Source organism: Thalassotalea algicola (genome assembly GCF_012932965.1).
GTDB classification, from domain to species: Bacteria; Pseudomonadota; Gammaproteobacteria; order Enterobacterales; family Alteromonadaceae; genus Thalassotalea_F; species Thalassotalea_F algicola.
The window spans coordinates 115,344-230,686 of sequence record NZ_JABBXH010000003.1; the positions used below are offsets into that span (position 1 = coordinate 115,344).

General features: G+C 39.8%; 111 protein-coding genes (1 of these 111 only partly in view). 52 read left to right on the forward strand and 59 right to left on the reverse strand.

The features are described from left to right. Positions 1-81 precede the first annotated feature (81 nt). Positions 82-642, reverse strand: coding sequence for a hypothetical protein (locus tag HII17_RS09225; protein ID WP_169075089.1), 561 nt, complete (start codon positions 640-642; stop codon positions 82-84). Positions 643-933: 291 nt separating this feature from the next. Further along, on the reverse strand, positions 934-2,181 hold the full coding sequence (locus HII17_RS09230) for an alpha/beta hydrolase (protein WP_169075090.1): 1,248 nt from the start codon (positions 2,179-2,181) through the stop codon (positions 934-936). Between the two features lie 149 nt (positions 2,182-2,330). On the opposite strand from HII17_RS09230, the gene HII17_RS09235 reads away from it, so the two are divergent. Continuing rightward, the gene (locus HII17_RS09235; RefSeq protein ID WP_169075091.1) at positions 2,331-3,830 is read left to right on the forward strand and encodes a winged helix-turn-helix domain-containing protein; all 1,500 of its coding nucleotides are present in this window, start codon (positions 2,331-2,333) and stop codon (positions 3,828-3,830) included. Positions 3,831-3,919: 89 nt separating this feature from the next. After that, entirely contained in the window at positions 3,920-5,056 is a 1,137-nt protein-coding gene (locus HII17_RS09240; protein ID WP_169075092.1) for a DUF4405 domain-containing protein, read from the forward strand. Positions 5,057-5,156: 100 nt separating this feature from the next. On the opposite strand, the gene HII17_RS09245 is transcribed toward HII17_RS09240, so the two are convergent. Together HII17_RS09245 and HII17_RS09250 are read right to left on the reverse strand one after the other, a co-directional pair. Next, entirely contained in the window at positions 5,157-6,074 is a 918-nt protein-coding gene (locus tag HII17_RS09245) for a hypothetical protein (protein ID WP_169075093.1), read from the reverse strand. A 162-nt stretch (positions 6,075-6,236) separates the two neighbouring features. Then, the gene (locus tag HII17_RS09250) at positions 6,237-7,160 is read right to left on the reverse strand and encodes a manganese-dependent inorganic pyrophosphatase (protein WP_169075094.1); all 924 of its coding nucleotides are present in this window, start codon (positions 7,158-7,160) and stop codon (positions 6,237-6,239) included. A 272-nt stretch (positions 7,161-7,432) separates the two neighbouring features. On the opposite strand from HII17_RS09250, the gene arsB reads away from it, so the two are divergent. Beyond that, positions 7,433-8,449: an ACR3 family arsenite efflux transporter gene (gene arsB, locus HII17_RS09255; RefSeq protein ID WP_169075095.1), complete on the forward strand. Its 1,017-nt coding sequence runs from the start codon at positions 7,433-7,435 to the stop codon at positions 8,447-8,449. A 90-nt stretch (positions 8,450-8,539) separates the two neighbouring features. On the opposite strand, the gene HII17_RS09260 is transcribed toward arsB, so the two are convergent. Beyond that, positions 8,540-9,508 carry a class 1 fructose-bisphosphatase gene (locus HII17_RS09260; protein ID WP_169075096.1) on the reverse strand — a complete coding sequence of 323 codons (969 nt, stop codon included), beginning with the start codon at positions 9,506-9,508 and terminating at the stop codon, positions 8,540-8,542. A gap of 224 nt (positions 9,509-9,732) precedes the next feature. Between HII17_RS09260 and HII17_RS09265 the strand changes: the two genes are divergently transcribed. Both HII17_RS09265 and speB read left to right on the forward strand, forming a co-directional pair. Continuing rightward, positions 9,733-12,168: a zinc-dependent metalloprotease gene (locus tag HII17_RS09265; RefSeq protein WP_169075097.1), complete on the forward strand. Its 2,436-nt coding sequence runs from the start codon at positions 9,733-9,735 to the stop codon at positions 12,166-12,168. Beyond that, complete coding sequence (gene speB / locus HII17_RS09270; RefSeq protein ID WP_169075098.1) at positions 12,168-13,007, forward strand: agmatinase; 840 nt, start codon at positions 12,168-12,170, stop codon at positions 13,005-13,007. The genes HII17_RS09265 and speB overlap by 1 nt, the downstream gene beginning before the upstream one ends. Before the next feature lie 200 nt (positions 13,008-13,207). On the opposite strand, the gene HII17_RS09275 is transcribed toward speB, so the two are convergent. The 3 genes from HII17_RS09275 to HII17_RS09285 form a co-directional block, all read right to left on the reverse strand. Further along, a complete protein-coding gene (locus HII17_RS09275) occupies positions 13,208-14,377 on the reverse strand; it encodes a hypothetical protein (protein ID WP_169075099.1) in 1,170 nt (389 codons plus the stop codon). Positions 14,378-14,568: 191 nt separating this feature from the next. After that, a complete protein-coding gene (locus HII17_RS09280; protein WP_169075100.1) occupies positions 14,569-15,516 on the reverse strand; it encodes a DMT family transporter in 948 nt (315 codons plus the stop codon). Beyond that, on the reverse strand, positions 15,517-15,687 hold the full coding sequence (locus HII17_RS09285) for a hypothetical protein (RefSeq protein ID WP_169075101.1): 171 nt from the start codon (positions 15,685-15,687) through the stop codon (positions 15,517-15,519). It abuts the gene before it with no gap. Between the two features lie 133 nt (positions 15,688-15,820). Between HII17_RS09285 and HII17_RS09290 the strand changes: the two genes are divergently transcribed. The 4 genes from HII17_RS09290 to HII17_RS09305 all read left to right on the forward strand — a co-directional run bounded on the left by HII17_RS09290 (position 15,821) and on the right by HII17_RS09305 (position 21,585). Then, a complete protein-coding gene (locus HII17_RS09290) occupies positions 15,821-17,275 on the forward strand; it encodes an aminotransferase-like domain-containing protein (RefSeq protein ID WP_169075102.1) in 1,455 nt (484 codons plus the stop codon). Between the two features lie 7 nt (positions 17,276-17,282). Beyond that, positions 17,283-18,476, forward strand: a complete 1,194-nt coding sequence (locus HII17_RS09295) for a multidrug effflux MFS transporter (protein ID WP_328824508.1) — start codon at positions 17,283-17,285, stop codon at positions 18,474-18,476. Continuing rightward, positions 18,473-19,126 carry an isoprenoid biosynthesis glyoxalase ElbB gene (gene elbB / locus HII17_RS09300; protein WP_169075103.1) on the forward strand — a complete coding sequence of 218 codons (654 nt, stop codon included), beginning with the start codon at positions 18,473-18,475 and terminating at the stop codon, positions 19,124-19,126. Before HII17_RS09295 ends, elbB begins: the two co-directional genes overlap by 4 nt. A 62-nt stretch (positions 19,127-19,188) precedes the next feature. Next, on the forward strand, positions 19,189-21,585 hold the full coding sequence (locus HII17_RS09305; RefSeq protein WP_169075104.1) for a DUF748 domain-containing protein: 2,397 nt from the start codon (positions 19,189-19,191) through the stop codon (positions 21,583-21,585). Here HII17_RS09305 and HII17_RS09310 read toward each other — a convergent pair whose 3' ends face one another. The 4 genes from HII17_RS09310 to aroQ all read right to left on the reverse strand — a co-directional run bounded on the left by HII17_RS09310 (position 21,586) and on the right by aroQ (position 24,159). Then, entirely contained in the window at positions 21,586-21,750 is a 165-nt protein-coding gene (locus tag HII17_RS09310) for an oxidoreductase-like domain-containing protein (RefSeq protein ID WP_169075105.1), read from the reverse strand. It abuts the gene before it with no gap. 102 nt (positions 21,751-21,852) lie between these two features. Continuing rightward, a complete protein-coding gene (gene accC, locus HII17_RS09315; protein WP_169075106.1) occupies positions 21,853-23,199 on the reverse strand; it encodes an acetyl-CoA carboxylase biotin carboxylase subunit in 1,347 nt (448 codons plus the stop codon). Positions 23,200-23,222: 23 nt separating this feature from the next. Beyond that, complete coding sequence (gene accB / locus HII17_RS09320; RefSeq protein ID WP_169075107.1) at positions 23,223-23,681, reverse strand: acetyl-CoA carboxylase biotin carboxyl carrier protein; 459 nt, start codon at positions 23,679-23,681, stop codon at positions 23,223-23,225. Positions 23,682-23,703: 22 nt separating this feature from the next. After that, on the reverse strand, positions 23,704-24,159 hold the full coding sequence (aroQ, locus tag HII17_RS09325) for a type II 3-dehydroquinate dehydratase (RefSeq protein WP_169075108.1): 456 nt from the start codon (positions 24,157-24,159) through the stop codon (positions 23,704-23,706). 358 nt (positions 24,160-24,517) lie between these two features. Here aroQ and HII17_RS09330 point away from each other — a divergent pair, with 358 nt between their 5' ends. The 4 genes from HII17_RS09330 (at position 24,518) to ung (ending at position 29,228) form a co-directional block, all read left to right on the forward strand. Then, a complete protein-coding gene (locus HII17_RS09330) occupies positions 24,518-24,907 on the forward strand; it encodes a hypothetical protein (protein ID WP_169075109.1) in 390 nt (129 codons plus the stop codon). Next, positions 24,885-26,105: a hypothetical protein gene (locus tag HII17_RS09335; protein WP_169075110.1), complete on the forward strand. Its 1,221-nt coding sequence runs from the start codon at positions 24,885-24,887 to the stop codon at positions 26,103-26,105. Before HII17_RS09330 ends, HII17_RS09335 begins: the two co-directional genes overlap by 23 nt. A 67-nt stretch (positions 26,106-26,172) precedes the next feature. Then, a complete protein-coding gene (locus HII17_RS09340; RefSeq protein ID WP_169075111.1) occupies positions 26,173-28,554 on the forward strand; it encodes an EAL domain-containing protein in 2,382 nt (793 codons plus the stop codon). 14 nt (positions 28,555-28,568) lie between these two features. Then, positions 28,569-29,228, forward strand: coding sequence for a uracil-DNA glycosylase (gene ung, locus HII17_RS09345; protein WP_169075112.1), 660 nt, complete (start codon positions 28,569-28,571; stop codon positions 29,226-29,228). 4 nt (positions 29,229-29,232) lie between these two features. On the opposite strand, the gene HII17_RS09350 is transcribed toward ung, so the two are convergent. The 3 genes from HII17_RS09350 to cutA form a co-directional block, all read right to left on the reverse strand. Beyond that, positions 29,233-30,321 carry a GGDEF domain-containing protein gene (locus tag HII17_RS09350; RefSeq protein ID WP_169075113.1) on the reverse strand — a complete coding sequence of 363 codons (1,089 nt, stop codon included), beginning with the start codon at positions 30,319-30,321 and terminating at the stop codon, positions 29,233-29,235. Between the two features lie 110 nt (positions 30,322-30,431). Then, entirely contained in the window at positions 30,432-32,249 is a 1,818-nt protein-coding gene (locus HII17_RS09355) for a protein-disulfide reductase DsbD (RefSeq protein WP_169075114.1), read from the reverse strand. A gap of 3 nt (positions 32,250-32,252) precedes the next feature. Next, a complete protein-coding gene (cutA, locus tag HII17_RS09360; protein WP_169075115.1) occupies positions 32,253-32,564 on the reverse strand; it encodes a divalent-cation tolerance protein CutA in 312 nt (103 codons plus the stop codon). 135 nt (positions 32,565-32,699) lie between these two features. Between cutA and HII17_RS09365 the strand changes: the two genes are divergently transcribed. The 7 genes from HII17_RS09365 (at position 32,700) to HII17_RS09395 (ending at position 37,818) form a co-directional block, all read left to right on the forward strand. Beyond that, complete coding sequence (locus HII17_RS09365) at positions 32,700-33,191, forward strand: FxsA family protein (RefSeq protein WP_169075116.1); 492 nt, start codon at positions 32,700-32,702, stop codon at positions 33,189-33,191. Positions 33,192-33,285: 94 nt separating this feature from the next. Next, on the forward strand, positions 33,286-33,576 hold the full coding sequence (locus tag HII17_RS09370; RefSeq protein WP_169075117.1) for a co-chaperone GroES: 291 nt from the start codon (positions 33,286-33,288) through the stop codon (positions 33,574-33,576). A gap of 71 nt (positions 33,577-33,647) precedes the next feature. Continuing rightward, positions 33,648-35,297, forward strand: a complete 1,650-nt coding sequence (groL, locus tag HII17_RS09375; protein ID WP_169075118.1) for a chaperonin GroEL — start codon at positions 33,648-33,650, stop codon at positions 35,295-35,297. Between the two features lie 310 nt (positions 35,298-35,607). Continuing rightward, complete coding sequence (locus tag HII17_RS09380) at positions 35,608-36,168, forward strand: DUF4136 domain-containing protein (protein ID WP_169075119.1); 561 nt, start codon at positions 35,608-35,610, stop codon at positions 36,166-36,168. A 29-nt stretch (positions 36,169-36,197) separates the two neighbouring features. Further along, positions 36,198-36,713 (forward strand): DUF3016 domain-containing protein, encoded by a 516-nt coding sequence (locus tag HII17_RS09385; protein ID WP_169075120.1) that lies wholly within the window; start codon positions 36,198-36,200, stop codon positions 36,711-36,713. A gap of 79 nt (positions 36,714-36,792) precedes the next feature. Continuing rightward, a complete protein-coding gene (locus tag HII17_RS09390) occupies positions 36,793-37,293 on the forward strand; it encodes a DUF3016 domain-containing protein (protein WP_169075121.1) in 501 nt (166 codons plus the stop codon). A gap of 18 nt (positions 37,294-37,311) precedes the next feature. Continuing rightward, a complete protein-coding gene (locus tag HII17_RS09395) occupies positions 37,312-37,818 on the forward strand; it encodes a DUF3016 domain-containing protein (RefSeq protein WP_169075122.1) in 507 nt (168 codons plus the stop codon). A gap of 65 nt (positions 37,819-37,883) precedes the next feature. Here HII17_RS09395 and HII17_RS09400 read toward each other — a convergent pair whose 3' ends face one another. From HII17_RS09400 to epmB, 11 genes are all read right to left on the reverse strand, one after another. Next, the gene (locus tag HII17_RS09400; protein WP_169075123.1) at positions 37,884-38,189 is read right to left on the reverse strand and encodes a hypothetical protein; all 306 of its coding nucleotides are present in this window, start codon (positions 38,187-38,189) and stop codon (positions 37,884-37,886) included. A gap of 165 nt (positions 38,190-38,354) precedes the next feature. Further along, positions 38,355-39,998: a nitrite reductase gene (locus HII17_RS09405; RefSeq protein WP_169075124.1), complete on the reverse strand. Its 1,644-nt coding sequence runs from the start codon at positions 39,996-39,998 to the stop codon at positions 38,355-38,357. Beyond that, positions 39,998-40,843: a uroporphyrinogen-III C-methyltransferase gene (cobA, locus tag HII17_RS09410; protein ID WP_169075125.1), complete on the reverse strand. Its 846-nt coding sequence runs from the start codon at positions 40,841-40,843 to the stop codon at positions 39,998-40,000. Before cobA ends, HII17_RS09405 begins: the two co-directional genes overlap by 1 nt. A 24-nt stretch (positions 40,844-40,867) precedes the next feature. Beyond that, positions 40,868-42,064: a heme d1 biosynthesis radical SAM protein NirJ gene (gene nirJ, locus HII17_RS09415; RefSeq protein WP_169075126.1), complete on the reverse strand. Its 1,197-nt coding sequence runs from the start codon at positions 42,062-42,064 to the stop codon at positions 40,868-40,870. 13 nt (positions 42,065-42,077) lie between these two features. Further along, the gene (ahbB, locus tag HII17_RS09420) at positions 42,078-42,638 is read right to left on the reverse strand and encodes a siroheme decarboxylase subunit beta (protein WP_169075127.1); all 561 of its coding nucleotides are present in this window, start codon (positions 42,636-42,638) and stop codon (positions 42,078-42,080) included. Continuing rightward, positions 42,613-43,071: an Lrp/AsnC family transcriptional regulator gene (locus tag HII17_RS09425; RefSeq protein ID WP_169075128.1), complete on the reverse strand. Its 459-nt coding sequence runs from the start codon at positions 43,069-43,071 to the stop codon at positions 42,613-42,615. The genes ahbB (HII17_RS09420) and HII17_RS09425 overlap by 26 nt, the downstream gene beginning before the upstream one ends. Then, entirely contained in the window at positions 43,068-43,613 is a 546-nt protein-coding gene (ahbB, locus tag HII17_RS09430; RefSeq protein WP_169075129.1) for a siroheme decarboxylase subunit beta, read from the reverse strand. Before ahbB (HII17_RS09430) ends, HII17_RS09425 begins: the two co-directional genes overlap by 4 nt. Further along, positions 43,613-44,095, reverse strand: coding sequence for an Lrp/AsnC family transcriptional regulator (locus HII17_RS09435; protein ID WP_211185321.1), 483 nt, complete (start codon positions 44,093-44,095; stop codon positions 43,613-43,615). The genes ahbB (HII17_RS09430) and HII17_RS09435 overlap by 1 nt, the downstream gene beginning before the upstream one ends. 2 nt (positions 44,096-44,097) lie before the next feature. Then, complete coding sequence (locus tag HII17_RS09440) at positions 44,098-45,333, reverse strand: cytochrome D1 domain-containing protein (RefSeq protein WP_328824509.1); 1,236 nt, start codon at positions 45,331-45,333, stop codon at positions 44,098-44,100. Continuing rightward, entirely contained in the window at positions 45,333-45,674 is a 342-nt protein-coding gene (locus tag HII17_RS09445; RefSeq protein ID WP_169075130.1) for a c-type cytochrome, read from the reverse strand. The genes HII17_RS09440 and HII17_RS09445 overlap by 1 nt, the downstream gene beginning before the upstream one ends. A gap of 150 nt (positions 45,675-45,824) precedes the next feature. Then, the gene (gene epmB / locus HII17_RS09450; protein ID WP_169075131.1) at positions 45,825-46,841 is read right to left on the reverse strand and encodes an EF-P beta-lysylation protein EpmB; all 1,017 of its coding nucleotides are present in this window, start codon (positions 46,839-46,841) and stop codon (positions 45,825-45,827) included. A gap of 37 nt (positions 46,842-46,878) precedes the next feature. Between epmB and efp the strand changes: the two genes are divergently transcribed. Then, positions 46,879-47,448: an elongation factor P gene (gene efp, locus HII17_RS09455; protein WP_169075132.1), complete on the forward strand. Its 570-nt coding sequence runs from the start codon at positions 46,879-46,881 to the stop codon at positions 47,446-47,448. Between the two features lie 52 nt (positions 47,449-47,500). Here efp and HII17_RS09460 read toward each other — a convergent pair whose 3' ends face one another. Then, positions 47,501-48,091: a carboxymuconolactone decarboxylase family protein gene (locus tag HII17_RS09460; RefSeq protein ID WP_169075133.1), complete on the reverse strand. Its 591-nt coding sequence runs from the start codon at positions 48,089-48,091 to the stop codon at positions 47,501-47,503. A 196-nt stretch (positions 48,092-48,287) separates the two neighbouring features. Here HII17_RS09460 and HII17_RS09465 point away from each other — a divergent pair, with 196 nt between their 5' ends. The 11 genes from HII17_RS09465 to HII17_RS09515 all read left to right on the forward strand — a co-directional run bounded on the left by HII17_RS09465 (position 48,288) and on the right by HII17_RS09515 (position 58,398). Then, the gene (locus tag HII17_RS09465; RefSeq protein WP_169075134.1) at positions 48,288-49,211 is read left to right on the forward strand and encodes an ABC transporter ATP-binding protein; all 924 of its coding nucleotides are present in this window, start codon (positions 48,288-48,290) and stop codon (positions 49,209-49,211) included. A 12-nt stretch (positions 49,212-49,223) separates the two neighbouring features. Continuing rightward, positions 49,224-49,994: an ABC transporter permease gene (locus HII17_RS09470; RefSeq protein WP_169075587.1), complete on the forward strand. Its 771-nt coding sequence runs from the start codon at positions 49,224-49,226 to the stop codon at positions 49,992-49,994. Between the two features lie 10 nt (positions 49,995-50,004). Further along, the gene (gene trmB, locus HII17_RS09475) at positions 50,005-50,700 is read left to right on the forward strand and encodes a tRNA (guanine(46)-N(7))-methyltransferase TrmB (RefSeq protein WP_169075135.1); all 696 of its coding nucleotides are present in this window, start codon (positions 50,005-50,007) and stop codon (positions 50,698-50,700) included. A 343-nt stretch (positions 50,701-51,043) separates the two neighbouring features. After that, positions 51,044-52,678: a pyridoxal-dependent aspartate 1-decarboxylase PanP gene (gene panP / locus HII17_RS09480; RefSeq protein WP_169075136.1), complete on the forward strand. Its 1,635-nt coding sequence runs from the start codon at positions 51,044-51,046 to the stop codon at positions 52,676-52,678. A 123-nt stretch (positions 52,679-52,801) separates the two neighbouring features. Beyond that, positions 52,802-54,058: a putative HlyD family type I secretion protein gene (locus HII17_RS09485; RefSeq protein WP_169075137.1), complete on the forward strand. Its 1,257-nt coding sequence runs from the start codon at positions 52,802-52,804 to the stop codon at positions 54,056-54,058. 197 nt (positions 54,059-54,255) lie between these two features. Beyond that, positions 54,256-54,429 carry a hypothetical protein gene (locus HII17_RS09490; protein ID WP_169075138.1) on the forward strand — a complete coding sequence of 58 codons (174 nt, stop codon included), beginning with the start codon at positions 54,256-54,258 and terminating at the stop codon, positions 54,427-54,429. Beyond that, positions 54,429-54,602 carry a hypothetical protein gene (locus HII17_RS09495; RefSeq protein ID WP_169075139.1) on the forward strand — a complete coding sequence of 58 codons (174 nt, stop codon included), beginning with the start codon at positions 54,429-54,431 and terminating at the stop codon, positions 54,600-54,602. Before HII17_RS09490 ends, HII17_RS09495 begins: the two co-directional genes overlap by 1 nt. A gap of 48 nt (positions 54,603-54,650) precedes the next feature. Then, positions 54,651-54,965 carry a hypothetical protein gene (locus HII17_RS09500; protein ID WP_169075140.1) on the forward strand — a complete coding sequence of 105 codons (315 nt, stop codon included), beginning with the start codon at positions 54,651-54,653 and terminating at the stop codon, positions 54,963-54,965. A gap of 159 nt (positions 54,966-55,124) precedes the next feature. Then, the gene (locus HII17_RS09505; protein ID WP_169075141.1) at positions 55,125-57,296 is read left to right on the forward strand and encodes a peptidase domain-containing ABC transporter; all 2,172 of its coding nucleotides are present in this window, start codon (positions 55,125-55,127) and stop codon (positions 57,294-57,296) included. A gap of 186 nt (positions 57,297-57,482) precedes the next feature. Beyond that, positions 57,483-57,974, forward strand: a complete 492-nt coding sequence (gene folA, locus HII17_RS09510; RefSeq protein ID WP_169075142.1) for a type 3 dihydrofolate reductase — start codon at positions 57,483-57,485, stop codon at positions 57,972-57,974. 34 nt (positions 57,975-58,008) lie between these two features. Beyond that, positions 58,009-58,398, forward strand: coding sequence for a hypothetical protein (locus HII17_RS09515; RefSeq protein ID WP_169075143.1), 390 nt, complete (start codon positions 58,009-58,011; stop codon positions 58,396-58,398). On the opposite strand, the gene HII17_RS09520 is transcribed toward HII17_RS09515, so the two are convergent. Both HII17_RS09520 and argR read right to left on the reverse strand, forming a co-directional pair. Next, positions 58,388-58,888, reverse strand: coding sequence for a putative 4-hydroxy-4-methyl-2-oxoglutarate aldolase (locus HII17_RS09520; protein WP_235938700.1), 501 nt, complete (start codon positions 58,886-58,888; stop codon positions 58,388-58,390). The two genes, HII17_RS09515 and HII17_RS09520, sit on opposite strands and share 11 nt — an antisense overlap. A gap of 182 nt (positions 58,889-59,070) precedes the next feature. Continuing rightward, entirely contained in the window at positions 59,071-59,544 is a 474-nt protein-coding gene (gene argR / locus HII17_RS09525) for a transcriptional regulator ArgR (RefSeq protein WP_169075144.1), read from the reverse strand. Positions 59,545-59,867: 323 nt separating this feature from the next. Between argR and mdh the strand changes: the two genes are divergently transcribed. Then, positions 59,868-60,803 (forward strand): malate dehydrogenase, encoded by a 936-nt coding sequence (mdh, locus tag HII17_RS09530; RefSeq protein ID WP_169075145.1) that lies wholly within the window; start codon positions 59,868-59,870, stop codon positions 60,801-60,803. Between the two features lie 203 nt (positions 60,804-61,006). Then, on the forward strand, positions 61,007-62,998 hold the full coding sequence (locus tag HII17_RS09535; RefSeq protein ID WP_169075146.1) for a methyl-accepting chemotaxis protein: 1,992 nt from the start codon (positions 61,007-61,009) through the stop codon (positions 62,996-62,998). Positions 62,999-63,071: 73 nt separating this feature from the next. On the opposite strand, the gene HII17_RS09540 is transcribed toward HII17_RS09535, so the two are convergent. Further along, positions 63,072-63,812 carry a type 2 periplasmic-binding domain-containing protein gene (locus HII17_RS09540; RefSeq protein WP_169075147.1) on the reverse strand — a complete coding sequence of 247 codons (741 nt, stop codon included), beginning with the start codon at positions 63,810-63,812 and terminating at the stop codon, positions 63,072-63,074. Between the two features lie 180 nt (positions 63,813-63,992). Between HII17_RS09540 and HII17_RS09545 the strand changes: the two genes are divergently transcribed. Next, positions 63,993-64,775, forward strand: coding sequence for a 3-hydroxybutyrate dehydrogenase (locus HII17_RS09545; RefSeq protein ID WP_169075148.1), 783 nt, complete (start codon positions 63,993-63,995; stop codon positions 64,773-64,775). A gap of 80 nt (positions 64,776-64,855) precedes the next feature. Here the strand turns inward: HII17_RS09545 and HII17_RS09550 are convergent, their stop codons facing one another. Continuing rightward, entirely contained in the window at positions 64,856-65,797 is a 942-nt protein-coding gene (locus HII17_RS09550; RefSeq protein WP_169075149.1) for an alpha/beta hydrolase, read from the reverse strand. A 5-nt stretch (positions 65,798-65,802) separates the two neighbouring features. After that, entirely contained in the window at positions 65,803-66,972 is a 1,170-nt protein-coding gene (locus HII17_RS09555) for an MFS transporter (protein WP_235938701.1), read from the reverse strand. A gap of 145 nt (positions 66,973-67,117) precedes the next feature. On the opposite strand from HII17_RS09555, the gene HII17_RS09560 reads away from it, so the two are divergent. Next, on the forward strand, positions 67,118-70,516 hold the full coding sequence (locus tag HII17_RS09560; RefSeq protein WP_169075150.1) for a PAS domain-containing hybrid sensor histidine kinase/response regulator: 3,399 nt from the start codon (positions 67,118-67,120) through the stop codon (positions 70,514-70,516). A 13-nt stretch (positions 70,517-70,529) separates the two neighbouring features. Here the strand turns inward: HII17_RS09560 and HII17_RS09565 are convergent, their stop codons facing one another. The 3 genes from HII17_RS09565 to HII17_RS09575 all read right to left on the reverse strand — a co-directional run bounded on the left by HII17_RS09565 (position 70,530) and on the right by HII17_RS09575 (position 74,643). Then, the gene (locus tag HII17_RS09565; protein ID WP_328824510.1) at positions 70,530-71,198 is read right to left on the reverse strand and encodes a response regulator transcription factor; all 669 of its coding nucleotides are present in this window, start codon (positions 71,196-71,198) and stop codon (positions 70,530-70,532) included. Between the two features lie 99 nt (positions 71,199-71,297). Further along, positions 71,298-73,586, reverse strand: coding sequence for a TonB-dependent receptor (locus HII17_RS09570; RefSeq protein WP_169075151.1), 2,289 nt, complete (start codon positions 73,584-73,586; stop codon positions 71,298-71,300). Positions 73,587-73,707: 121 nt separating this feature from the next. Then, positions 73,708-74,643: an extracellular catalytic domain type 1 short-chain-length polyhydroxyalkanoate depolymerase gene (locus tag HII17_RS09575; RefSeq protein ID WP_169075152.1), complete on the reverse strand. Its 936-nt coding sequence runs from the start codon at positions 74,641-74,643 to the stop codon at positions 73,708-73,710. A 189-nt stretch (positions 74,644-74,832) separates the two neighbouring features. Between HII17_RS09575 and HII17_RS09580 the strand changes: the two genes are divergently transcribed. Beyond that, positions 74,833-75,531 carry a type 2 periplasmic-binding domain-containing protein gene (locus HII17_RS09580; protein WP_169075153.1) on the forward strand — a complete coding sequence of 233 codons (699 nt, stop codon included), beginning with the start codon at positions 74,833-74,835 and terminating at the stop codon, positions 75,529-75,531. 2 nt (positions 75,532-75,533) lie between these two features. Here HII17_RS09580 and ccoG read toward each other — a convergent pair whose 3' ends face one another. From ccoG to ispB, 3 genes are all read right to left on the reverse strand, one after another. After that, positions 75,534-76,916 (reverse strand): cytochrome c oxidase accessory protein CcoG, encoded by a 1,383-nt coding sequence (gene ccoG / locus HII17_RS09585; protein WP_169075154.1) that lies wholly within the window; start codon positions 76,914-76,916, stop codon positions 75,534-75,536. Between the two features lie 172 nt (positions 76,917-77,088). Then, positions 77,089-78,513 carry a sigma-54 interaction domain-containing protein gene (locus tag HII17_RS09590; RefSeq protein ID WP_169075155.1) on the reverse strand — a complete coding sequence of 475 codons (1,425 nt, stop codon included), beginning with the start codon at positions 78,511-78,513 and terminating at the stop codon, positions 77,089-77,091. Positions 78,514-78,577: 64 nt separating this feature from the next. Beyond that, positions 78,578-79,549: an octaprenyl diphosphate synthase gene (gene ispB, locus HII17_RS09595; protein ID WP_169075156.1), complete on the reverse strand. Its 972-nt coding sequence runs from the start codon at positions 79,547-79,549 to the stop codon at positions 78,578-78,580. 205 nt (positions 79,550-79,754) lie between these two features. On the opposite strand from ispB, the gene rplU reads away from it, so the two are divergent. From rplU to cgtA, 3 genes are all read left to right on the forward strand, one after another. Next, positions 79,755-80,066, forward strand: coding sequence for a 50S ribosomal protein L21 (rplU, locus tag HII17_RS09600; RefSeq protein ID WP_169075157.1), 312 nt, complete (start codon positions 79,755-79,757; stop codon positions 80,064-80,066). Positions 80,067-80,084: 18 nt separating this feature from the next. Further along, entirely contained in the window at positions 80,085-80,342 is a 258-nt protein-coding gene (rpmA, locus tag HII17_RS09605; RefSeq protein ID WP_169075158.1) for a 50S ribosomal protein L27, read from the forward strand. Between the two features lie 174 nt (positions 80,343-80,516). Then, the gene (cgtA, locus tag HII17_RS09610; RefSeq protein WP_169075159.1) at positions 80,517-81,683 is read left to right on the forward strand and encodes an Obg family GTPase CgtA; all 1,167 of its coding nucleotides are present in this window, start codon (positions 80,517-80,519) and stop codon (positions 81,681-81,683) included. Between the two features lie 91 nt (positions 81,684-81,774). Here the strand turns inward: cgtA and panC are convergent, their stop codons facing one another. The 6 genes from panC to dksA form a co-directional block, all read right to left on the reverse strand. After that, positions 81,775-82,623 carry a pantoate--beta-alanine ligase gene (panC, locus tag HII17_RS09615; protein ID WP_169075160.1) on the reverse strand — a complete coding sequence of 283 codons (849 nt, stop codon included), beginning with the start codon at positions 82,621-82,623 and terminating at the stop codon, positions 81,775-81,777. A gap of 21 nt (positions 82,624-82,644) precedes the next feature. Then, positions 82,645-83,439: a 3-methyl-2-oxobutanoate hydroxymethyltransferase gene (panB, locus tag HII17_RS09620; RefSeq protein WP_169075161.1), complete on the reverse strand. Its 795-nt coding sequence runs from the start codon at positions 83,437-83,439 to the stop codon at positions 82,645-82,647. 21 nt (positions 83,440-83,460) lie between these two features. After that, on the reverse strand, positions 83,461-83,976 hold the full coding sequence (folK, locus tag HII17_RS09625) for a 2-amino-4-hydroxy-6-hydroxymethyldihydropteridine diphosphokinase (RefSeq protein WP_169075162.1): 516 nt from the start codon (positions 83,974-83,976) through the stop codon (positions 83,461-83,463). 1 nt (position 83,977) lies between these two features. Next, on the reverse strand, positions 83,978-85,384 hold the full coding sequence (pcnB, locus tag HII17_RS09630) for a polynucleotide adenylyltransferase PcnB (RefSeq protein WP_169075163.1): 1,407 nt from the start codon (positions 85,382-85,384) through the stop codon (positions 83,978-83,980). Between the two features lie 91 nt (positions 85,385-85,475). Next, on the reverse strand, positions 85,476-86,381 hold the full coding sequence (gene gluQRS / locus HII17_RS09635) for a tRNA glutamyl-Q(34) synthetase GluQRS (RefSeq protein ID WP_169075164.1): 906 nt from the start codon (positions 86,379-86,381) through the stop codon (positions 85,476-85,478). A gap of 17 nt (positions 86,382-86,398) precedes the next feature. Then, positions 86,399-86,842 (reverse strand): RNA polymerase-binding protein DksA, encoded by a 444-nt coding sequence (gene dksA, locus HII17_RS09640; RefSeq protein ID WP_169075165.1) that lies wholly within the window; start codon positions 86,840-86,842, stop codon positions 86,399-86,401. 472 nt (positions 86,843-87,314) lie between these two features. Here dksA and HII17_RS09645 point away from each other — a divergent pair, with 472 nt between their 5' ends. Further along, positions 87,315-88,397 carry a sulfotransferase gene (locus HII17_RS09645; RefSeq protein ID WP_169075166.1) on the forward strand — a complete coding sequence of 361 codons (1,083 nt, stop codon included), beginning with the start codon at positions 87,315-87,317 and terminating at the stop codon, positions 88,395-88,397. 2 nt (positions 88,398-88,399) lie between these two features. On the opposite strand, the gene sfsA is transcribed toward HII17_RS09645, so the two are convergent. The 4 genes from sfsA to HII17_RS09665 form a co-directional block, all read right to left on the reverse strand. After that, positions 88,400-89,098: a DNA/RNA nuclease SfsA gene (gene sfsA / locus HII17_RS09650; protein WP_169075167.1), complete on the reverse strand. Its 699-nt coding sequence runs from the start codon at positions 89,096-89,098 to the stop codon at positions 88,400-88,402. Between the two features lie 95 nt (positions 89,099-89,193). Next, positions 89,194-89,412, reverse strand: coding sequence for a GDCCVxC domain-containing (seleno)protein (locus HII17_RS19075; protein WP_169075168.1), 219 nt, complete (start codon positions 89,410-89,412; stop codon positions 89,194-89,196). Beyond that, the gene (gene merC, locus HII17_RS09660; RefSeq protein WP_169075169.1) at positions 89,400-89,789 is read right to left on the reverse strand and encodes an organomercurial transporter MerC; all 390 of its coding nucleotides are present in this window, start codon (positions 89,787-89,789) and stop codon (positions 89,400-89,402) included. The genes HII17_RS19075 and merC overlap by 13 nt, the downstream gene beginning before the upstream one ends. Positions 89,790-89,845: 56 nt before the next feature. Continuing rightward, positions 89,846-90,223, reverse strand: a complete 378-nt coding sequence (locus tag HII17_RS09665) for a MerR family transcriptional regulator (RefSeq protein WP_169075170.1) — start codon at positions 90,221-90,223, stop codon at positions 89,846-89,848. Positions 90,224-90,509: 286 nt separating this feature from the next. Here HII17_RS09665 and HII17_RS09670 point away from each other — a divergent pair, with 286 nt between their 5' ends. Then, complete coding sequence (locus tag HII17_RS09670; protein WP_169075171.1) at positions 90,510-91,274, forward strand: class I SAM-dependent methyltransferase; 765 nt, start codon at positions 90,510-90,512, stop codon at positions 91,272-91,274. Between the two features lie 212 nt (positions 91,275-91,486). On the opposite strand, the gene HII17_RS09675 is transcribed toward HII17_RS09670, so the two are convergent. After that, positions 91,487-92,116 (reverse strand): hypothetical protein, encoded by a 630-nt coding sequence (locus HII17_RS09675; RefSeq protein ID WP_169075172.1) that lies wholly within the window; start codon positions 92,114-92,116, stop codon positions 91,487-91,489. A gap of 454 nt (positions 92,117-92,570) precedes the next feature. On the opposite strand from HII17_RS09675, the gene HII17_RS09680 reads away from it, so the two are divergent. Next, positions 92,571-93,863 (forward strand): immunoglobulin-like domain-containing protein, encoded by a 1,293-nt coding sequence (locus tag HII17_RS09680; protein ID WP_211185322.1) that lies wholly within the window; start codon positions 92,571-92,573, stop codon positions 93,861-93,863. A gap of 68 nt (positions 93,864-93,931) precedes the next feature. Here the strand turns inward: HII17_RS09680 and HII17_RS09685 are convergent, their stop codons facing one another. Together HII17_RS09685 and HII17_RS09690 are read right to left on the reverse strand one after the other, a co-directional pair. Next, a complete protein-coding gene (locus HII17_RS09685) occupies positions 93,932-95,110 on the reverse strand; it encodes a serine hydrolase domain-containing protein (RefSeq protein ID WP_169075174.1) in 1,179 nt (392 codons plus the stop codon). Between the two features lie 129 nt (positions 95,111-95,239). Next, positions 95,240-97,495 (reverse strand): ABC transporter substrate-binding protein, encoded by a 2,256-nt coding sequence (locus HII17_RS09690; RefSeq protein ID WP_169075175.1) that lies wholly within the window; start codon positions 97,493-97,495, stop codon positions 95,240-95,242. Positions 97,496-97,660: 165 nt separating this feature from the next. Here HII17_RS09690 and HII17_RS09695 point away from each other — a divergent pair, with 165 nt between their 5' ends. From HII17_RS09695 to pepB, 3 genes are all read left to right on the forward strand, one after another. Then, positions 97,661-98,614 (forward strand): hypothetical protein, encoded by a 954-nt coding sequence (locus tag HII17_RS09695; RefSeq protein WP_169075176.1) that lies wholly within the window; start codon positions 97,661-97,663, stop codon positions 98,612-98,614. After that, positions 98,614-99,108 carry a hypothetical protein gene (locus HII17_RS09700; protein WP_169075177.1) on the forward strand — a complete coding sequence of 165 codons (495 nt, stop codon included), beginning with the start codon at positions 98,614-98,616 and terminating at the stop codon, positions 99,106-99,108. Before HII17_RS09695 ends, HII17_RS09700 begins: the two co-directional genes overlap by 1 nt. A gap of 81 nt (positions 99,109-99,189) precedes the next feature. Continuing rightward, positions 99,190-100,479 carry an aminopeptidase PepB gene (gene pepB, locus HII17_RS09705; RefSeq protein ID WP_169075178.1) on the forward strand — a complete coding sequence of 430 codons (1,290 nt, stop codon included), beginning with the start codon at positions 99,190-99,192 and terminating at the stop codon, positions 100,477-100,479. A 15-nt stretch (positions 100,480-100,494) separates the two neighbouring features. Here the strand turns inward: pepB and HII17_RS09710 are convergent, their stop codons facing one another. The 3 genes from HII17_RS09710 to HII17_RS09720 all read right to left on the reverse strand — a co-directional run bounded on the left by HII17_RS09710 (position 100,495) and on the right by HII17_RS09720 (position 103,430). After that, positions 100,495-100,908 (reverse strand): hypothetical protein, encoded by a 414-nt coding sequence (locus tag HII17_RS09710; RefSeq protein WP_169075179.1) that lies wholly within the window; start codon positions 100,906-100,908, stop codon positions 100,495-100,497. 148 nt (positions 100,909-101,056) lie between these two features. Next, positions 101,057-101,584 (reverse strand): RNA 2',3'-cyclic phosphodiesterase, encoded by a 528-nt coding sequence (thpR, locus tag HII17_RS09715; protein WP_169075180.1) that lies wholly within the window; start codon positions 101,582-101,584, stop codon positions 101,057-101,059. Between the two features lie 46 nt (positions 101,585-101,630). Beyond that, positions 101,631-103,430 (reverse strand): choice-of-anchor I family protein, encoded by a 1,800-nt coding sequence (locus HII17_RS09720; protein WP_169075181.1) that lies wholly within the window; start codon positions 103,428-103,430, stop codon positions 101,631-101,633. 187 nt (positions 103,431-103,617) lie between these two features. Between HII17_RS09720 and hrpB the strand changes: the two genes are divergently transcribed. Next, the gene (hrpB, locus tag HII17_RS09725; RefSeq protein ID WP_268969151.1) at positions 103,618-106,128 is read left to right on the forward strand and encodes an ATP-dependent helicase HrpB; all 2,511 of its coding nucleotides are present in this window, start codon (positions 103,618-103,620) and stop codon (positions 106,126-106,128) included. Positions 106,129-106,151: 23 nt separating this feature from the next. Here the strand turns inward: hrpB and glsB are convergent, their stop codons facing one another. Then, positions 106,152-107,060 carry a glutaminase B gene (gene glsB / locus HII17_RS09730; RefSeq protein WP_169075182.1) on the reverse strand — a complete coding sequence of 303 codons (909 nt, stop codon included), beginning with the start codon at positions 107,058-107,060 and terminating at the stop codon, positions 106,152-106,154. A 198-nt stretch (positions 107,061-107,258) separates the two neighbouring features. Next, positions 107,259-107,882, reverse strand: coding sequence for a lytic transglycosylase domain-containing protein (locus tag HII17_RS09735; protein WP_169075183.1), 624 nt, complete (start codon positions 107,880-107,882; stop codon positions 107,259-107,261). A 149-nt stretch (positions 107,883-108,031) separates the two neighbouring features. Here HII17_RS09735 and rluF point away from each other — a divergent pair, with 149 nt between their 5' ends. The 4 genes from rluF to HII17_RS09755 are packed head-to-tail and all read left to right on the forward strand — an operon-like array spanning position 108,032 to position 110,412. After that, on the forward strand, positions 108,032-108,934 hold the full coding sequence (gene rluF, locus HII17_RS09740; protein ID WP_169075184.1) for a 23S rRNA pseudouridine(2604) synthase RluF: 903 nt from the start codon (positions 108,032-108,034) through the stop codon (positions 108,932-108,934). Between the two features lie 15 nt (positions 108,935-108,949). Further along, positions 108,950-109,561, forward strand: a complete 612-nt coding sequence (locus HII17_RS09745; protein ID WP_169075185.1) for an FMN-binding negative transcriptional regulator — start codon at positions 108,950-108,952, stop codon at positions 109,559-109,561. Beyond that, positions 109,561-109,959, forward strand: coding sequence for a hypothetical protein (locus tag HII17_RS09750; protein ID WP_169075186.1), 399 nt, complete (start codon positions 109,561-109,563; stop codon positions 109,957-109,959). The genes HII17_RS09745 and HII17_RS09750 overlap by 1 nt, the downstream gene beginning before the upstream one ends. Before the next feature lie 18 nt (positions 109,960-109,977). Then, positions 109,978-110,412 (forward strand): hypothetical protein, encoded by a 435-nt coding sequence (locus tag HII17_RS09755; RefSeq protein ID WP_169075187.1) that lies wholly within the window; start codon positions 109,978-109,980, stop codon positions 110,410-110,412. An 8-nt stretch (positions 110,413-110,420) separates the two neighbouring features. On the opposite strand, the gene HII17_RS09760 is transcribed toward HII17_RS09755, so the two are convergent. The 3 genes from HII17_RS09760 to uvrA form a co-directional block, all read right to left on the reverse strand. Next, positions 110,421-111,302 (reverse strand): spermidine synthase, encoded by an 882-nt coding sequence (locus tag HII17_RS09760; protein ID WP_408033886.1) that lies wholly within the window; start codon positions 111,300-111,302, stop codon positions 110,421-110,423. Continuing rightward, positions 111,292-111,939: a fused MFS/spermidine synthase gene (locus tag HII17_RS09765; RefSeq protein ID WP_169075188.1), complete on the reverse strand. Its 648-nt coding sequence runs from the start codon at positions 111,937-111,939 to the stop codon at positions 111,292-111,294. Before HII17_RS09765 ends, HII17_RS09760 begins: the two co-directional genes overlap by 11 nt. Positions 111,940-112,051: 112 nt before the next feature. Continuing rightward, positions 112,052-114,877 carry an excinuclease ABC subunit UvrA gene (gene uvrA, locus HII17_RS09770; RefSeq protein WP_169075189.1) on the reverse strand — a complete coding sequence of 942 codons (2,826 nt, stop codon included), beginning with the start codon at positions 114,875-114,877 and terminating at the stop codon, positions 112,052-112,054. Positions 114,878-115,190: 313 nt separating this feature from the next. On the opposite strand from uvrA, the gene HII17_RS09775 reads away from it, so the two are divergent. Beyond that, a protein-coding gene (locus HII17_RS09775) for an MFS transporter (protein WP_169075190.1) crosses the window boundary here: on the forward strand, positions 115,191-115,343 show its beginning. It continues 1,212 nt past the right edge of the window; the window shows 153 of its 1,365 coding nt (coding positions 1-153); its start codon is at positions 115,191-115,193; its stop codon lies beyond the right edge, outside the window.

The window sequence follows — 115,343 nt, forward strand, 5'->3', positions numbered from 1 at the left end:
CTTATTCTAGGCAAGAAGGCTTTGATAGTGAAAAAGCCCTGGTACAAGGGCTTTTTTGACTACTGTTCTGTTTCGAATGCTTTATGCAGAAACCGCTTTTCGCTCGATAATACGTAATACGATTGGTTTTATAACTAAGTTAGCTAGTACTGATACAGTGCTAAAGATTGCTACGCCAATAAATGGAATAAGAGGTCCAAAAGTAAATGCTGAGCCTAGCACGTGTCCAAGGATGTATTCAGGGCGATAAATAGGTAAAAACAGCCCGACAATTAAGACGGATAAAGCTAAATACTTGGTTATTATGCCATAGCCCATAATGAAGGCCAGTGACTGTACCGCGCTTACTGCTAACATTCCTAAGAAAGCGGCAATAATAGCAGGGGGGATTTTTGCATCACTAGATGTTTCATTCGATTGAAAAGTGATTCTTTTCTTTACTAATCTTGTAGATAACCAAGTTAACAGCGGAAGAATAACAAGCCCCCACCAATTGGAAATGCCAGGTAGGTCTGCACGCATCATAATATGGTGAGTGACTACTCCACCATTGAAATATTCCCATGCTAAATGACCTAATTCAAAACATAATACTGCTACAACTAAATAGACACTAATTCTATTAAAATATTTTTCACTCATATCAACCCTTATTATGTGGTAACGCTTACCATCATCTTTTTATTTAATTGAGTTAAATGAGCAACATTTATTCCAATTAAAAAGCGGCTATTTATCAAATGGTTATAAAGGGACGTTATGAGGTTGTCGTTGATTTTATTAACGGGTGGTGAAAGAGACCAATTAATCGTTGATTTAAAAATAGCTAGTAATTAATAACACTGGGGTCATATTTCAATCAATAAGAAGGAAGGCCTATGAGATAGCCTTCCTAATAATCCTAAGTTTTTTGATTTATATACGTTAGGGCGACTATTTCATTTCCCAAATCTGCCACATAGGCAGCTGTTGCTGTTTGGCCAACGCCATTGCCTTTGATTGATGCTTTTCAGCAAGCGTCACTTTGTTTAACCCCGCCATTGTTAAGCTGTATTGATGGTGCCAAAGCGCACTTTTTTCCCCATGAGTGGCTACTTTTTCCAGTATGCTTTTAGCTTTCTCAAAGCGTTTGGTTGTGGTAAAGCCTTTTGCAAGATAATTGGTTACCATCAACAGTGATTCAGGGAATTCATTCGTTATGCGCGCAAGCACCGCATCGACGGTATCAAGTTGTTTTGAACCAAAGACATACTTTGAAAATTTATAGGCTTGTAACCACTCAATGCGAAAGCCATTGTAGCCAAGCTTTTTTTGTTTAAATGTTTCGAGTACATCGAATACATCTTTATGCTTGGCTAATGCATAGCCATCGATATAAAAATCGTTAAATAGAAAGCTAAGTGCGTCAACAAAGGCTGGAAGCGCAGTACTAAAATGGTTTTCTTCTGGGTATTGTTTAAAAGCAAATTGCCAACTTTTATGCGTGTGCTTAGCTAGCTTTTCAGCAACGATATTTACACCCATGCCTTGCTCATTTGCTACAGACAAAAACAGTGGGGCCGGTATTTTATTTGCTGTAATTTGTCTCGTTATAAATTGGTTAATTACTTCTCCAGCAGAGTAATTATCTACCCAATAACTAGGGCTCATGGCAAAAAAAGCGTTAAATGGAGTGTTTGGTTGGATCATGGCAAATGTGCTGAATAGTCCACCGAGTGAATAACCTGCCAATATTCGATTATCATTGGTTCTATACTGGTTATCTATAAGTGGCACAAGCTCATTTGCTATGTATTGATAAAAGTTAGCTGCACCTCCAAAACTTTCCTCTCCTTCGACTTGCCATGTGGTTTGGTAAACATAGTCAGCATTGCCTTGATTGGCGATACCAATCACTATCATCGGTGGCACCTTGCCCATTCGTGCTAAATTTTTAGCGATTGCCGAGATGTGTTGAAATTGAAAGTCGCTATCAATCACGTAAAGCGTGGGGTAGTTTTGGTTATTATCATAATAGTTTTCAGGTACGTCGATCATAAATCGGCGCTCCTGACTCAATATTGTTGATTGATGGCTCTCGATATACCCAGAGACAATGGGTTGCTGCGCAGATACCTGAGACGTAACTAAGGTAAAAATTACTGTTAACAATACCGTTAAGAAGGAGTATGTGCATTTCATTGTTTTTATTCCTTTGCCAACACGAACTTAGTTTCTGTAAGGCTTTGAAGAAGGTTGTATTCTTAATAAAACTGCTCTGTACGTTGACTAAATCTCGTAATCCTTTAGTTTATGTAGCAGAGTATTTTCAACAAACAGTATGACCACCGTTGCCGCAATATAAAACCCTTGATTACACGATAGATACTAAAGCGCTTACAATAACTTCGATTAGTGGTGATTCGCTCAATATTCGTCCAAAAACTTGTCAACTGCTAATCGTGTTACTTGAAAAGCAAGGAAGCGTAGTAAGTAAAGGTGAGCTACTAGAAAAAGTATGGAATGACACTGTAGTTGATGAGCAAGTTATTTTTCAGTCGATAAAAGAGCTTCGTAAAATTTTTAGTGGTATTGAAGCGATAAAGACTTTGCCTAAGCAAGGTTATATTTGGCTACCAGATGTTGTAATGCATGAAAGCTCAAAGCCACAAAGTAGTTCTGTCAGGCGAGTGACTTTTAAGCCATTTCCGATTCTTCTTTTATTGATTGTTGTTGTGGTCACGAGTCTGGGATTTATATTGAGTGATAACACGCATATTCCTCAAACTGAGGATGCTATACCGGTGAAAGGGTCGGTAATCGTGCTGCCAACTGAAAACCATATAATTGGCAATGATCATAGCTGGGTAAGACTAGGTATGATGGATCAGTTGATTCAGCGTTTACCGAGTACCGAGCAAGCAGGGGTATTACGAACAGACTATGTACTACAAGTGCTTGAGCGAGCCGGAGCGCCATTTAGTCAATTGGATGCTAGTCACATACCAAGTATATTTAATGTATCTGGCGCAGATTTAATCGTGGCAACTAAATTATCTGGCTCACCTTTTGATTACCAGCTTAGTTACACGTTATATAGACGCAAATCACAGCAAAAAGGTGTGTTGTTTAACAAAGATAGTCAGGCGCTAATTGACGAGCTAGCTAGTATGCTGGCAGTGCAATTGGGTAATCGTTTACCACTTACAGCAATTCAATATCAATCAGATTTTACTGATGAAATGTTAGGTGTTGCTATTGATTTGAGGTTAGAAGGGAAATTTGAACAAGCTACGCCGCTTCTTACATCAATTGTTGAAAGCAATCCGAATAACTTAACCGCCCAGCGTTTGCTTATTGAAACTTATTTAGCAATTAATAATACAGAGAAAGCGAAAGAGCATTTACTTCAAGCAATGCCAATAGCCAATGAGCTCGATAATGACAATGAGCTTATTAGACTTAAATACTTTAATGGAATCTACCTGTTTATAACTGGTCAGTATTTGCTAGCCAATCAATCAGTAGAAGAAGGTCTAGCTATTGCAAGAGCAAATAATGATTGGCTATTTCAAGCGCACCTTACTGAATTAAAAGCAACATTTGCTATGAGAACAGAAAAGCTAGCGTTAGCAGAAAAACTATTTCATGAAGCTCGTGGCTATCATCAAATACTCAAATGCCCGTTGGGGGAAACACAGTCTTGGATATTTCTTAGTGAGCTAGCTGCATTACAAGAAGAACCTGAAAAACAAATTATAGCGCTAGATAATGCCTTTGATATTGCTATTCAGCGTAACCTGACCAATAAATTAAGTGAAATTGAAATTATAAAAAATAGTCTTAAATAACAAGCGTTTCAGAAAATTTCAGAAAGCTTTATTCGACTTGAAATAACTAATTGGCGTACAAAAACGTAAATTATTTCAAGGAGTGTTTTATGTTATTTTTTAGCTCACGTTTTACCGCTCGAGCATTTATTGGTGCCACGTTGTTTATCGCCTTCTTGGTCATGTTGGTAACCTCAGTTCTTCTATTTAGTAAGCAACACAGCAACTTAATTGCGCTTATCCATACCTTAATCGGTTTAGTGATGGTGCTAACTGTTATTTGGCATTTGTTTAAAAATAGTCGCTCACTAGGACAATATTTAAATCCATTTAAAAAACAGGGCGGCAAATTCACCATTACCTTGCCATTGGCGCTAATCCTGATTATTTACTTTGTTGCATCACCTTTTTTAAGACTATCGCCGGCGATGGAAGTGTACCGCTTAGGTCAATCGTTAAAAGCTGCAGATAAAGGTACTGACGATGAAGAGCATACTTTTATTGAAAGAGCTCTTAAACCTGACAATGCAACAGGGCAAACGATAACCGTTGAACTGAAAAAAGGTGCTTACTTCTTATGGCCTCAATATGCAATTTGGCTTGAAACGTTAGATGGAGAATTTGTTCAACCGCTATATGTGACTAGTGCTATTGGTACCAATAACTTTGTTAATAAGGTTTCGAAAAAAGACCCTTCACAAGTATTCACATCACATTTAATGGTTGGCCCAGATGCTAACCCTGGTGAAGCACTTACTGGTGGGGAAGATCCAGAGAGTAAAGATAGCAGAATGCGTCCAGAGTCCCTGCCTGTGTTCCTGCATCAGCTGGGTATGAAGGCTGCTAATGGCTACTTTGTACCAACAGGTGATTCATTGACCGTTGATGGCTATAGTGGTGCCACGATGACAGACAACTTTATTTATCATGCACAATTACCGAGTAAGCTGTCAGGTGAATATCGCGTGCGTTTAGAACTCAATAATTCATTCGACTTTAATGATTATTATTCATCAGATCGCTTTCCTGATGACGAAGTTTATTCTGGTGATGGCTTTAGTGCTCAGCCATCAGTTGTTTACCAGGCAGTAATCGACTTTGATCAGCCTGAGCAATTACTAAAGATGGAACTGATTGGTCGAGGGCATCATTCAGGTCGCGATGGTAAAATCTATGGTGATATTGATAACTTAACAACAGCATTGGAGTTAGTCGACCGCGCAATTGTTTCTATAGCGAGTGAATAGCTGTTAGAAAGTCAGGTTAGTATCTTTTAATTAAAAAAGCCCCCGATAAGCGGGCTTTTCAATGTATTAACAAAGTAACCTTTATGTTTGTATTCGCTTTCTATGGCGTTTTTTGAGTTGGAAAGGCAGGCGTGCCGTCAGCTTTAAAGCATTTTCCTTTTTCTTGTATAGTCCAATTATATTCAGTACTAGGAGTATTATCTTTCCATGTTATTTGCCACAGATTATTATATTGCTTAGAGCTACATGGGTAAGCCACGCTAGAATATGTTTTATGGGTGATGTTATAACGCCATAGTTTGCAGTCAGGATTGCATAAATGCCATGCTATAAACTTATTATCTGGTGAGTAGGTTAAATTAAGTGGCTCGCCAGATTCATAGTTAGTTTTTGTTGGCGGTATTTCAAAAACATTTACCCCGCTAGGCAAGAAGTCAAGCTGCCAAATATTGTATGGCTTCTCATTATAGTGTTTATCTGCGCCTGGAACTGGGTGTAATTGTCCAAATTGCTTGTTAATCCAGTGACTTGAATTGACAACGATGGCTTGATTTCCATCAGTTGACCAGTGAAATTGAGCATTAAGAACTTGGTGAAAATCGCTTTCAGACTGACAGTTGAGGCAACTTACTAAGGAACCTGATACGCGATTAAACAAATAATGCTTCTTATTGGTTTGTGTATATGCAGTGATTATTTTGCCGGGGGATTCTGAAACTTGGATACGTTCGTCGTCAATACAGAATGACGATATTTGTGAACACAATGTTTGTTTAGTTACCCTAGCTCCGCGCTCTATTGCGGAAAAGTCCCCTTTAACCATTGTATATTTGCCGTATTCAGTTAGTGTCAGTACCCCATAATTCGTATGTTTTATATGCTGACTGCCTAATGGCGGCGTTTGTGATATTTGTGACGATAACTCTTTTGGTTGCCACCATGTATATAAGGTTAGCAATAACATTACGACGACAATCGTGCTTATGATGTAATGGAGTTTGGAAAAAATTTTCATCATAATTTATTAGCTGGATTAAAGCATAATAGATGATTCAATGGGTACTTTTAACACGTCTTTAATTTATTACCTAATAATTAAAATTTCAGTTGTGAAAGAAAAAAGCCCATCAAAATGATGGGCTTTCAAATACGCATATTTTAATTAGCTAATTTTAAGGTGTTACGCTAGCGAGTCTTGTAGTGGTGGTACTACTTGTTTTTTGCGACTCATAATGCCATCAATCCACACTTTGCCGTCAACTGTAGCTGCGCCATACGCTTTTTCAGTTAAGTCATCATTGTTACTTACAACGAGAACTTCTGAGCCTTCTTTCATAATATCTGTCAATACTAGTAACACGCTGTGGTAGTCACCTTCGGTTTTTAGTGCTGCGATATCAGCTTGTAAGTCTGCTTTCAGATCATCAACTAACGCTAAGTCGATGAGCTCTAACTGACCAATACCTACTTTGTTGTCATGCATATTGAAGTCTTTAAAGTCACGCATTACTAAATCACGGATAGGCGTGCCTGCAACAGCTGATTTCACTTCAAACATTTCCATACCAAGTGCTTTGTAATCTTCAATACCTGCAATTTCAGCCAATGCTTCAACACATTTAATATCAGCCGTAGTACAAGTTGGTGATTTGAAGATAACTGTGTCAGATAAAATTGCACACATCATGGCACCTGCGATGTTCTTTGGGATCTCAACGCTGTGAAAATCGTACATCATTTTGATGATGGTATTAGTACAACCGACTGGACGGATCCAACACTCAAGCGGTGTTGAGGTGGTAATGTCACCTAGTTTGTGGTGATCAATGATACCTAAAACTGTTGTGTCGTCGATGTCGTCAGGGCCTTGGATACGGTCTGAGTGATCTACAACATAGATGCCGTCAGTGTCAGCAAAGGTCATTTTTAATTCAGGTTGTTCAAAACCAAACTTATCAAGAATAAAAAGTGTTTCTGGTGAAAGTTCGCCTAAACGGGCAGGCTTAACATCTTCACCAATTTGTGATTTTAAGTAAGAAAGCGCAATTGCAGAGCAAATTGAATCTGAATCTGGAACCTTATGTCCTACCGCGTAAGCTGGCATCGAGTTTTCTCCAAGCAAATAAAATAATAAATCGGTATACGTTACGTATGAGTTGGCGCGTATTCTAGCAAAAAGCAGTGCTGTTCGCATAGTAACCAAAGCTGCCTTTTTATGATTTTTAGTATGAATCGTTTTTATGCGACACCGTGAGGCCAATACATAGTTTGCTGTTTGAAAATGTGATTCAGAATCAGATTTTACTCGACACTCAAGGATATATATACGAAAATTCATATGTGAATAGGTTTGAGTGCTTTGGTGTGGAGTAGACAATGGGTTTATTTGAGCGGTATTTAACTGTATGGGTTGGGCTTGCGATTGCTATAGGCGTTATAGCAGGGCATATGATTCCCAATGTTTTTACTTTAGTTGCAAGCTTTGAATATGCGCATGTAAATTTAGTGATAGCCGTGCTGATTTGGTTAATGATTTATCCAATGATGGTACAAATCGATTTCTCATCAATAAAGGATGTTGGTAAAAAACCGCAGGGACTCGTTCTTACCCTTGTGATTAATTGGTTAATCAAACCCTTTTCTATGGCCTTACTTGGTTGGTTATTTTTTAAAGGTATATTTGCTGACTGGGTGGATCCGCAAACGGCAACTGAATATATCGCAGGCATGATTTTATTAGGTGTTGCGCCTTGTACCGCCATGGTTTTTGTTTGGAGCCAACTGACAAAAGGCGACGCAAATTATACCTTAGTGCAGGTGTCAATTAACGACATCATTATGATCTTTGCCTTTGCACCAATTGCTGGATTCTTACTAGGGATTTCAGACGTTACTGTACCTTGGGATACGCTTTTACTATCGGTGGTGCTATATGTTGTTGTGCCGCTTATTGCTGGCGCAATTACGAGGAAGAAGCTCGATAAAGCAAGTGATCATAGTAAGTTAGATAGATTCCTTAGCATAATGAAACCATGGTCAATTATTGGCTTGTTAACTACTGTGGTCTTGCTCTTTGGCTTTCAAGCGGATGTTATCTTGTCTAAACCAGAAGCTATTTTACTTATTGCAACGCCATTGCTTATTCAAACTTACGGCATATTCTTTATTGCTTATTTCGCAGCAAAATATATTAAGCTGCCGCATAATGTTGCAGGGCCAGCATGCATGATAGGCACATCAAACTTCTTTGAGCTTGCTGTGGCTGTAGCAATTTCACTATTTGGCTTACATTCAGGCGCCGCATTGGCAACCGTGGTTGGTGTTTTAGTCGAGGTGCCAGTGATGTTGTCGTTAGTTTGGTTTGTTAATAAAACCCGGCACTGGTTTGCTTAAATTTAACGTTTAAATTTTAGGAAAAGCTAATGTTTGCTGAAAATAAAAAGCCCAGCTTTTGCTGGGCTTTTTTATTGACGATGAATCAAACTACTTATAGTAACTTAAGCATTTTTCCACTTCGTTAGCAGAGCCCATGATAACTTCGACACGTTGGTGAATATCGGTAGGGGCAATATCCATGATGCGACCTTTACTGGTCATTGCTAAACCACCGGCTTGCTCAATTAAGAAACTCATTGGATTGGCTTCATACATCAGGCGCAATTTATATGGCTTATCTGGATTTTTATTGTCGGCAGGGTATGTAAAAATACCGCCACGAGACAGTACGCGATGAATATCCCCAACCATGGCTGCTATCCAGCGCATATTAAAGTATTCGCCACGAGGGCCTGCATCACCTGCGACTAAATCAGCAATATAGTTCTGCATTGGTGCTTCCCAAAAACGTTGGTTCGACATGTTAATGGCAAATTCACGAGTATCTTTTGGTACTTGGACATTGCGCTCTACTAATAAATAGCCGCCATGCGTTCTGTCTAATACATAGAAATGTGTACCCTTACCTGTCGTCATCACTAACATCGTTGATGGCCCGTAAAGTACATAACCTGCGCATACTTGCTTGTGACCAGCTTGCTTGAATTGATCTGGACTATCAGCTGCCATTTCTGGAATAGCTTCGTGAATAGAGAAAATAGTGCCGATTAGTGAGTTAATATCGATATTCGAGCTTCCATCCAATGGGTCAAATGATACTAAGAATTTACCGTTTTCATCACCAGCAACAGAAGTATCTTCTTCTTCCGAAGAAATTGCTTTTACAAAACCTGACTCTAAAACGATGTCTTTAAATAACTCGTTTGCGACAACATCGAGTTTTTTCTGTATTTCACCTTGAATGTTTTCATCAAGTGTAGAACCCATTAAGCCACCAAGCTGTGCTTGGCTAACGCGGAAAGAAATTTCTTTTGTCGCCGCTAATATGGTTTTGATCAGTGAAATTAAGTCTAATGGTACATCGTCGTCACGTAACGCAGGGGCTAATCGTTGCATTTTTCTACCTAGTTGCTCTTTACCAGTTGGCAATTATAGTTAATGGCTAGTGAATCATTTCATTGATTCATAGTCAGCAAATGTATATTTTATACCTTGTGATTGAAATAGGGTTGCAACCAACAAAGTTTTGATCGTTTTTGATGAAAGTTTTCAAAAAAAATTTAACAGCGATTATAACGTAAAATTGTGACTGTTTTTAGTAAAAATAATAAGGAATTAGGATGAAATTTATTCGTCTATGGGCAGTTTTGATATTGTCTGTTGCCGCTGTACCTTTAAGTTGGGCAGATTTTGCCAAATTTGTTGAAGGTAAAAGTTACCAAGAAGGTTATTTTTCTTTCTATCAAGACAGTAAAACCGGCAAGGTTTACTTAGAGATTGAACAGTTTGAACAGCCGTTTTTATTTCAAAGCAGTATGCCTCACGGTATCGGATCGAACGATATTGGTTTAGATCGCGGACAATTAGGTGATACTCGATTAGTGCAATTTGAGCGGGTAGGCGATAAAGTTTTCTTAAGGCAGTTAAATACTTATTACCGAGCTAATAGTGACAATAATCTAGAACGCCAAGCAATAGATGAAGCTTTTGCGAGCTCAATTATTTGGGGCTTTAAGGTGAGTGAAGCAAATGAAGGTAAAGTTGTTGTCGATTACACGCCATTCTTATTATCAGATATTCATGGTGTAGGTGAGCGTTTAAAGAAAAGTAAGCAAGGTAACTTTAAAGTCGATGCTTCACGCAGCGGTCTGTACGCTAAACGCACTAAAGCCTTTCCTAAGAACACTGAATTTGAAGCAACCATAACTTTTAAAGGTAGCAGTGCTGGCAATTATTTAAAGTCAGTAACGCCAGATAATTCAGCAGTTACAGTGAATTTTCATCATTCGTTAATTGAACTACCTGATAATAACTATCAATCTCGAGCATTCCACCCTTACAGTGGTTACTGGGCAATTAGCCATGCAGATTATGCAACGAAAATAGATGAATCCTTAATTCAACGAGTAATTCCACGTCATCGCTTAGCTAAAAAAGATCCAGATGCAATAATGTCTGAAGCGGTGGAACCTATTGTTTATTATTTAGATGCCGGAGTACCGGAGCCTGTAAAAGGCGCTTTGTTAGATGGCGCTCGCTGGTGGAATCAAGCATTTGAAGCGATAGGTTATAAAGATGCATTTCAAGTGAAAATGCTACCTGCTGATGCTGATCCAATGGACGTTCGTTATAACGTGATTCAGTGGGTACATCGTGCAACTCGTGGTTGGTCGTATGGCGCATCGGTAATTGACCCTCGCACGGGCGAGATTATTAAGGGCCACGTAACTTTAGGTTCATTACGAGTTCGTCAGGATTACTTAATTGCCTTGGGCTTAACCTCACCATTTACCGGCGAAAATGTAGATACAAGTGCTCAGCAGGAAATGGCTTTGGCGCGTATTCGTCAATTATCTGCGCATGAAGTAGGTCATACGTTGGGAATAGCGCACAATTTTTCTGCTAGTGTTAATAATCGCGCTTCAGTTATGGATTATCCACATCCTTATATCACTTTAAAAAATGGTGAAATCGATCTAAGCAACGCTTATGACACTGATATCGGAGAGTGGGACAAATATGTTGTTGCATATGGATATAGCGATTTGGCTGAAGAACTTGAAGCGCAGGCGTTAGCTGGCTTAATCAGTCAAGCCCAAGCTAAAGGCTTGCAATACATGTCTGATCCAGATGCTCGTCCAAAATCTGGTGGTCATGCAACGGGTCATTTATGGGATAACGGTAAAAATGCAGCGCAAGAATTAGCGCGCGTGCTTAAAGTTCGTGAAAAAGCGCTAACTGACTTTGGTATCCACTCAATCGCTAATGGCACGCCATTATCTGAAATTGAGCAGGTTTTAGTACCCATCTATAACTTTCATCGTTATCAAGTTGAAGGTGCGGCGAAATTAATCGCTGGTGTTAATTATAGTTACGAAGTTAAAGGGGAAGGGGAAGTTAGTGGGGTATCTGCAGTTACTGGTGATATGCAATATCAAGCAATTGAGGTGCTTCTTTCAACACTTAGTCCAGATACGCTTACAATAAGTGAAGAGCTTATTTCACTTATTCCACCAAAGGCTTATGGCTACAACCGAAACCGCGAAAGTTTTAAAAGTAATACGGGTTTAACATTTGATCCGGTAAGTGCTGCCGAAGCCGCTGCTAAACATACGGTTTCGCTGATGTTAAATGCAGAACGTTTGGCCCGATTACAGCAACAATCACTTATGGGGAAAGATATCCCATCTGTTGAAAACTTACTGGATAAGGTGATGGACAAAACTCTCAAACAAAAAAGTGCAAAAGGATTGTCGTTGTTAGTTCAACAGCGAGTTAATCAGCAAGTAGTTGAGCAGCTTTTGGGTTTATGGCATAGCGACAAATTAGTGACAGAAATTCGCGCCGAGCTTTATGTTGCATTAACCGATTTAAAAGATTGGTTAGAAGACAACCGTAAATCTCGCAAGCATCAAGGGATGAAGGCACAGTTTACGCTATTAGCTGAGCAAATCGCTTTCAGTTTGGAACAAGGTAAGTTAGTGACGCCGGCGTCTAAAATCAAATTACCACCCGGCTCACCAATCGGCAGTGGCACTCATAAAGGCCATTTTTAGTGAACGATCAATATGTTCAACAAGGTCAGTTTTTACAACTGGCCTTGTTAGGTATTCCTTTCGACGAGAACTCTTCTTATGAGAAAGGACCTGCTAAAGCACCTGATGTTGTTAAGCATGTTTTAGCGCATGGTTCGCTCAATAAAGGTACAGAGTTAGGTGTTAACCTGACGGATGAAAATTACTGGCAAATTGCTGAGAACGTTGTTTTTAATGAAGAGCAGCATTTCAATGACACCATAGAGCAAGCGGTTAGCCAATATTTATCATCAAAGCAGCTGGTGTTGTCACTTGGCGGAGACCATAGCGTTTCATACCCTATTTTAAAAGCTTACGCTAAACACTTTCCGCAATTAACCATTTTACACATAGATGCTCATTCTGATTTATATGACAGCTATAAAGGCAATCGATTTTCTAATGCGTGCCCATTTGCTAGGGTGATGGAAGATGAATTGTGCCAACGCTTAGTTCAAGTTGGTATTCGTACACTAAATGAACATCAGCTCGCACAAGCCGAAAAGTTTGACGTAGAAATAAATGAAATGCGTCAATGGCCTCTCAAAGATGAGTTAGTCTTCGAAGGGCCTGTATATGTCTCGCTAGATATCGATGGTATCGACCCCGCATTCGCTCCAGGCGTTTCACATCGCGAACCTGGTGGCTTATCAACACGAGAAGTCATCAAACTGATACAAGATATCAATGCGCCAGTCGTAGGTGCAGACATTGTTGAATTTAATCCTGACAAAGACATTGATGGGATGACTGCTCAGCTAGCGGCTAAACTAACCAAAGAGTTAGCGGGAAAAATAATAGCAAGTACATTGCAAATTTAATCAGCTCACGCTACTCAGTCAATGGAAAAAGCAGTGACCTTGTTGATGAAGATGTAAATCTTATAGAAGAGCGCATTGAGACTATTGGCAATATAAATGCTCAATTAAGTTCGATTGTTAAGTGATTGAACGTTTAAATAAAGAAAAAGCGTAGCGAGTAGCTACGCTTTTTTGTTTTAGTAATTATTACTAAAACAATATTAGTGACTTAGCGCTAATGCCTTTCTGTATTTTGCTAGTTTTTCTTGATGTTTATTTTGCCAATAACCGACTAGTTTTTTAGAATGCTCTACTGCTATTTCCTGAGTTGATACCGCTTTTTTCTTTTGTGCTGTGTGAAAGTATGCTGCTGCTAACGCATCATAAGCAAAGGCGGATTCTGGATATTGCTTCACAGCTCTTTCAAAAACAGCTACCGCTTGCTTAGGCTGTGTGTTTAACAATGAATCGCCAAGCGCTTTTAGTGACGGTTGGGCGGATACCTCAAAGCCATATTTTTCATTAGATAAATAAGCGAAATATTCAATGATAGCCTCTGGGCCTTGTTTTGAAATGGCTGAATCTGGCGCTAATCTTTGGTGGACATCATCAAAAATTTCTTCTATCGCGTGACTGGTTGCTAGGACAGGCTGAGTCATGTAATAAGTACCATCAAAACGCTTAACACTAACTTGTATATTTTGGGGTGCTAACGAGCTAACTAACTGTGAAATTTCACTAAACGAGTTGAGCTGAGCTTGTTCGTAGCCACTGTCACTGGTGGATAACATCACATAACGGGGTTTCCCTTTATGTTTAGGCAATTGTTTTTTAATTTTTTCGATAAAGTTTAACGGGTGATCTTTGAAGGTTGGGCTTGCTAAAATATACGCATTAAATAACGTTGGCTCATCGAGTAATAGTGCTAAACCTGCCGCCGCATTACCTGTAAAGCCGCTATAAATATTGAAACCATTTAGCCGTAAGTTTTCATTTAATGTTGGCAGTAAGCTTTTTGCGAAATACTCTATTAAGTTTTTATTTTTTCCTTCAACATAGTCGACGTATAACGTTCGAAATGAAGAATCATAGCTATGTGGAGTGACTATGATTGTTTCAACCCAAGGCCAAGCACCATTGTGACTCATCCAATCGTGCATGCCTGCGTGCATTGGCTGGCTTCGAGGATGAATATCAAAAAGTAACACGTAGCGCTTATCAGTTTTTTCGCTATAACCTGCTGGCAACGTAGCATTAAATTTTACGGTGTCGCTAGTAAGTGCTGATTCAATTTCAATAACCTTGATAGGGTTCAATGAGTTGACATCAGTTGCCTTGGCACCTTGGCTGATAACCAAAAAAGCGGCGAGCACTAACTTTATATATTTCATCGAATATCCTTATTGTTTTTATTTTGTACAATTTGTACGATTTCGTTCGTAGTTTTATAGCATGGGAATTTTTAATGTGCAAAATATCATCATTAACAAATAGGGTTATTGGCTAATAAAAAAGGCATGGCGGGAAGGAGTGCCATGCCTAAGGCAACTGACTTAGTCGTTAAGTGTCGCCAAAAGTGGTTTTAGCTAGCGATTACTTTTTCATTTGTAAGTTTACTTTTCGCTAGACTATTTTCTTGCTCAATAGCTTTTTTAGCGGCTCGAGGTTTCGCGAGTACGACAAAATTACCAACCATAATGGCTAAAAAGCCAAATATTGTATAATTATTCCACGCGAAACCTTCAACAACGGTAGAGATAGCTACTGCTACCGCGGGGAATAAAATATTGGCATATGATGTTTTATGTGGGCCTATTTTAGTCATTAATGATAGGTAGCAACCAAAAGCGATAACTGAGCCAAAAATAGATAAGAACAACAATGAACTTATATAAGGCGTTGTCCACTCAAAGGTGAAAGTTTTCCCTTGTACAATAACCATAAATATCATGAAAATAGTGCCGTAAAGCATTCCCCAGGCATTTGATTGAACGACCGGCATCTTAGCTTTTTGGTTCCGAATCGAAATCATATTCCCCATAGAAGCTGATAACGTTCCGATCAAACAAAGTATTAAGCCATATAAGGTTGCATCTGTAAGGCTTAAGCTTTTCACTTCTGGCCAAAATAGAATAACGATGCCTATCAACCCTAAGCTACCGCCTAAGACAACTTGGCTAGTGATAGGTGTTTTGTACCAAATACGCGCATTAATTATGTTAAACAGCAATAAGGTCGAAAAACCGATGCAGGCCAGTGCTGAATTAATGTTTTCTTGGGCTTGGTAAAGTAAAAAATAATTAAAACCAAACAATGCCATGCCGAAAAGTATTAGCGATAAATGTTGTTGCTTATTCATCGTTAGCGGCAATTTTTTAAGCCAGCAATAAATAAATAAAACAGCTGCAGCAAGTCCAAAGCGATAAGCTATTGATGCTTCATGGGCAACATCTCCGAGTTGATAATTGATAGCGATCCAGGTGCTACCCCATATCAATACGGTTAATAGATATAACACAGAGTTATTCATTTACTTATCTCCACAGCAGTGAATATCTTTAGATTCATTTGCCTGTGTTGTACTCGTTGAAAGACGCACAAATTGATTTTCCTGCTTCACTAAATTATAGGCAGTAGATTGAGTTGACATCGCTTTTATCCAAAAAGATACGAAACGGTGAATAACAGGTAATACTATCATGTTGTGCTCCTTTTAAAATGTGACTTTAGTTTATGAAATACTCATTAAATTCATTGAATGATAGAAAGTGTAGCGTTAATTTGTTTTAATAACATATACAGAAAATGAAAAATGAAACCTATACAGTTTTGCTATGAAATTGCTTAATAGAGACTCTTCGGACTTTCTTTACCAACAAATAATTGAATTTATCGATGGTCAACAATCACAGGGGCTATTGCGCCCCGGCGATAAATTACCGAGCCTAAGAAAGTTAAGTAAACAGTTAGAAATTAGTGTGCCTACGGTCAAACAAGCCTATATCGAGTTAGAGCGCCAGGGTCGAGTCTCCGCCCGCCCTCAATCTGGGTATTATTTGCAAGCTCAGCAAGTGAGAACGTTACAGCCTAGACCTAGCAAGTGGGCAGGCAGTAAGCCAACAGAGGTAAAATGTCGAAGCCTAATCGAACAAGTGCATGATGCAGTTCACTTACCCAACTCTGTAGCCTTAGGGATTTCTAACCCCGTACATGCGCATCCACCTGATAAGGCATTGGCAAGATTGATGCGGTCAGTCATAAGCAAATATGCTGAAAAAGCGGTAAGCTATGGCCCTGTTAATGGCGATGCAAAATTAAGAATGCAGCTTGCTTATCGCTATCAAGAGCAAGGTACCGTAGTTAACTATCAAGATATGGTTATTACCAATGGTGCCCAAGAAGCACTTTCGATTGCTTTGCAATGTGTAGCAGAAAAAGGTGATGTAATCGCGATTGAGTCACCATGCTTTTTCGGGCTTATTGAGCTCATTGAAAGTCTCGGTATGAAAGCCATTGAAGTTTATACTTGTACAGAAGATGGTGTCTGCCTTCAGGAACTTGAAAAAACACTAACAAAACACCCTGTTAAAGCATGTTTATTCTCTACTGCGATTAACAATCCGCTAGGTTCGCTGATGACGAATCACCAGCGCCAGCAGTTGGTAGCGCTTTTGGAGTCACACGATATTCCATTGATTGAAGACGATGCATATGGTGACTTGTATTTTGATGGTACGCGGCCAAAACCTGCTCAACTATACTCTGAAAAAGGCTTAGTACTGACCTGTTCATCTTTTTCAAAAACGGCTGCCCCCGGTTACCGTGTGGGATGGCTAATTCCTGGGAAATATGAAGAACAAGCCAAGCGTATTAAGCGAGCACAGTCTTGTTCAACACCTATGTTGCAACAATGGACACTTACCGAATATCTATTGTCGGGAGAGTATGATCGGCATGTCGCGGTACTCAGGAAAAAGCTAATTTACAACTGTGAACGTATGCGGGCACTAATCGCCGAACATTTCCCAGAAGAAACTTGTATTTCAAAACCGCAAGGTGGCAGTGTTTTATGGGTAAGATGTCGCTCCTCGGTAAATACTAGCGACTTTTTCCAAGACGCAATTGCACGTGGTGTAAGCTTCGCTCCTGGCGGCATATTTTCACCTTCGGGGAAATATCGGAACTATATGCGTATCAGTTTTGGCGTGAAGTGGAACGATCAAATTGTTCAGGCAGTTAAAGCCTTAGGTGAGTTGGTCAAAATTCAACAAGAAAAGCAACACAATTGAGAACGAAGTGATACAAAACACAATCTCGAAAAAAATATTATTACCTTTGCTCGCATCGATTATGGCGGTATCACCGCTAGCGATTGATCTGTATTTACCAGCGATGCCACAGATAGCGGACGACTTATCGACCAATATGCCTGCGGTACAGAATACCTTAAGTATATATTTAATTGGCTATGCCTTAGGTCTGTTATTTTTTGGGCCGCTTGCAGACAAATACCCTAGACGGAATTTGGTGATAATAGGTCTAAGTGGATTTATTTTGGCTACTATTGCTTTGCTGTTTGCACGTGACATTGAAACTTTTACAGGTCTTCGGTTATTTCAAGCATTTATTAGTAGTGCTGCTACGGTTGTTGTGCCGGGGACCATTCGAGAGTTATATAAAAAAGATACCGCCAAAGGGCTATCATATGTCAGCATGATTATGATGCTAGCACCTATGATTGCACCAGCAATTGGTAGTGCTATTTTGCTGATACATAGCTGGCAGGCTATCTTTGTCGTGTTAACTATCTATGTGATTGCTGTATTAACTTTTACGGCTAAACTATTGCCAAATTCTGGCGAATTAAAAGCGACTCAGCACGTCAGCTTCTTTGGACGCTATAAAACTGTTTTTGCAAATAAAAGTGCTCGCTTTGATTTAATCGCCTCTATGATGGTGTCATTGGCGTTCTTTGCCTATATTACTGCTGTACCATTTGTCTATTTAACGGTGTTTGGGGTCAGTGAGTTTGTATTTAGTTTGCTGTTTGCTGCAACAGTTTTTGCCCTGATGACAGCTCATTTAATTAATTCAAAATTAGTTGTGCGCAAAGGCTCAAAGCGCATGTTGAAATACGGGCTTATTGTCGCTGTAATCACCTCTAGCTTACTGGTGGTCGTGACATCACTAGAGTTACCTTTAACTTATATCGTATTAACTATATTGCCATTAATGGGCAGTATTTCTATGATTGCGGTTAATGCTGATGCGCTAATTTTACAAAATTTTAGTCATCAAACTGGTACTGCAACAGCGGTTATCGGAGTATTGCGCTTTGGTATTGGAGGGCTTGCTGGTCCTATACTCGCGTATTTTTATAATGGAACGGCACAGCCTTTTAGTATGCTAATGTGGCTCTCTATATTGGTTGTTCTGTTAGCGCAATTGCCGCGTATGCTTAATGATAAGAAAACTAAGGATATTTCATGAAAAAAGTAGCAATTATTCTTTCTGGTTCAGGTGTTTTTGATGGCAGTGAAATACATGAAGCGGTAATCACTATGTTGTCGGTAGAGCAGAATCAAGCAAGTTATCAATGTTTTGCTCCCGATGTAGCGCAACTTCACGTTGTTAATCATTTAACTGGTGAAGTTTCAGAAGGGGAGTCTCGTAATGTGCTAGTGGAATCAGCGCGAATTGCTCGTGGTGAGATTAAAGCGGTAACTGAACTTAATGTTGATGATTTTGATGCACTTCTTTTACCCGGTGGTTTTGGTGCTGCGAAGAATTTATGTGACTTTGCGGTAAAAGGGGCTGATGCATCAATGAATAGTGATGTCTTAAATGCGTGTAAGGCTTTTGCAAACGCAGGAAAACCAGCGGGTTATATTTGTATTTCTCCAGCGATGATCCCGATGGTTTATGGACAAGGTGCCAAAGCAACAATAGGTACTGATGTTGATACAGCTGCAGGTGTTAATGCGTTAGGTGGTGAGCATGTTGACTGTCCTGTATCGGAATTTGTTTTTGATGAACAGAGAAAAGTGGTCAGTACACCTGCATACATGCTTGCTGGAAACATATCACAAGCAGCACAAGGCATTAGTAAATTAGTTAAGAAAGTCATAGAACTTGCTTAGGTAGTTGTAAGTAACTTAGAACTTGTTGAATTGTCTTTGAGTCCTCTTGCGAGTATAAATTGATGGTATTGAAAAAAAAGTGGGTTTACGGCAGCACATTTATCACATTGTTACTATTGTGGATTATGTTCTTTAGTGCTCCAGCGGTTAAGTATTTTGTTAATAAGCAACTGGTTAAACAACAGCTTGCCGTTGAGATAGAAAACATCTATATCAACCCATTCTATTTTTCGACACGTCTTGAACATTTGCAAGTGTTGCACCTCGGAAAACCATTTTTAACGCTTGATCAGTTCAATATTGATATCAGCTTTTGGCACTTGATTACAGAGCAAGTTCAAGTTGAAGATTTCAACATTCATGGATTGAGCATAGATAGTGAATGGCTGGATGAAACACTGTCGTTTGCAGGTTGGTCGCCTATAGATTCTGCAAACGCCAACAATAATGATGAAATTACTGTTTCAAATGAAAAAAACACACTAGAGTTTAACGCCAATCTGTTAAACGTTGAAGATATACAGTTAACTTTCCAAGCTGATAAACAACATATTTGGCAGTTAAAACGCTTAACGCTTTCTGATGTATTATTAACTGATAACGCAGCACAAGCAAAGCTCTCGGTAGTCAGTTTATTAAACACGCAACCTCTGAATATAGAACTATCATTGTCTAAGAAAGGCAGCGAATTCTTTGTCAATGTAGACAGCTTTCACACAACACTAACATTTTCAGATTACGCTCAATGGATTCCTGATGAGCTTTCGTTAGGTGGTAGTGCAAGTGTAAACTTTAAAGGCAAAATCAATGCTCGTCAGTCAATTTGGCAGGCGGAAGGTATTGAGGTGTCAATAAACACACAGATGCTTACAGCTGCTATTCCGATTCATCAATCAATTAGTAATTTTTCTGTTAATTCAGCATCAATAGAAGCTGATTCAAAGGCGTTCAGTTATGAGCAGTCATCAAATAGATTAACTGGGCAAATAAATTGGCGATTTGTTACAGAACTTGTCAAATGGCAAGAGCCTGAAAGTGGCGATGTATTAGTAGAGCTGGCTAAAGCTTCGGTAGAAAATGGCATTCTGTCATGGCAGCCAGATATTGAAGCAAGCATATCTCGAATTAATTTACAGGACGGGGTGCTTTCACAGCGGGAAAGGTTAGTCACACTAGTGCTTGAAGATGAAGCTCCAGCACCTTTATTGGCTTTTAATGATATCAATGTAGACAATCTCCTGTTCTCTAACGAGGTACTTACACTGGAAAGTGTATTGTTCAACCTAAAACAAGCCGCAATTTATAAAAGTAGTCAAGTTGCTGCTGAAAATTTAGTGCTAACCAAGCTTGATGAAGAATTAGAACAAGAAGAGCCTTTAAGTGAAACCGAGATCAAAGTTGAAAAAGGAGAGTCGCAGTCGTTCGACTTTATCGTTAATGAGATAAGTGTTACAGGTAACCCTGATATAGTTTTGTTTGATCACACACCGAGTACACCAGTGACTCAGCGAGTTAAGCTAACTAAATTTAGTATGAGCAACCTGGACTCGTCTAGGCCCGAGCAGGCTAGCCCATTCTCATTTTCTGGTCAGTTGAACAAAAGATCTAATTTAGCCATTCATGGTGACGTTTATCCTTTTACTCCTTATAAAGACTTAGCTATAGAAGGGCAACTATCGTCAATAAATATTGCGCCTTATTCGCCATATGTTGTAGATGCTATTAATCACCGAATTACACAAGGTGTTTTATCTGCAGATTTTGATTTTTCTTTGATTGCACAAGAGATTAAAGGTCAAGTGACCACTGAAATAAAAGCGATGAAACTTGCTGAAGAAGAAAGTGTTGACGCCAGCGATAAAGAAAAAGGAAGTTCAGTAATACCATTGAACGTGGCTATTAATCAACTAACTGACAAGCAAGGAAATATTGAACTTACTTTCCCGTTGAGTGGAAATATTGAGCAACCTAGTTTAGGTATTAGCGGTTTGATTTCAATAATAACCACTAAAGCACTTAAAGAAGCTGCTAAAAACTATGTTATTCAAACGTTTTTACCTTATGCCAATATTATTAGTGTCGCCATGCTCGCAAGTGATACGTTATTTGAAGTGACCATTGAAGACTTACATTATTTATCTGCACAAATTGAACTAGAAAGTGCTCAGCTCGACTATGCGACACAATTAGCCGCAGTGCTTAAAGAGCGCGAGAATGCGCAATTAGTCATCTGCCCAATTACAACAGCAGAGGAGCTTAAGGGAATTCAAGTATCAGAGGGTACTGAAAACAAAAAAGCTGAACATAAACTGAAATTATTAGGACAACAACGACTTGAAAAGTTCACGGAACATTTGATTGAGAAGTTTGCAATCGAGAATGAACGAATTATTCATTGCGATACACGCATAGATAAATCAGAAGAGGCGCAGCCTAAACTGACCTTTATGGCAAAGTAATTAGCTCTCTGACTTCAATTCTTGTTGTGTTTTTAGCGCGACTTGTTGGAGGCGCCACTTTTGCATTTCTGAATAATAGTTATCCCATACACAAGGATTGCACGCACTATCACAACACTCTCCATCTGCGGGAGGGGTGGGTTTTTCGATTAATGGTTCAGTCATCAAAGGTTCTCTACAACTTGTAACGTAGTTATTATACGATAATCTTAAAAGATAAAAAAACGCTAACCGAGGTTAGCGTTTTTATTAAAGTTTGAATGTGAACTACTCTTGCTCGGCAAGCTTTTTCTCTAAATAGTGAATGTTTGCTCCACCATTTACAAAACCTTGGTCATTCAAAATATCTTGATGTAATGCGATATTCGTTTTTATACCGTCTACTACTAATTCACTCAACGCATTGCGCATACGAGCAATAGCAACGTCACGATTGTCACCGTAAGTAATCAATTTACCTACCATAGAATCGTAATGTGGCGGAACCGAATAGTCAGCATATATATGAGAATCCCAGCGAATCCCCATACCACCAGCGGGGTGGAAACGCGTTATTTTACCCGGTGAAGGTATAAATGTACGTGGATCTTCGGCATTGATACGACATTCAATTGCATGGCCGTTAATTTTAATATCTTCTTGTGTATAAGATAAAGGCTGACCTGCTGCAACACGCAGTTGTTCTTTGATTAAATCAACACCAGTGATCATTTCCGTTACTGGGTGTTCAACCTGAATACGGGTATTCATTTCAATAAAATAGAATTCACCATTTTCATATAAGAATTCAAACGTCCCTGCACCGCGGTAGTTAATTTCTAGACATGCATTACAGCAACGCTCGCCAATTTTAGCGCGCATTTCAGGTGTTATACCTGGAGCAGGTGCTTCTTCAACCACTTTTTGATGACGTCGCTGCATTGAACAGTCACGTTCACCTAAATGAATTGCGCCACCTTGGCCGTCGGCAATTACTTGAATCTCAACATGACGTGGGTTTTCTAGGAATTTTTCCATGTAGACCATGTCATTGTTAAATGCTTGACGCGCTTCGGTCTTAGTTAACTGAATTGATTCAATTAACTCAGATTCGTCACGAACTACGCGCATACCACGACCACCACCGCCACCGGCAGCTTTAATGATCACTGGGTAGCCAATACGACGTCCGTGAGCTAAATTTGCATCTTCGTCTTCTGTTAAAGGACCGTCAGAGCCAGGAACACAAGGAACGCCTGCAGCTTTCATGGCTTTGATTGCTTCAACTTTATCACCCATTATGCGAATGCTATCCGCTTTTGGGCCAATAAATGTAAAGCCAGATTGCTCAACTTGTTCTGCAAAGTCTGCATTTTCAGCTAAGAATCCGTAACCAGGGTGAATGGCTGTTGCATTTGTTACTTCTGCTGCAGTAATAATGCGCGGAATATCTAAATAACTTTCTGTCGCAGGTGGTTTACCTATACAGATAGTTTCATCAGCTAATAATACGTGTTTTAAATTTCTGTCGGCTGTAGAGTGCACAGCAACAGTTTTGATACCAAGTTCTTTACACGCACGTAAGATACGTAGTGCAATTTCTCCTCGGTTAGCAATAACTACTTTTTCTAACATGGAATTACCCTTAATGTTGGGGCTTATTCAATGATGAATAGCGGTTGGTCGAATTCGATAGCATCTTCGTTTTGCGCTAAGATCTCTTTAATAACACCAGACTTATCAGCTTCTATTTGGTTCATCATTTTCATTGCTTCAACAATACATAATGTATCACCTGCATTTACATGTTGACCTACTTCAACAAATGCCGGCGCTTCAGGTGAACCTGCTGAATAGAATGTGCCTACCATTGGTGAGCGTACAACGTGACCTGAAAGTGCTGGAGCTGCAGCAGTATCTGCTACTAGTGCCGCTGCTGCAGGTGCTGCAACTGGCGCTGGTGCAGCAGCCATAGGTGCAGCATGCATCATAGGAGCGCTTGCAACTACAGTGCCTTTATTGATGCGAATTGATTCTTCGCCTTCTGAAATTTCAATTTCATTGATACCTGATTCTTCTACTAGTTCGATCAGTTTTTTGATTTTTCTAATATCCATGTAAACACCTTTGTGTCGTTGATTATTCGGTAAATGAACTTAATGCTGTAACGGCAGCATCAAGAGCGAAAAAATAGCCTTGCGTTCCTAAACCACATATCACACCTTGTGCCTTATCTGACAAATAAGAATGATGTCTGAATTGCTCACGGGCATGCACATTAGATAAGTGCACTTCAATAAATGGTATGTTTACCGCTAACAATGCATCACGTAGCGCGATACTTGTATGAGTGAACGCTGCTGGGTTAATAATAATGAAGTCAATCTTTTCGAACGCATTATGTATGTGATCGATAAGTACAGATTCACTATTTGACTGAAAGCAAGTTAACGCGACCTGCTTGGTTGCAGCGAAGCTGACCAATTCGGTGTGTAAATTATCTAGTGTTTGTGAACCATAAATTTCAGGTTCACGTTTACCTAGCATATTTAAATTAGGGCCATTTAGAACCAATACGTTAAACTTTGCAGTCATAATCTCTAATCTTGTCGTTAAAATTGTTGTATACGTTAATATTGACATATTAAGGTCAAAAAACAAACGCAGGGTAACAAAAAACTACAATTAATCTTAATTTGCTGCATATTATAGCCATATCGACGAATTTAGCAGCAAAATACTGGTCTAATGTCTTAGGGGGGATAAAAATAGTTTGCCATTGCACTAACTTTGGCTACAATTAGAGTGGTTGGTCTAGATTAATTATTTGATAAACAAATGGTTAATATTACAAAAGCTTAACAATATTTTGAGCGTGACCCCTGTTGCTCTCAAAATAGATGTGTACAAGGACGTTGTTATTAATAAATTTATTATCCTTGCCGTGTTCCTATTGTTGTATTCCTCCGCTACAAATGCGGCAGAAGTGCAAGCGGTCACTCATACTTCGGTTGAGCAGTTAAGCCTGTCTAAACTTGAACTTCGAAGAATTTTTTCCAAACGTGTCACCAAGTGGCCTAACGGTCAACCTATTGTCGTATTTGTATTAAAAAGCAAACATCCTCTGCATCAAAGGTTTAGCAAAGAAGTTCTCAAAATATTCCCTTATCAGTTAGATCGCATTTGGAATAAAATGACCTATTCTGGCGTCGGCACTGCACCAATAGTGGTACCTGATTACGAAACATTAATCAGTGAAGTAAAAAGTACGCCAGGAGCAATAGGTTATGGTGAAGGCATTACGCAAGAAGGAGGTTTGCATGTCATTCAAATTAAGGAATAGTTTTTTCTTCAGTGCTGTCTATAGCATTACTTTATTGTTCGGATTTGCAATTACTAATGTCGCCATTGCTGTAGAAGAAGACCGTAAGCTGCAGATACATGGTTTCATTGCACAGGGAATTATTGATGCAAGTGGAAGTGATTTCGTTAATGATGATCAAGACTTGTCATTTGAGCTAACAGAAGTTGGTATTAATTCATCTTATCAAATTAGTGATAATTTAAGGCTTGCTGGCCAAGCGGTTTATCTTAATGGCGGTAATCGGTACGCGGAAGGTGCTCGTGTTGATTACGCCTTAATTGATTGGTCTGCGTATCAGTCACTATCAAGCCAACTTAATATTTATATAGGTCGGTATAAGAATTACCATTGGCTTTATTCAACTACGCGAGATGTACCTTTTGCTAGACCAAGTATTGTATTGCCGCAGTCGATATATTTTGATGGTTTTAGAGATATTGCTGTTGGTGGTGATGGCATTGCATTGTCGTTCAAACACAATAAAGAAGGCTGGGGTGATTTTGATTTTAATCTAAGCTATGGCACCTCAATTATTTCCGATAAACAACGGAAAATAATCTTAAGTAAGCTCTCCACGGGTGATATGGAGCATGATCTTGATTATCAGGCTAGCATTTATTGGCAGCCTCAAGACAGTCAGTGGCGCTTTGGCTGGGCCGGTCTTGATTCAGACTTTACTTATGATATGGGTAAAAATGATAGCTTTTTGGATGCCGATATAACATTGCAACGATTTATCTTAAATGCGTTGTATGAAGGTGAGAATTGGGAGTTTAGTGGGGAAGCATTCCAAGAGCGATTTGTTTTTACTGGCTTTTATTCTCCTTACTTTAAGCAAGATAACTTGGGGCAAGGTTTCTTTGTTCAGTCTCGCTACCAATGGAAAGAGAAAATAAGAGTCTTAGCGAGATATGAAAAGTTTTTCGCAAATAAAGATGATAAAAATGGTAGCGGACTGGAAGAGTCAAGTTTTGGGACTATTCCTAGTTATTTTGGTTATCAACATGATGCTGTGCTTGGTGTTTCAATAGACTTTACATCTAACTTACGTTTACAGCTAGAACATCACTGGGTTGAAGGTACAGCTAGGTTAACGCCCGTTGTTTTGCCTAATGCGGCAATAAACGACGAAGAGCACTGGCAAATGTGGGCGGCACAGTTGATGTACTGGTTCTAATATGAAGAAAACCTTTGTTAGCGTTCCCTTAAAACTGCTAAGCCTAATATTAGGTACGCTCTTACTAATGAGTGCAGGGTTTTCGACACTTTCACTTTGGCGACTTCAAGCCGAATTTCAGCAATTTCAACATGATAAATTAGTCATGGGGAGCAATCAGTTCGGCGTAGAAAAAGACAGCTTAGATAATCAGTTAAGAATTTGGGTTGAATCCTTTTCTGATATTGTAGGAGTTGCTGAACAACAAGACTTTTCTAAACTAACCAATGCTATCGCGGAACAGTTTTATGCGTTGCAACTGCATTTAAATGTTGAAAAACTCTGGCTAGTAGACGAAAACTTGCAAACTTTATGGCTTTCTCCTGATTTTACGCCAAGATTAGTGCGAGAGCATGCCAGTGAAGTATTAAAAATTCAGGAGCCGTTTAGTGCTATTCATTGTGAAAGTGATTGCCAGTTATACACGAGTGTTCCAGTAATAAACGGTGATGGAAATATAGCGGTTATTACCATGTCAGCATCACTGATCGACGTAATCTTTTTATTAAATAAAAGCTTAGAAAGTGAGGTTGCTGTAGTCAGCTTGCCAGTGGCAGATAAACTGCACTTGGATAAGGCATCATTTATCTCTATGTCAGACCAAGATCTCACTAGCACATTATTCAATCAATCCTACCCCGAAGTTGAATTACAGGAAGTATTGTTAGAGGGGATGGAACTGACCAATGAGCAAGATTATTTTTTGATGAACTTGGTACCACTGGCTACTACGGATAAACGCAATTACTTCTTAGTGTTGATCGACAATGTTAGTGAATTTAAAGAGAAAAACGAAAGCTACCGTCGATATTTTCTAATTACTGAGTTGCTGATTTTCGTAGCACTGGCGCTATTGGTCTTTTTCATTACTAGCCCGTTTACTCGCCGACTCATAAACTTAGCAAATGCACTTCCTTTGCTGGCACAAAAAGAGTTTGTTGAGTTTCGTAAGGTGCCGCTGACAAGGCGAAGCTTCTTTGTTGATGAGCTCGATATTTTAGCTAATTCAGCACAAGAACTTAGCTTTGAGCTAGAGCAACTCAATATTGAAGTAGAACAAAAAACAAAAGAGCTAGAAAACATTGCGATGTATGACTTATTAACAGGTCTACCTAATCGCAACATGCTTAATCACCAATTACAAAAGTTAGTCGCCAATTTACACAGAATGTCTGGTGGTATCGGCGTACTATTTCTAGATTTAGATGATTTTAAGAAGGTAAATGATAGCCATGGACACGGTGAAGGAGATCGTTTACTTGAAGAAGCAGCCAACCGTGTAAGAACAAGTATTAAAAAGAGTGATCTTGCTTGTCGATTTGGTGGTGATGAATTTGTTGTCGTGCTGAATCAAATTCACTCGGTGGGTGATGCGTTAGTTGTTGCGGAAGATATTTTAAATCGCTTTAAAGCGCCCATAAAAATAGGTTCAAGCATTTTTTATGTTTCAACAAGTATTGGGGTTGTGTTTAGTGATGATGAAACGCATCGTGCCGATGACTTGGTTAGTTTTGCTGATATTGCTATGTATGAAGCAAAGAATAATGGTGGATCTCAGTACCATGTTTATCACCCTGATATGTTTAAGCGAGTTGCGAAACGAGTTGAGCTAGAAGGTGAAGTACGACAAGCTCTTCTTAAGAAGCAATTTAGCATTGCAATGCAACCTCAGTTGGCTGCAAAAGATAAAAAATTAATAGGTTTTGAAGCTTTACTGCGCTGGGAGCACCCTGATAGAGGGATGATACCACCAGATGAGTTTATTCCTATTTTAGAAAACTCAGAATACATGATAGAACTTGGCTACTGGGTAATGCGAAGGTGCTTTGAATTAACTGCTGAATTTATTGAACAAGGTTTGGTGGATGTTAGAGTGGCGATAAATTTGTCCGCGATGCAGTTTCTAGATCCTCACCTGAGCGATTATTTACGCCAACTTATGCGTCGATTTAATATTCCTGCTAAGCACTTCGAACTAGAGCTTACAGAGCAAACCTTAGTGTCAGATATAGATAAGGCAATCAATGTAATGTATAGCCTGAAAAATATTGGCTTTAGCTTTGCTATTGATGACTTTGGCACAGGGTATTCTTCACTAGCTTACTTAAAGAAAATGCCGGTTGATGTAATTAAAATAGATAAGAGTTTTGTTTTCGGTATGTTGGAAAATCATTCTGATTATCAAATTATTATGTCGACTATTGCTATGGTGAAAAATTTAGGACTGATTGTGGTTGCAGAGGGAGTTGAGAGTGGTGCTCAACTTCGAAGCTTGACCATGAATGATTGTGATATTATCCAAGGTTATTACTTCTCGAAGCCTGTTCCTGAGAAAGAGCTCAATGAATTTATAAGCGAAAAGATTCTTGATGGTTATTGGAAGACACAGGTTAAAAAAGACGCCACATAGGTTAATAGTCAATTATGATAACTTGGTCAGATTTACTCGCCGAAGAAAAGCAACAAGATTACCTTAAAGAAACACTCCATTACGTTGACGCAAGACGATCAGAAGGCGTGACCGTTTATCCACCCAAGGAAGAGGTTTTTAGTGCTTTTAACGAGCCTGAATTTGAACGAATTAAAGTCGTGATTCTAGGGCAGGACCCTTATCACGGTGCTAACCAAGCTCATGGTTTATGCTTCTCAGTGAAGCCCGAAGTTAAAACGCCACCATCATTGGCTAACATATACAAAGAGTTAGCCAATGATATTAAAGACTTTAAAATACCTAATCATGGTTACTTGCATTCTTGGGCAGAACAAGGAGTATTTTTACTTAATACTGTATTAACGGTGGAAGAAGGGCAAGCGCACTCTCATAAACATTTAGGGTGGGAAACATTTACCGATAATGTAATTAAAATGCTTAGTGAACACGGTCAAGGTATTGTATTTATGCTTTGGGGAACACACGCTCAAAAGAAAGGAAAGTCTATTGATACCAACAAGCATATCGTTTTAAAAGCACCTCATCCTTCGCCTTTATCGGCGCATCGCGGCTTTTTAGGTTGTCGTCACTTTTCAAAAGCTAATCAGTTGCTGGAAGAGCAAGGCAAAACTCCGATCAATTGGCAGGTGTAACTCGTTAAGCAACCTTTGGGGCTGTCTGATTTCTTCCTTGTGCTTTGGCTTCATAAAGCGCTTCGTCCGCTCTATGCAATGCTTGATTAATTGACGTATTCTCTTCTATTTGGCACATGCCAATACTTGTGGTGCAGGAAATTGATTGATTCTGATACGGCACTTCACACTTTCTTATAGCAGCATGAATTTTTTCTGAAAATGTATCAGCATGAGCAATATCCGTTTGTGGCAAAATAAAGAGAAACTCTTCTCCTCCCCATCGGGCAACGGTATCTTGTGCACGAATTTGTGTCTTAAACAGTTCTGCAAGTTTTATCAATACCTGATCGCCCGCATCGTGCCCGTGTGTATCATTAATCGCTTTAAAATGGTCGATATCACATAAAAGTACAGTTAGCGGCTGATTTGTTCGTAGCATGCGGTGATATTCATAATCTAGTTTTGATAACGCATCACGGCGATTCGATAACTTAGTCAGGGGATCATAATTTGCTAAGCGCTCAAATTCCTTACTTATTTCTAACGTGCTTTTATGTGATTTTTCTCGAGAATATTCATAAAAGGAAGATAAGAAAGTAACGGTTAGAAAGGAATAAATTAGTCGAGTTTTAAAGTCTGGGTCGTAACTTGTGGCGAGCAACTGACCGTCAGGAAAAAATAGCAACGTACAAATTATGATAAGGAATATGCTTAAATCGACAAGGCCACGCTTTAATCCGTGAAGGAATAACGCTACAGGAGCGACCATAAATATCCATAGTGGACCGGTATTATTGGTTCCACCTGAATAAATAAGGTAAATCATCAGTGCTGTTAGAGAATAGAGTATGATATTTGATGATAAATCGACATTGCTGGTTTTTTTTTGCATGTAAAAACCAATCAAATATACAGCACTAGCGATATACAATATTGATGAGAGCAGCCAGTTTCCAATAAAAGCCGCATTTGTAGCCATTAGAAAAGTAATTGACATACCGACAAACGAAAACAGGTTTACAACGTACTTTCGGCGATACGTTTCGTCTGGGTTATTGTCGTCTAAGCCTGCTCTGAAATAAGCAAGCAATAACTGCTTCAAATACTTCATCAGTGCCAATATATAATATTTATTCTATTAATCCTATCGAATGAGATAATTAAGGTTTGTTGCGTTTAAAACAATGCCTTTGCTTGTAAGTAACAAACAAAGGCAAGTTACTATTTGAATGTGCTGGTAACGTGTGCCGCAAACTCGTCGGCGCCCATGAATCCGGTCACTCGTTTATTGCTTACTTCTAACCCGTTTTTATCGAAAAACAGAATAGAAGGCAGGCCGAATACATCAAAGTGTTCCATTAATTCAATGGAATTGTCTGATCCTGTGTCAGTTAAATCAATTTGCACAAGCATAGTGTTAGCTAATGATTTCTGCACCTGTTCTGTAGGAAAGGTGTACTCTTCGAATTCTTTACAAGCAACGCACCAGTCAGCATATAGATCCAACATCACAGTTTCACCTTGTTTATTAGCTTGCGCTATTGTTTGTTGCAATTCGGCTAAGCTCTCAACTCTCGTGAAGTGTTTTTGGTTACTAGTGGCAGCGCCATGTTGAACTGCCACTTGTGTTGGAAATGTTAGTTGGTAAAGCTTGTTAGCACCATAAAACAGCATTAAGAAGATAATTAGTGATCTAAAACCGTACCAGAAATTTTTGCTACTAGACTGGTTAGCGACATAGAAATAAGTCGCACTACCGAGAAGTAATATTGCCCATAAAACACTTGATATGTCAGTAGGCAAGAAGCGTTCTAACAAGAAAATTGGTACAGCGAGTAGCAATAGGCCAAAAACATTCTTGATAATGTTCATCCAATTACCAGCTTTCGGCAGCAGTTTCCCGCCTGAGCTTCCCAAAACTAATAACGGCAAACCCATACCAATACTTAAAGCATAAAGTGCAGCTGCACCTAAAACAATATCACCAGTTTGAGAGATATAAATGAGCGCACCAGTTAATGGCGCCGTAGTACATGGTGATGCAACTAATCCTGAAATTGCGCCCATAGATAGCACGCCAGTATAAGAACCGCCTTCTTGCTTATTACTCATTTCATTGAGCTTGCTTTGCCAACTAGCAGGTAATGCTAGGTTAAACATGCCAAACATTGAAAGTGCTAGGAAAATAAATAGAACACTCAATACGATAAGTACGGCTGGGTGTTGAAACATAGCTTGAAATTGTGCGCCAGCTAATGCAACGACAACCCCTAGAATAGTATAAGTAATCGCCATGCCTTGAACATAGAAAAATGACAAACTAAATGCACGTTTAGTCGATAGATTGTCACCTTGTCCAACGATTATACCTGTTAAAATGGGGTACATTGGAAATACACAGGGAGTGAACGATAACAATAGTCCACCCGTGAAGAAGGCGATTAACGTAACAAGTAAGCTTTCATTTTGTAGTAGTGATAATAATTCAAATTGTTCACTTCCGTTGCTAACTGTTGCTTCTTCAGGTGCAGTATCACTAACCTCTAATGCCGCTAATACATTAGCATTATCTCTTGCGGTAACAGGTAATAATTCAATTGTTTTAGTTGTTGGTGGATAACATAAGCCTTTCTTAGCACAGCCTTGATAACGAACACTAACAATTGCACCCTCATTGGTACTTATAATTGGAATGGTAAATTCAACATCTTCGTCGAATATTTGCTGTACACCAAAAAATTCATCTTCATGTTCAATTCCCTGGGGTAGAACAACTTCATCGATGGTTGCGTTTTCTGCGGTTATTTTGAATTGGTGACGATATAAGTAGTAGCCATCTTTGACATTAAAGCTTACCTGCAACTTGTCATTGTTTTGGTGAAAATCAAAAACAAATGCTTCATCAACCTTTAGAAATTCATCGTCATTACTGAATAAGCTGGACGACGATGTATCAAAAAGACTATTTTGAGCCAGTGTCAACGGGGTAAATAATGTGATTGCTAACCAAGCGACCAATAGTAAAGAAAACTGTTTCATAAATTACTTCAACGAACCTGTAATCCAGTCTAAATAACCTTCATCACCTTGCTGGATATCCAAAGCGACAATTTCCGGCACATCATAAGAATGAAGTTGCTTAATTTTGTTTGAAAGTTTACCAAACAAATTGGCTGACGTTTTGATCAGCAACATTACTTCTTCATCTTGTTCAATCTTTCCTTGCCATTGGTAGATAGACGTTACGCCTGGCATTATATTTACGCAAGCGGCTAACTGCTCGCTTACTAACACCTTTGCAATTTCTTCTGCCAATATTTTATTAGGGCAAGTACACAATACAACTTGAAACATAGTTCTTCAGCAGTTTGTACAATAATGGGCTACTTTTAACATTTTGCTGGCCAGAATGCACTGGCAATTGTCTTGTGGTTGAAAATGACCCGACAACCCCCATATTAGTTTCAATAAATTTTGAAGAGTTAAGTTATGTTTCGCATTTTATTTTTGCTGTTTGTTGTTATTCCTATTATTGAAATCGCTGTTTTAATGCAGGTAGGTTCGTTAATTGGCGCTTGGCCAACAGTTGCTATTGTTGTGATAACAGCTTGGCTAGGCGCAAAAAATGTAAAAGCGCAAGGCATCGCGACAGTACAGAACCTACAAACCAAAATGGCCCAAGGTGAAGCGCCTTCAGAAGAGATAGTTGCTGGTTTACTGTTATTAGTTGCAGGTGTGTTACTCGTAACGCCCGGTTTTGTAACTGATGCATTTGGCTTGTCGTTATTAGTGCCGCAAGTTCGTTTGGCGTTGGTAAAAAGCGTGCAACAGCATTTGTCTGTTCAAACCGTTGGAGCATCGGGGTTCAGTTATAGTGCTCAGTCATTTAGCCAAGAAGAGCACGTTGATAGCTATGAAGAAGCTAAGCACCACGTTCATCAAGGAAAAACTATTGATGGCGAATTTGAGCGTAAAGACTAAAATTTTTTTATTAGTAGGGTTGTAAACAAAAATTACGACCTTATCTAATCTTCAAACTATTTTTAACTAAACAATATTCTCAGGAGAGAAATCAATGAGCATTCGTCCATTACACGATCGCGTAATCATCAAGCGTAAAGAAGTAGAGTCGAAATCTGCTGGCGGTATCGTTTTAACGGGTAGCGCTGCTGAGAAATCAACTCGTGGTGAAGTTGTCGCAGTAGGTAACGGCCGTATTTTAGAAAACGGTGAAGTTCGCGCATTAGACGTGAAAGTTGGTGACCAAGTTATCTTTAACGAAGGTTACGGCGTTAAAACTGAAAAAATCGACGGTGAAGAAGTACTGATCCTTTCGGAAGCTGACATTTTAGCAATCGTTGAATAATTAGTATTTAAATCAATTTAATCGCATGGCTTTTTAGCGGTGCTATGTAAAGAATATAGGAATTTAGAACAATGGCAAAAGACGTTTTATTCGGAAATGATGCTCGCGTAAAAATGCTTCAAGGTGTGAACATTTTAGCTGACGCAGTAAAAGTAACATTAGGCCCTAAAGGTCGTAACGTAGTGTTAGATAAATCATTCGGTGGCCCAGCTATCACTAAAGATGGTGTTTCAGTAGCGAAAGAAATCGAACTTGAAGACAAGTTTGAAAACATGGGCGCACAAATGGTCAAAGAAGTTGCTTCTAAAGCCAATGACGAAGCAGGTGACGGTACAACTACTGCAACAGTTTTAGCACAAGCTATCGTAAATGAAGGTTTAAAATCAATTGCCGCGGGCATGAACCCAATGGATCTTAAGCGTGGTATCGACAAAGCAGTAGTTGCTGCTGTTGAAGAGCTTAAGGGTTTATCACAAGAATGTTCAGATACAAAAGCAATTGAGCAAGTTGGTACTATCTCGGCTAACTCTGACGAAACTGTAGGTCAAATCATCGCAACAGCAATGGAGCGTGTTGGTACTGAAGGTGTTATTACTGTTGAAGAAGGCCAAGCGTTAACAGACGAATTAGACGTAGTTGAAGGTATGCAGTTTGACCGTGGTTACTTATCACCATACTTCATGACTAATCAAGAAAACGGTACGGTTGAATTAGAAAATCCATTCATTTTGCTTGTAGACAAGAAAGTATCGAACATCCGTGAACTTCTAACAACTTTAGAAGGTGTAGCTAAAGCAGGTAAGCCATTACTTATCATTGCTGAAGATGTTGAAGGTGAAGCACTTGCAACATTAGTAGTTAACAACATGCGTGGTATCGTGAAAGTTGCTGCTGTAAAAGCACCTGGTTTCGGTGACCGTCGCAAAGCAATGTTACAAGATATCGCTACCCTAACTGCTGGTACTGTGATTTCTGAAGAAATCGGTATGGAATTAGAGAAAGCGACTTTAGAAGATTTAGGTCAAGCGAAACGTGTTGTTATCTCTAAAGACAATACAACTATTATCGACGGTATCGGTGAAGAAGCTGACATTCAAGCACGTGTTTCGCAAATTCGTGGTCAAATTGAAGAAACATCTTCAGACTACGATAAAGAAAAACTTCAAGAACGTTTAGCTAAATTAGCTGGCGGTGTTGCAGTAATCAAAATTGGCGCCGCAACAGAAGTTGAAATGAAAGAGAAAAAAGACCGTGTAGAAGATGCATTACATGCAACTCGCGCAGCGGTTGAAGAAGGTGTTGTTGCCGGTGGTGGTGTAGCATTAGTTCGCGCGGCTGCCGCGATTAAGAGCCTTGAAGGTGTTAACGAAGACCAAACTCACGGTATTAATGTTGCGATTCGTGCAATGGAAGCACCTTTACGTCAAATCGCGACTAACTCAGGTGATGAAGCGTCAGTAGTACTTAACGAAGTACGTAACGGTGAAGCTAACTACGGTTACAATGCTGGTAACAGCACGTACGGTGACATGCTTGAAATGGGTATTCTTGACCCAACTAAAGTGACTCGTAGCGCGTTACAATTTGCAGCGTCAGTGGCAGGCTTAATGCTTACTACAGAAGCGATGATCACAGACAAGCCAGCAGACGCATCTGCTGCACCTGCAATGCCTGATATGGGCGGCATGGGTGGTATGGGTGGCATGCCTGGTATGATGTAGTATTGTTTGATTAAGTGATTTACTTCGTTATAGCCTTAAAACGCTTCGAATTAAATTACTTTCTCAGTGTAATATTTGCATATATCTAAGTTAAGAAAAGCCAGCATTTGCTGGCTTTTTTATTTAATGGAATCTGAAAATAAATAGATTATTCAAAAAATCACCTTACCTTCTACACATTATTTATCGTGAATCTGTTTTTCCTGAATTCTGTACATAATGTTGCAAAAATTATGTGTATTATCCAATAGTTATTAGTACAATTGACTTACTTATTCAGTTGTAACGATTACGTTATCAGGAAGATAGGATGAAGAAGTTAAAGTTAGCAGTTTCGACACTATTGATTATGATATTGGCTGGCTGTGTACAAATGCCAGTTACAGAGGCTAATCGAGAGTCTCAGTTATCGATATCGAGTGTTCGCGATAAGCCTACCAGCTATAGTAAGGGAAGTACGTTCACAATCTTGCCCAAGTTTATTGAAAGCTCAACTTTCTCTAATTCACAAGTGCAAGGAATATACTCGTTATACGAACAAAACATTAAACAGCAACTAATCGATGCAGGTTACCAAATTGCAGACTCTGGCAAAGGCGATTTCGAAGTAGGGTTTGCAATTGCGCTAGAGAAAGACGTAAGCGATCAGCTTCTTAGCGAAAAGTTTGGTATCTCACCAGGGTTGCATGTAACTGAAAACATGGAAAAAGGTAGTTTTCTTATCTATATTGAAGATACTGCTACAAAGCAAAGAGTATGGCGTGGTGCGGTTCAAGGCTTTGTGCATGATGAACTTACCGCAGAAAAGCGCGAGCAACGAACTAGTCATATTGTGAACGCGATCGTTTCACAATTTTTTAACGCTGGTTAACATTTTAGATCAGTTTTTTATTTATAAATATGATGAAATTAATTAGAAATATTTTTACAGCGTTGCTATTTACTACTTTTGTTAATTACGGAAGTTTAGCACAAGCAGCAACAGTGGAAATTGAGTGGCTAGAGCCAGACAGTTATCGTGACCTACACCCAGGTGGAAATGCACGAGAAAAATTTCGAGAAAACGTTTTTGCAGAATTAGAACAAACGTTTAATGATTTGGTGACAGAGTTGCCAAACGACCAGGTTATGAAAATTGTCGTTAGAGATATAGATTTAGCTGGTTATGTAAATACTGAAAGTAAAACGCGCCGTAAGCGTTTTATCTCGGCTAAATATTTTCCGAGAATAAAGTTTACTTATAAGTTGTTTGATGCCGCAGGAAGTGTAATAAAAGCAGGTGGTGTAAACTTGAAAAAACCTGACTTTATTCAAACGGCAAAAGACAGCTACAAAGATACCGTTTTTGGCTATGAAAAACAGATGATAGATGAGTGGTTTGCCTTTACCTTTGCGCCAAGAGAGCAAGAAGAGTAGAAAAATAAAAGCCGCTGAACTAGCGGCTTTTTTATTGGTCGAAACTGGAAGGGTTTGAAATTAAATAGGAGAGAAGGCGATGAAAACACATACCTCAATTGCAGCAGTCTTGCTATCGTTTCTTGCGCTAGGCCAAGTTAATGCTATGCCTGTTGATATTAGTTGGTCTGATGCAGATAAGTATCGAGATCTACGCTCTGTAACAGAGACTCGAGCTTCTTTTCAGCAGCGATTTTATAAAGAGATCAGTAAACACTTGAATGAATTAAGTCAAAGCTTACCACACGACTATAAAATGTCGATTGATGTGACCAATGTAGACTTAGCTGGTCGAATTCAACTTGTTAAAGGTCAGCAAATTCGAGTAGTAAAAGACATGTACTATCCAAACATGGCATTTAAATATAAATTGCTTGATAAAAGTGGACAACTTGTAGCGAGTGAAGACGTTCAGGTAAAAGGTACTAATTTTTTACTAAATTCTAATAGCAGAATGAGAAATGAAGCATTTCCTCATGAAAAGAAAATGCTAACAGAGTGGTTTAAAAAAGAGTTTACTCAAGTTATTGAAAAGAAATAGCTAACAGGAGTGCATATTATGAAATTAAATAAGCTATTAAAATTATTCACATCATTGTCGTTAGTGTTCGCTACTGCTGCATATGCAGGTAATGCAGAGGTTAATTGGACCAACCCTGATGATTATCGTGATATCCGTCCAGCGAACCAATCCAAAAAGCGCTTTCATGAAAAAACATTTGAGGAATTCGAAGAGTTTTTTACTGAGCTTGCAGGTAAGTTGCCAGAAGGCTATCAACTAAAGTTAAATGTAACGGACGTTGATTTAGCCGGTAATGTTGAATTTGGTCGTACGCAGCCGATACGCATTGTTCGTCAACTGTTCTTCCCTAGAATGGACTTTGACTATCAATTACTTGATGCGAATAACCAAGTGCTTATGGCAGAAAATGTTGAGTTAAAAGATATGAATTTTTTAAATAACATTAGAACACGCACGAGTACCGAAAGCTTAGGGTATGAAAAGGTGATGTTAGAGAAGTGGTTTAATCAAACGATGAAAGAACATCTAGTAAAAGAAAAGTAGCAAAAAAGACAAGTCGTGAAATAAAAAAGGCAGCTTAGCTGCCTTTTTTATTGATTAAATGCAGGTTACTCAACGTAACTTTTTTCAAAGTTACTAAGTACAGTAAATAACTGTTCTATTTTTTTGACTAACTCTACAAGGAGTTTTTGGCTCTGAGATTGCTGCCATTTAAGCAAGTCGTCGGCAACTTCTTCTACATAGGGTTGAAATGTATTCGCACTGCAGTTAAAGCCCGCATCATTTTTGAATATTGCCGCAAAACCTGCTTTTTTCTCTTCTCGAAGCGCCGCTAAGGTCGCGTCCGCAGATAAAGATTTTTTCAAGATAATAGAAATGTTATCGATAAGTTGTTGATTTACAGAGTCAGACATGATGTTTTGCTAGATAAGGTTTAAAACAGACCTATTATCGCAAATTACTTGCCGGTTTAGCCAGTATAAATTTAGGCATGGTTAGTGAGGTTAGTGTTTAATAGCAAAGCAGCTTAGGCTGAGTAAGTTTTACCCAGCCTATTGACGGTGTGAACTCGTTAAAAGCTAGTGACTAGTACCACGTTCGTAGTTGATCTTGTTATAAACGTTATACTTACCAGATGGTTTTTTCATTGGCAGTCGTTTGATTTCTTCAAAGGTATTTGCGTCATAAACGATTACCGCACCATCTTCGTCCCAGATACTTAGCAATACATATTTACCGTCTTTAGTAAATTCAACGTGAGCTGCTGTTTTCCCCTTTGCAGGTGCGAGCGTCTTAACTATCTCTAAGGTCGACTTATCAATGATGTGAACCTTTTCTTTGTTTGGGCCAAAGAACACATCCACCCACGCATACGGTGACTTGCTATGGCTGCGCATAAAGAAACCAGGACCTTCGGTTTTGATTTCTTTAATAACTTCCCAAGACTCCATATCAATAACCGAAACTAAACCATCTTTGATATTTGGCGAGGCCAATACTTGACGACCCTTGTAATCCCACGTAATACCTGAACCTAAGTGTGGCATGCCTTCCATATCGATGGTCGCAACTTTTTTGCGGGCATCCAAATTAATCACCTGACCATTTTGGCTGTCACGAGAGGCACCAATTAAATTGATGTAATCTGGATCGAAGAAGAAGTCGTCTAAGTAGTCTTCTGTAGTAATGCGCCTAATTGGGAAAGCGTCTGCTGCTTTCCAATTTTCAACTGCACCTTCACCTACATCTTTACGGTGATCATGCGCCCAGCCCTTAAGTACCTCAACACCACCTTTATCGCTATATGGTATTTCCCAAACTTCTTTAACGTCTTTTAAGGCAACGATAAAGCTATGCCTAGGTGGAGCGTTATAAACAGCACTTACACGAGAGCTAACGCCATTTTTGTCTATCGCATCAACCATTTTGATTGGCTCTAAAGTTTCAGTATCAAGAATGACAATGTTATGTGGCAGGTAGTTACCCACAATCGCATATTTACCATCTGAAGAAATTGCTAAATTACGGGTATTGATACCTGCACGAACTTCTGCAATTACTTTAAGGTTATAAATATCGTATTTGGTTACCCAGCCATCACGTGATGCAAAGTAAACGTAGCGGCCATCAGGCGAATACTTTGGGCCGCCGTGCAGTGCAAAGCGAGTTTTAAATCGAGTAATTGGTTCGAAGGTATCTCCGTTTAGTAAAGTTGCAGAATGATCTGCTAACTCGACAACAATAAATAAATTCATTAGATCAGCATCAAATACCGGCTTATCACCTAACGAGCCTGGCAAGTGATTAACGATATGACTACCTTTTACGTCAGCTAAATCCCACTGTGGTTTGATTTTGGCTGGCGTATAAATGAAATCAGCAAGTGTATTGATTTCATTGTCGGAAAGGGTGGAGGCAAAGGCTGGCATCTGAGTTGCCGGTCTTCCCTGTCTGATAACAGTCAGCGCACGACGTTTTTTCAATCGAGACAGGTTTTCTGGGAACAAAGCTGGGCCCATGCCTCCGAGACGGTTAATTCCATGACAAGACTGACAGTGCTGGTCATAGAGTTTTTGTGCCGTTGGAGTTGTATCTTCTGCAGCTTGCGCTGCGCCATAAAATGACAAGCTAGCGAAAATACTGATACAAAATTTACTAAACTTACTACAAGTTAAAGCGCGAAAATTTTTATTTAAACGTTCACGCGGTACGTTGTTATTCATTACGCCACACCACTTGATTCTTTTGATTCGCTTTCCGAGTTATCTGCGACTAGATACCCATTAGTAGCCACATTTTTTTCATCAAAAATATCAACAACATGACCAATAACAATAAGTGTTGGCGGAGTAATTTTATACTTCTCTACCATTTCAGGTAACGTCGCCAAGGTGCCGCGATAAACTTCCTGATCAGGTCGGGTACCTTTGCGAATTAATGCTGCTGGAGTATTGGCATCACGGCCATGCTTTATGAGTTCTTCAGTAATAACAGGCAACGTATTAATACCCATATAAAATACCAAGGTTTGCGTTTGTGCGACTAAACTCTGCCAAGGTAAGTTCAGTTGGCCGTCATTTTGCAAATGACCGGTGATGAAGGTACAACCTTGAGCAATACCTCGGTGCGTTAACGGGATACCTGCGTAAGTTGTGCAACCAGAAGCAGACGTTATGCCTGGAGCTACATGGCAGCTAACACCAGCTGCTAGAAGTACCTCTACTTCTTCACCGCCACGGCCAAATACGAATGGGTCACCACCTTTTAAACGAAGCACTCGTTTGCCTAACTTGGCTTGGTCGACCAGCATTTGATTAATACCATCTTGCGGAACGCAATGTTTCGCTTGCTCTTTACCTACGTAATATTTTTCACATTTTTCTGGTAACATCGCCATAATTTCATCACTGACTAGGCGGTCATAAATAACGACTTCTGCTTGCTGAATAAAACGGAATGCTTTTAGTGTTAATAATTCTGGATCACCAGGACCTGAACCTACCAGTGCCACCTCTCCCGGCTGCAATTGGCTACGACTTTGTATTTCATTATTGTTAAAAACTTTCATAATTTTGTGCCCTTTAAATTGCAGCTACAGCTGAACAACCGGAATGTCCTCTGTTTTTATTTGTTCTGTTGCTAATCCAATTTCGTCATCGTTAAGGTAACAGCCTGGATCCTCTGCCCATGCATCACCAGTTTGCGCAAATGCACGCGTTCGAGTATTACCGCCACAAATGGCTAAATGCTTACACGATTTGCAGCGACCTTTGACTGGACGAGGTGTCTGGCGGAATCCTTGCATTAATGGATCTGCAGAGTCTCGCCAAATTTCAGAAAATTTTTCGGTTTTTACATTACCTAAGCTGTGATTCCACCAATAAGTATCTGGATGAATGGTACCGGTATTGTCGATGTTTGCGACGTTTACACCGGAGGCATTGCCGCCCCAATTGACTAAATGTTGTTCGAGATTTTTAACGCGAATAGGGTGCTTGTCACCAAAACGTTTTGCTGCCCATTGCAGCATAAACGGGCCGTCGGCGTCGTTATTACCGGTTACAAAATCAGATTCACGACCATCACAAATATGTTGCCAAGCTCGTTCAAATAATAATTCCATGGCTTGTTTGGTCATATTAAACATAGCATCGCGTTCAGCATTTCGTTTGCCACGACCTGAATAATTTAGATGTGATAAATAGAACTTATCGACATTATATTCATCCATTAGGTCTAACATCGCTGGTAAGTCTTGGAAATTATCTTGGGTTAAACAAAGTCGCATACCAACCTTAATACCCGCGTCTTTACAAAGCTTAATGGCGTGCATTGATTGCTTAAAACTACCTTCTACACGTCTGAATTTATCGTGAAACTCTTCCAAACCATCGATACTGATACCAACGTATTGGTAGTCAGCAGCTTTAATTTTCTCGATATTTTCTTCGTTGATTAATGTGCCATTAGTCGACAAGGCCACATAGAAACCTTTTGCTTTTGCATAGGCGGTTATTTCATAGATATCTGGGCGCAATAGAGGCTCGCCACCCGATAAAATAAGTACTGGAACTTGAGCTACTTTCAAATCATCAATGGTTGCTTTGATTTGTTCGGTTGATAATTCATTGTCAAAGTCAATATCCAACGACGTTGAATAGCAGTGACGACAGGCTAAATTGCAGCGACGAATTAAATTCCAAATCACTACTGGACCTGGCATTTTCCTGCTCTTGCCTGGTGGAGTATCGTGCTGCATTGTTTTGAGTAACTGTGAAATTCTAAACATTTCGTTTCCCTCACTAAGCTTCTGACTTGCGAGATTTACCTAAACGTAATCCCGTCTTCTTTAGTATTTTGCTGCTTGTCAGCATGTCGTCAGATTTGTTGTTATGAGTTTGCAACACTGGCTGCAAAATTTGTTTGATCTGACTTCGAAATTGTTCAATTTCTTCGGCACTTTTTCCGTGTACCATGGCAAATAAATTGTAATTCCAGTCAGGTAGGTGTCTTGGTCGTAAGTAGCAATGGCTGACAAAAGGCAAGTTACCAATTTTTTTCCCCATTTCACTGGCAACTTCGTCAGCGACATCCCAAACCGTCATACCATTAAATGTGTAACCTAGTTTGTAATGTTGCGGTACTGCAGCAACGCGGCGGATGATGCCTCGGGCTAATAAACTTTCAGTCATTGCAATAGTATCTGATTCACTAATGCCAAGCTCTTCTGCCACCGCTTTATAAGGTGATGCCACTAAAGGCAGCCCTTTTTGCGTGAGCAAGATGTACTGGCGTTCAAGCGTGGTAATTGTCTGGCTTTCTTGTGTTGAAGTTTGCTCAGACTGGCAGGTAGAGACCGACATAAAACTCCTCCTGTTTTGGCATGTTATGCACTTTTAAGCCTGATTGCTTTTCAATGTTTGCGATAACTTCATGGATTTCTTCAGGGGTTTCTGTCCCAATAACAAACCACATGTTAAGAAGATGTTCGCGTTTGTAGTTATGAGCGACTTGCTCGAAGCTGTTAACAATTTCAGTAACTTCATCAAACCTTGATTCGGGTACCTCGATTGCAGCTAGAGTAAACGCACCGCCTAAACATGCGGCATCAAACATTGGCCCGAACCGGGTTAAATAACCGGTTTCTTTCATGGTTTGAATACGATTTAGCACTTCTTCTTCTGTTGAGCCAAATTGCTCTGCCAACGCCAGGAATGGGCGCTCACACAGAGGTAGTGATTTTTGTAAGCTGTTCATCAATTGACGATCAAGCTGATCAAAGGGTAATTCGCTCATTTCGCCTCCTTTAAAGTGCGTTTCGCATAGCGAGCGCCATTTTGTTTGTAGGCTTTGGTACTAAAGAGCACATCCTTTTCAATATGAGTAAGTGATAACTCTTGGCAAATTGCTTCAAGGCTTGCCAATACCTTTTCTCGGCATTGGCCGTGAATCATGCAAAATAAGTTGTAAGGCCAGCCAGGTAACACTCTTGGTCGGCGGTAGCAAAGTGTTACGCAAGACTGTTTAGCAAGTTTTGCTGCCACATCTTCAACTAACTCGTCTGGAATATTCCAAACCACCATAGCGTTTGCAATAAAGCCGAGTTTTCTATGCTTTACAACTAAACCGAAACGCTTAATTAACCCTTGTTCTTGCCAGCTATTAACGGCATCTATAACTTCTTGCTCAGTTAAATTAACCAAGTCAGCAAGTTGCTGAAAAGGTTTACTTGATAGTGGAATACCCGTTTCAATTAGCGCCAATAGTTGTTGATAACTGTGTTCTTTATCAGCTATGGTTTGCGTGTCAGGCACTGTTCTTTGTGCTAATGCAGTCATTAGTTCAATGCCTTTCGTGGTTGCTCAAAGTTAATATCAAACGATAAATCGATGTGATATGCCGCTTCCATTGGTAACACTAAAACTGGGTAACCTGATGCGTCTTCAATCGCGCTGATAGCTTGATCGAGTAGTGGTTGATTTGCCGCCGTTACGACAAACCATAAATTGTAACTATGTTCACGTGCATAGTTATGGTTAACTTGCTCAAATTGGTTGACGATTTCAGCGATCTCGTCAATTTTATCTTCTGGAACAGCTAGTGCAGCTAAGGTACTTGCTCCAGCTTTTTTATGGTCAAATACAGGACCAATTCGTGAAATTACATCTTGCTCGGAAAGTAAGGCTAAGCAGTCCATTACTTCTTGTTCTGAGCAATCAAATTGTTCAGCCATCGCCAAATAAGGTTGGCTAGTTAATGGAAATTGTTTTTGATATTGGTTGATTAGCTTTTTCGCTAATTCAGGCAAATGAATAGTCATGATTAAAGTCCTATTTGATGTGCACGATTAGTGAAAAATATACCGCTGGGGCTTTCAGCCTCTAACAGCTTAACTAGCTTCTTGGATAAGGTATCGTAGATATGGATTTCATTTTTATCTCGCACTGACATCCACACTTGCTCACCGCGTGGCGTAAATTCCATATGTAATACACCTGGGCCTGGTTTTAATGTGTCAGTCAGTGAAATGGAATCGGTATCAATTACTTGAATAGTATCGTTGCGAGGGAATGCAAAGTTTACCCAAACTTGACGATTATCTGGCTGAGCCATAACAAATACTGGTTGGCCATGTACAGGAATCTCTGTTACTTGTTTCCACGTTTTAGTGTTTACCACAAGTACTTTGTGTTGACCTACGGCAGGTACAAATGCGTTGTCACCTGCAATTGCCCAACCTTCAAGGTGAGGCATTTTATATACAGGTAACTTCTTATCGCCTTTGCCATAGTTAGGCAAAATGCGTTGTACACCTTTTTCCATGTGCCATAAGTCTAGAAGCGCCATGCCATCTTCACCAAATAATCCGGCGATATAGTAACGGCCGTCAGGGCTCATTAATGCATCATAAGGAAAAAGGCCAATGTCTTTGAATTTGCTGACTTGATAATCAGGTTTCGAGAAGTCTAGTACCCAAATTTCATGGCTATCAAATAAACTTACAACAAACTTGTTTCCGGGTGCGTCAACGAGGCCAACTGTTTTAGACCGTTGCATTGAACCATCTTTATTACGAGGTTTAGTACTAAGCTCTGTTGCCGGAATATCGGCAACGAGTTCAAGAGTTTCAGCATTAAAAACTTTTACGCCACCTGGTGTGTAGTTTGATACGGCTACTAACTTTCCATCTTGGCTAATCGCGCCACCAATACTGTTGCCCGACTGTATAACTCTACCAGCGATGCTGTCGGTTAATAAGTCAACCTTAGTTAAGCCTCCGTCGCGACCAAAAACATAAGCAAAGCGTTGATCTCTAGAGTACACAATAGAGGCGTGTGACAAATCACCCAAACCATCAATTTGTGCCAAGGACGTTTTTGACGTGTGATTAACGATTTGTACTTGGCCAGTCGCTCGTTCAATTACAACACCTAAATCACCAGTAGGTCGAAGTTCTACTTTACTGGCTAGCTGATGTGTCATTGAACAAGCAGTTAATAATGACAACGCTGCAACTGACAACGTACTTTTTACTAATTTCGCCATAAAATTTGACATTATTTAACTCCTTTGACGAGCTGTTTGGTGATCCATTTAGCTTCTTGTTCAGTTAATATTTCTTTCCATGGAGGCATAGCAGTACCGGGACGGCCATACATAATGGTATTGGTAAGGAATAAAGCAGGTTTGCCTTCTAGGTTTTCAGGCAGCAGTGCAGGCCCAAGCCCCCCTTTTAATGTCATACCATGGCAGGAACCACAGTCTTGCTTGAGCAAGTGCATTAGCTGAGCTTGTCGTGCTTTTGTTAGGTTTTCTGTTTGCTTAGCATCTGCCGAAAAAGTGGCACTGTTAAGCAGCAGGGCAACTAGCCCCGCAAATGTAATATGTTTCATTGTCATGCGCTTTCATTGTCCTAATGAACAAATCTGGCACTAATGTAACAGCAATGTTTGAGTGAAAGTTTTGCGCAAGATCACAATTTGAAACGGAATCACTAAAAAACGTAAATATGCTGTTCTTGATCAAAAAACGATGTTTTTTTGTACGAATTATTCGAGATTTATCGGTGTTTTATTGGGTTGGCCAGCTATTTCTCGAACTAATTTTGGCATTAAAAAGCCGGGTAAAATGGTCATTAATTCATTAACGAGTGAAACTGCTTGTTGTTCATCTACTTCAAAATGGGCTGCACCTTGTACTTTGTCTAGCAAGTGCAAATAGTAGGGCTGAATGCCAATATCAAATATGTTTTCACAAAGGCTAGCGAGTGTTTCTGCATTATCATTTACGCCTTTTAACAAAACGCTTTGGTTAAACATTGCTATACGCTTATTCGCTAGTTTTTCAATAGCTTGACTAACATGCCCATCTATTTCTTGTGAGTGATTTATGTGGAAAACAATCGCACATTTAAGTCGAGAGTTTGCTAGAAGCTCAACAAATTGATTGGTAATTCGACTTGGAATAACAATAGGCAGGCGAGTATGAATTCGTAGTCGCTTTACGTGCTCTATTGCTTCTATTTCATTAACTAGCCAAGTTAGGTGCTGATCATTAGCCATTAGCGGGTCACCACCGCTAAAAATCACTTCATTGATTTCACCATGCTGACGAATATAGTTAAGTGCTTCTTGCCAACGCACTTTATTTGGACTGTTATCTTGGTATGGAAAATGGCGACGAAAGCAATAACGACAGTTAATGGCACAACCTGCTTTTACTATCATCAAAACGCGGTGTTTGTATTTATGTAGTAAACCTTCGGCAACAGTATCGTGTTCTTCAAGCGGATCGGTGACAAAGCCTTCCATTTGGTGGAACTCTTCAGCAAAAGGCATTACTTGCTTTAATAACGGATCGTTAATATCGCCAGACTTTATTCTACTTATATATGGCTTAGGTACTCTCACTGGAAATAGTTTTCGTGCAGCAAAGTGTTTTTGATAGTGCTGAGGGTCAATTGATAACATTTGCAACAGCTGTTGAGGATCGGTAACAACGTTGGCCAACTCTTTTTGCCAAGAAGTGTGCAAATGTGATTCGATTTGAGTTATTATCTGCGGCATTTGTTATTTCAATCTCTCGAAAGTAAAGCGAGTAACTATGGCTTCTTTTAGTACCAACCAATTTAAAGCCGGTCTTAAATTAATGATCGACGGCGAACCTTGTAACATCCTTGAAAACGAAATCGTTAAACCAGGTAAAGGTCAAGCATTCAACCGCGTAAAAATCCGTAAACTAATCTCAGGTAAAGTTTTAGAGAAAACGTTCAAATCGGGTGAGTCAGTAGAAGGCGCTGATGTAATGGATTCAGAGCTAGGCTACTTATATGCCGACGGTGAATTCTGGCATTTTATGAATAATGACACCTTTGAGCAAGTTGCAGCCGATGAAAAAGCAATTGGCGATACTGCAAAATGGTTAGTTGAAGGCGATGTTTGTACGATTACGTTCTGGAATGGTAACCCAATTTCTGTAGCTCCACCTAACTTTGTTGAACTAGAAATTACAGAAACTGATCCGGGCCTTAAAGGTGATACAGCCGGAACTGGCGGCAAGCCAGCAACATTAGCGACCGGTGCGGTAATTCGCGTACCATTATTCGTTCAAATCGGCGAAGTAGTTAAGGTTGATACGCGCAGTGGAGAATACGTTTCTCGCGCAGGCAAGTAGTAACGCTAATTACGTTTGAATAATAAAAAGCTCGCTTAGGCGAGCTTTTTTGTTAAACGTGTTTACCACCTGTCCAACCGCCTTGGCTAAGTACCTCATTGCCAAGTGCTTTAGGGCTTTCTTCTAAATCGGTAGCCATGGAATCATTCCAGCGATTTAAAAATCCGTAAAGGCATACAGCACCAAGAATTTCGACAATTTGGTTTTCACTCCAATGCTGCTTCATCTCAACCATTAAAGCTTCATCAACTGCATTGGGTACAGAGCCAGCCGCTAGGGCGTAATCTAATGCAACACGTTCTGCAGGTGTATATAGGTCACTCGTTTTGTAGTCCCAAATCGCTTGAACTTTTTCGTGACTAACGCCATGAATTTCCGCTGCAATTAATGAATGGGCTTCACAATATTGGCAACCCGCTGCACGACTACAAAAATGGGCAATAAGGCGTTTGAACCCTAAATCTACTTCACTATCTTGTGACATTACAGCTTTTGTTAATTCGCCAAAGCCTTTCACAATCGCAGGTTTGCGTTGCATCGTTAGTAAGCTGTTAGGTACGAAGCCAAGGATTCTCTCGAATATCGCAAAGTCGTCGGCTAGCTCTGGTGTGGTATCAGGTGATAGTGGTTCTAAATGTGCCATAGGGCATCCTTATTGTTATTGTAAGTTTGTTCAGCTTAGTAATGACAATAAATCTAGACAAAAAATTTCACGCTTTGATGAAATTCTATTTGTAAACTTTAATTGCTACTGACTGTAAATTAATCGCAGCCAAGCTATTGAAATTATAGCGTTAGCCCACATACTAACTAACTCGGTAAAGTAAAGGTTTAACTCAATGACCCCTGCATTAGAAATCAAAGATCTACAAAAGATTTATAAAGGCGATTTTCACGCCTTAAAAGGTATTAGCTTGTCAGTTGAACAAGGTGATTTTTTTGCATTATTGGGGCCAAATGGCGCGGGAAAATCAACGACAATTGGTGTCATTACTTCTTTGGTTAATAAGACATCTGGTACGGTAAAAGTCTTTGGTCATGATATTGATAAAGCGCTAGAAACTGCGAAAAGCTTTATAGGCTTAGTGCCACAAGAATTTAATTTTAACCAGTTTGAATCGCTTACTAGAATATTGGTTAATCAAGCAGGCTATTATGGTGTAGAGCGTAATATTGCTCACAAACGTGCTGAGAAATATTTAAAGCAGCTCGACCTTTGGGAAAAGCGTGATACTCCCGCCCGTATGCTATCTGGTGGTATGAAACGACGATTAATGATCGCCAGAGCGTTAATGCATGAACCTAAGGTACTTATATTAGATGAACCAACAGCGGGTGTAGATATCGAACTTCGTCGCTCTATGTGGGAGTTTCTACGTGAACTTAACGCAGAAGGTATAACGATTATTCTAACGACTCATTACCTTGAAGAAGCAGAAATGCTGTGTCGTAATATCGCTATTATCGACAATGGGCAAATTGTTGAAAACACCAGTATGAAGCAATTGTTGGCAACCTTAGATATCGAAACGTTTATTTTGGATTTGCCCGCCAATAGTATTCAAGCAACATTGAATGATTTTAGTTATCGCCAAATTGATGATCACACCCTAGAAGTTGATGTGAAAAAGACACAAGGCCTCAATAGCGTATTTGCTCAGTTATCAGAACAAGGTGTACAAGTATTAAGTATGCGTAATAAATCAAATCGTCTGGAAGAGCTATTTGTTCGTCTGGTCGCCAATAAAGAGCCAGCGGCGTAGAGGATTAATATGATGTCTAGTACCAACTTTATTGCATTGAAAAGTATTCTTCACAAGGAAGTTCATCGCTTTATGCGTATTTGGGTGCAAACCCTAGTGCCGCCAGCGATAACAATCAGTTTATATTTTGTGATTTTTGGCTCACTTATCGGTAGTCGAATTGGCCAAATGGGCGGCTTTGATTATATGTCGTTTATTGTCCCTGGTTTGATCATGATGAGCGTTATTACTAACTCCTATTCTAATGTCGCGTCGTCTTTTTTTAGCGCCAAATGGCAACGTAATGTTGAAGAAATGCTGGTGGCCCCTGTGCCTAATTGGGTAATTGTTGCCGGTTACGTTGGTGGTGGCATGTCGCGCGGCATATTAGTTGGCTGTATTGTTACCCTCATCGCGTTATTTTTTACTGATATTCAAATTCACAATATTTGGGTAATTTTACTAACGGTGAGCTTAACATCAGCTGTTTTCGCATTGGGTGGTCTTATTAACGCGGTATTTGCTGGTAGTTTTGACGATATTTCAATTATCCCTACATTTGTTCTAACACCACTTACCTATTTAGGTGGCGTGTTTTATTCAATCAGTTTATTGCCGCCTTTTTGGCAGGGTGTTTCACAAATTAACCCAATTGTGTATATGGTTAATGCGTTCCGCTATGGCTTTTTAGGTATTTCTGATGTTGAGTTATCGACTGCTTTTACGGTATTAGGGATTTTCATCATCGGTCTTTGGGCAACGGCAATGTATTTAATTAAAAAGGGTATTGGCTTAAGAAGCTAGGTCAAACACTATGTCTGAAAATCAATTAATAACGGGTGATTCTAAAGCAATAGTAACTAACCAAGACGGTATTCATGAGAACTTAACCCAAGTTGTAGAAAAACATTTGTCACATCAATTTGAAAAACCTTACCAGCAGCATACGCTGGAGGCGTTTAAGCAACTTGATGAAAAAGTAAAAGCTTGGCAAGGTGAAGTTATATTAGATGCGTGTTGCGGTGTAGGCCAAAGCACGCGTTTATTAGCAAAAGAAAACCCGCAAGCACTAGTTATTGGTGTCGATAAATCAGCAAATCGCACGAATAGAAATGTTGAAGAGCATTTCCCTGTCGATATTAGCGGCGTTGATAACTATATTATTGTCCGAGCAAATTTGAATGACTTTTATCGCTTAGTTGAACAAGCAAAATGGCCGATCAGTAAGCATTACATTCTATACCCAAATCCGTGGCCCAAGTCTAAGCACTTACAGCGTCGATGGCATGGCGCGGCTGTTTTTCCTAGTATTATCAAAATTGGCCAGCAAATTATCTTACGTAGTAATTGGTTGCTTTATTTGGAAGAGTTTTCTGTTGCGGCAAAAATTGCAGGACGTAATGGGAATATTAACGAAGTTACACTACTGTCTGGGCAAATAGCTCTCACCCCTTTTGAAGCCAAATTTATTGCTAGTGGTCAACAATGTTGGCAACTAACGGTTGATTAATTTCAGCACTTATTAGTGAATATGACGAACTAAACATTCGTCATATTGCTCACCTTTCTGTAAATGTCTAATAAAATCAATAGCTAAGATATTTGGCCTGATCTTTGTTACATCATAATTGTATTAAGGAGAATAATTATGACTAACAATATCAAAAGAAATGTATTAACTGTGGCGATTTCAACCATCATGGTCGCGCAAGCCTCTATTATCTATATTGGCATGTAACTTTTGCTGTTGAAATTAGCCTTCGTTCAAAGAAACGAGACTTTTTATTAAAATTTGATTAAACTGCCGCATTCGTTTTGATAGCTCACTAGTAATATTTTAACAACGGTAACCTATGACGGCAGGTAAACGCGCGGCGGAAGCTTCATTAGAAACGCTTCACCGTATTTTTACAATTCCTGAAGCTCCAGACTCGACCTTAGGTCGTATAGAGAAAGAAATCTCTGAAAACTTGGCGGGCTTTCTTGGAAATCATATTGTTGCTACGGAACAGGCACTTACAGATATAGAAAAGGATTTTGCAGGCGCAGTTATACCTGAACAGCCGGCATTTGTATCTGATCATATGCATCACCTACTTGATAAGTTGGTGTCGCGCTCTGTTCATACCTCAAGCCCGAGCTTTATTGGGCATATGACCTCAGCCTTACCTTATTTTATATTGCCACTGTCAAAGCTAATGGTAGGGCTTAATCAAAACCTTGTAAAAATTGAAACTTCCAAAGCATTTACGCCGTTAGAGCGCCAAGTACTTGGCATGATGCATCGCCTTGTTTATAGCGAACATGAAGATTTTTACCAAAACTGGATGCATAGTGCCAATCACTCGTTAGGTGCTTTTTGTTCAGGTGGCACGGTCGCCAATTTAACCGCGCTTTGGGTTGCTCGCAACAATATGCTTAAAGCTGACGGTGACTTTAAAGGCGTAGCCAGAGAAGGTTTATTTAAGGCATTAAAACACTATGGCTATGAAGGTATGGCTATTTTAGTGTCTGAGCGTGGGCATTATTCACTTAAAAAATCCGCTGATGTTTTAGGTTTAGGTCAGGAAAGTGTTATTGCAATACCAACCGATGACCGCAACCGTATTGATTGCCAGAAGCTTGAAGAAAAATGCCAAGCATTAGCTAAAGACAATATTAAAGTACTTAGTATTGTTGGTGTTGCCGGTACAACAGAGACCGGTAATATTGATCCGCTTAGCGATATGGCGGACATCGCTGAAAAATACCAATGTCATTTCCATGTTGATGCAGCGTGGGGCGGTGCGACCTTATTATCCAATAAATATCGTTCACTACTTGATGGGATAGAGCGTGCAGACTCTGTTACTATCGACGCGCACAAGCAAATGTATGTACCAATGGGCGCTGGATTAGTGGTATTTAAAAACCCATCGTCAGTAGCTGCCATTGAGCACCATGCAGAATACATACTGCGCAAAGGCTCTAAAGATTTAGGTAGCCACACCCTAGAAGGTTCACGCCCTGGTATGGCGATGCTAGTGTATGCAAGTTTGCATATTATTAGCCGTCCAGGTTATGAATTACTGATTAACCAAGGTATTGATAAAGCGAAGTATTTTGCAAGCCTTATTGATCAGCATTCAGAGTTTGAATTGGTCACGCAACCAGAATTGTGTTTACTCACTTATCGCTATGTACCTTCACAAGTACAGGCATTTATGGCAACAGCTGACGTTGACACTAATCAACATATTAATCGCTTGATTGATAAGCTCACAAAGTTTATTCAGAAAAGCCAACGCGAAGCGGGTAAATCTTTCGTTTCACGTACCCGTATCGAAGTTCAAAAGTATGGCGGCGTAAAAGTACTAGTCTTTAGAGTGGTGCTAGCTAACCCATTAACTACCAATGAAATATTAGAAGATATTCTAGAAGAGCAGGTAGAACTAGCGCAAAAGAGTATTCAGTATTTACCTGAACTTATTGAAAATACTAGCTTTTAGGAAAGTCTTCGACTCCTATTAAGTAGCTAAACATTTTAACCTTGTTGTTTTTTTGTACAGAAACTTGACTTATTTTCATATAAGTCTTATTTTTTTTGTAACGAAATATTCAAAGGAATTGAAATGTCGTTATTTAGGCAGGAAGCCGTAACTCATCAAAGTGTGCGCTTAACAGGCGCTGTATCCTTAGCTCAACCATTATCTATCAAACTTACAGTCTTTATCTTGATGTCTGTGATTTTTGCGATTGTCACCTTTATATTTAATGCTGAGTACTCACGTAAAGAAACTGTCCGTGGTTTTCTAATTCCTAATAAGGGGGTAATTAAGAGCTTTGCTAGCCAAGGAGGCACAATCGAAAAGCTATGGGTACAAGAAGGTGATCGAGTTAACAAAGGTGATCCATTAGTTAATTTAGTTTTGAAGCAAAACAGTGCTGATGGTGTGAGCCTTAGCAGTAAACTGCAGAAACAATTGAAATCACAATTAGCTTTACTCGATGATGAGATTAGCCAACATGAAATAATTCGTATTCAAGAGCGTAATAATCTTGAGAATAAGGAAATTTCGTTGCAGCAAGAGAAGCTAGCGTTGGAGAGTCAATTTAACTTTGCAGATGAAAAGCTTGAGCTTTTGCTGGCTCAACAGGCTTATATTGAACGACTAAATAATAATGGTTTCGTTTCAAGAGTTGAGAAAGAGGCCCTAATACAGGAATTGCTGCAAGCTAAACAAGAAAAACAAAATATCTTACGCTTGTTGCTTCAACAAAAAAGTCAATTAAATCAAGCGATTTTTGATAGAGAAAACTTACCTCGTAAATATGCATTGCTAATTAGCAATTTAATGCGGAAGAAAGCTGAAATTCAAAATCAACTTGATCAAGTGAGAAATAATTATCGTTACACAGTAACGGCAAGCAATGCTGGCACTATAACAGGTATCCAGATCGTAGAAGGAGAAACTTTACCTTCTTCTAAAGGGCAATCAATACCATTACTTCATATATTGCCCGTAGAGTCTGTATTAGTAGCAGAAATTCTTGTACCTACACGATCTTCTGGTTTTATTGAAAATGGTCATGTTTCTCGCTTGAGGTTTGATGCATTTCCTTATCAACGATTTGGTTTCATCGAAAGTGTCATTACTCGAGTAGATAGGGCAATCATTGCACCAAGTGAGACCTCACTCCCTATTGTATTGAAAGAGCCCGTTTATCGACTAAGAGCGACGTTAAGGCAACAAGAGATGTTAGCTTATGGGCAAAAATTTGAGCTTAAAAGTGGGATGTTATTTGAGGCCGATATTATGTTGGAAAAACGTACACTTATTGAATGGTTATTAGAACCTATATACAGCTTAAAAGGGCGAGTAAGTTAATAGATATTATTAAAATTCGTACCTGAATTCTTCTAATTAAGCAAAATTAAACAATTTGTTTTATTGGAAAGTAAGAGTGGCTGACTTTGGTTAACTTTGAATGGACAACTAAAGCCAGCCTAATAATCGTTAAAACATTTAATAGTTTTAACAAATCACTACCCGACATTAACGTCGGATAAATGGAGTATAACATTATGCGTGAATTAAGCGTAAATGAAATTAAAGAAGTTAGCGGTGGAATAAACCCTGCTGTAGTAATAGTAGCTGTCAAAGTCGCTCAAAAGTTAGCACCAGTCGTCAAGGCTGCTGCAACGGCGGCGGCATCATATATCGCAGGGTCGGTTGGTTATGAATTGGGGAACGGCTAATGCGTAGTTTAAATGAAAATGAAATTAATAAAGTCAATGGTGGTATAGCTGTCACAGTAGGCATTGTAGTAGGTTCGTTTGTCGGTGGTTATATCTATGGAAGACTTACAAGAGAAGAGCCCAAAAAAGAGCCGTGTAAACCAAACGAAGTAACTGGTACACAGTGCGCATAGGAGGTTGAGGCTATTGGAAAATAGCCTCAAAGTATTTGAGGAGTAATCATGAAAGCAGGAATTTGCCCGCATTGTGAAAAGAAGATACCAAACAAATCTTTAAGAAATTTGCAAAACAATAGAGCAATCTACTGTCCTTTTTGTGCGAAACCTATTCGTATAAATCAAAAAAGTATTATTTTGACTGTGGCTATATTTAGTGGAATAGCAGGAATCATCGGCAAAGATTTATTTAATGTTTCGTTAATGACAGGGCTTTTGATTGTAGTGTCTTTTGCAATTCTATTTTCATTAATTTATTTGCGATTTATTGGCATCTATTTTCCTTTGGAATGTGCTGAAAATGAAGATTTATACTTATGAAACAGGACTACTTTAAATTCAGTTTATTGTCTCAATGTATGGATGCTCACAAAGTCTATTGCCTTACCTCTATAATCTTTTTGGTAATTACACCAAAGTATTTGCACGAGTGTATTAAAGATTAGGAAAGGTAATATAGAAAGAACTTAGGTGTAAAGAATGAACAAACCAAAGTTAAGTTTTAATGATGGACTATTAAAGTTCAATAATAGTAAACGCACACCGTTAATCCTCCAATCTGAAATTGCTGAATGCGGACTTGCTTCAATAGCTATGATTGCAGGTTACTTTGGGCATCACTTGGATATGCAATCAATTCGCAAAAGACATAATGCCAAGTTGCAAGGCTTGAATTTAAAACAATTAATAGAATTAGGAGACAGTTTGGGCTTAGCTAGTAGAGCATTACAATGTCCTCTACAAGAAATTGATAAGTTGCAACTTCCTTGTATTCTCCATTGGGACATGAATCACTTTGTTGTTCTAACTAAATTAAAAACTAGTAGCTCTGCACATAGGTTTGAAATTAACGATCCCGCGCTAGGCAAGCGAGTGCTAAAAATCGAAGAGTTTAGTAAACACTATACAGGTATTTGCTTGGAGCTTAGCCCTACAAATAAGTTTGAGCGCAAACAAGAGCGTAGTGAGATGAAATTTTCACAACTATGGAGTTCAATTTATGGTCTAAAAGAAGGATTATTTAAGCTCATTTCTTTATCCCTAATATTACAGTTTTTGGCGCTTTTAGCTCCTTATTATATGCAATGGGTTGTTGATGAGGTCCTTATAAGTTTTGATGAATCACTTTTAAAAATTTTGGCTATAGGTTTTGCATTAATTGCAATTGTTTCTGTAGTTACTGCAGCCGTCCGAAGTTGGCTGGTTTTAAGGATTTCAAGTCTTTTGAATATGCAAATGGGTATTAATTTGCTTAGACATTTATTGCGGTTACCAATGAATTACTTTGAATCTCGACATGTTGGAGATATTGTCTCAAGGTTTGGTTCACTCTCGGAAGTTAGGGAGCGCATAACAACAGGGTTTGTTGAAACACTTGTCGATGGTTTTATGGCTATAGCACTTTTTGCAATGATGATGCTTTATTCCATAAAACTAACTTTGATAGTTTTAGGTGTGATAACACTTTACCTTATGGTTCGCTTTGTATTATATCGTCCTTTACACCTCGCTACAGAAGAATTAATCCAAAACTCTGCTAAAGAACAGTCAAATTTCTTAGAAAGTGTTCGAGGAATTCAGACAATTAAGCTGTTTTGCAATGAGTCACAAAGGCAAAACTTGTGGCAGAACCGCTATGCTGAGGTCATTAATAGTGAGATACGGATAGGTCGATTGAATATTAGTTTTGATTCATTTAACAAACTGCTATTTGGATTAGAAAACATATTAGTTATATATTTGGCTGCAATTATGGTGATGGCGAATACTATGACCATAGGGATGGTGTTGGCTTTTATAGCTTATAAAAGCCAACTAATTTCTAGAGTCACAAATTTAATAGAACAAATCATACAGTTTAAAATGATGCGTCTACATTTAGAGCGCATTGCAGATATCGCTTTGTCCAAACAAGAGTCACAAATAAATGATGAGCCGATTGTTTTGCTGAATGAGTATTGCCAGCCTAAGGGGCAGCTTACCCTAGAAAACATTTTTTTTAACTACGGCAATGAATCACAATCAGTTTTAAAAAACGTCAATTTAACGCTAGAACCAGGAAAGTCAGTAGCTATTACGGGAGCTTCCGGTGTCGGTAAAACTACATTAATGAAGATAATGTTGGGGCTTTTAAAGCCAACTAGCGGGCGGATATTGCTTGATGGAAAAGATATAGTCCAGAGTGGTTTAGCAAATTACCGTAAAAAGGTTGCAGCAGTTATGCAAAATGATACTTTGTTAACTGGTTCAATTGCAGACAATATTAGCTTCTTTGATCCTAAACCTGATATTGAGAGAATTGAAGAATGCGCTCGCTTTGCATCAATCCATGAAGATATAGCCCATATGACAATGGGATATGCCACTTTAGTTGGTGATATGGGTACAAGTCTATCGGGCGGTCAAATTCAAAGGATTTTTCTTGCCCGTGCATTATATCAGCAACCATGTATTCTTTTTTTAGATGAAGCCACAAGTCATTTAGATAAAGAGAATGAATCTAAAATCAGTGAACAAATTCAACAACTACCCATGACGATAATTATGATTGCTCATCGACAAGAAACAATTGAAGAAGCGGATGTTGTTTACCAGTTAAATAATGGGTTACTTGAAGAGAAGATGGATAAGTGTCTACAAGAGGTAGGTTAGCAAAGAGAAAATGTTTCACATATATAAGCACGTTAAATGTTTTAGTTGAGTTATACGAGTTGTGTTAGCGAATATGAATTATTTTTATTAATTTAATTATTGTTTGTTTGGATAAATCAAAGCTTTGCTTTTAACGTTACGCATCACTTAAAATAGTCATATAGTTTTTCCTTTATTAGATTTTATATGACGACGCTTTCAATGATTGTTGCCCATGCTGATAACCGTGTTATTGGTAAAGACAATGATATGCCTTGGCATTTACCAGCCGACTTAGCTTACTTTAAGAAAACAACGTTAGGGAAGCCTGTTGTTATGGGTCGAAAGACTTATGAATCGATAGGACGCCCGTTACCTGGTAGGCAGAACATAGTTATTACCAGAAACCCTGATTATCGAGTTGAAGGAGTCGATGTTGTCGCGTCAGTCGATGAAGCATTAGCCAAAGCTGCAGATGCCGAAGAGATTATGGTGATTGGTGGTGGTGCTATTTATCAACATTGTATGCCGGCGGCAGACAAACTATATGTTACTCATATTGATGCGGAAATAGCAGGCGATACCTGCTTCCCTAGTTATGATGTTGATAAAGACTGGCAAAAGGTGGCAAGCGAAAAACGAGAGGCAGATGAAAAGAATGCTTATGCCCTCGACTTTTGTGTTTATCATAGGCGTTAGTGCTGATAACTTATTTTAAATAGGAAAGGGCCAAATGATCGATTATTCGATATCAGACTTGGAAGAGTTAGTAATAGGTCGAGCAATTTCGTCATTGAGCGTTAACGATCTTAACCAGCACACGGAAGAGCTGTTAAAAGACCCAAAATTTCTCCCCGGTATGAATGGTCTTTATGACTTTAGCGGCATAGAAATGATTACCGGCAGCCCGAATGAGTTTGTTCGTTTAGCAGATTCTATCTCTGACAAAGAACAAATACCGGTGCGAGCAAAGGTTGCAGTGGTGTGCGAGTTAGACTCTAGCTTGCACAAAGCACTAATCGGTTATCGTTTAATGGTGTCCAATTCTGCAGTTGAATATGAATTCTTTTCAAGCGAACAAGCGGCGCGTTCGTGGCTAGCTCGGACTGACATTAACTCGTAATAGATAATTGCTTTTCGCTGACCAGTACCCCGTTCTGGTCAGCATAGATCCAGTCGTTGGGTTTGATGTTCACGCCAGAAAATCGGATGCAGATATCTTGATCACCGATATTGCGCTTTTCAGTTTTTATTGGAGTAGTACCTAACGCTTTAACCCCAATATTTAGTGTGTTGATGGTGGTAACGTCGCGTATGCAGCCGTTAATTACTAGGCCTGCCCAACCGTTTGCTACAGCAGCTTCGGCAAGCATATCGCCTAATAAGGCACGGCGCATAGAGCCTCCGCCGTCTACAACTATGACTCTTCCATTGCCGGGTGTGTTAACTAGCGCTTTTACTACGGAATTATCTTCAAAACACTTTACGGTAACTGCTTGCCCGAAAAAGACTTGGTGTTTGCCATAGTGTTGGAATTGAGCCTCAAATACACAAACCTCATTTGGGTATTCGTCGCATAAGTCTGGAAGTAAGTCGTAGCAGTTGTTCATCATAAACCTTCTCAAGGTGTGGAAGCTCAATACTACGATAAAACAAGGAGATGAAAAGTGACAATTAATCTAATTAATAGTGAATATTAGTAATAAAAAAGCTCCCTTTTAGGGAGCCTTGTTAAATTCATTTGCAATACAGGTGGCTATATTTTTCTGATTGTTAAAAAATTATAGTGCTGTATTTAGCCCAAATTCTTTTGAAATAGGTCTTCTAACTTTGTAATTGTTTCGTCTATTTGATTCACGTTAGTTGGTGCAATGAAAATAGTATCATCGCCAGCGATAGTGCCTAACACGCCGTCACTTTTACTAACGCTGTCGAGTAAACGAGCAATGAGTTGTGCTGCACCTGGACTGGTGTGGATAATGATCATTACTTCGTTATGCTCTATATCTAAAACTAGTTGCTTAAGCGGACTTTTTGCAGTTGGCACGCCAAGTTCAGCTGGCAGACAATAGACCATTTCTTGGCGAGCATTGCGCGTGCGAACGGCACCAAATTTACTCAACATACGTGATACTTTTGATTGGCTAATATTATCAAAGCCCTGTGCTTTTAGGGCATCAACAATTTCGCCTTGCGAGCCGAATTGTTCTTGTTTTAATAAATCTTTAAATGCTTGAACGAGTGCTTCTTGTTTTTGTTGTGCGGTCATATTGCTTTGCTGTAATAATTAATATTGGAAAAGGTAATACCTAAGTCGGATACCATATAAATTTTTTTAGTCTATCCTCTACTATACCAAGATATGGGTAATTATGCTGAATTTAAATGCTGATAAAATTACCCACTTGGCTAATTAACTTTCTAACACTAAGGAAATAGTAAAAATTCACATGAAAAATGTGTAAAGGAAAGTTGCTTATTTAGTGGTTTTATTAAACGTTAACCACGATTAATCATTTGTTTTTTGTGCACTAATACTATATCTTTTGGGCGACAAAAATTTACGTAAATACTCAAATCTGGAGAATTCCAATGAAAGTTGCTGTTTTAGGCGCAGCTGGCGGTATCGGCCAAGCGTTATCTTTACTATTAAAAACTCAATTGCCAGCAGGCTCTGACTTAGCATTATACGATGTTGCACCGGTAGTACCTGGTGTTGCTGTAGACTTAAGTCACATCCCAACAGCAGTTAATGTTAAAGGCTTTGGTGCTGACGACTTAGCGCCAGCGTTAGATGGAGCAGACATTGTAATTATTCCAGCAGGCATGCCGCGTAAGCCAGGTATGGACCGTGCTGATTTATTCAACGTTAATGCGGGTATTATCAAAACGTTAGCAGAAGGTATTGTTGCTAACTGCCCTAAAGCGTTAGTTGGTGTAATTACTAACCCAGTAAACGGTACTGTGCCAATTGTTGCTGAAGTATTCAAAAAAGCAGGTACATACGATGCTAACCGTGTATTCGGTGTAACTACTCTTGATGTTATCCGTTCTGAAGCATTTATCGCTGAATTAAAAGGCGTTGATGTTTCTTCTGTGAAAGTACCAGTAATTGGTGGTCACTCAGGCACTACTATTCTTCCACTTCTTTCACAAGTTGAAGGTGTGACGTTTACTGATGAAGAAGTAGCTTCTTTAACACCACGCATTCAAAACGCTGGTACTGAAGTTGTAAACGCTAAAGCAGGTGGTGGTTCAGCTACATTATCAATGGGTGCTGCAGCAGCGCGTTTTTGTATGTCTCTGATTAAAGGCTTGCAAGGTGAAGACGTTGTTGATTACGCATATGTAGCGGTTGAAAATGGCGATGCGGCTTACTTCGCTCACCCTGTTCGTTTAGGTAAGAATGGTGTTGAAGAAATCTTATCTTACGGTGAATTAAGTGCTTTTGAACAACAAGCAAAAGAAGACATGCTTGCGACATTAAATAACGATATCCAAGAAGGTATCGACTTCATTAACGGCTAATATTCATTATCGTTAAAGATTTAAAAAAGCCACGTTTATACGTGGCTTTTTTATTATTCCTATTAAGGTTTGTCTATTCTAAATAAGTAAAATAAGTGGGTTAGATCAAAGAAAAGCGATATAACTATTTCACTTTCTTGCATAATCATTCCTAGTGCATATACTCGATAATTGAAATTTATCTCCTCGGAAAAGGATGCTCGATGCTTACTTCACTTACCATGAAGAAAAAATTGCTATTGCTAATGGCAATCCCTTTGATAGCTGTCATTGTTTATTCTGGTATTCAAATTGTTAATGCTAATAAAGCGGCAAATAACGCAGAACAAACTACTCACTTATTAGAGCTAGCTATTGCCAACTCACAACTTGTACATGAACTGCAAAAGGAGAGGGGCTTAACTGCTGGTTATTTTGGTTCAAATGGCAGTGACCAATTTCGTCGAAAACTAGCGAGCCAACGTCAACTCACAGATAACAAGTTGGCTACTAAGCACAGTGTTACCGAAGGTCTTAGTGATGTAATTGCTAAGTTAGATCTTACTGGCATGCGCAGAGAAAATACGCAGGCATTAAACCAGTTAGCGAAAATTCGACAACAAACTGATGCATTAAGTATTAGCGCCGGCGAAGCCATCGGGTATTACACAAAAACTAACGGTGCCTTGTTAAACGTTGTTTCAACTATTGCTGAAATATCGGACTCACCTGAAATAAAGCAACAAGGCTTGGCGTATTATAATTTTGTCCAATCTAAGGAAAGGGCGGGTATTGAAAGGGCTGTGCTAAGTAATACGTTTGCTAAAAATAGCGCTTCATTAGCAGCTTATGTAAAATTTAAAGAGTTAGTTTTACTTCAAGATACTTATGCAAAAGAATTTGAAAATATCGCAAGTCCTGATGTCTTGGCTTTTTACCAATCGAAAATAAAAGGTCCCGAAACTAATGCGGTAATAGAATTTAGACGTATAGCTGAACAGCAGAATTTAAATGGTAATTTTGGTGTTTCGGCTACTCAGTGGTTTGATGCTGCAACTAAGCGAATTAATATCCTCAAGAGTATTGAAGATTACATAGCTAGCAATATTGAACAGCAAGCGAATCAACAATTATCTAGCGCTCAGTGGACCAACTGGTTGTATATATTGATTACGGTAATTGTTCTAGGTGTATGTGTATTAGCCGGTATTGTTATAGTTAAAGGACTTACTCGTCAGGTAGGTGCCTTAGTCGATACCTTAGATTACTGTTCGACGAATAATGCATTAGATCGAAAGCTTGTTGTTAACGGTCATGATGAATTTAGTGTCATCTCCAATGCATTAAATGATGTGTTTGAGACTTTCCGCAGTGCAATTAGTCAGATCACCTCAAATAGCGAGTTATTAGCGACGTCGTCAGAACAAAACTCTGTAACCGTAGAACAAACTAGCAAAGCGCTCTATGAACAAAAAGAGCAAACCTATCTAGTAGCAACCGCCATGGAAGAAATGACACATACCATTCATGAAGTGTCTAACAATACCAATCAAACTGCAGATGCTGCCAAAAATGCGGAGACAATTGCCAATGACAGTGCCGTCGTAGTGGCGAAGTCAGTTAAGCAAATAGAGCAAGTTTCGCATGATGTTAGTGAAGTGCATAATGTGGTGGCTAAGCTCAATAGTAGTAGCGCGGAAATTACGAATGTTGTCGATGTGATTAAAGCGGTAGCCGAGCAAACAAACTTACTAGCACTAAATGCAGCAATAGAAGCCGCACGTGCTGGAGAGCAAGGGCGTGGCTTTGCTGTTGTTGCTGATGAAGTAAGAACGCTTGCGCAACGTACACAGGAATCGACGCTTCAAATTGAAAATATTATTAATGAATTTGCCAAAGCGACAAGTGAAGCTTTTAACATAATAGGTTCATGCCAAGAGCGCGCAAAAGAAACCGTTGAGCAAACAGGCGAAATTACTCAATCCATCGGCGATATAACTAGTGCCATCACAGTGATAAACGATATGTCGACGCAAATAGCGAGTGCAGTAGAGGAACAAGTTGTCGTGGCCAACGATATTAGTGAAAACATTAACAAGATTAGTGGCGCCGCTGATGGTACAGCCAATGCGGCAGAAGATATTGCCGCGACAAGTGTTAGTCAGTCTGAAATGGCCCAAGACTTGAAAAACTTATCAGGCAGCTTTGTCGTTTAAGGCGGTCAGTTGAGTATTAAAAAGCCGCTATAATTGGCGGCTTTTTTAATGAATTCACTATTAAATACTTCGGCTATCTATATTGTTCAAGTGTTGCTTGCCAATCGGGATCAAATTGTAGTTGGTCAATGATTGGCGTTAAGTACTGATAAATGGTTCGTTGTGATTTGGGAATAAGAATACGGCGGTCGTATATATCATGAGGCTTTCTTGAAAGATGAAACTTTCCTTGCCAATGATTGACTTTAATCATGTAGTCAATTGTGGAACGACTGACTACCGCAGCATCAATACGCTCAGCTAACAGCATGGAAAACAAATCGACTTCGTTAACGGTATCGACCCGCAAGGCTTTTTTCTCTTGAATCAGCTCGTTAATGCCAAAGTAATAAAAGCCGCGCACTCCGCCAAACACTTTATTTGTTAATGATTGTGAGTCGTTATACTCAAGCGGTTTGGTGTTTAGCGAGATTACTTCATCTCGATCGGTAAATACCCTAGACGTCCAGTAATACTTAGTTTCTTTTTTATCTTTGAACCACACTGGGTTTACGCCGAGTAATATTCCGTCAAGAATATTTTCTTCTAACATACGTTCAAGGCGCTTTCTTGGCACATGAATTAATTGAAATTGGTATTGGTTACTATGTCTGTTGAGATAGTCAACAAAATCGAAGTAAAGGCCTGAGTTTATCGCGGAATTGACAATAAGCGGTGGTTTAAGGTGATAGCTGTAGACCGAAATGACAGGCTTATCTTCAGCAAATACTGAAGAGGCTAATAATAATACTATGATGCCGAAAATTTTTGTCATAAAAAAGTTTAGGTAGTTAACTACAAGTAACTATAACGCAAAATATGTGCAGTCTATATGACAATGAAATTTAATTTAAATTTATATGCTCTAAAGTCGCTTGGCACTAAGGTGCTAATTATTTAGCTAGTTATTTCAGTTAATCTTGTTGATTACTGAATAACAGACAAGAGAATAAACATGTTAGCTGGCAAAACCGCACTCATCACGGGTTCATCAAGTGGTATCGGCTTAGCAACGGCAAAGGTGCTTGCTGAAAATGGCGCAAATATCGTTCTACATGGCTTAATGTCAGACCAAGAAGGTGAGACATTGGCTCAAGAATTTGTCGATAAATATCAAGTAAAAGCCATTTTTGACGGTGCTAACTTGATGGATGCCAAAGCGATTTCTACCCTAATGGAAAGAGCTAGCGTTGAAATGAGTGGCGTTGACATTCTGGTTAATAACGCTGGAATTCAGCACACTGAGCGGGTAGACACCTTTCCTCAACCCAAATGGGATGCCATTATTGCGATTAACTTAACCGCAGCTTTTCATACTACTCAAAAAGCATTACCTAGCATGAAAGCAAAAGGTTGGGGGCGAATTATAAACATTGCTTCGGTCCACGGTTTAGTTGCGTCTCTTAACAAGTCAGCTTATTGCGCTGCAAAACATGGAATTATTGGCTTTACCAAAGTAGTAGCTATGGAAAATGCGGAGCTTGGCATTACTGCTAATTCGATTTGTCCAGGGTTTGTCGATACGCCACTTATTACCGAGCAAATTCAACAAATGGCTGATCGAGACGGCATCAGTTTTGAGCAAGCAAAGCGTCAAATTGTCATTCAGAAACAGTCATTGCCAGATATGATGGATCCTCGTCAGATAGGCGAGTATGCCTTATTTTTATGCTCTGATACTGCACGCACGATTACCGGAGCGTCATTGACTATCGATGGTGGTTGGACGGCTCAATAATTCTCTTATTGCCCTTTGATAACTTCCGGGTATGAATCGAAGTGTGAGCTTGTCGCACTTCGGTAAACTCAGTATGAATTTTACTTGTTTAGAAATGCCGCTAATCGTTGATATGTTTCCATACACTCTTCTTTGACTAGGTCATGCAATAACATATAAGCATGGATCATCCCATCGAACTGGTGATGCTCAACATTTACTCCAGCAGCGTTAAGTTTTTCAACGTAAGCATTGCCTTCATCTCGCAACGGGTCGCAACCTGCGGTAAATACGATTGTTTCTGGCATGCTACGGTCAAACGACCCCAATAAAGGTGAAGCTTCGCTTAATGTATGCCCATCACTGTATTTTTCTTGAAAATATTGTTCGAAGTACCATTTGACCCTAGCTTGTTCTAGCAAGAAGCCTTGACCATTTTCTTCTATGGAAGCAGATTGCATGGTGTAATCAACGCTTGGGTATATGAGTAACTGTTTATTGATTTCAATATCAGAGTTTTGTGTAAAGCGCTTACTTAAAGTCGTACAAATTGCACCGCCTGCGCTATCGCCCATAATATTTAGCTGATAATTATGATTAACGCCATCGAGCAGTTTACGATGATTTAAGAGAACTGCTTCACAATCGTCAATCCCTGCTGGATAAGGGTGCTCCGGTGCTAATCGATAGTCAGGACAAATAACAACACAGTTTGCCATTTTAGCCATCATTCGGCTCGCACTATCGTATAAATCGATGCTGCCACACATGTGCCCGCCGCCATGGTAATGAATTAATACTGGTAGTGCGGCGGCTGGGTCAGGGCTGTAAACGCGGGTATTAATTACTCTTCCATTAAGCGTTAAAGACCTGTCTTGAACAAAGGTAATATCTGGCCCGTTAGGAATAAAAGCCGCCAGTTTATCAAGATTACCTCTAACTATTTCAGGTGTGTAAGTGACACCCTGCGCCTTTGCTTCTGCAGCCGCTGCGTTAACTTGCGTTAGAAACTCTGTAAGTTTAGGTGAAAGCGTGCCTCGCATTATATTCACTCCTTTGATTTAGCTGTTTCAGGTAAGAAAAAGCTGCCAATAAAAAAAGTACTGCTCAACACCGTAATAAGGATTAACGAATATGTGAAATCCCCTTGGTTAATATCTACAAGTTTACCGAACAACCAAAGAACCCCCGTTGATAACAAGTAACTTATTGAATAAAACAAGCTAAAAATTATCGTAATTCGTTGGCCGCTCATGTTCGGTAACTCGTGTGGAATAGATACCAGAGCAGTAATTGGAAAGAAAATGAAAAAGCCTAGCAAAATAGCTGAAGCTGTTTGAATAATTGGGCTGGTGCTAAAAGATAATCCTATGATGGTAAGGATCATTGCAAGACCAGACCATTTAATAACAGGTACTCTTTTTGGGTTCTTTTTGCTGTAGATAATACCGGCTAATGTGCCAACAATACCAAAGCCAATCACCCATTTACTTTGGCTAATTCCCGCCTTTGGATAAAAGGTGAAAAGGCAAATATAAAAAGCGAGTAGACCAGAATAAGTCAGTGCGTAAACCCAATTGAACTTATCTTTTAAACCGTCGATATAATGATAATTACTTTCAGCATTTGCTTGGTTTGTAGCGTCTTGTTCGTTTGAGTCAAATCTTACTAACAGCCAAGCTACGGCGAATAGGAAACTGGCAACAGAAAATGCTAATAGGCTAACTTTCCAATCGCCAGTAATTGAATTGAAATCAGCCATAAACCACAAAATAATAGCGGTACCGACATTAAATGCGACGGCATTAAGGCCGTTAATCACAGGCCTTTCGTCTACATCAAACCAATGCATAACTATTGGGTTGAAATAAACAATCATAAAAGCCCCACCTAAGCCCATCAGAAAACGACTGACTAGCAAAATTTCATAATTAGGTGAGTAGGGAGTAAATACGCCAATGGCAATAAGTAATGCGGCGATGAAAAAGGCATACTTTATGCCAAACTTTATTGCCAGCCAGGCGGCACCAAATGTCCCGACAATTTTAGCAAGCGTTACTGAGCCACTAATAAAACTCGCGGAAGCTAAGCTATCAACATTCATTGACTCCATTATTTGGCTCATGCTGGCTGTACCGCCAACCCAAGCCATCGCAAATAATACATAGCTAATAAAAACAATCGCTTCAACGATATACTTATTACTTATTTTCATCATTATTCTTTGTTATTTTCGTAATGTTTTTAAGACTACCGCATCAACAAGCAAAAATAAGTACTACCTTCGTGTACTGCCTTCGAAATTCTCACGTGGTATGCTGGGCAGATAAAAATAATAACTTCATCTAAGGCGAGGCAGGTTTTTGTTAATTTGGCAGTCGTTTGATTCTTGGTTAATTAGTTTAATTTCAATTGCCTATTTTCTTGTGCTATTCGCTGTTGCGTATTTTGGGCAAAAACAGTCTCAAGATAAATGGCACAACCGCCCTTGGATATATGGTCTTTCATTAGGCGTTAGTTGCACCTCTTGGGCGTTTTACGGCACTGTAGGTCAAGCGGCGGCAACCGGCAGTTGGCTAGCACCAATTTATATTGGCACTATTTTGTGCTTTGTATTTGCTTGGCCGATGTTATTGCGAATGCTGAGAATAAGTAAGCAGCAAAATATAACATCGATTGCTGACTTTATTGCCTGCCGATACGATCGCTCACCACAAATAGCGGGTCTTGTTACATTAGTCGCATTAATTGGCACTATTCCTTATATCGCGCTTCAGTTGCGAGCGGTAAGTACTAGTTTTGATTTGCTTACGGGGACTTATCAATCGGGAATTAATACGACAGTACTAGTCACTATTGTATTGATCGCGTTTAGCATTTTATTTGGTACCCGCCAGGTTGCTGCAAGTAGACAAAATAGGGGACTAGTATTAGCCATTGCTTTTAGTTCCATTGTCAAACTATTCGCGTTAACCGCGATAGGTATCTTTGCAACTTTCTTCATTTTTGATGGCTTTAACGACCTGTTGCTGCGCTCGGAAACCATCAGCTTTGAGAGTGACTCTGACTTAAATGCGTCAATATATTTTGCTATTTCACAAGCTATTCTAGGCATGATAACGATAGTGGTGTTGCCACAGCAGTTTCATATGGCCATGATTGAAAATCATCATGAACAAGAATTGAAAACTGCTCGTTGGCTTTATCCTCTATATCTTGTTCTTATCAACTTGTTTGTCTTACCTATCGCTATTGCAGGTTTAGCGACCTTTCCAGGCGGTAGTGTTGATGCCGATACATTTGTAATTACCTTGCCGTTATTTTTCCAACAATCTTGGTTAGTGCTTTTGGTTTATATCGGCGGTTTAGCTGCGGCTACTAGTATGGTCATCATTGCCACAATAGTATTGAGTACCATGTTAACTACAGAAATCATTAACCCTTTATTGCTCAAAGGAAAAAGTAGGTTATTGAAAGATAAGCCACAAGTCTCTGGGTTAATTCTAAATTTACGGCGCATTACCATCGCTTTATTGCTAATACTTGCACTTGGTTTTGAAAGGGTCGTTAGTCAGCAAAATCACCTTGCCACTATCGGTTTATTGTCATTTGTATTGCTTGCGCAGTTAGCACCGCTTATTTGGGGCGCGCTGTATTGGCGAAAAGCGACAACAAAAGGTGCATTGATCGGGTTAGTTGTTGGTAGTGCCGTCTGGTGCTATCTATTGTTGTTGCCGAGCTTAATCCCTGATGCTGCTTGGCTATACTCGAGCGCGATAGTTGAATGGACGGGGCTTGATAATATTAGTGTTGGTCTGCTGGCAAGCTTACTTGCCAATGTTAGCTGCTTTGTCGGTGTTTCTCTGTTTAGTCAGCGCAGTGTTGGTGAACAGCTGCAGGCTGAAATATTTATTCATAAACCAGAGCGTGTTGATGGCAACAAGTTGTCGAATAACGATCTCTATCATTTGTTACAACGCTTTGTTTCCTCTCAAGCTGCCGAAGAATTAATGAATTTGTTGCCAAGTAATAGCAAATCTAGGGCACAGGCTTCAGCAAAATTAGTTGAGCATACGCGATTGCAGTTAGCTGGCGTATTAGGCTCAGCGTCGACACGAATGGTGATGAATGCGGCAACAGAAAAGGAAATGCCACTTGAGGATGTTGTTCATATTGTTGATGAAGCGAGCAAGATATTTCAATTTAATCGTGAATTGCTGCAAGCAGGCGTGGAAAATATTGAGCAAGGTATTAGCGTAGTTGATGCTGATATGCGAATTGTTGCATGGAATCAGCGCTACATAGAGTTGCTAGGTTACCCGGAAGGATTTTTAACCGCAGGCAAGCCAATCGAAGATGTCTTGAGGTTTAATGCAGATAGAGGTGTCATCCAAGGCGAAGATAAACATGCCCTAATTGCAAAACGTATCGACCATATGAGAAAAGGTACTAACCATCATTTTCAACGGATAATGCCAAATGGCGTTGTGTTAGAAATTCGTGGGCAAGCAATGCCAGGAGGCGGGTTTGTTAGTACTTTCTCAGACATTACTGCGCATGTTGAAGCAGAGCGCGCATTACAACAAGCCAATGAAGGGTTAGAAAAGCGTGTTGAAGAGCGTACCGTGGAATTAGTTGAAGCAAAAGCAGAAGCAGAAGCGGCGAACCGAAGTAAAACACGATTTCTAGCTGCAGCCAGTCACGATTTAATGCAACCGTTCAATGCATTAACGCTATTTACTACCATGCTGCAAAAGCGTGTGAACACAGAAGAGTTAACTGAATTAGCAGGTAATATTCAGCACTCGCTGACCGCTGTTGAAGGTTTGTTATCTGATTTAGTGGAAATTTCCAAGCTTGATTCTAGCGCACAAAAAGTCGAATGCTCGACATTTGCGGTCGCAGATTTATTAGCGCCGCTTAATAATGAGTTTAGTGTGCTTGCCGACGGTGATGACATAGATTTTCATTACCAAGCCTCTAGTTGTTTTGTTGAAACCGATAAGCGCATGGTGCGCCGTATCATACAAAACTTTTTGTCTAATGCATTTCGCTACGCACCGCATGGCAAAGTGTTATTAGGTGCGAGACGACAGAAGGATGTTATTCGCATTGAAGTCTGGGATAGTGGGGTTGGTATTCCGACAGACAAACAAGACGTCATATTTAAAGAATTTGAACGGTTAAAGTCTACCGAAGATAAACCCGGGTTAGGACTTGGGTTAGCCATTTCAGACCGAATTGCCAAACTACTTAACTTGAAGTTGTCGGTAAGATCTACTCTTGACAGAGGATCCGTTTTCTCGGTCGATATTCCTCGAGCTACTTCCATGCAAAGCGTTACCAAAGTTTCTGATAAAGCGCTTGATAAAATGACAAATGACTTCCCATTGTTGCCGGTATTATTGATTGATAATGATGAATTGTTATTAAAGGCCTTATCCTCGCAATTGGCGGATTGGCAATGTCTGGTGCTTTCTGCAACAGATTTAGAGGGGGTGCAAACTCAACTCTTACAAGACAGCTTTATTCCGCAATTGATTATCGCAGATTATCATTTAGACGATGGTGAGAATGGAGTCGATGTCGTGCAATTATTGGAGCAGCAATATCAATGGGATGTGCCATGTATCATCTGTTCAGCAGATCCTTCAGAGCATATTAGGCAACGCACTAGTGATGCTAAGTTTAGCTTTATGCGAAAACCAATTAAGTCGTTAGCTTTGAAACGAACAATAAAGCAATTATTAACCGCAGAATAAGCTATGCGATGAATTAAAGTACATCATGTTGCGGCGGATTGAGCGTAAGCTGCTGGTAAGCAATGCCGGCAAGCGTGCGGTTATTCACCCCAAGTTGAAGCAATATTGCTGATACATGTTTCTTTACTGTGTTCTCTTTAATATTCAAAATACCGGCGATTTGCTTGTTTAATTGGCCATCGGCAATTAATGATAATACGTTATATTGTTGAGGAGTCAGGTGCGCGAGTTGTTTCGCCAATTGCTTGTTTTTCTGTGCTTGCTCATCATCAGGGAGTTTTTCAATATCATCTGGTAGCCAGGTTTCTCCATTTAGGACACTATCCACAGCGCTAGCAATTGTTGCTAAGTTCACTGACTTAGGAATAAAGGCGGCAGCACCAAAATTTATCGCTTTGCGCATAACGTCAGTACGTTCATCTGAAGAGACCATGATTACGGTTAAATCTGGATGATTATTTCTTAGTTGCGTGAGGCCGGTAAAGCCATCATTGCCTGGCATATGAAGATCAAGAAATACTATTTCAAGCGACGGTTGAGTTTCGATATTAGCAAGTAATTCATTAAAGCTTTCAGCTTCAATGATCGCTGCATCAGGTATGCATTCATATACCGCTTGTTTCAAAGCTGTACGAAATAGTGGGTGGTCGTCAGCAATGATTACTTGTGCATCACTCATCATTATCTCTCCTTAAAACTACTTATCTCATTATGAAAAAAAGAGCTGGCAGGTACCAGCTCTTTTAACCAAGGGAGATTAATTAACTTAATAATTAGTCGGTTAGAAACGGTACCCAAGGGTAAAGTGTACGGTACGCGGGTCGCCGTAATAGGCGATTAACGTTGTATCGCCACCTAAGCCTGGCGTGTAGTTACCATCATCATCCATACCCACAAAGTTATAGCCGCCGACCATATATTCTTCATCAGTCAGGTTTTTAGCATGTAAGCCTGCATACCAATTACCTTCAATGCTTTCCCAATTGATGCTGGCATTTAGCGTGCCATAGCCATCTTGTTTTAAAGCGTCACTGTCTTCAAATAATAAGTAATCGTCACGGTAGTAGTAACCCCCGTTGAAAACAAAGTAGCCAATTGAAGTATCTAATGTGTAGTTAGCTGCAATGGATAAGGTGTATTCAGGTGTGTTAGATAAACCTACTAATGGTGTCGCAATAGACGGATCGTCTTCTATTTCGCCATCGAGATACCCTAAAGCAAAGTCTAAAGTAAGCTCTTCGGTCGCAACCCAAGTGACCTCTGCTTCTATACCGTCAACGGTTGAGCCCTTAATATTACCAAGGTTTTGGTTAAGTACCGTGAAGTCGTCAGGATCTGGCGTTACCGTTATGTATTGGCGATCTTCATGATCTAACGAGAACACAGTAATATTGGTACGCAATGTTTCATTCCAATCTTTCTTCATACCGATTTCAAACGAGTCGACAATTTCCGGATCTGCTGCGTCCTCATTTACGGTAGCGCGTGGGTTAAACGTACCTGATTTAAAGCCTTGAGAGTAGCTGGCAAAAAACATAGTGTTATCGTCATACTGATACTCAATACCTATGCGAGGAGTAAAACGAGACCAGTCTTCTGATTTAGGTGCATCTAAAACGCCATCACCGTCAGAATCTGACCCTAGTACTTGCGGGAAGCTTACGCCACCACGTTCATAGCCAGGAATCCAACCATCTTCAGGATATACATTTTCAAATGCTAACCCATTGTTTACATAAGCATCTTTTTCTTCATCTGTGTAGCGAGCACCTAAGGTCATTGAGAGCTGTTCGGTAATATCAATACTACTTTGCACGTAAGCTGCTTTACTTTCACTATTATTACAGCCTGTTACTTCGCGTGTTAAGCCTGGTACACCAAATGCTGCTCGGCCAAGAAAACCTAATATGGCATCGAAATGACCACATGATTCACCGTCGTAGAAGTAAACACCACCGACAATATTAAAGTTCTCGCCAGTATAATTTGCTTGAAGTTCGTGACTGGTATTTTCATCATCGTAAATAGCCGGTACATCGAAAATATCTAGCGGCGTATTGTCAAAATCGATATTGGTATCCGAATCACTTTCACGCGATGACGTAACGTATTTAAGCGATAAATCATCAGTCGCTTGCCAATCAACAACTAAGCTAATTCCTTCAAGTTCAACAGTGTTTTTAGTAGGCATGCTAGTGTATGAGTCGAAAACACTATTAGGCACTGGCGCATCAGTTAGCAAGCTTGGCAATAAGCGATAACCGCCTTTGGCGTTAGAGTCGTCATCTGTTTTATCCCAAGCTAATCGCATAAATAAGTCGTCAGTCGGACGAAACTCAAGCGTTAAACGTGAAGCTGATAAATCTTTGTTATAGTTTTCTTTGTCTTGACCGTCGAGTGCTGAAATTAAAAATTCACCAAAACCATCGCGACTCAACTCTGCATGACCAAAACCTAAATAAAGTTTGTCTTCGATAAGTGGCACTTGACCCGTAATTTTTAGGTCTTGTTGGCTGTATGAGCCGACAGTCCCTTCAATGTTAAACTCCATATCACCAGACATAGGTTTGGTGACGTATTTCACCGCGCCACCTATGGTGTTTTTGCCATAAAGTGTACCTTGAGGACCACGTAATACTTCGATGCGTTCAACATCCAGCAGATCAATAACTGCACCTTGTGGGCGAGCCATGTACACATCATCAATGTAAATGCCGACACCAGGCTCATAACCCCACAATGGATCTTGTTGACCAACACCTCGGATAAAAGCCGTTAACGTTGAGTTTGTACCACGGCTTGTTTGTAGCGTGGTATTTGGAGAAAAGCGTTGTATCTCTGTCATCACAGCTATACCGTTTTCACTGAGTTGCGCAGCGCCGATAGAGGTAACCGCAACTGGAACTGATTGTAAGCTCTCGGTTGTTTTTCGCGCCGTGACTTCGATGACTTCTAAACCAGCGACTTTGTCTTCTGAACTTGTATCTTCTTGCGCTATTGCAAAATTACTACTGAGTGCGGCAGCGACTGCTAATGCTATACAGCTATGCTTGTTTTTTTGCTGCTTCATGAAATTCCCCTTAGCTTCTTATAATATTATTTTTTGTTAACACTGATGGTTGATTTTTACTCTATACCAATAATTTAAAAAAATAATTAGCACCATAGTAGTACATGTTAACTTGTTGTATTTATTTGGTTATTTTTGTTTTTAGTCCGAAAAACTGAATGATTTCTGGCATAGTGGCAATAGGCGACTTAAGTAAATAGTCACCCTCGACGCCACCATGGTTAATGTCAGGGTTGACCATGATGCCGTGTCCAACGTTAGCAATTGTTACTAACTCAAGTGCGCGTTGTTTATCTTTGCCAAACCATTGTTGTTTTGTGACGCCATTTTTTGCGGTCACCTCTGGTTGAGCAGTTATCTGGGTTAAATGTTGCCACTGTTTAGCAAGTGCACTGGAATTTTTTGGGTTAACGATATTGTCGTTAGCGCCAGTCCAAATTGTAAGTCGAGGTAGTTTAGTCTTTTGATTAATAACTGCATTCGCGCCTTGGATTAAATCTGTTTGAGAAGATGGTCCATTTTTCATGCAAGATATCGCTTTTATTAGTCCATTTGCACATGGGTAAGGCACACCTGCAATGACTGCTCCTGCTTCGAATAATTCAGGATAATTGAGCAGCATAGAGCTGGTCATAGCGCCACCAGCAGATAAACCTGCAATATATATGTCTTTAAATCCATGCTGTTTGATTAACGCATTGATCATGTTTTTTAATGATAAGGTTTCACCAACACCCATAGCGTTGTCTTTTTCAGAAAACCAATTGAAGCAAGCCGTTATGTTGTTTGATTTGCTTTGTTGTGGAATAAGTACGGTGAAATTGTACTGTGTTGATAAGCCTATGAGCCCGGTATCGGTTGCCAATGTTTTACCGTTTTGACCACAGCCGTGGAGCATTACTAATAATGATGGTTTGCTCTGTTCGGGTTTAAAGTAGCTAGCAGTTAGCTCTCCGGGGTTATCGCCAAAAGAATCTAACTGATAAAATGACGCGTTTGTCGCAAGTGGTAAACATAAAGCTAATGATAGGGCTAAGCCTTTAAATTTATCTAACATACACAACCTGATATTCATCCTTTTATTAGCACTTAATGCATATTGGCTTACAAGTAAAAATTCGACAATGGTACTTTAGTGCCGTGCTGTTTTCGCGTTGACTATAAGAATCGCAGATTTGTACTATATTAATAAGGTGTTGAGATTTATTTGTATTTATCCTTAACTTTGAATGGAACAGGTTTTAACTTGTTGATACGACTATTTTTTCTACTTATTACTTTTTGTCACTTTTCTATTTTTGCAAAAGAAGAAAAGAAGATAAGTGCATGCTTCGAAGAGTGGAGCCCCTATGCTTTTGTAGGGAAGAACGGAGAGGCGACAGGGAGTTCAATTGAGTTCTTACAAAGAAAAGTTAAAGATTTTAATTACTTTATTTCTTATAAACAACTGCCTCATGCTAGATGTGTAGAATTAGTTAAAAATAAAGAATTTGACTTTGTGTTGCACGTCGATAAAGCTGATGGAGTAGCTTTAATCGAACATCCTATTGCTGATTGGGAGCTCACCTTGGCTGTAGTACCCAATAGCCCAATCGCAATGAAAGCAGACCATTCGAGTAATAAAATAAAATTGTTAACAGCAAGGGGCTATGAGTATCCTGAAAAAGTGGCCGAAATAATTAATAGTGAGCAATTTGAAGTTAGTACAGCCTCTTTTAATTCAGAAAAACCAGAAAGCATCAAGCGACTGTTTAGCATCTTAACGTCAGGTAGGGTGGATGCAATTTTAATTGATAAGAAATGGGCAGATTTGGTCATTGCCAAATACAACATTAATGCAACTACGTTAGATTATACCTTACACAAAGAGCCGCAATATATTGGTTATCACCCTGATAACAAAATAAAAGCGGCTCTTTTAGCTAAAGCACTTAGAGCGAACTAAAGCTATCCTGCATAAAATTTCACTTCTTTAGTTATATTAACTTGGTCACTATCAAGTGACGTAATTGTTATATTGAGTGACGACACCCCTTCAGGTAACAATTCTGGCGGAGCGGTAAGTGTAAAAGGCACTACAACCATTTCTAAAGCTTCTGCAGTTACAGGTTTGGTCAAGCTCATGGTGATTGGTTCTTCACCATCGATAATGAGTAAAAATCGCTCGGTTTGCTGTAACTTGTTAGTGAGCTTTAATTGATAACTGTTTTCTATACTGCCATCAAACGTTGTGCGATATAGCACATTTCGGTCTCGTAATATTGAAGCTTCAATCGGTGTGCGTGTGGCAATGAAAAAGCCCATTAATACAAACATGGTTAGCGTAAGCATTGCGTATGCCGCAATTTTAGGCCTAAAAATAGATGCTTTTTTACCTATCAAAGCATTTTCACTCGTAAAGCTAATTAATCCTTTGGGATAATTAAAGCGCTCCATTGTTTGGTCACATGCATCTATGCAAGCTGCACAGCTAATACATTCATATTGAAGGCCATTTCGGATGTCTATGCCGACAGGACAAACTTCAACACACAGATTACAATCTACGCAATCTCCGAGTCCTTTTGCTTTATGGTCGTCTTTACGTTTGCGCATGCCGCGGTTTTCTCCGCGTGCTTTATCATAGGCAACAAGTAGAGTGTTTTTATCAAACATTGCTGATTGAAAACGTGAATACGGACACATGTAAATACACATTTTTTCGCGTAACCAGCCTGCATTACCGTATGTACATAGCGTAAAGAAGCCAACCCAGAAATAGACAAGTGCTGACCATTCCAAGGTAAACAGCTCTAAATACAAGGTTTTAACAGGGATGAAGTACGACATAAAAGTCGTTGCTGTTAAAAACGAAATAAGTAGCCAGGCAGCGTGCTTAAGCGTTTTTTTACGGAATTTAGCGCTATCTAATTCTTGCTTGTCACCTCTGATCCGTTGATTTCGATTACCTTCAATTTTCTCTTCTACCCAGATATAGAGAAACATCCAAATAGTCTGTGGGCACATAAAGCCACACCATACCCTGCCAAGCCATGTGGTAAAAAAGAACAGTGCGAACGCCCCCACCATAAATAGGGCCGCGAGCACTGTTAAGTCTTGCGGGAAGAAAGTAATGGCAAAAATTCTAAATTGCTGATTAGCGACATCTAGCAGGATAGCTTGTTCACCTTTATAAGGTATCCAAGGAATTAACACGAAAAGCAACATCATAAATGCGCCGCTGTATTTACGAATATTATAAAATAAGCCACGCTGCAGACGAACGTAGATGCTTTCGTCATTTTTATACGGCTTAATAATCAATTCTTCTTCTTTAAAATCGAAATTCATTGTTTACTCTCATAACTCTGTTATAAGAGATATTGCAATTAGATTGCCAACATGAGATTTTGAGTTAACCTGTTGATAAATATGGTTAATATTTTTATTGGTGGTCTGCTTATTAAATTGATTGCACGATATATCGTGGTTTCTGGCGTGGCATATCGTGCTTTTTTGGGGGCTATGGACGTTTGATGTTGAGCTTTTGCATTTTTGAACGCAGCGTGCTGTCTGGTAAACCTAATATCTTTGCAGCGCCTTGTTCGCCACCAATTTTCCAGTGACAGTCGTTAAGTACATCTAAAATATATTGAGCCTCTATCTGTGCTAGTGATTTACCCTTAACATGATTTGTCTGTGTTATAGGTTCACCAACCGTAACCTCTAACACAGGCGATTGCGATAAAATCATGGCACGCTCAAGGGTATTTTGTAGCTCTCTTACGTTACCTGGCCAATGATAATGTCTTAGAGATCGTAAACTGCTCGAGCTAATTGAATGAACCTGTTTATTAAGTTTCTTATTCAGTTGCTCGATCAGCTGGGTAGTAAGCGTAGCAATATCATCTTTACGTGCTCGAAGTGGTGGCATTTCGATAGGAAAAACGTTTAAGCGATAATATAAGTCCATTCGAAAATCGCCCTGTTCAACCATGGCTTTTAAATCTTTGTTTGTTGCTGCGATTAATCGGATATCAACCTTGATAGTTTTATTGCCACCAACCCGCTCAAATTCCTGTTCTTGAATAACTCTTAGTAATTTGCTTTGCGCTTCTAAAGAAAGCTCACCAATTTCATCCAAAAATAGTGTACCTTTGTCTGCTAATTCGAATTTTCCTTTGCGGCTTTCATTTGCACCGGTAAAGGCTCCCTTCTCGTGGCCAAATAACTCAGATTCTAATAAGCTAGGGGTAAAGGCTGCACAGTTCACTTTTATCATCGCTTTCTTTTTTCGATCACTTCGCTGGTGTAGTTCACGTGCGGCGAGTTCTTTACCAGTTCCATTTTCGCCGAGAATCAATACGGTAGTATTGGTATTCGCCACTAGTTGAATCTGCGATTTTAGCTTTTCCATGATTAAGCTAGAGCCAGTAAGCGAAGATTGCGACCACTGTTGCTTAAGTTCATTTTGTAGGTAGTGATTTTCTGCCTGCAACTGATTGGAAAGCGATTTTACTTTATCTAGTGCTAGACTTAATGCTTGTTCATTATTTTTCTGCTCGGTGACATCTCGAAATACCGTAACGGCACCTATGACTTTATTTTGATGGAATACTGGAGTTGAAGTGTATTCGACCGGAAAAGCACTGCCATCTTTGCGCCAAAATACTTCATTAGTTACTTGGCGACTTTTACCATCTTGAGCTGTCGCATAGATTTGACATTCTTCAGCGGGGTAGGGGGTTCCGTCAGCATGGGTATGATGATGATATTGGTGAATACTTTTACCAAGTAATTCTTCTGCGGTCCAGCCCGTCATTCGCTCGGCTGCTGCATTAATAAATACCGCGTGACCTTGCGTATCAAAGCCGTAAATTCCTTCGCCAACAGCATTAAGTAAAAGTTCTGAATCAGCCAGTAAGTGTTTAAGGTTTGAAGAAGTCATAAAAAATGGGCCACGAAATATCGTGGCCCATTGTAATCGAGATTTAAGTAAATGAAAATGCTGTTTATGAAGTGCGGTTTGCTGCAATATGCGCTAGGGCGATCAATGCTTGCTTATATTCACTTTCTGGAATCTCACTCAGCGCATTAATTGCTATATCGGCTTCTTGTTCTGCTTTTCGTTGCGTGTACTCCAAAGAGCCCGTTGCTTTCATGGCGGCTAGAATTTCATCTAAGTGCTCCATGCCATTACAATGCTCGATAGCATTTCTAATTAATTGACGCTGCTCATCGTTGCCATTGGCCATTGCATATAATAGTGGCAATGTTGGCTTTCCTTCTGATAAGTCATCACCAACATTTTTGCCCATTTCTTTGGCATCCGCCGTATAGTCCATGATGTCATCTACTAACTGGAATGCTGTGCCCAAGTGCTTACCATAATCGGCGAGTGCCTGTTCGATCTTAGGATCAGATCCCGAGATCACCGCGGCTAGCTGTGTCGCTGCTTCAAACAACCTCGCAGTTTTACAATAGATTACCTGCAGATAACTTTCTTCAGTAGTATCGGGGTCATTACAGTTCATCAACTGTAATACTTCACCTTCTGCTACAACATTTGTCGTATCAGATAAAATCTCCATCACACGCATCTTTTTGATTTTTACCATCATTTGAAAAGAACGGGTATAAAGGAAGTCACCAACTAAGACACTGGCCGAATTACCAAATAAGGCATTGGCTGTTTCTCGTCCGCGACGCATATTTGATTCGTCGACTACGTCGTCATGTAATAATGTAGCGGTATGAATGAACTCGACGATCGCAGCGATCGAAAGATGATCCTTACCTTCGTAACCTATCGCTCGTGCAGCTAATACGCTAAGCAAAGGGCGCATTCTTTTGCCGCCGGCATTTACAATGTAAATACCGAGTTGATTAATAAGGGCGACGTCAGAGGTTAATTGGCCGTAGATTAGATCATTAACTTCGGTCATATCTTGGCTAGCAAGCGACTGAATTTCAGTTAAGTTCATAGCGTGGAGAATAGTGTTTTACAGGTGTTTAATGCGCACAAGTGTACACGAAATCTAGATAGATTGAAGCGTTCAAAATATTTATGTAATAAAAGCAAATTATGGCTTGCGATCCTTATTTTGTTCGCGTAGAATTCGCGCCCTATATTTTTAAATTTAAGCACCAAAAGATGCTTTAAACAAGCAGGTGCAGTACGGAGTAGCTATGTACGCGGTATTCCAAAGCGGTGGTAAACAGCACCGTGTAACTGAAGGTCAGACAGTTCGCTTAGAAAAGCTTGAGCTAGAAGTTGGCGCTTCAGTTGAATTCGACAACGTTTTAATGATCGCTAACGGCGACGACATCAAAGTAGGCGCGCCTTTAGTTGAAGGTGGCAAGGTTACAGCTGAAGTTGTTTCTCAAGGTCGTGGCGATAAAGTTAAAATCGTTAAGTTCAAACGTCGTAAGCATTCACGCAAGCAGATGGGCCATCGCCAATGGTACACTGAAGTGAAAATTACTGGTATTAACGGCTAATTTTAGGAGCATTTTAAAATGGCACATAAGAAGGCAGCAGGTAGTACCAAAAACGGTCGCGATTCAGAAAGTAAACGCCTAGGTGTTAAACGTTTCGGTGGCGAATCAGTTTTAGCTGGTAACATTATCGTTCGTCAACGTGGTACTAAATTCCACGCTGGTAACAACATGGGTATCGGTAAAGACCATACTTTATTCGCTTTATCTGACGGCAAAGTTCAGTTTGAAGTTAAAGGTCCTAAAAACCGTAAGTTCGTAAGCATCGTAGCTGAATAATTTACGCGTTAACCTATCGAAAAGCCCTGCTACATGGTAGCGGGGTTTTTTTTTGCCTAGTAATGAAGGCCTGCAACTAAAGTAAAATTGGGTAAGTGAGTAAGATCGCTTATAATTAAACCTTAATAGCAGCAAGTTAAGAAATAATTCTATTTCGGAGAATACGAAAATCTTATGAAGTTCGTTGATGAAGTCGAGATTCGCGCTGAAGCGGGTGATGGCGGTAATGGTTGTGTTAGTTTTCGTCGAGAAAAATATGTCGAGTTTGGTGGCCCAGATGGTGGCGACGGCGGCGATGGCGGTGACGTTTATTTAGTTGCCGATGAAAACTTAAATACACTTATTGATTATCGCTTTGAACGTTTTCACCGTGCAGAGCGTGGCCAAAATGGTATGTCGCGTAACTGTACTGGTAAAGGCGGTAAAGATTTATTTCTTAAAGTGCCTGTAGGTACAAGAGCAGTTGATGTAGATACTGGCGAGCAAGTGGGTGACTTAACCACTCACGAGCAAAAATTAATGGTTGCTAAAGGTGGCTGGCACGGTTTAGGTAATAACCGTTTCAAAAGTAGTACTAACCGAGCACCACGCCAAAAAACTGATGGCACACCAGGCGAAATTCGTAACTTAAATTTAGAGTTACTATTGCTCGCTGATGTTGGTTTACTGGGCTTACCAAATGCTGGTAAGTCTACGTTAATTCGAAGTGTATCGGCGGCAAAACCTAAAGTGGCTGATTACCCATTTACGACACTCGTGCCTAATTTAGGTGTGGTTCGATTAAATGCGCAGCGCAGTTTTGTTATTGCAGATATTCCGGGTCTTATTGAAGGTGCCGCAGAAGGCGCTGGACTTGGTACCACGTTCTTGAAGCATTTAGAACGTTGTCGCGTGCTATTGCATGTTGTTGATGTTATGCCTGTCGATGAATCAGATCCAATTGAAAATGCTAAAACCATTATTTCAGAGTTAGAAAGACATTCTGAAAAGCTAGCAGACAAACCACGTTGGTTAGTATTGAACAAACTGGATTTGTTGTTAGAAGAAGAAGCAGAAGAAGTTAAGCAAGAGATTATTGAAGCACTTGATTGGCAAGGTGAAGTATTCTCAATTTCTGCTTTCAATAAAATGGGCACGGAAGAACTATGTGCTCAGCTAATGGACTTTATTGAAGCATTACCTGCTGAAGAAGAAGAGTCAGTCGAAGAGAAGGCTGTTGAGTTCAAATGGGATACTTATCATCAAGACGCCATGTCTGAACATGACGAAGACGATGATGACGACTGGGACGATGATGACGATGATTACTGGGACGAGAACGTCGTTTATACCAAAGAGTAATCAGACTTGCGTAGATTATTAAATGAAAAAGCCGCATTCAAATAAGCGGCTTTTTTGTGTCTGTGAGCACGTTGTTAAACGAAGAGTTTCACTAAGCTAGTGATACTTGTAAATTGTCTATCAGTCGCGCTTTCCCGCAATGTGCGGCAGCAAGAATGACCAATTCTTTATCGTCTTCACTAGCAGGTTGTAAGGTACGGGCGTGCACTACATGAAGGTAATCAACTTTCATACCTGTTTCATTGATTTTGTTAATCGCTTGTTTTGTTAAGCCAATAAAATCATCGTCATCTTGTATTTGTCCTGCCAACCACTGCATGTTTTGATAAAGCGCTGGTGCAATCGCTTTTTCTTCATCGCTTAAATAGCCATTTCGAGAACTCATTGCAAGTCCTGAAGGCTCACGAGCCGTCGCTACAGGTACAATATCTATCGGCATATTTAAGTCTTCAACCATCGTCTGAATAACTTGAACTTGTTGATAATCTTTCAATCCAAAACAGGCGATATCCGGTTGAACAATATTGAACAGTTTACAAACTACCGTCGCGACACCACGAAAATGTCCGGGTCTGCTTTCACCACAGTATCCTTCTGATACTTGTGGTACATCGACAACGCTTTGCTTGTCTAAGCCCTTTGGGTAAACAATTTCAGGGGTAGGCGTAAATAATAAATCGCAGCCCTCGGTTGATAACTTATGCTGATCCGCTTCCATAGTGCGCGGGTAATTATCTAAATCTTCACCGGCACCAAATTGCATAGGGTTTACAAAAATACTGGCGACAACTTTATCAGCTCGTTGCTTGGCTTCTTTAACTAACGAAAGGTGACCTTGGTGCAAGTTACCCATAGTAGGAACAAACCCAATAGTAAGGCCTTGTTGATGCCATACTTTTATTTGCGCACGTAGCGTATGAATATCACTTACAATTTGCATAATTCTATCTTGTCGGTTTGCTTAGCTAAAAATGTGGTCTTCACCAGGGAAGTTACCATTGGATACTTCTTCTATATATAGCTCTATGGCCTTTTTAATATCACCCGTATCTTTTAAGAAGTTACGAGAGAACTTAGGCATATAACTACAAGAAATGCCAAGGGCGTCGTGCATCACTAAGATTTGGCCATCAGTTTCACGACCTGCGCCAATACCGATAGTTGGAATGCTAACCGCTTCAGATATTGCTTTACCTAGCCCTTCAGGAATGCATTCAAGCACTAATAACTGAATGCCTGCAGCTTCTAGTGCCTTGGCTTCTTCAACCATGGCATCAGCTTGTGATTGCTCGCGTCCTTGTACTTTAAAACCGCCAAAGACATTAACCGATTGTGGCGTTAAACCTAAATGACCACAAACCGGAATGCCACGTTCCACTAGACCTTTAATGGTATCGACTAACCAGCTTCCACCTTCCATTTTGACAATAGAAGCACCCGCTTGCATTAATTTAGCAGCATTTTCGTACGTTTGTTCTTTCGTTGCATAGGTCATAAATGACATGTCACTAATAATTAGTGTATTTTCTACACCGGCCTTAACACAGCGTGTATGGTAGGCCATATCATCTATTGAAACTGGCAAGGTATCGTCTTGCCCTTGCAGTACCATACCCAGTGAATCACCGATTAAAATAGCGTGAATACCTGCTTGGTCGAATAATTTTGCAAAACTTGCATCGTAGGCAGTAATGGTCGAAATTTTTTCACCATTCTGTTTCATTTTTAATAGTTTTGATGTGGTTATTTTTGCCATAGTAGATTCCAAATTGGATAATTACTTACAACTGTTGCGTAATGCGTAGTGCAAGTTACCATAAATTTTTAAACCGTTGTCGTCAATTTGCTGGCTTAATGTTGTTATTTTTGTGCCATCAGGCAGTGTAAGCTCTTGGGCAATTTCAAGAAGCGGCAGTATGACAAACTCACGTTCTCTCATGCCGTAATGAGGCACTGTCAGCCGATCACAGTTAATTTCTTGATTGCCAAATAGGATAATGTCTAAATCGAGAATGCGTGGACCCCAGCGATTATCTTTTCGAATGCGACCGGCGTTATTTTCAATGTGTTGAAGTTCGTCTAGCAAAGCCAATGGTGCCAATTCCGTCGATAGCTCAAGCACGGCATTCATGTAATCTGGCTGATCAGCAGGTCCCATCGGTCGGCTAAAATATAATGAAGAAAGCGCGGTAATGGTTGAACACTTAATCTGGCCAATCGCGTCTACCGCTAATTGAATTTGTTTTGCCGGATCAGATAAGTTACTACCCAGACCAATATATACGGTGTTCATACTAGTCAGTTTTAGCCGCTTTAGTACGTGGCTTTCGACGCTTCCTAATTGTTCGACGTGAATTTCTGCCGACTGGCAATGATTTAATCATCATCTGTTGAACGTCAGGAGTAGCTGATTGAAAATCGGTCCACCATTTAGCCAACAGTGCAATGTCCCCGCCTTCGATTTCACCACGAATTAATAAGAAATCGTAACCCGCTCTAAACTTGGGGTGCTCAAGTGTTTTATAAGCGCGCTTACCTTCTCTTTTGGATAGCTTGTCTTGTAGAATCCATATATCTTTCATTGGTGATTGAAAGCGTTTAGGTATAGCGATACTACGCTGTTGTTCAGACATAACTTCATGTAACGCAGAGAAAAAAGCATCTTGTGGCGTTAGCTGTGTTGTTTGCTTTAATTGGCTCACTTGGCGCGATAACGGGTACCATAATAACGCGGCTAGTAAAAATGCAGGAGTAACACGCTGATCGTTGTTAATACGCGCATCGGTATTACTTAATGCTAGATGGATAAACGATTTCAGCGTTTCGTTATCTTCTTCAGATAATGCCTGATCAACTATTGGGAATAAATACTTGAATAAACCATATTCTCTAAGCATTTCAAAGTTGGCTTGCGCTTTACCAGAAATGAAAAGCTTTAAGAACTCTTCAAACATGCGAGCAGCAGGGATATGGTCCAATAATGATGCCAGTTGCTTAATTGGCTTTTCAGTTTCTGCGCTTATTTGCATGTCTAATTTAGTTGCAAATCTCACCGCTCGCAGCATACGAACCGGGTCTTCTCGATAGCGAGTTTCAGGATCGCCAATTAATCGAATTTTACGTTGTTTGATATCTTCAACGCCATTGGCAAAGTCGTAGATTTTAAAATCGCCGACATTGTAGTAAAGCGCATTAATGGTAAAGTCTCGACGTTCTGCATCTTCGTCAATAGAGCCATATATATTGTCACGAAGCAGCATGCCGTGATCGCTCTGTTTGGATGTTTTAGTGCAGTTTTTATCTTGCTTAGAGGCGCTGTCGTGATGGCCTCTGAAGGTTGCAACCTCTATAATATCGCGACCAAAGACAATATGTGCCAAGCGAAAGCGTCGGCCAATAAGGCGACAATTTCTGAATAACTTTTTAATTTGCTCAGGTGTTGCATTGGTTGCGATATCAAAATCTTTAGGTTCTATACCTAACAACATGTCTCTAACACCGCCACCAACAAGGTAGGCGTCATATCCTGATTTTTGTAATCGGTAGAGTACTTTAAGTGCATTGTCACTAATGTATTTACGCGACACACTGTGTTGGTCACGTGAGATAACGATAGGAAAGTCTACTGATTGTTCAGTGTCTTTATTTAGCAACTTTTTACACAAATTAATCACGCGTTTGATAATTAAAAACCTCGGCATATGGTGAGCGCGTATAAACGGCGCAATTTTAACCTAGAGCTTGCTAAAAGAGAATGAAAAACCATGGTTATTTAGAATAAAAATTCTAATATTAGCCAATTGTCAGCGGAATTTGCGCGACTCTAGGGACATTATTTAGCTGCCAGTGTTTAACCGCCCATTGAATTACTTGCTCAGTAGGTTCATTTGCTAATGCAGCAGGCGGGTTTTGGCCTAAGAAAGTCAAGGCCGCGATTAGGCTAGCTTGTGGTGCTTTTTTGTCTATTGCTGGCGCCTTGTTTTGTTTGCTTAGCTTGTATCCGTCATGGGTTACTACTAACGGGACATGAGCATATTGAGGCGGCGTTATATTAAAAGTTTGGTAAAGCGTAAGTTGTCTTGCTGTTGGCTCTAACAAATCGCAACCACGTACAATATGCGTAATGCCTTGTACGATATCGTCTACCACAACCGCTAATTGATATGCATATAAACCGTCTTTGCGCTTAATAATAAAGTCTTCACCCGCTAATTTTTCATCGCAAGTGACTATTCCTTGAATCGCATCACGATAATTGGCGACAGGGAATTGATTGATGAGCCGTGTTCCTGCATTAGTAGAGGGCAAATTCAAATGCTGACAATGGCGATTGTAAATTCCGCCACTGGCTTTGATCGTTGCACGGGTACATTGGCAGAAGTAAGTTAATTTATTTGATTCAAGGTAAGCGAGTACTTGCTCATATAATTCGCTTTGCTGGCTTTGATATAAAACTTGCTCGTCCCAATACAGCCCATAGGCTTCTAGTGTGTGTAGTATTTCACTTGCAGCGCCTATTTGTTCGCGAGGTGGATCGATATCTTCAATACGGACTAACCAATAACCGTTATTGGCCTTGGCATCTAAAAAGCTAGCGAGCGCGGCGACTAATGAGCCGAAATGTAATAAACCAGAAGGAGAGGGAGCAAAGCGGCCACGATATTGAGAATTGGGCCGCTCTTTAAGCGGAAACGCCATTGAATGAGTAGGCTAGATTAGCCTGCCATTTGACGTTCTTTGATTTCTGCAAGTGTTTTACATTCAATACATAAATCAGCTGTTGGACGTGCTTCTAAACGGCGAATGCCAATTTCGATGCCACATGCGTTACAGAAACCGAAATCATCTTCTTCAATCAATTGAAGTGTTTTTTCAATTTTCTTGATTAGCTTACGCTCACGATCTCGTGTACGTAATTCTAAGCTGAATTCTTCTTCTTGTGCTGCTCTATCCACTGGGTCAGGGAAGTTAGCTGCTTCGTCTTGCATATGCGTTACGGTACGGTCTACTTCTTCACGAAGTTGATTACGCCAAGCTTCTAATATTTTTTTAAAATGCTCAAGCTGCTCAGCGTTCATGTATTCTTCACCAGGCTTTTCTTGGTAAGGTGCTACACCCGCTAAAGCTAAAATACCTAATGCTTTTTGTTTGTCTGGCATGCTGAATCTCCTAATGCTACTAGTCCAGTATGGGGAGCCTTGGCTCACTTCTTTGACCACCTGGTTTCAATTGCCAATTTTAGGCCCTTTGGCCTTGTCATAACCGTTTACTAAGAAGGCTATATTGCGTCGCTGGAAATGATTTTCAAGTAAAAGTGTCGAAAAAATAAGGTAATGCAACAAATTCAATCGGTTAGCTTTAAAAATAAATACCTTGAACTTGCACCATTTCTCGGCAAGCAAGAATTTTTAGCAAGATTCACTAGGGTTAGTCAATCTTTATTGAATAAATAATTTTTAAATTTGTGAAAGAGAGCGAATTTTGTAATGAAATGAGAGTAAATTTTTCAATCAATGTCAAAATTCTTAGCTTCTGTAAATAGTCGTTTCAAGTATCGGTAATTGCAATAAGTGCTTACATTCTGTCATGACTTGTGTGTGAAATTTTGTTTGTAATAGCCCGCAAATTTTTATGCAACTATTATGGAAAATGAATATAAATCAAGGAACAAGCGTTACAGAGCACACGCTATTAACACAAGCAAACTTCTTTCTTCATCAATTTGATGCGGTAAATGATCGCGTGACGTTTATTAACTCAACACAAGAAAAACTGAATCACATCTCGTTTTTAGACGGACGAGATAATTTCTCTGTCGATAATACTCATTATGTTCACCAAGCTTCTCAATTACTAGCCAATGAATCACTAACAGTAAAGACTCCGGTAACACGCTATATTTACCATGTTGGTTTTTGCGGCTCTACCTTATTGGCAAAAACGCTGGGCCATATTTTATCTAAAGTGCAGTGTTTAAAAGAGCCACAAGTCTTAATTGATTTGGCAAATTTAAAGGCGCAAAATCATTTGCACTATCGAGATCGGAGCAAGTGGCAACAAGGCCTTAATGTTGTTATTAACCAATTAGGAAAAACGTTTACTAAGGATCAGCACGCAATGATAAAGCCTTCTAATTGGGTTAATTCATTACTGCCTGATTTGGTTACACAAGTACCTGAGCAAAAAGCTGTTTTTCTGACCATCGATTTAGCGCAATATTTACTGGCTATATTTCGAGGCGGCAAAGCGCGAATAAACTTTATTTATCACTTACGTGAGCATTTATTAGCAGTGATGCCGGAATATAAAACACTCATTAATCAAATAGATAACAGTGGCGAGGATATTTATATTAAGGTCGCTAAATCTGCTGCTGTTGTGTATATGATGCAGCATAGTCAATTTAGTCGTGCGCAAGCGAGTTTACCGTCATGTCAGTGGACAGAAATTTATTATCAACAACTAATTGAACAGCCTTTTGATACGTTAAAGCAAGCGGGCGATACGCTGTCTTTACCACTCACCGACAAAGAGTTGCTTAGCGCTATCAGTGAATTATTTGGTCAACATGCGAAACAAGATAAGCAACGCTATACCTATGAGAGTCAGCAAGAAGTGGATAAGCAAGTACTGCAAGCCTACTCGCCGGCTATTAACTCGGCATTAGATTGGTATGCTTTACATGTTGACGAACAAGGTCGCCAAATCGCATAACCTTAAAAGATAAGTTGTTGGTTTATTACTATGGCGTTAGCTGAAATTTTCGCTTTATAAACTAACACTTCAACACCTTGAGCTATGGCTTGTTCTAACAGTTCAGCATATTTTGCATCGATATGTTTTGCAGCAGAAAAGTTATCAATACCCGTGTGTAACACGGCAAATACCAGTACGGCGCGCTCCCCTGATTGCGCAATGGTCATTAACTCTCTTAAATGCTTTTGCCCTCGAGTGGTTACCGCATCAGGAAAATAACCATTACCATTTTGCAGTAACGTGACACTTTTTACTTCAACATAAGCATTTTCTTGCTCACCGTCTGATAGAAAAATATCGATTTTGCTGTTTTCTTCACCGTATTTTACTTCGCGCTTTAAGCTTTTATACCCTTGTAGCTGCGTAATAGTGCCGTCAATAATTGCTTGTTCAACCAAGTTATTTGCTTGTGCAGTATTCACGCAAATAAAGTGATTACCTTGTTTAGTTTGCGTTAATTCCCAGCTAAATGGGTACTTACGCTTAGGGTTATTAGACGTGCTATACCAAACAATGTCACCCGGTTCTGCGCAACCCGTCATAGCGCCTGTATTTGCTACGTGAATGGTCGTTTCTGTTCCATCTTCCAATACAACATCGGCAAGGAAGCGTTTATAGCGTTTGATGAGGGTGGCTTTGTGTACTGAAATCATTGGCATTTATTTGAATTGGCCTGTGCATATGAATAAATGAAAAAGAAATATACGTGATACTTAATGGTTTTGTAAGGTTTGTAATGTGCCAAAAACAGACCTTAAGATTTATTGCAACAACCGCTTCCTTCTTGAATAGGTGGGCATTTAACTGTCCCGTAAGAGCAATAAACGCAACAATCACCTTTTAACGGCTTAAGTAGTGTTTTGCATCCCTCACATTCGTAATACCACTGGCAAGCGTTTGTTGGCATGGTCTCGATCTTACTATATCCACATTCAGGACAAGCAATCTTTGATTCTAATTCTACGCCATGCATACAGGCTCCTTAACTGGCTTAACGATATCCAAAACTGACATAAATACCATCCATGTGATCCCAAAGTAAAATAAGTAAGTGCTCCAGTCGTATTGCCACAAAGGATAAAGTGTCAACAATATTGCAACTGGGCCAAGTACACTTAATATTCCTCTTACCAAATGCTTATGTTGATACCAGTTATAGAGATTTACCAATAAGGCGAGTGCTGCAAACAGCGGCAATAACGTATTAACCGCTATTCCTTCAAAATGAGACAAGAAACCAAGCCCTAGAGCTGATGCTAGTGAACCGAGTGCTGGAAAACATGTTGTGCAACTAAGTGCGGCTAGCCAAACGCCACCAGAGCCTACTTTATCAAGAATTTTATTAATCATAATTACCTCTAATTTTGAGGTAGTTTAAACTCCGTATATAGGTACGGAGTCAATGGTTAGCTAAGTGAATTTATAATTGGGCATGAGTTGGGGTCTTGATTAGCTTTGCAAGAATTTGTCATATCTTGAATCACCTGTTCTAGCCGCTGTAAATCAGCAATTTTCTCTCGAATTAACATGAGTTTTTGTAATCCCATTGATTCGACATCAGCGCAGTTTCCACTCATTGACATTAGTGAAGCTACTTCATCAAGTGTAAAGCCCAAAGCTTTAGCCTTTAATATGAATTTAAGTTGATTGGCATAGGTGTTGTCATACATGCGATAACCACTATCAGGCTTTAGTGGCTGTACGATAAGTCCTTTACGCTCATAGAATCGGACTGTTTCTACGTTAATGTTCAGTTCTTTAGCCAGCTTTCCAATGGTTTTCATAAGTAGATCCTCTTAAACAGCTAGCATTATTTTATCATTATTAGGCAAAACCTGAACTTCCGTTCATCGCTCTTAGGTAACTACTCGCAAAATGGTAAGCAATCCAAGCTCTCGAAGTTTATGCATAGATTCATTTCATGCAACCACCGACTAATATTTACAAAGTCTTACATTATTCATGGGGCTATACGGTTTTACTTTGCCTTGTTTTTCGTGTCACAGTAAACCAAGCAGTATATCTAAAGGCGTGTTACTAAAACGAGCAACTTAAATTAAGGATTGAATAATGAAGAAAGCCCTACAAATAACAGCAATAAGTGCTGTAATGGCTTTTAGCTTAAATGTTAGTGCAAAAGAAAAAAGTGCGACTGAAATCAAGATAGAACAGGCGATGAAGCTGGACTATCGAACAGACGCAGATCGCGAACGCGACAACAACCGGTGGGCATCTGGTGCACTTAAATTTATGGGGCTAAAGGATGATATGAAAGTCTTTGAATTTGGTCCGGGTAACGGCTGGTATACAAAGATTTTGGCTCCTGTACTTAAAGATAAAGGCCATTTAACTATTGGCTATCCTAAAACTTGGATGGCAGGGTTGGATGAGTTGATGAAGACCCCTCAGATGGAGCAAGTACGACGGGTTAATTTGGATATGAAATGGGACAGAGAAACCCGTGCATTCGACTTTAATGGAATCAATTTTCAATCCGAAGATTTAGACATGTTCTTAAATATCAGGGAGTATCACAATTTACATGGAGAAGAGCGTGCCGAATTTAACCAAGCCGTTTTCAAAGCATTAAAACCCGGCGGCACATATGTTGTTATCGATCATACACGCAGGCATATGCAATCAGACAGCCCAGAAAACTGGCGACGTGAAGATCCGGTAACGGTACTTGTAGAAATTCAACAGGCTGGCTTTGAATTGGTAAAGCATTCGGATATGTTTTATCGACTAGATGACTCCCTGCAATATGAAGTAGGCCGCAAAACGGTAGCAGGTAATACGGATAGGTTCTTCTTTGTGTTTAAAAAACCTGAATAGTGTTGTATTGCGCCTGATACGCTATAAATATCAGGCGCTATAATGATTATCGGTGCACAAAGGTATTCGCTGCTAACTTATCAACCACGCTTCGACTAGCATTGCATATTTTGTTTTTAAATAGTTGCTCGCTTTTAACTCTATAGCTTTTCTACTGGCTAAACTTAAACGAAGCGAAAGTTAACTGTCTATCTTACTTATTAGTCAAACCTTTAAATTATAGAGAAACCATTCAAAAACCTATCGATTTCTGTTTTGTATTTTTCGACTAGGTTTGTACTTGTGTATGTTAAATATTGAGTAGAGCCTGAAGAGTTTGAGTAATAATAGCCGAGATATTTAAACTTTATGCTCTGGATGCTACCAACCATTTCCATATAGATAACTTTATGACCATTTACTGTTCTATATTCTTTTTTTACTATTTTTGTATCCGGAGCAGCGTCTCTTGCGTTGTCAAAGGCTATTTTCGCTAGCTCTTCAACATCAATTTCTACTTGTTCAGAAATAGCCATTCCATATAAATCACCATTCTTTAATTGGAATGTGTACTCTGCGGATTCATGACCATTTTCATTTTTTTTGAATTTCCATTTTTTGGGGTTTATTGAAAATGATGAATTGGTTTTACTGCTCTTCAAAGCAAAGTTAGATTTCTTGTCCTTTTTAAATGCAGTTGTGTTAACAGGAATCTCAATTTCAGCAGAGGCCTTTCCTTCTTCGTAGCTCCATGTGCCATCTTCCTTAAGTATAACGACATCTCCATTTTCAGTTACCGCTTTTTGGCTAGCAAAAGCATTTAGTGAAAAAAGGCAAAGTAATATAACTATAAATATTTTCATAACGTTCCTTGATTTTTATAACACATATAATATGTAGGCATCTGATTTATATCCGCCTATAGACTATTCTTTAAACTAACAGAAATATTAAATAATTCAATTTGTTACTAGTTTTTTGGGTACTTAAATTAAGTAAGGAAATAAGTTTCGATAAGTTTCATGTTTTTTTATGCAGTAATTACATACAAGACTACTAGTTATTGCTATTCCATCTTCCTACACTACATCGACAAGGAAACACATATTGTATTTAAGCTTGCATGGTTTTCTACGTGACTAATGCGTAACTCTATTGCATTTATTTGGTAGCGGAATTCGTTGTAATTTAGCTCGGGGTTTTATGCGAATAGTATTTTTAAAAACCTTTAATCACACTATTTCTGCCATTCGACACTTATTTGTGCCCATTTGAACATGATTGCTGCTAGCTTTAATGGGTAAGATGAAAGATATAATGAAGGTAAAAATGTATTACGAAGAAAGACAGAAGGGTGGCTGTACTAATCGGTCAAATGGTTCAGTGAATCGCTCTAGGCGTCGTTCGACAATTGTTTGGACGTTAAATATTTTACTTGTCCTTTTTACTGTGATGTTCGTTGTGAGCTGTGGCGGTGGTTCAGAAAAGCGACCGTGCGAGCGTGATATAGAAAAATGTTTAGTGCCATTTCCTGAAACTACTGAAGCATGGTGGCAAGCTTCTTTACCAGACTTTTCAGATAGCACAGAACGCCCCGTTATTTCGTTACTAGGTGAACGCACGCTAATTCTTGAAGTGGGTGACTTGTATGTAGAAGACGGTGCATTGGCAGCGGACGATCAAGACGGCAATATCACTGCTGATATTGTGATTCAGGGCGAAGTGAATACCGATATAATAGGCGATTACCTTGTACGATATGCTGTCACTGACAGCGATGGAAATATGGCTGCGGAGCAGGCTAGAGTAGTTCGTGTTGTCGGTGCTAATAAACAAGACTTAACTCGGCGGCCTTTAGGGACTAGTTACGCAAACTTCGCATACTTTGAACATTTACCACTCGATTATGGCGAAGAAACTGGCGAGAAACCGCCTCTGCTAATTTACTTTCACGGTTCTGGGGCTAATTTAGAGTTTACTGAAAGTACTGACCCGTTGATCTCGATGGACGCGATCATAGAAAACTATGGTATTCCGAAGTTAATTGAAGATGGTCAATGGGATAATAATTTACCGTTCGTCGTTTTAGCGCCGCATATTGGCAGTTTGCAAAGCCCTAGTTTAAAAGACAGAGTTGACGCCTTCTTAGAATATGCCATTCATACATACGACATTGATATTAACCGAGTATATTTAACCGGTTGGAGCAGCGGTGGTTATATAAGCTCGGCACATGCTGTCGAATTCCCAGACAAAATAGCGGCGATTGCACCTATTGCTTCAGGGCTTTCCATTGAAATTGAAGACCTTCCAGAGCATTTTTGTAATATAGAACAAGTACCAGTTTGGTTATTTCACGGCACTGGCGATCAGGTCACTCCATTTGTACGTTCAATTCGTGCTTACAACGCAATAGTCGATCAGTGTCAGCCAAGAGTGCTACCTAAATTATCGTTGTTAAAAGATGCAAGGCATCATATTCACCACGCGGTATTAGATTTATCGGCACTAGAAGGTAGCGAGTTAAATGTAGAATACGATCCGCGATATGACGCCTACGACACCAATATTTATGAATGGTTGTTAAGCCACAGTCTCGAAGATAGATAAGCTTCTCTCCACGACTGGTAGGGGAAAAATGCAGCAGAGTGTATTGAACACTTTGCTGCAATTTTTCATTAAAAGTGCTCACGTATTACGTTATTTACCACAATGTCCATAGCATCAGTGCAGTATGGCTCGGTAGAACAGTTAATAAATGCGGTAATTGTTAGATCTTTTTCCTTAACGTAAATATTTACCGTGCGATAACCATAGTTTAGCCCTGCATGTGCATAGGCTGTAGTATCTTGGAATGTTTCAAGTGATATACCTAAACCATAATACACTTGGTCATCTACGTGCATTAGGCTTTGCTCTCCCCACATGAGTTCGCGTACTTCATCACTTATAAAGCTAGTATCAGTAACTAACGCTTTGAGAAAACGTCCCATATCTTCAACGCTTGAAACTACTGGGTCGTTAGCGGTTGCAATGTTTTCATGGTGTGCTTTGGTGAGGTATCGCTCGCCATCATCAACATGGTAGCCTTGGATAAAGTCGCCCAATGACTTCTCTATACCTCGGTAATAAGTAGAGTTCAAAGCTAACGGATTGAGAATACGCTCTCTTAACGCTACAGAATGGTGTTCATCAAATAGTTTATCGACAACTAAACTTGCTAATAAATAACCTGTATTGGAGTAGCTGTAATCGGCGCCAGGTGAAAATTGTGCCGGTTTATCGTAGGCAATGGGGAGAAAATCCAGGGTTGATTTATAGCGTTCTGGTTCTTCGAGTAACATGGTGATGTAAGCTTCATCGTCGACAAAGTTAAAGACACCTGCGCTATGATTGAGCAATTGTCTTAGGGTCATTTGACGGCTATTTTCAATGCGTTCGAGTATCTCTTCGTCAAGCCAAGTATCTAGTGTGTCATCAATATTAAGTAACCCTTCTTCTGCCAGCATAGCCACTAATAAGCTAATCATGGGTTTACCAGCGCTAGCGGTCGGTTGCTGATGGTAGTTTTGCATTGGCTCTAGGGTATCGGTGTCGGTGACACCTGCACTGCCTACAAACTGAGTTTGCCCAGTATCAACGCGCAATATAACGCCGGGCACATTGTGATCAACTACGCCGTCGATTAAGGCTTGATAATCGAACACTGTAGTGGTTTGTGAATTGTCTTGGTTCGTATTTTGGCTTGTACTTTGGTTTGGGCTTTTTGAGCTATTTGATGAACCTCCACAAGCGGTAATGAACAGTGAAACTGTTGATGCAATGAGTAGTGATTTAATGGGTAAAGTTAGTGTCATGTTGTTAATCCTTTAATAAAATTATCAGCATGAAAACTCTAATGAATATCCATTAATAAAGACGTATCAAGGATTCTCAGTTTGTATCACTTTGTATCGGGTGTGGGCTATCAGTGAGTGGAATTTGTATTAATTCAGGTAGGTATTGATTGTACGGTACAGCTCTTCTACATCAACGGGTTTTGCTATATAACTATTGAAGCCTTCATTCATGTATTTCTTTACATCGTTAGCCATCACATTGGCGGTTAGTGCAACAATTGGCGTATTTGGGTTGATGTGTTTAATGGCTTTACATGCCTGTATGCCATCAACGTTGGGCATTTGAATATCCATAAAAACCAAGTCAAAGTGTTGTGTCTTAAATTGTTCTATTGCTTGTTCTCCGTCATGGGCAACCACAACATTTGCCTTCGTTGGCGAGGTAATAGATAAAAATATTTTTTGATTAATACGATTATCTTCTGCAAGCAGAATGTTGTAACCATTGGCATTAGGCGCACTAACTTCATGTGTATCTGTGGGGATTCTTGAGATGTCAGTCGTCGCTAAATGTAGTTGTACAGTAAATGTTGTGCCTCTGTTTAACTCACTTTCAACAAGGATGTCGCTTTGCATTAGTTCGATTAACCGCTTAGTAATTGCCAGTCCAAGACCAGTGCCGCCAAACTTTCTTGTGGTTGAACTATCCGCTTGCTCAAATCGACTAAATAACTTAGCAACTTGAGTTTCGCTCATGCCAATACCGGTATCTGTTACGTTAATTTCAACACCATAGGAAACTTGGGCGACTTTTATATTAACGCTACCAGCTTCGGTGAATTTAATAGCGTTAGATAAAAGGTTAAGGATAATTTGTTTAATCCTGACTGGATCGCCAATAAAGCCGTCAGTAAATTGTGATGAACAGGTTAAATTTACCGATATTTTTTTCTCTTCAATTAATGATGATAGTTCATTTACGGTATTTTCAATGATTGGCTTAAGCGCAAACGGAATCGCTTCTAAGGTCATTTTGCCAGCTTCTATTTTTGATAAATCGAGTATGTCATTAATAATGGTCAACAACGATTTTGACGATAGCATTGCCATATCGACTAGTTCATTGGCGTCTTTTGAAATGTCTTGGCGATTCAGTATTTGCAAAGCCCCCATAATACCATTCATCGGGGTGCGCACTTCGTGGCTCATGTTGGCAAGGAATGAAGATTTCGCGACATTTGCCTGTTCGGCCAGCTGCTTTGCAGAGCTGAGCTGAACATTTTTATCTTCGAGCATGGCGACGCTTTTGGCGAGTTGTTCGTTAGTTTCGATAATTGCCCAAGTTTGTTTTTTTACTTGCGATTTGAGCTTATAGTTAAACAGCATTGATGAGATAGCGATTAAAACAACTAATGCAATAATACCGACCAGAAAATAAATTTCGGTATTAGTCAATTGCATTTTCTTATCTTGCAAATCAGCAATGAGTAGCTCTTTTAGTTGGGCGTGCTCAGGTACTAGTCCTAATTCTTTGTAGGTATTGGCTATGCGAATGAACCGTTCTGGAAATACTGTGCCCATTGGGACAATGCCATATTTGACTAATCGGCGTGTTGCTGCAGCTTCATAACGCAATGCTGCAAGGCTTTTCTTTGACTGATATTTGTCTCGTATCAACTGGGCTATTTGGTCTGGGTGTTCAAAGGCATATTGCCAACCTTTATAGGTGGCTTGATTAAATTGCTCGATTAAGGCGAGGTTTTCTTTAGCAAAATCTGTAGTAGTGAAAATTAAGTCGCCATAAAAATCGATGCCGTAGCTACTAGGGTCAAAAATGGTTGTTTTTTCCTGCTGCGCTTCATACAAAAAAGGTTGGTCAGAAAGGTAGGCTGACATTAAATCAACGTCCCCTTTGGCGAGTGACATATCGTCAAAGTTATGCGATATAAATTGGTATTCTTCGTTTTTAATATTAAAAAACAACATCATGGCTTCAAGTGAAGCACCATCAACACCTCTTTGATACATGATTTTTTTGCCGCGAAAGTCATCGGGTGTTTGTATGTTCGAACTCGCCAAACTCATTAAAACAAGCGGGCTGGATTGAAATATAGTACTGGTAATTGTTACGGCGTCGCCTTTTAGGTGCCTGAGCACGATGCTTGAGTCAGCTATACCGAAATGTGCGTAACCTGACAATACATCTTCTGCTGGCGACGTGTTAATGTCTCGCTCGCGTATTTCCAGTTCAATACCTACCTCTTGGTAGTAACCTTGCGCTTTTGCCGCGTAGTAGCCTGCAAACTGAAATTGATGCATCCACTTTAATTGCAGGACAATTTTTTGCTGTGCGATGCAAGGGAGCGTACACAGCAATAATAAAACCCCTAGCAGGTACTTCATTTGCAAGGCACTGTTTCACTTAATTAATTGAGTAGTAATCATAAGCCTATGCAATAAAAGCAGTTTTCTCAAATGATGTGAACAATTTTGTTAACGATGGAACTGCTAAGGGCATCTGTTAAAAAATTGCGATATAATGATTTGGTCTTTAATTGGGGAATATTAATGTTACAGCATTTCTATAGTGATGAAGCGGTTCGATACAACAGTATGGAAATCGCGGTGATTTTACAAAAATTCAGAGAGCTGCTGCATTACAATAAAACACTCGATCAACACTTTATCAATAATAGCTATTGGATAAAGCTTCCTGAACCTGCCTTACTCAGCCAGTTTCCTTTTATTGAAAAAGGTAAATTAATGCGCACATTATACCGCATGAAAGAGTTAGGGTTGATTCTTCAAAAGCAAGATCAAAGCAATACATTTTGGTTTACTCTCAACGAAATAACACTAGCCTCGACAAACATTACAGAGCCGGCCTCCACACAAAATCACCAACCACAGGTGTTTGCTAGTGGCGACACTGTTAATTCTCAAGTTAAGCGTTTATGGTCTGATGTTGATGATCAATTTATTATGGAGTCGGTCGCAAAGTTGGTTGTTAAACATGGTTATAACCAACAGCACTTCTTAGATATTTGGCATACCTTTGTTTCAAGTATGGATGCTAATGGCGAACAACCTCCTGCGCGTATGGATTTAATTCAAAAACGTTTTGTCGCCTATGCCAACAAAGTGCAATTGAATATGAGCCATGCCAATTTGCGTTACCAAAATACCGTTAGCCAAAATCAACAAGTGAAAGAACAAGCGGTAGAGAACTGGTTGCAATATATTAATCATCCGCGCGAAGATATTCTTTGTAAAATCGATACTAGTAAATTACAAACCAGTATCGTAGAAGTGTGGAATAGCTTTATTAATAAGTCTTATGAAAAGCAAATTCCACTTAAGAATGATTATCAAATTGAAAACGGCTTTACCAATTATGTTAGAGCTTGGGTTGGCAATGAACAAAAAGCTCAAACTAATCAATCGTATAGCGCGAAACGATTTGAGCCTGTAAACTTTGAAGATAAGTCTTGGGCAGATGACATCGATTTAGAGGGATTATAATGAGTAATTTACGACCACAAGATATGAGTAATTTGGTTAATCGCTATAACCCGTCTTCTGGTGCCATGCAGCAACAAGGCACTAAACCTGCCACACAAATTCCTGACGAACTAAAAAATATTATCAATAAAATAGTGACTTCTATTGATGGTATGTATCAATTTTCAGGTTTCAAAGATGCGACTAAAGTCACTCACTATAAAACTGAACTTACCAAAGGCTTATATAAAATTCGCGATAAAATTAGCGAACAAAATATCAAGGATGCGTTAGATTTGTTTCGTACAAAAGGTGGTAAGTTTCCACCTAGCGTTCCTGAGTTTATTCAAGCGGTTTTAGGTGAACATGAAGAGCAGGTTAAGCCCCCTGAACACGTGTGGTTTGATGCGTCGAAGGCAATTCCTAAACATACCGCTGAAGAAATGGCTAGCTTTGCTAAAAAAGGTATAGCAGATGCCAAAGCAGCCCTTAAAAAAACACCTGCAATAAAGTAATTCTAAGCGACAAAAGTTAAGCGAGTTTCGCTTTTCTCAACGCAAAATAACCAACAATAATGAATACAACAAGGCAACCTCATGACAACAACCACAGCCATTAACCTTACATTTTCACCAGTTTCTGAAAGCTGGCAGGCGAATAATTTAGTTCAAGTAGTTAATGACCAAATCTATGTTTTTATTAAGCCTGACAGTTTGCATCCATTGCGCGATATTCAAAAGGCAGGCCGAAAAATTGATGGTATGGGCGTTAAGCAAGTAACCTTTGTTGGCGAAAACTGGGGTTCAAATCGTCAGTGGGCGCTAGCACTTGGTTTTACTAGTGTTGGTAAACTAACGAATGTTGAATTTGTTGGTGAGCGAAAAGAAGAGCTGACAAAAAAATTAGCGGTGTATGCTTGGAGTCGAGATTTAACTAACCAAACACCAGCGCAGCTATTCCCAGCATCGCTTGCTGAGCAAACAATCGATTATTTGTCGTCACTATCGCCAGAACATGTCACCACTACGGTAATAAATGGTGAAGCACTAGCTGAACAAGGTTGGATGGGTACATACAATGTGGGTAAAGGTAGTACTAATCCTCCGTGTTTGTTGGAAGTTGACTACAACCCGACAGGCGATGCTGATGCTGCTATTTCTGCCTGCTTAGTCGGTAAAGGTATCACCTTTGATAGTGGTGGTTATTCGATGAAATCAAGCGTTGGCATGTTTGATATGAAATGCGATATGGGCGGTGCCGCAGTCGTTGCAGGTGCACTGGCCTTGGCTATCGAAAGCGGCTTAACTAAACGAGTAAAATTGTTTTTATGTTGTGCGGAAAATATGGTCAGTAGTTTTGCTTATAAACTCGGTGACGTTATTACCTACAAAAACGGTGTCACAATGGAAGTAGCAAATACGGATGCAGAAGGGCGAATTGTCCTGGCTGATGGTCTTTTAGCTGCTGGTGAAACTGGTGCTCCACTCATTATTGATGCTGCTACTTTAACCGGTGCTGCAGTTGGTGCTACTGGTGGAGACTACACCGCGTTGTTTGCATTAGACCAAGACGTTGCCGATATTGCTATTAAAACGGCAAAACAAGTTAATGAGCCGATTTGGCAATTGCCTTTAGAGACCTGGCATCAAAGTAAATGTCCATCGTCGTTTGCTGATACCGCTAATAGCCGTCCAATTCCTGGTGGCGGTCCAGGTGGTGCAAGCAATGCTGCAGGCTTTTTAAGTCGTTTTGTCCCTAATGAAGGAAAAGGTTGGTTGCATTTTGATATCGCGGCTGCTTACAACGGTAAGGCTAATGAACTATGGGCTGCTGGTGCGACAGGTTTATCTATAGATACCATCGCACAACTTATTTTAGCTGAATAATGGAATAGCTAACAATTACATTGCTTGTGGCTGCTGACCTAGAAAGTCTTGCAGCCAATTTTCCGCGCTTTTTACATCGCTAAATACATAAAATGGTAAGTGACACCCGTTATAAATGCGGCGTAATTGCATTTGTTGGATGTCGGCATGCGTACTATCTAAAAATACCGTCGCATTAGCAATCATATTGTGCTGCACTCGGTACTTGGTTACATCAGCAATGTTATCTTCAACTTCAGGCGTAAATACGCCGCTACCATGATAAATAATTAAAGACGCCCATGGCTGGTGCTTCATTTGTTGAGTAAGCTCAATCATGTCTAAATGATATTGCGCGAAGGCTTCAGCATCGAAAATGTTTTGAACATCGACAAATAAAATATTGTCTTTTTTTACAATGTCATAGTCTGATTGTTGTAAATTTTCCATGCTGCTCTTCCATTTTCCAAAGGGCATATAGAAATAACAGGCTATAAAACGTTTAACAAGTAAGCAGATTTTTAGCAAGTTGCAAATTTTTAATTACCATAAATTACAGTTGCTTATATATTTATATGATAAAAGTGATGGTTTAAAGTTAATGAGCTAACTTGAACTTTTTTAAGGGAGTATAGATAACGCCTTGCTCACTAGATTCAGAAATGTACAGGCTAAAGCTTTTAATATTTAGATATAAATTTGCGCTGAAATGTTCAGGTAACTCGCGCACTTTTCGACTAATGGTGATATGAGGTTGATAAGGTCGTTTGATAATATCGATATCGTTTTTATCTGCGGCTAGTTCAAGTTCCGTCACTAACTTAGCAAGCCAACTTGGTGTATTAGCCATTCCTAAAAATAATACCTTTGCTTGGTCAAACATATCATAGTGATCAATATGAAGCTGATATTCTGAAGATTGTAGGTAATTTTTACTAAGAGCCTCCGCCTTTATTAACAGTGGCGTTAATTGCTCAGGGCTAAGTTGGCCAAGAAATACTAACGTAAGGTGAAGATTGCTAGCGACGGTTGGTTTAGGAAGTGGTGGTTTGATATTTTGTTGCAATACCGCAATGCGCTTTTTATCAGATTCTGCAATGTCTAACGCAAAAAAGTATCGAGCCATAATCATAAACACCTATCGACCATGACTCGATTATATAGCGAACTAATTATTCTTCACTAATTTCCCAGACACTCACTGAGCCTGAAATTTCGTTACCGACGACTAACATAGCTTTTTCCGTGTCTGTCGCAGGGATAAACTTCATGCCTTCAGGTGCTAAGTCTCCGGTAATATCAGCACCTTCAATAACACCACGGTTATTGAAATAGTCGACAAAGCTGACATTGAATGGGTTGGATATGTCATAAATCATGATGCCGCCCATACGCTCTAAACCGACAAATGCTAAAGTACGCTCACCTACAACACCAATGGCTAATGCTTCCGGCTCTGGTCCTTTTGCATCTGAACGTGTATCACCTTCATTCTCGTCTTCATCATTATTAAATGCTTCGCCATAGATAGCAGCAGTAATACGTTCAATTTCGTCTCCTGAATCAAACACTAAATTACCTGAAGCATCCCAAATAGAGAACGAACGAGCACCATAAGTATAAAGTTGGTCGTAATCGCCATCACTGTCGATATCACCGCGCTCGATTGATACTTTTAGGCGACCTAAGTCATCATCGTCATTGTTTACATGAGCAAATGCAGCTGGGTCTAAATTTAAATCTTCCGCGCGACTTTCATCGGTATAAGATAAACAGCCATCGTCTTCGTCATAATCGAGACCACCAGCGGCAGTACAGGCAGCTTCATCCGCGACATCAAAGAAATATTCGCGGCCATCGCCTTCATTCGCTGTCACGACAAAGGTTGCATCTTTCCAGCTGAATGTCGCAATGGTATCTGGCTGGTACATACCAAATAAATTCTTATACTGACGCAAGTTTAGACCACTGTCTTTATCGGAAGCATCTAAGGAATAGTTGCCCCAATCTTTAAACCCTAAGCCTTTAATGTCGGTTATCGACATTGCGTCTAGATCTACCAATACTAATCCGTTGTTTTCTTGTAAGCTGACAAAAGCTGTTTTTGAGTCTGCACTTATAGCCACATATTCAGGCTCTAAGTCCATTGCTACGGTGGTATCAATTGTTTGGCCATTAATGACTCGCCCGCTTGGGTTAGGGAACATCATACCTTGTGCCGCTAATTCAGCTTTTTTGTCGTTGTAGTTAGTAAAACCAAGTGACACCGCAGTATTACTTACCTCGCCGTCTGCGATACTGATAATTGAAATAGTCCCTTCTGGATCAACAGTGTAGTCACCACTTGGCTCGCCTTCATTGGCAACGACGACTTTGCTGCTATCTGGCGTGAAAGTTACCATATCAGGCAATACGCCTACTTCGACATTTTTTACGAAAGTCGGTGTTGCACCACTAATATCGTAAAAAGCGATATGACCATTTTCATCTATAGCATCGGCAGCCATAGCGACAGCCAGCATATTTAGATCATCAGAAATACTAATACTGTTTGCATCACCTGGCGTATTTTCTGAGAGGTCTAGCGTAACGGCTATTGTTAAATTGGTATTGCTAATAACGCCTTCGCTATCAGCTGTAAGCGCAGATGGTTCAGCATCTGCAAGTGGCAATAATTCGACAGTTGCTGTATCTCCAGAGCTGTTAATTGCGTATATCATGCCGCTTGCTTTGTGGTATTGAACAATTTCAGCAGCACCTTCAGGTGACTGGGCATTTAATACTGCACGGGCAATTAACGTAGCGGTAAATGAGGAGGTAGCATCTTTGCCGTCTTGGCCGTCGGCGCCAGTTGGCCCTTGTTGTCCTTGTGGCCCAGCAGCTCCTGTTGCACCATCATCGCCATCACAGGCGGTTAAACCTAATAACATTGCACTGGAAAGTAGGCCAGCTTTAAAAAAGTTGTTTGTCATTTTATTCTCACTTTATTTTATTCATTTTTTATTAAACGGGCATACGCTAGAGCGCTAAGACGACGAACTCGTGACAGAAAAGTTACATTGAGATGAAGCTTTGTTAAAAGAGAGGAGTCATCAGCTTTAAAGCTGCAGGAACAACAGGTAAAATCGCGCTAGTGAAAGAATTAGAGAAATTGCTTTGTTGCCTATAAATCAAATAAAAACATCATTTTTGACTGCTATTGAACAAAGCAATTTAGTGATACTGACGGCGCCACCTGGGGCAGGTAAGTCGACAGTATTGCCCTTGTGGTTATTAGATACTGAATTTGCCAATCAAAAAATTTATTTACTACAGCCTAGGCGAGTCGCCGCAAAAAATATTGCCTGTTACCTCGCACAGCAGCTAGGTGAAGAAGTAGGGCAAACGATTGGCTATCGCCTGAGAAATGATAGTCGGGTATCTGCTAACACTATCATTGAGGTAATTACCGAAGGGATATTAACCCAGCTGATTCAAAATGATCCAGAGTTGGCCGATGCTAACTTGATTTTGTTTGATGAGTTTCATGAACGCTCTGTGCAGGCAGATCTAGCTTTTGCTTTGGCTAGGGATTGTCAACTTGGACTGCGTGAAGATCTGAGACTTGTGTTGATGTCGGCGACATTATCGAATGAAGAGCTATCGACGAAATTTCCTGAAGCAGAGTTTATCGTAAGTGAAGGTCGCAGCTTTCCTGTTGAATGTCATTATCAATCGGTACCAACCAATAAATTTTGGCGCGAACATGCACTGAGTGTAATCAAAAAAGACGCGTTTATTCACTCCGGCTCGTGTTTAGTTTTTTTGCCTGGTGTTGCAGATATTAAGTTTTTAATTGAGCGGCTTGAGTGCTTTTTGCCAGACGATTTATTGCTAGCTCCTTTGTATGGAGAGTTGCCGATAAGTGAGCAGCAAAAAGCCATGAAACCAATTAATGGCGCACGTAAACTGGTGCTTGCCACTAACATTGCAGAAACAAGTTTAACCATTGAAGGTATTACACTGGTAATTGATGCAGGTTTTGAAAAGGCAGCCATTTACGATAGCCAAACCTTAACCAACCAGCTTATTCAAAAGCCAATTAGTAAGGCGTCAGCGATCCAGCGAGCAGGTAGAGCAGGGCGTTTAAGCGCAGGTCAGTGTATTAGGCTTTATTCTGAAGAAGACTTTCAACGTCGACCAGAGCAAGCAATAAGTGACATTTTGCAAACTGATTTATTACCGGTATTAATTGAAGCCGCACGTTGGGGTGTTACCAAACTGTCGGATTTACCATTTTTGGAACTGCCAAACGCAGTGAAAGAGCAACTTGCATGGCAGGAGTTGCAGCAGTTACGTATTGTTAATACTGACAATAAATTAACGGCACATGGTCAAACAGTAGCACAACTTTCCTGTCATCCTCGATACGGCAATATGTTGGTGTCTGCGCAACGAATTGGTCAACAGTTTGAAGATCCTAATCTTGTGAATTTAGCTTGTTTATTGGCGGCACTACTGGAGGAAAGGGATGTGTTTTCTCCGTCGGTGGCTAAGAATAATGCAGATATAACTACTCGTATTTCATTTATAGAAAATCAACTCCACTCTAAAGCTAACTTATCAGGAAAGCTTGGCCGCATCATAAAACAAGCAAAAAATTTGGCACAACAACTGGCCGTATCTTGGCAAAGTAGCTTTTCTTATAGTCATTGCGGGGTATTACTTGCCCTAGCGTTTCCTGAACGCATTGCTGCAAATAGGCATCAACAAGGCGCTTTTATTGCTTTTAACGGAAAAGGATTAAATTTAGCCAGTGAAGATACGCTTAATGATGCTGAACTCTTGGTGGCAGCGAGCACCATTAAATTAAAAGATAAGCAGCTTATTTCATTGGCAGCACCTGTCACATTAGCGGAGTTGGAAGCCTGGGATATTGTCTCGACAACAGTATGTGAGCAGCTAAATTACGATGAACAGCGGGATAAAATTAATGCCAGTGAGCAGCGTAAATTAGGGGCAATCGTATTAAGTGAAAAGCCGACCACGCAAACGTTAGATGAGCAACAAATTGCCACGATGTGGTGTGAACAGATAACACGTAAAGGAATATCGTGGTTATCACTTTCTGATAGCCAATCTCAGCTATTGGCGCGGATTAATTGGTTGGCACTTCATCAACCTGAATTAGGGTTTAATCAAGCCGATGAACCTTGGTTATTGGCCAATCTTGAACGTTGGTTTAGCCCTTACGTTGGTGATATTAGGAAGAAGTCTAAGTTGATAAGTTTAGAATTCGAGATGATGTTTAAATCGATGTTAGATTTCAATCAGCAGCAACAATTGGCTCGTTGTGCGCCGCTATATTTTTCTGGGCCAACGGGGAGAAAATGTCCAATCAGGTATACTAATGAACACTCACCGATTGTCTCTTTACCTATGCAAGAAGTTTATGGGGAGGCCAATACTCCACAAGTGGGGGACAAGGAACGTGGCAACGGGGTAAATTTGACGCTTGAGTTATTGTCGCCAGCAGGTAGGCCTATTCAAGTGACTCAGGATTTGGCTGGATTCTGGCAGGGCAGTTATAACGCGGTACAAAAAGAAATGAAGGGCCGATACCCGAAACATTTTTGGCCTGACGATCCGGCGAATGCACAAGCAACCAGAAAAACTAAAAAGTATATGTAAGCGGGCTGATTAGCATGACAAACTTAATAAACAGACCAATCTATATGGTTTGTGAGTATTTTCATTGCTTCAACACCCACTAATGAATTACCGGTTGCATTAAGCGCAGGTGACCATACACATACCGATAATACGCCAGGGACAATGGCAACTATTCCACCACCAACGCCGCTTTTTCCAGGTAAACCCACTTCAAAAGCAAACCGGCCGGCTTCGTCGTAAAGTCCGCTAGTTGCCATGAGTGCATTGACTTGTTTTGTCTGACGCTCTGTTAGTATACGTTGCTGATTGGTTATGTTTACGCCTTTATTAGCTAAGTAGCTAAACGATTTAGCTAGCTCAACACAGGTCATTTTTAGTGCACAAGTAGAAAAGTAATTCATTAGCACTTTTTCAACGTCATTATTGAAGTTCTCAAACGATTGCATTAAATAAGCCATGGCAGCATTTCGTGCTCTGTGAGCGTATTCAGACTCCGCAATTTTTCTATCAATTCTGATCTCACTATTGCCTGATAGCGTTCGGACAAAGTCTCGAACTGCGAGCTCTGGGGAAGCAAAACTTGATTCAACCATATCTGAAATCACTAATGCACCAGCATTAATAAACGGATTTCTCGGAATACCTTGTTCATGCTCTAATTGTACAAGTGAGTTAAATGGTAATCCTGATGGCTCTCGGCCAACTCTGTGCCAAATCTCATCACCGTGCATATGCATAGCAAGTGTTAAGCTAAATACCTTAGAAATACTTTGAATAGAAAAAGGCGTTTCTGCATCGCCATACGAATAGGTTTTCCCATTTGCGTCACAAATTGCTATGCCAAACTGCATAGGATCAACCGTGGCAAGTGCGGGAATGTATTGAGCAACTTGTCCTTTGCCTAGAAAAACAGAAGCTTCTTCATGTATTTGCTTAAGTAAGTCATTCATCAAAAAAATTCCAGGCTTGAGGAGTTCGAAGCCTTGTCGCTAGAGTGAGCTAGTTGGCGCAGCGCAAATAAAAAAGTTTAGAAAGCGAAATTAACACTGTTTAAATCGTTTGCCTACCTAAAAGATCTGCATTGAATAAGAAAAGCCGCTATAAGCGGCTTTCATTTCATTTAACTGTTTTTGGTGACAAATACTTGATTAAGTGCGGATAAGTTTTCCGTAGCGCTTATGGAGAATTTCTACGCGTTCAATATAGACTTTAGTTTCTTCAAAAGGTGGAATGCCGTTGTATTTTTTTACATTGCCTTCACCGGCATTGTACGCAGCTGATACCATGCGAATATTGCCATAGTATTTTTTCATTAGCTTAGCGAGATGTTTGACGCCACCTTGAATGTTTTGTTTTGCGGTAAACGGATCTCTAACACCAAGTTCTCGCGCTGTCGCTGGCATTAGCTGCATTAAGCCTTGTGCACCCTGCTTAGAAATAGCATTAACACGAAAATGCGATTCGGCATGAATAATCGCTCTAACTAAATTTGCATCTACTCGATAATATCGAGCGGCCTCTTCAATTTCATCGGCAAAGGCATTGGGGTATAGCTTGGTCTCTAGCCAATCAATTTCGGAATAAACACCACAGGCATAACAACCGAAATTAACCTCTTCATAATAAGTATCGATAGGCTCAATATCTGAAAACGATAACGTACCGTTTTTTGAGTGATAACGATAAACGCGATCTTCAGAAGCGATTGAAATGGTGCTAAAACTTAGCAGTGCTGCAAGTAACAGCCAAGAGATACGACTATATCCTGACATTATTGATTGATATTTCCTGTGTTAGATATTGTGGTAAAAATACCTTTTTTTGAAATAAATGTCTAAATTTGTAACAAATTATATGGCTAAAAAAGCGTAAAAGATGAAATTAGGGTATAGTGGCGAAAATTATTTTTCTGAGTTAAAAAGTGACTGAAAACGGTAAGCGATTAAATAAATTTATCAGTGAATCTGGCCATTGTTCGCGCCGAGAAGCTGATAAGTTAATTGAGAAAAAGCGCGTAACAATTAATGGTAAAACACCCGAGTTGGGTACTAAAGTCTTACCGGGTGATGTTGTTGCGGTTGATGGTAAAACCATTGGCGCTAGCGCTGACAATAAGTCTGATCGTATTTACATTGCATACCACAAGCCCATTGGCATCACTTGCACTACCGAGCGTCACGTCAAGGGTAATATCATTGATGCGATTAAACATAAGCAACGTATTTTTCCAATAGGCCGTTTAGATAAACCATCAGAAGGACTTATTTTTTTAACCAGTGATGGCGATATCGTAAATAAAATTCTTCGCGCCGAAAATGCGCATGATAAAGAATATGTTGTGACTGTTGATAAGCCAGTTAGCGAGCGTTTTATCGAAAGAATGTCTCGTGGTGTCCCAATACTTGGGACTATTACTAATCCATGTCGCGTAGAAGTGGTCAGTCGTTTTGTGTTTAAGATCATTCTCACCCAAGGCTTGAACCGCCAAATTCGCCGAATGTGTGAATACTTAGGTTATGAAGTAACTAAGCTTAAACGAACTCGCATTATGAATGTTGATTTAAAGGGATTAAAACCCGGTCAATGGCGAGATTTGAGTGAAGCAGAGCTGAGCGAAATTAATGAGGCGGTAAAAGGCTCGCGTAAAACGTCTGCAAAAGCGGATACACAAGCTCAATCACATATTTCAAAACGCCCTTATGCTGATATCGTCAATCAAGCTGACTCACCCAACCCAAAAAGTAGCGGTAAATACCGAATAGATAATAAACCAGCTAAAGCTAAGTCTTCAGGCAATAAACTGTCATTAAAACGGAAAAAATAAGCGAAAGGAGCAAGGATGCACGTACCAGATAAATGGAAAATTACTGACCCTAAACAAATTGCCGATATTGTCGATAAGTTCGGTTTTGCTACATTAATATCGCCTTCACTTGAAGCCAGTCATGTGCCGCTTATTTATCAAGCTGAAAATCAGTTTTTATTTGGCCACCTTGCTCGTAATAACCAGCATGCTAAGGAAGCATCTGGTAGCAAAGTAGTGGCAGTATTTAGTGGTCCTCATTATTACATTGCACCAAATTGGTATGCCAATTCGCCAGCGGTTCCAACCTGGAATTATGTTGCTGTGCATATGCATGGCACTATTGAGTGGTTAGACGATAGCAACACCTTATCAGCAGTAGAAAAGTTGGTGGCGAAATACCAACCTGCCTTGCTTGATAACCAAGCAATAATGCCTATCGAGTTTCAACAAAAACTAGCTAAAGGTATCGTTGGCTTTCGAGTACACATTGAGCGAATTGAAGCTAAAGCTAAGCTTGGACAGCATCGTAAAAGTGAAGATCAAGCAGGCGTGGTTAAAGGTTTAATACAAGAAAAGAATGCAGAAGCTGCGCAGTTACTCGCTGTGATGGACTTACTGCAATTAGGATTAGGGAAGGAGAAATAATGGAAAATAAACAGAAATTGGTCGCGACGCTGATCACCTTAAATGTCTCTATGGCTGCGACATTATTTGCTCTTAGGGCGTTTAACGACGAAACCAGACTTGCTGTTGTTAATCTTATTCCTTTGCTGTTTTCAGCAATACTGGGCGCCGGTTTAAGTTTTCTTTTTTATCTAAGTGTGAAAAATATCTTACATAAACACTTAATCAAATCACCATTTTTAGCCTCGTTTTTTCCTGCGCTTAGCTTAATGCTTGTTGTCATTATGACAGGTGCTGCAACCTATTGGTTAATTGACGATCTGTTACTGATGTTGAGCTTTATGATGAGTTTGCAGCAAATAGCGAAAGGGTTTGATGTCGAATTTAGCTCTGTACATACTCAAGAAGTGAGCAAATAAAGGGTGAAGCACTTTAATTTGACCCCAAAATATAAGCGAGAGCCAGCTACTTGGCGGTTACCAGTGATATCTATTACCTTTATTTGGGTAATTAATTTGATGATGGACAGTTGGCAAGGCAAAGAGTTTAGCTGGATGTCCTTTTTAATTATTGCTGGGATTATCATTTTAGCGCAAATCTTTGCGCCTAAATTTGCGAATAAAGGGGCATTGTCGATAGAACTTGATGATAACTTGGTCATTCGAAAAGGTGATGCCGTGCTTTGGCGAAAAGCGAGCAGAACGATTACAGAAGCGAGAATAAAGCGTTCAAAAAGTTGGTTGGCACTTACCCATCAGTCTTTGCTTATTTCCTGCAGCGATAATGACAGTTATTGCTTGCCGCTTGATTATTTATCATTTGAAGACCAAGCGGCGGAGCAGCAGTTTCTCGCTAGCGTTAATGATGTTTAATGCTAGTTTTACTGATTAAGTAGATTTGCTGGTGAAAATTGATCGGTCAGTACTGGGGTATTTTCAGGCCAGTCCTGCTCTTTGGTAAAACTTTTGAATACATCTAATATATTTACGCCAAAAGGGCGTAATCTATCGTGTAATGTAGCCAAGTCACCTTTCAAATGCTCTTGATTTGGCAGTTGGCCTTTAGTCGCTAATATTATTCTATTTTCGTTTTTGCGATTTTTAACTTGGAAAAACTCACCAAAAACAGATTGATAAGTAGCGGATTCATAATTATATAATTCACTAACAGAAAAAGTATTGGCGGTTACTACCCCACTTTCAGACAATAACGCCTTGGTTTCTTCTAGAAATTCTTTGGTCATTAAATGTTCAGGGATATAATCACCATTAAATGCATCGAGAATAATCCAATCGTATTTTTGCTTTTTGATCAACGCTCGTTTCATATAGATACGACCATCTTTCACTACACTAGTGACATGATCGTTCTCAAAAAAACTAAAATATTGACGAGCAACTTTTATAACCGCAGGGTCAATTTCGATATTTTCAATTTCTGCATCTGGTAATAATTGGTGTAAGGTATTCGACATGGTGCCGCCACCCAAACCAATAATCAAAATACGTTTTGGGTTAGGGTTTACAATCATGCCAGAGAACAAGAGCTTAGTGTAATTAAAGACCAACCGGTTAGGCTCAGACTTTAAGAAACAACTTTGATTAGTTTTGTTGCTTTTTACGTTAAATTTTAGGCAGCGTAGGTTGCCGGAGTCTTCAACAATAATATTGCGGTACATCGAACGCTCTTGGTGGATAACTTTGCCCAAAGCAAAATTACTAACTACAAGCAGTAACAACCCCAATAGATGATTAATTCTCACTGATTAGCTCCTTATCGGACGCTAATACTTGGTTTGACTTTGCTTTGGCAAATAGCAAAGCAATTGCACCAAGTGCCATTAATAAAAGGCTAAAGCTAATGATAATAGCGTTTACTTCAAAGTAGAGCACAAAGTAGAAAGAAGTGATTATTGTGCCGAGCGCGGAACCTAAGGTGCTAACAAAATACAAAACACCAGCAACTTGGCCACTTTCTTCTTTATGGGTAACTAATAAACGTACTGAATAAGGGGAAATCATACCTAAGACAATGGTTGGCAATAAAAATAATGCGCTAGCGGCGAGTAACGAACCATAGCGAGAGTCTTCTACCGCCATAAAAATGCTTTCCATAATTGGATTTGCCCATAACGCAATAGGTAGCACCAATATGCCAGCTACAATAAAAATTAAGCCATAGCGGGATAGGTTGGCATTTTTTGTTGAAAGCTTGCCACCATATAAATAACCAATAGATAGGCTGAGCATAAATACGGTAATAATACTGCCCCATATATGCACACTGCTGCCGAAATAAGGCGCTAATATTCTACCGCCCAATAACTCAACGCCCATAATTGAAAAGCCACTACTAAATGCTAGTAGGTAAATTAAACGGTTTTGCCAACGAGAATCCATTTATATATCTCTTTGTAATACATCGAGAAATATCCTACTGGATTGCTAAGGATTAGGCTAGCGTGATTCGCTAGCCTAAGATGATATTTTTTGTAAGTTTGTTTATTTGGTATTAGCTAAGTAATGGTTTAAGGAATCTCGCGGTATGAGAACCCTTATGCTCAGCCACCTGTTCTGGTGTACCTGTTACCAAAATTTCACCACCACCAGAACCGCCTTCAGGTCCTAAATCGACAATCCAATCGGCGGTTTTTACCACGTCCAAATTGTGCTCAATCACTACAATAGTATTGCCATGATCGCGCAGGCGATGAATAACTTGCAGTAATTGCTTAATGTCGTGGAAATGAAGACCTGTTGTTGGTTCATCTAAAATGTAAAGTGTTTGACCGGTATCTCGTTTCGACAGCTCTTTGGCTAATTTAACACGTTGCGCTTCGCCACCTGATAGCGTTGTTGCTGATTGCCCTAAAGTGATATAGCTTAAACCGACATCCATTAAGGTTTGTAGCTTGCGCTTAACTGCAGGAATAGCGTTGAAGAATTCAAGTGCATCTTCAATCGTCATATTCAGCACTTCGTTAATGTTTTTGCCTTTATATTTTACTTCTAACGTTTCACGGTTATAGCGCTTACCTTTACATTCATCACAAGGTACATAAACATCAGGCAAGAAATGCATTTCCACTTTAATAACACCATCACCCTGACAAGCTTCACAGCGGCCACCTTTTACGTTGAAACTAAAGCGTCCTGGTTTATAACCGCGAGAACGAGATTCTTGCGTTCCGGCAAAGATATCCCTAACAGCAGTAAAGATCCCGGTATAAGTTGCAGGATTTGAACGTGGCGTACGGCCAATTGGGCTCTGGTCGATATCAATTACTTTGTCTAAATGTTCAAGACCTGTGATTTCTTTATAAGGAGCAGGGTCGTTTGTTGTTGCGCCATTTAACTCGGTTTGTGCAAGTGGGTATAGTGTATTGTTAATTAAAGTTGATTTACCTGATCCAGATACACCAGTGATACACGTCATTAAACCATTTGGAATAGTTAAATTAACATTTTTTAAGTTATTCCCGCTGGCACCTTTTAATTCAATTACACTGTCTTTGTTGTAAGGTACACGAGTACTAGGCACTTCAATACATTCTTTTCCGCTTAAGTACTTACCGGTAAGTGAGTCTTCACTGCCGGTTATATCGTCTACCGTACCAGAGGCTATGATCTCACCACCATGAACACCGGCGCCTGGACCAATATCAATCACATGATCTGCTTCACGAATTGCATCTTCATCGTGCTCTACCACTATTACGGTATTTCCTAAGTCTCGTAAATGAGTCAGGGTGCTTAAAAGGCGTTCGTTATCTCGTTGATGCAAACCAATTGATGGTTCATCTAGCACATACATTACACCTACGAGGCCTGCGCCAATTTGGCTCGCTAAACGAATGCGCTGTGCTTCACCACCTGATAAGGTATCTGCGCTTCGCGACAAGTTTAAGTAATTTAGGCCTACGTTAACTAAAAAGCCTAATCGGTCATTAATTTCTTTTAATATCTTTTCCGCAATCTGACCTTTTTGGCCTGTGAGATTTAAATTTTGGAAAAAGCTCAATGCATCTGCAGTCGAAAGTTCCGCAATATGTTGTAGTGGTTTTTCGCTAATAAATACATTACGCGCTTCTAAACGAAGTCTTGAGCCACCACAATCGGTACAATGTTGATTATTTAAATACTTCGCGAGCTCTTCACGTACAGCATTTGATTCCGTTTCTTTATAACGGCGCTGCATATTGTTCAGTATGCCTTCAAATGGATGATTTCGTACGACAATGTCACCACGATCATTCATGTACTTAAATTCAATACTTTCTTTCCCACTACCATAAAGTACAAGTTGCTGAACTTTTTCTGGCAGCTCTTCATATGGCGTATCAACAGTGAATTCGTAGTGATCAGCCAAAGCCTGCAACATTTGAAAATAGTAGAAGTTACGTTTGTCCCAACCACGAATAGCGCCACCAGAAAGGCTTAGCTCAGGGTTAGATATTACGCGGTTTTGATCAAAGAATTGCTGTATGCCTAAACCATCACAAGTTTGGCAAGCGCCAGCTGGGTTGTTAAATGAAAATAAACGAGGCTCTAATTCTTGCATGCTATAGCCGCAATGCGGACAGGCAAAATTTGCCGAAAACAACAATTCTTCGCGCTCAGGTTCGTCCATAAACGCTACTTTGGCAGTACCTGCGGTAAGGCCTAAAGCGGTTTCGAAAGATTCAGATAGGCGTAACTGGATATCGTCTCGTACCTTTAAACGGTCAACAACAACTTCTATCGTATGCTTCTTGTGAAGTTCTAATGTGGGAGGATCGGATAAGTCACAAACTTCGCCATCAATACGCGCCCGAATGTAGCCTTGTGCCGCTAAGTTATCTAACAACTTAACGTGCTCACCTTTACGATTTTGTAATACTGGCGCAAGGATCATCACTTTTGTGCCTTCTTCAAGTGACAATACTTTATCCACCATTTGCGAAACAGTTTGCGCCGCTAGTGGTGCTTTGTGTGTTGGACAACGAGGCTCACCAACACGGGCATAGAGTAAGCGTAAATAATCGTATATTTCAGTAATGGTACCAACTGTTGAACGGGGATTATGCGACGTAGACTTTTGCTCTATTGAGATTGCTGGCGATAAGCCTTCTATATGATCAACGTCTGGCTTTTCCATCAACGATAAAAATTGGCGAGCATAAGCCGACAGTGACTCAACATAACGTCGTTGGCCTTCAGCATATAACGTATCAAAAGCAAGAGAAGACTTACCAGAGCCAGATAAACCTGTAATTACTATCAGTTTGTCGCGAGGAATTTCAAGACTTATATTCTTTAAATTGTGTGTTCGCGCGCCTCTGACCTCGATGTTTTGCATAACCAATCCGCATCAAAAATGTAATCGCATATTATTACATAGAATTTAATGTGTGTTGACCTTTAAGGATGCTTTTTACAGCAGAGTGTTCGAAAAATATACAGGTATGGTTAAGTTAATGGATTTTTCGAAATAAGCCGTCAATTGTCGTCTTGCATATCTGACAAATTATTCTCCAAAGTTAATGCTGTTGAAGCGAAAGTTGTTCTATATCATTTTCATCAAGCAACTTGTGTTTTTGTTGTTTTAAATAGCGTGTTAGAATTGGTGGCTTATAACACTAACTATATGTCTATTTTCGTTTTATCTATCTATGAGTGCTCCCGGACTAAATTCATTAGAAAAGAAAGCTGCGTTTTCTTTAGCGACAGTATTTGGCTTGCGCATGCTTGGCTTGTTTATGATCTTGCCTGTTTTTGCCATTTATGGACCAGAGTTGGCGGGGTTCTCACCAATATGGCTAGGA

Coding starts and splice junctions, on each gene's coding strand:
- HII17_RS09250 (WP_169075094.1), bottom strand. CDS start 7,160: ATGCCAGCTTACGCGGTAGGACATAAGGTTCCAGATTCAGATTCAATT.
- HII17_RS09550 (WP_169075149.1), bottom strand. CDS start 65,797: ATGCGAGGCACGCTTTCACCTAAACTTACAGAGTTTCTAACGCAAGTT.
- HII17_RS19075 (WP_169075168.1), bottom strand. CDS start 89,412: ATGCATGGCGTAGAATTAGAATCAAAGATTGCTTGTCCTGAATGTGGA.
- cgtA (WP_169075159.1), top strand. CDS start 80,517: ATGAAGTTCGTTGATGAAGTCGAGATTCGCGCTGAAGCGGGTGATGGC.
- HII17_RS09305 (WP_169075104.1), top strand. CDS start 19,189: ATGGTATTGAAAAAAAAGTGGGTTTACGGCAGCACATTTATCACATTG.
- HII17_RS09700 (WP_169075177.1), top strand. CDS start 98,614: ATGAGTAATTTACGACCACAAGATATGAGTAATTTGGTTAATCGCTAT.
- HII17_RS09500 (WP_169075140.1), top strand. CDS start 54,651: ATGAAAGCAGGAATTTGCCCGCATTGTGAAAAGAAGATACCAAACAAA.
- HII17_RS09495 (WP_169075139.1), top strand. CDS start 54,429: ATGCGTAGTTTAAATGAAAATGAAATTAATAAAGTCAATGGTGGTATA.
- pepB (WP_169075178.1), top strand. CDS start 99,190: ATGACAACAACCACAGCCATTAACCTTACATTTTCACCAGTTTCTGAA.
- HII17_RS09505 (WP_169075141.1), top strand. CDS start 55,125: ATGAACAAACCAAAGTTAAGTTTTAATGATGGACTATTAAAGTTCAAT.
- HII17_RS09405 (WP_169075124.1), bottom strand. CDS start 39,998: ATGAATAACAACGTACCGCGTGAACGTTTAAATAAAAATTTTCGCGCT.
- thpR (WP_169075180.1), bottom strand. CDS start 101,584: ATGGCTCGATACTTTTTTGCGTTAGACATTGCAGAATCTGATAAAAAG.
- HII17_RS09340 (WP_169075111.1), top strand. CDS start 26,173: ATGAGTGCAGGGTTTTCGACACTTTCACTTTGGCGACTTCAAGCCGAA.
- HII17_RS09460 (WP_169075133.1), bottom strand. CDS start 48,091: ATGGCACATTTAGAACCACTATCACCTGATACCACACCAGAGCTAGCC.
- HII17_RS09265 (WP_169075097.1), top strand. CDS start 9,733: ATGAAATTTATTCGTCTATGGGCAGTTTTGATATTGTCTGTTGCCGCT.
- HII17_RS09670 (WP_169075171.1), top strand. CDS start 90,510: ATGAAGAAAGCCCTACAAATAACAGCAATAAGTGCTGTAATGGCTTTT.
- HII17_RS09390 (WP_169075121.1), top strand. CDS start 36,793: ATGAAAACACATACCTCAATTGCAGCAGTCTTGCTATCGTTTCTTGCG.
- HII17_RS09290 (WP_169075102.1), top strand. CDS start 15,821: ATGAAATTGCTTAATAGAGACTCTTCGGACTTTCTTTACCAACAAATA.
- HII17_RS09555 (WP_235938701.1), bottom strand. CDS start 66,972: ATGATGAAAATAAGTAATAAGTATATCGTTGAAGCGATTGTTTTTATT.
- HII17_RS09435 (WP_211185321.1), bottom strand. CDS start 44,095: ATGACTATTCATTTGCCTGAATTAGCGAAAAAGCTAATCAACCAATAT.
- HII17_RS09395 (WP_169075122.1), top strand. CDS start 37,312: ATGAAATTAAATAAGCTATTAAAATTATTCACATCATTGTCGTTAGTG.
- ccoG (WP_169075154.1), bottom strand. CDS start 76,916: ATGAATTTCGATTTTAAAGAAGAAGAATTGATTATTAAGCCGTATAAA.
- gluQRS (WP_169075164.1), bottom strand. CDS start 86,381: ATGGCGTTTCCGCTTAAAGAGCGGCCCAATTCTCAATATCGTGGCCGC.
- panB (WP_169075161.1), bottom strand. CDS start 83,439: ATGGCAAAAATAACCACATCAAAACTATTAAAAATGAAACAGAATGGT.
- folK (WP_169075162.1), bottom strand. CDS start 83,976: ATGAACACCGTATATATTGGTCTGGGTAGTAACTTATCTGATCCGGCA.
- merC (WP_169075169.1), bottom strand. CDS start 89,789: ATGATTAATAAAATTCTTGATAAAGTAGGCTCTGGTGGCGTTTGGCTA.
- HII17_RS09280 (WP_169075100.1), bottom strand. CDS start 15,516: ATGAATAACTCTGTGTTATATCTATTAACCGTATTGATATGGGGTAGC.
- HII17_RS09230 (WP_169075090.1), bottom strand. CDS start 2,181: ATGAAATGCACATACTCCTTCTTAACGGTATTGTTAACAGTAATTTTT.
- pcnB (WP_169075163.1), bottom strand. CDS start 85,384: ATGCCGAGGTTTTTAATTATCAAACGCGTGATTAATTTGTGTAAAAAG.
- HII17_RS09590 (WP_169075155.1), bottom strand. CDS start 78,513: ATGACTTCTTCAAACCTTAAACACTTACTGGCTGATTCAGAACTTTTA.
- ung (WP_169075112.1), top strand. CDS start 28,569: ATGATAACTTGGTCAGATTTACTCGCCGAAGAAAAGCAACAAGATTAC.
- efp (WP_169075132.1), top strand. CDS start 46,879: ATGGCTTCTTTTAGTACCAACCAATTTAAAGCCGGTCTTAAATTAATG.
- cobA (WP_169075125.1), bottom strand. CDS start 40,843: ATGAAAGTTTTTAACAATAATGAAATACAAAGTCGTAGCCAATTGCAG.
- HII17_RS09380 (WP_169075119.1), top strand. CDS start 35,608: ATGAAGAAGTTAAAGTTAGCAGTTTCGACACTATTGATTATGATATTG.
- HII17_RS09675 (WP_169075172.1), bottom strand. CDS start 92,116: ATGAAAATATTTATAGTTATATTACTTTGCCTTTTTTCACTAAATGCT.
- HII17_RS09240 (WP_169075092.1), top strand. CDS start 3,920: ATGTTATTTTTTAGCTCACGTTTTACCGCTCGAGCATTTATTGGTGCC.
- HII17_RS09310 (WP_169075105.1), bottom strand. CDS start 21,750: ATGACTGAACCATTAATCGAAAAACCCACCCCTCCCGCAGATGGAGAG.
- panP (WP_169075136.1), top strand. CDS start 51,044: ATGACGGCAGGTAAACGCGCGGCGGAAGCTTCATTAGAAACGCTTCAC.
- HII17_RS09355 (WP_169075114.1), bottom strand. CDS start 32,249: ATGAAACAGTTTTCTTTACTATTGGTCGCTTGGTTAGCAATCACATTA.
- rpmA (WP_169075158.1), top strand. CDS start 80,085: ATGGCACATAAGAAGGCAGCAGGTAGTACCAAAAACGGTCGCGATTCA.
- folA (WP_169075142.1), top strand. CDS start 57,483: ATGACGACGCTTTCAATGATTGTTGCCCATGCTGATAACCGTGTTATT.
- uvrA (WP_169075189.1), bottom strand. CDS start 114,877: ATGCAAAACATCGAGGTCAGAGGCGCGCGAACACACAATTTAAAGAAT.
- cutA (WP_169075115.1), bottom strand. CDS start 32,564: ATGTTTCAAGTTGTATTGTGTACTTGCCCTAATAAAATATTGGCAGAA.
- HII17_RS09335 (WP_169075110.1), top strand. CDS start 24,885: ATGTCATTCAAATTAAGGAATAGTTTTTTCTTCAGTGCTGTCTATAGC.
- HII17_RS09515 (WP_169075143.1), top strand. CDS start 58,009: ATGATCGATTATTCGATATCAGACTTGGAAGAGTTAGTAATAGGTCGA.
- HII17_RS09350 (WP_169075113.1), bottom strand. CDS start 30,321: ATGAAGTATTTGAAGCAGTTATTGCTTGCTTATTTCAGAGCAGGCTTA.
- HII17_RS09470 (WP_169075587.1), top strand. CDS start 49,224: ATGTCTAGTACCAACTTTATTGCATTGAAAAGTATTCTTCACAAGGAA.
- HII17_RS09385 (WP_169075120.1), top strand. CDS start 36,198: ATGATGAAATTAATTAGAAATATTTTTACAGCGTTGCTATTTACTACT.
- HII17_RS09400 (WP_169075123.1), bottom strand. CDS start 38,189: ATGTCTGACTCTGTAAATCAACAACTTATCGATAACATTTCTATTATC.
- HII17_RS09260 (WP_169075096.1), bottom strand. CDS start 9,508: ATGCAACGATTAGCCCCTGCGTTACGTGACGACGATGTACCATTAGAC.
- HII17_RS09690 (WP_169075175.1), bottom strand. CDS start 97,495: ATGAAGTACCTGCTAGGGGTTTTATTATTGCTGTGTACGCTCCCTTGC.
- HII17_RS09490 (WP_169075138.1), top strand. CDS start 54,256: ATGCGTGAATTAAGCGTAAATGAAATTAAAGAAGTTAGCGGTGGAATA.
- nirJ (WP_169075126.1), bottom strand. CDS start 42,064: ATGTTTAGAATTTCACAGTTACTCAAAACAATGCAGCACGATACTCCA.
- HII17_RS09685 (WP_169075174.1), bottom strand. CDS start 95,110: ATGACACTAACTTTACCCATTAAATCACTACTCATTGCATCAACAGTT.
- HII17_RS09225 (WP_169075089.1), bottom strand. CDS start 642: ATGAGTGAAAAATATTTTAATAGAATTAGTGTCTATTTAGTTGTAGCA.
- HII17_RS09425 (WP_169075128.1), bottom strand. CDS start 43,071: ATGAGCGAATTACCCTTTGATCAGCTTGATCGTCAATTGATGAACAGC.
- HII17_RS09275 (WP_169075099.1), bottom strand. CDS start 14,377: ATGAAATATATAAAGTTAGTGCTCGCCGCTTTTTTGGTTATCAGCCAA.
- HII17_RS09535 (WP_169075146.1), top strand. CDS start 61,007: ATGCTTACTTCACTTACCATGAAGAAAAAATTGCTATTGCTAATGGCA.
- elbB (WP_169075103.1), top strand. CDS start 18,473: ATGAAAAAAGTAGCAATTATTCTTTCTGGTTCAGGTGTTTTTGATGGC.
- dksA (WP_169075165.1), bottom strand. CDS start 86,842: ATGCCAGACAAACAAAAAGCATTAGGTATTTTAGCTTTAGCGGGTGTA.
- HII17_RS09645 (WP_169075166.1), top strand. CDS start 87,315: ATGCAACTATTATGGAAAATGAATATAAATCAAGGAACAAGCGTTACA.
- HII17_RS09710 (WP_169075179.1), bottom strand. CDS start 100,908: ATGGAAAATTTACAACAATCAGACTATGACATTGTAAAAAAAGACAAT.
- HII17_RS09765 (WP_169075188.1), bottom strand. CDS start 111,939: ATGGATTCTCGTTGGCAAAACCGTTTAATTTACCTACTAGCATTTAGT.
- HII17_RS09565 (WP_328824510.1), bottom strand. CDS start 71,198: ATGATGAGTGATGCACAAGTAATCATTGCTGACGACCACCCACTATTT.
- HII17_RS09485 (WP_169075137.1), top strand. CDS start 52,802: ATGTCGTTATTTAGGCAGGAAGCCGTAACTCATCAAAGTGTGCGCTTA.
- rplU (WP_169075157.1), top strand. CDS start 79,755: ATGTACGCGGTATTCCAAAGCGGTGGTAAACAGCACCGTGTAACTGAA.
- HII17_RS09370 (WP_169075117.1), top strand. CDS start 33,286: ATGAGCATTCGTCCATTACACGATCGCGTAATCATCAAGCGTAAAGAA.
- ispB (WP_169075156.1), bottom strand. CDS start 79,549: ATGAACTTAACTGAAATTCAGTCGCTTGCTAGCCAAGATATGACCGAA.
- HII17_RS09245 (WP_169075093.1), bottom strand. CDS start 6,074: ATGATGAAAATTTTTTCCAAACTCCATTACATCATAAGCACGATTGTC.
- HII17_RS09665 (WP_169075170.1), bottom strand. CDS start 90,223: ATGAAAACCATTGGAAAGCTGGCTAAAGAACTGAACATTAACGTAGAA.
- HII17_RS09285 (WP_169075101.1), bottom strand. CDS start 15,687: ATGATAGTATTACCTGTTATTCACCGTTTCGTATCTTTTTGGATAAAA.
- accC (WP_169075106.1), bottom strand. CDS start 23,199: ATGTTAGAAAAAGTAGTTATTGCTAACCGAGGAGAAATTGCACTACGT.
- HII17_RS09750 (WP_169075186.1), top strand. CDS start 109,561: ATGGAAAATAAACAGAAATTGGTCGCGACGCTGATCACCTTAAATGTC.
- HII17_RS09545 (WP_169075148.1), top strand. CDS start 63,993: ATGTTAGCTGGCAAAACCGCACTCATCACGGGTTCATCAAGTGGTATC.
- groL (WP_169075118.1), top strand. CDS start 33,648: ATGGCAAAAGACGTTTTATTCGGAAATGATGCTCGCGTAAAAATGCTT.
- HII17_RS09695 (WP_169075176.1), top strand. CDS start 97,661: ATGTTACAGCATTTCTATAGTGATGAAGCGGTTCGATACAACAGTATG.
- HII17_RS09735 (WP_169075183.1), bottom strand. CDS start 107,882: ATGTCAGGATATAGTCGTATCTCTTGGCTGTTACTTGCAGCACTGCTA.
- HII17_RS09465 (WP_169075134.1), top strand. CDS start 48,288: ATGACCCCTGCATTAGAAATCAAAGATCTACAAAAGATTTATAAAGGC.
- arsB (WP_169075095.1), top strand. CDS start 7,433: ATGGGTTTATTTGAGCGGTATTTAACTGTATGGGTTGGGCTTGCGATT.
- epmB (WP_169075131.1), bottom strand. CDS start 46,841: ATGCCGCAGATAATAACTCAAATCGAATCACATTTGCACACTTCTTGG.
- HII17_RS09540 (WP_169075147.1), bottom strand. CDS start 63,812: ATGACAAAAATTTTCGGCATCATAGTATTATTATTAGCCTCTTCAGTA.
- aroQ (WP_169075108.1), bottom strand. CDS start 24,159: ATGACTGCAAAGTTTAACGTATTGGTTCTAAATGGCCCTAATTTAAAT.
- HII17_RS09575 (WP_169075152.1), bottom strand. CDS start 74,643: ATGTTAGATAAATTTAAAGGCTTAGCCCTATCATTAGCTTTATGTTTA.
- HII17_RS09520 (WP_235938700.1), bottom strand. CDS start 58,888: ATGATGAACAACTGCTACGACTTACTTCCAGACTTATGCGACGAATAC.
- panC (WP_169075160.1), bottom strand. CDS start 82,623: ATGCAAATTGTAAGTGATATTCATACGCTACGTGCGCAAATAAAAGTA.
- trmB (WP_169075135.1), top strand. CDS start 50,005: ATGTCTGAAAATCAATTAATAACGGGTGATTCTAAAGCAATAGTAACT.
- HII17_RS09445 (WP_169075130.1), bottom strand. CDS start 45,674: ATGACAATGAAACATATTACATTTGCGGGGCTAGTTGCCCTGCTGCTT.
- HII17_RS09720 (WP_169075181.1), bottom strand. CDS start 103,430: ATGACAAACAACTTTTTTAAAGCTGGCCTACTTTCCAGTGCAATGTTA.
- HII17_RS09680 (WP_211185322.1), top strand. CDS start 92,571: ATGAAGGTAAAAATGTATTACGAAGAAAGACAGAAGGGTGGCTGTACT.
- argR (WP_169075144.1), bottom strand. CDS start 59,544: ATGACCGCACAACAAAAACAAGAAGCACTCGTTCAAGCATTTAAAGAT.
- sfsA (WP_169075167.1), bottom strand. CDS start 89,098: ATGCCAATGATTTCAGTACACAAAGCCACCCTCATCAAACGCTATAAA.
- mdh (WP_169075145.1), top strand. CDS start 59,868: ATGAAAGTTGCTGTTTTAGGCGCAGCTGGCGGTATCGGCCAAGCGTTA.
- ahbB (WP_169075127.1), bottom strand. CDS start 42,638: ATGTCGGTCTCTACCTGCCAGTCTGAGCAAACTTCAACACAAGAAAGC.
- accB (WP_169075107.1), bottom strand. CDS start 23,681: ATGGATATTAGAAAAATCAAAAAACTGATCGAACTAGTAGAAGAATCA.
- HII17_RS09570 (WP_169075151.1), bottom strand. CDS start 73,586: ATGAAGCAGCAAAAAAACAAGCATAGCTGTATAGCATTAGCAGTCGCT.
- HII17_RS09365 (WP_169075116.1), top strand. CDS start 32,700: ATGTTTCGCATTTTATTTTTGCTGTTTGTTGTTATTCCTATTATTGAA.
- ahbB (WP_169075129.1), bottom strand. CDS start 43,613: ATGACTGCATTAGCACAAAGAACAGTGCCTGACACGCAAACCATAGCT.
- HII17_RS09745 (WP_169075185.1), top strand. CDS start 108,950: ATGCACGTACCAGATAAATGGAAAATTACTGACCCTAAACAAATTGCC.
- HII17_RS09440 (WP_328824509.1), bottom strand. CDS start 45,333: ATGTCAAATTTTATGGCGAAATTAGTAAAAAGTACGTTGTCAGTTGCA.
- glsB (WP_169075182.1), bottom strand. CDS start 107,060: ATGAATGACTTACTTAAGCAAATACATGAAGAAGCTTCTGTTTTTCTA.